The organism is Streptococcus sp. HMSC067A03, assembly GCF_001814295.1.
Taxonomy (GTDB): Bacteria; Bacillota; Bacilli; order Lactobacillales; family Streptococcaceae; genus Streptococcus; species Streptococcus constellatus.
This window is the reverse complement of the sequence record NZ_KV815650.1, coordinates 58,755-155,039: the sequence shown is the minus strand read 5'-3', so window position 1 is coordinate 155,039 and position 96,285 is coordinate 58,755. Positions and strand designations below refer to the sequence as shown.

The following is a 96,285-nucleotide window of genomic DNA, read 5'->3' as shown; positions in this document are numbered from 1 at the left end:
GAAAATACTATGTAGGAGCTGACGGTAAATGGGTTCCTAATTATTCTAAAAAGTCTTAATTGAATCATAAATTCGCTTTAAATCATAACCCCCAAATCGTTAGCTTTAGGCTCTTTATCAACTGTGGTGGGTGAGGAAAAGCTAACATCGAGAAAGGACCATATTGGTCTTTTCTTTTTTAATGTTTAGCATGATGAAAACAGGCTTCTTAAAGTTTAAAAAATTTCTAAAGCCGAACCCCTAACACTTGATATCTTTAATAAGCTTGTTTGTAACTTCAAGTTTGGAGTTCAAATAATCTGATTCTAGTGCGCTTGTGATGTATTGTTTATGCTTAAGAAAAGTTTTAAAAACAATCTGAAAATAAGAATTGATGACAGCTAAGTTGTTATGGATTAGCTCAAAAAACTCAGCCACCCTCTTCTCTTAAAAGTGAAAAAGCAAAAATTGATAGAGATTATAGTAATTGGTGATCTCGTTTGAGAATCCTAGTGTTTTCTTAATAAATTCGTATGGCGACAAGGTTTGACGGGAAGTCCCTGAATAGAAGGTATTGTGTGATAGTTTTCGACTGTCCTTTTGAAAGAGTCGCTAGTAATTCTTCAGGGCTCGATAAGGCAATGATTTTTTGTCATACTGATTCATGATGGCAATGCATGTCTTCAAGAATGTCCAACCTAAATGCTGGATAATCCAGTTTTTCTTGAATCTCAATGTGAGTATTTTTTTCAAAAACGAATGAAATAGTCATATTAGAGTCTTTAATTCCGATTAATTCTGTGGTATTCTTAATAAGTTTCACGAGCAGCTTTCTAGCGTATTGTGTGGTGCTTTCATTATAATTCTTTTATGAGACTTTTTATGTACACTCAAAAAGCTCTATAATCTCTACAGTGGATCTAACCACTATAGAGATTATAGAGCTTAAATATACTTCTTAGCATCACTAAATTTACTTGTTTGACTTACTATTATCACCTGATAACAATCACATTTGGAAGATAAGAATCAAAAAATTAAAACGCACATTCATTGGTAAGCGAAAATGCTCTTCTTACCAAGGTGAGATTGGAAAGAAAGCTGATAATCCAATTGAAAGCTTCAAGCTCCTACGAGCAATATTATACAGATGTCACTGAGTTCTCCACTTCAGCAAGTCATCAAAAGTTATATTTCTCACCAATCTTGGATAGCTTTAACAGTGAAATTCTTGCCTATCATCTGTATACCTCAGAGTAACCAAAATTGGCAATCCCACAGACAGTTTTATAATAATTTTCTTAGGTAAAAGGGCATTCGTTTATCCATGATTTGAAAGGAGGATAGTTCCTCAGTTGTTTTTAATTTTAATATATAAATGTGAATAAGTAAAAATTAACTATCACATCTTCTTTAAATTCCACTGTAAATTATAAGAATGATGAGAGACTTGTTTTTCTTTAGGAGGCAATATCATATAATTTCCATATTCTGATTTTAAGATATTATCATAATCTTGAGGAACTTGAAATAGTTCACCATTAAATTCAAGAAAGTGACCTACACCAAATTTATCATATCGAAAAATACATTTTTTAGCATCAGAAGTTCCAGTTTCATAAGTAGCAATATAAAGACTTTTGTCAAAATCATATTGACTATTATGCTCTGTCAATTTTTGAATATAATGCCTACTCCCCCTCATTTTAAAAGGAAGATTTTTCAACCATCTTAACAATCCCTTTAGTTTAGACATCGAAGAAGGGGCTAATTTCAAGCGAGATTTTTTCCAATATCTATAAAGCTTAAAGGCTTCATCATAATGTTGCACTGCAATATGATAATCATCTCCAGCACCATCCATCAAAAAGATATCAACATAAACACCTAACGGAACTGGTTCAATAATATCATAATCTTGAACGAGAAGTGTCCGTGTATCAACAATCTTAGGAAGTGGCACTTGAAACCGTTTATCTGTATCAGCAGATATGAGTTTATAATAGGGGTGTTGTTGTTCGTTTAAAATTGCTAATAATTTTTTATAATCTTTCCTAGGCATCATAATATCAATGTCATCATCCCAAGGAATAAACCCCTTGTGTCGTACTGCCCCAATTAATGTACCATACGCTAGATAATAACGAATTTGATTCTCATCACACACTTTTTTAATAAACTGTAAGATACCAAATTCTAATTCTTGAACCTTAGTTAATGTAAATTGTTCCTGCATTTGTCTTCCTACTTTTATTTTAATGTAATTTTCTTAAAGTTCTCTTTTGAAAAAATCGTGCAAGAGCCAGCATTAAGCTACTTGACTTTAAATACTTTTTCATAAACAATAATCTACTATGATATAAAATCTCAAGTTGCTTACTTTTTTGACTAATCGATTTATTGATACTAACAGAATGCTCATGCCTATAGTAATCATCCAGAATTAACAATGATTTGTACCCTTTTTCTTTAAATTTAAATCCAAGAGTAGTTTCTTCTCCAAACAAAAACATTTCCTCATCATAACCATCTACTTCTAGAAATTTATCTGTATCATAAAGTAACAAAGCACCTGGAACACAATCAACATACTGCTCAGATTTACTAAAATCCAATACATCATTTGTTGGAAAAAAACGAGCAAACTTACCTGAATTTAAAATGGCATATTCAAATGAAGTTGGAACTTTCCAAGACAAATCGTGAATTGGCTGATTGTTAATATCGTGTTGAATGGCAGAAATCAAAGCTAACTGAGGTTGTTGCTCCATCGTCCGAACAAATCTTTGAATAAGATCATTAGAAAATACAACATCTGGATTAGATAAAAGAACATATTTAGAATTAAAATGTTCTTTGATATATCTCGTTCCAAAATTATTTCCATAACCATAGCCACCATTTTTATCAGTTTTTATGACTATAACTTTTTCAGAAACTAAAGACTGTAAATCCGCATAAGAATCGTCTGTCGAGCAATTATCCACTACAACAATATGATTAAATACAGGATAATTTTCAATCTCTGTTACTAATTTTTTCACAATCTTTGCATCATTGTAATTTAAAATCATACATGAACAAGTGTCTATCATCTATTCTCACCTTCTTATAACCATCGCTTTTAAACGCTCTAATGTTTCATTTGCCAACTTTTCTTTGAATAAAAGAAGTGACACTCCATACACTCCCACAAACACGCTGCCATACACTACACACGCAAAGAAAGCTGCCTTGACTAAAATATTATACTTTACCACTAACACTACTCCTGACGTGATAAAGGTAGATAATATTGCAATGAGTAATTCTCTCTTTTCAAAAGTTCGACTGACAATCTCTTTTAATGCTTTTAAATGAACAGATAAAACAGCTAATTCTGCTAATGTCGAGGCAATGGCCGCACCAACTCCTCCCCAAGCAGGAATCATTAAAGAATTTAATCCTAAATTAACAATAACCCCTGCAAGCGCACCAATAACAGTGTATTTCTCTTTCCCAAGAGGGATCAATAATTGCCACGCCGTTACACTGCTTAGTCCTATAAAAATTAATGATGGCATTAAAAACTGTAACATTGGTATCGCAGGAAAATAATCTTTTCCTGCTAACACTAAAATGATTTCTTTCGACAGAATGATAACTAAAAAACACATTGGTATTGCAGAAATGATAATAAATTCAAAAGATTTTCTAATCATATTCTCAAAATGCTCACGTCCCTCATTCTTCAAAGCATATGAAATTTTAGGCAACATGACAGCACCTAAGGCAGTAATTAAACTGACTAAAATATTCTGTATTTTAATAGCTGCCGCATAATAACCAACACTTTCATTCGCCTTAATGAAACCTAGCATAACCTGATCAAGGCTAGTAAAAATAACAGTCGTCGCATTGTATAAAAAGAGTGTTACAATCGGCGCTAAATGAATGAATAACTCATACTTTTGATTTCTTTTAAAGCCCAAATCAACATACTTTGATAATTTCAATGCATTTAAAATATTTGAACCAACTGAAGCAAAAACATTTATTCCTGCATATAAAATATAATCAGATGGCTTATGAACAAACACAAACATTAAAATAATCGAAATGATTTTAAATGAAATATTTCTGATTGTAATGTACTGATACTGCTCAATTGCTTGATAAAACCATTCCACCCCTAGCATATTAAACAGAATTGTTAACGATGTAATAGAAAACAACAACGTTTCACTTGAGAAACGTGGAATAGTTATCACTAAAGCAATAAACACTAAATAAGACAACAAAGTACAGATTGAATTGATAATCAATAATTCTGTGACCACCTTTGACAATCTTGCTCTATCATCCCTAACCTCAGCACATTTGCGAATACCATAAGATGGAATTCCCATTGAAGCAACTAATGAAAAATATCCTACGACTGAACTTGCAAAAGCAATTTTCCCATTTGCAGCACTAAGCAATACTCTAGAAACATACGGAAACGTAATTAAAGGAAAAATGACTCCCGACATTTTGAGAATGATATTCATTAAGAAATTATGTCTTACCGACTTTACTTTAAACTTCTCCCCCATAAGGTCCTTTCATTCCAACTCTGTGTTTTTTATTAGAAAATATACCTGAAACTCTAGCATCTAAAAAACTATAAATCGCTAAATAAACCGGTACATCAAAAATTCTTTGCTTATCAAAAATATTCAACAACAAACATGAGCCAATTAAGTAGATTGTTAAACCAAGAGAATACAACAGATAGTCTTTATTTTCTTGTTTGAAACACTTTATTGTAACTTGAACAGCCTTTATAAATAGAAAAATATGTGTCACTATAGTAAATAGCCCAATCTGCACAAAGGTTCCTAGCATACCTAAGTCATCAAGATAATAAATACTCCACTGATTTCTAGCCATCAAAGTGTTTACCGCATAGTTTCCTTTAAGTAAAAATCCTAAACCAAAATAGGCATTTTTTTGAGCCATAACGGATAAATAATGATCCGCTCCTTGAAATCTAACCGCTGTTGATGCTCCGTATTGACCACTAGTTGAGATTTTATCTACAAAGGTTTCTAATAATTGAGAATTAAATATCAACATTCCAAACAGGCATATAAACAAGAGTGTTTTTAACAAAAAACCGCCTTTTGTCTTAGTTTTATAAAAACTGTATATCGCACCGACTGTTAAAACAGAAATAAAAGTCTGAAAGCGAACACGCGTAACAACTAGTAGAAATAAAATCATGAAAGCTAAGAGGCATTTATAAATCAATCCCTTCATTCTGTTATTTAAAGATTGAACTGCAACAAAGACTAAAGTTATCCCATAAAGCATACCGGATTCTATTCTCTGAAAACCATCTCTAATCCATTCTTCATACTGGAATAACAATCTTGAAAAATAAATCTGTCCTCTAAAGTTATACATCACCCAACTAAACATTCTTATGAACAACATAAACAAAACGATCTTTGAAATAAGTGATAAGAATCCCTTTATTGAATTATCAGTATGGAAAATAAATATAATTGGAAAAGCTGCTATAGGCAACAAATACTCTAGTAAAATACCTTTAACCAGTTGATCCCACGAATAACCATAAGTCATGCGGGAAAAGTACACCATAATAATGATTACTAAAATATAGAGGAAAAAATATTGATTTAAAAACTTGAATTCTCTTTTCAATTCAGTATTTTTATCCGATAGTATAGGAATGCAAAGTAAAATCGAAACTAGTATGATAATGATTCTTTGAGCAGAGCTCCCAATTATCTCAATAGGAAAAAGCAGAGGGACTCCTACCATAAAGGCTACAAAGATTACAACAATTGCCTTATATAAAGATGATAGTTTGACCATTGATAAATCCCTACCCCTCTATAATATCTTGAACAATTTTATCCAGATTATCTTTCTCAAAGAACTTCAAGCAATTTTTACTCATTTCATCATGGTGTTCGTCAATATACTCAACACATTCTAAAACAGATTCCGGCGTCATATCCTTTGTACACCTACCAATATTGTATTGTTCAAATGGGCGCAGTAACCCCAACACATTTGTCCCAACCATCGGAACCCCGAAGGCACTATATTCGTAAATTTTATTTGGTGCACAATAGAGTGCGTTTATGATTGGATGTAAATTCGAGTGCGTTGGAACATATGGTGTTAAACCAATATGAGCATACTGGATAAACTCTAAATGAGACGGAGCAGTATGATAACCTAAATAAACAATGTTAGGATTTTCATCCAACAACTTATTTAAATAAGTTTCACCGGAGAGACTTTTACCAATTACATATAAGACATAATCCTCACGATTTCGGATTGCCGCTGCAAATTCTCCTATATTTCTCTCAGGAGTGATGACTCCTGAATAGAGAAGAATTTTCCTTGTTTCAGTCTTGATTTTATCCAGCGCTACTTGAGTTGTTTCAGATATTTCTCCACGATTTATCGAATAAGGTTTATTCGGTAAAACAGTTGGAACCTCTTTTAAATCCCACCAAGCCTGTTGGATGTAAGCTCTATCTAAATCTGGTACAATGACTTTATATGCTTTTCTTCCAAATTCATCAATTGGAAAATCGAGAGCTTTGATATTTGTAAAATGTGGAAATCTCTGAATTAGTTCCATCAATTGCATCACATGCTTATACTCAAACAATTGTTCTCCTAATACTTTAATAGCAACATCAGTAGTTGTCCAAAGAATATCTGACGTTTTCATTGATGCTGCAACAGTTTCTCTAATCGTTTTTCGGTTTAAAAAAACTCGAACAATTCTTGATTTCAATCCAGGCCCAAGATCATAAGGAACGCAAATATAGTTGAAATCACTATTATTCTGCATGATTACCGGTATTCTGTGTGCCTCAGTCGAACTAATCAAATCAACTTTTACATGGTGATGCAAAAGATTCTCAATAAGACTAATGACTGGCGGATACCCCAAAAAATCTCCTATATGTACGACTGTAATTTTATTATATTTTCCCATTAAACAACCTATTCTATGTCAATGACGTCAATTTATAAATAATCTTCCAAAATTTTAACAATTTTTGCACTAGCGAAACCATCACCATAAGGATTGCTAGCTTTGCTCATCTGATTGTAAAGTTCTTGATTTGTCAATAGTTTAGTGAACTCGTTATAAATTGTTTCTTCTTCTGTCCCAACAAGTTTCAGAGTCCCTGCCTCCACACCTTCGGGACGCTCTGTCGTATCACGCATAACAAGAACTGGTTTACCGAGAGAAGGTGCTTCTTCTTGAACCCCACCAGAATCTGTTAAAATCATATAAGACTGCTTCATAAAATTATGAAAATCAATAACTTCTAAAGGTTCAATTAGTTTAATACGTTTCTCATTACCAAAAACCTTGCGAGCAATTTCGCGAACCTTAGGATTTTTATGGATTGGATAAAGAACTTTCACATCTGTATGTTCTGCTAAAACACGCTTAACGGCCTTAAACATATTTTCCATAGGTTGACCCAAGTTTTCACGTCTATGAGCAGTTAAAAGAATCAATTTGCTATCATTTACCCAATCCAAAATTGGATTCGTATAAGATTCAGTAATGGTTGTACGTAAAGCATCAATAGCCGTATTGCCAGTAACAAAAATTGTTGATTCTTTCTTACCTTCTTGTAACAGATTTTTCTTAGCTTGATCTGTTGGAGCGAAATTAAAATCTGAAACGATAGAAACAGCCTGTCTATTAAATTCTTCTGGAAACGGACTTTGAAGATTATAAGTTCGCAAACCAGCTTCCACATGCCCAACTTTAATATTTGAATAGAAGGCAGCTAATGAAGTAGCAAATGTTGTTGTCGTATCACCATGAACTAAAACAATATCCGGCTTTTCAATTTCTAAAACAGGTTTAATTTTTTCTAAGATAGCCACTGTTATACTAAAAAGTGTTTGCCTCTCTTTCATGATGTCCAAATCATAATCAGGAACTATATCAAAAACATCCAACACTTGTTGTAACATTTCCCTGTGTTGTCCAGTCACACAAACAAGCGTTTCAATCTTATTACTTTTCTTTAGTTCTTTAACCAACGGACACATTTTGATAGCTTCAGGGCGTGTCCCAAATACCAACATTACTTTTTTCATAGATTAATCCTTTCCTTAAAAGCCATTTCCTTTGATATGAACAATCTTGTAAGTAAAAGTAATTCTACTTTTCAAACATGGATTTATTTGGATATTTTTCTTCGAAAACTTTAATTAGCTCTTCCTTTGTTTTTTTGAAATCTGCGATTAGAGCTCCATCATTTATACAAATCACTTTATGGCTTCTATTCTTTATATCTTTTAAAATTTCTCTATTATCATCTGCCAGATTATAATATGCACCAAAATTTGTTGGCCTTGGAGTAAATTGACCCGTACATAATTGCCAATAACGAACCAGCCAGTGATTAATCTCATCTTCTTTTCTAAATCGATGATTATATGTTTTTAAAAAAGTATCCGATTCTGTGACAGCAACTTTTTTAAATATTGACTTTTTAAAAGATATAGGTATATGTTGATCATAAAAGCCCAATATAGGTTTCCATGGTAATATACATATATTTTTTAATAAGTGTTTCCTATAAAACAATCGGAAATATTTCTTATAATATTTTTTCAGAACTGTTCGTGAATCAAAATATTTATTTATAATCAATAAATTATTTAATACAATCGGAGCAATCGTATTAGGATATGGTACAATTGGACTAAAAATGCCACTATCTTTAGGCTGTCCGTTAACAAAAAAATCAGAAGGCAGGACATTTGAATTTAAAAACATATCATCATTGAAACTAACAAAATGCTCAGATAATTCTTCTAGATTATGAACATTCAATTCTATTACATTAGAATTAAATGTAGGTAAATTTTTTGAATTAATATAATCACTATGTTTGACATGGACTAATTTTTTACAATCTAGATTAATCCATTTTGGAACATGACTTTCTGTAATAAAATAGACTTTATTTACCCATGGAGCATGCTTTTCAACAGCACGAAACCAATATTTCATTAGCTCCCAATCACGGTAACGCGCGTCAGAGTTCATATCAGCATTCATTCCACATTGCTCAGCATAGTAGTCCTTAACTTTTCTCCAGTTAGAATCATTATTGTCAACCCAAGTAACAACAAAATCTATGTTTTCCATTGTTCTCTCCATTTATAACTACCGTTTCCGAATAATTTTAGCAGGAACACCAGCAATCACGACATTATTCGGAAACTTTTTAGTCACAACTGAATTAGCTGCTACTACACAACCATCCCCTACAGCTGAACCATCTAAAAAAACCGATCCTGCTCCAATCCAGCAATCATTCCCTATTTCTATACCTTGCCAATTTATTCCTTGTTCTCGAATAAAAATATCAGTTCTATCAAAATTATGATTTTCTGCATGAAATCGCACAAAAGGACCCGATATTACATTTTCACCAATATTCAATCCTCCTGCTGCTCCAAAAAGAGTATAATCACCAAAAGAAGAATTTTTCCCTATTTTCATTCCTTTTCCCAAGGTTGATATAGAGCCTGAAGCTCCTATTATAGAGTGATTCCCAATTTTTACATTATCCCCTAATATGACTCCTTTACTTGACAAAGCATCTATTGCTACATAATCACCAATATTGACATTATGACCTAAAATTAATTGCTTTTTACATCGAATTGTTGTCTTTTTTCCAATAAATAATCTTTTATTTATATTAAAGCTTTTAAAGCTTCCACGAATTAATCCTAAAAAATAGTATATACCTCTGTTTATAATGTATAATAATGGAATTGATTGATCAACCTTTACTTCTTTTCCTGTTATAATTTTTATTATTTTATCTACACTCATATATTTTAACCGTTTAAAAACCTTATAATTAGTATGATAATACCATCTCCATAAAAATAACTTTTTTTATTTTTTTCTAACAAACACAATTCTAGATATCATCAAAACAAACTCTAAAATAGAGAATTTTCAGAGTTTACTTCCTTAATAGTCTTTTATATCCAATCAAAGTTTGTTTAGCTGCATTCTCCCAAGTATATTTGCTTAAAATTTTTTCTTGTAACTTTTTATTACGAGGCGAGGAAAAAGCATTATCAACAGCACTACGAATGCTATAGAGATCATCCGGTTCACAATAAAAAGCATCATCACCAAAATACTCTGTTGTTGTTCCTCTACTGCTAATAGCTAAATTGCATCCCATTGCTGCAGATTCAAGATTTACTAAACCCGGTGTATCAAGCCAACTAGGCAGGGTATTAACTTTACATATTTTATAGAGTTCATAAAGCTTATCATTGTCAATTTGGGGAAAATAATGCACTTTAGGATTTGAATCTAAATATTTTTGTATCTCAGCAAAATAGTTTTTATGGTTATCTGATACAGCTCCAACCAGAATTACTGTATAATTTGAATCGTGGAGAGCTTTAAGAAGATTCAATTGATTTTTACGTGGTTCAATTCGTCCCACAGAAATGACCGCATCTTTAAATTTTGAAAATTCATTAGCGTCTGAATTATTCAGATATTTCAAGGCATTATCTTTATCTATACCATTCGGAACAACAACATAAGCATCTGAATGAATCTTAAATGTTTCAAATAATTTCTGTATCTCCATCTCAGAATTTGGCAAAAATAAATCAGTGTTCTCAACAACATAGCGTTGCATTTTAGTATATCCAACAGTAACTAAATTTTTAGTTACTCTTCCCCTTGATTCTTTTGATTTAATCATACGAGCAAGCGCTTTAACTCTCTCAATGTTATCAATGGATAGGAGATTACTAATTAGCTTTCTAGCGCCAATCTGTGCTTGTTTTTCAAAGTCTTCCATTGGCCAAAAAATAGTTGAAAGAGCAACTTTTTTACCTTGTTTTTTGGCATTTTGCATTTGAACATAGGTTTCCTGGATACGAGTAACATTCGTTAAGTGTACTAAATCATAAGCGGATAGGTCTGGTTCTAATTCCAAACTAATATCCACTTCAACTCCAAGTTTTTCAAGCTGTTCCTTGGTCTTCTCGATCTGAACTGTATCTCCACCACGCATTGTAAAGAAATTTTTTCTGCTCTGGATTAAAACTTTCAAACTATTCCTCTATTCTAAACTCTTCCTCATAATCTGCCACAATTTTCTGCCATGTAAAAGCTGCAGCAATTCGCTCACTAGATTTCTTATCCAATTCAGAAATAGCTTTTTCATCCAATAGTTCTATTTCTTCAATAATCTGAGCCAACTGTTCTTTATCCCAATAAATCGCTCCATCTGCTCCTACTTCACGATTGAACCCAACATCTAACAAAAGATTTAACTTAGTGGAAGAAAGAGCTTCGAGTAGTGATGGATTAGTGCCACCTACTTCATGACCATGGAGATAAGCAAAGGCGTGTTCGCGAATATATTTGAGTAATTCTTGATCATAAACGGTTCCGACAAACTTGATACGCGAATCTTTATCAAAACCCGTCTCTTGACGCAACTTCTCATAAAACTTATTCTGCTCAACATTGGTAATCAAAACAAGATCTTTTTTGGAGTGAGACCTCATGAAACCACGAATCATGGCTTCGTAATTATTTTCAGGGACAAAACGTCCAACTACAAGATAATATTCATTCTCTCGAACATTTTTTTTATCATACCAAGAACGAACTTTTTCATCTAAAGACGTTAATTGCGATTTGGTTATATCCGTTCCATACGCAATATAAGTTGTCTTGGGTTGATAACGATTATAGTCTTTGTGAATATATTTTTCAATATTTTTACTATCACAAATTAATAGATCTGCATGTTTCACCATCAATCGCTCAGAGTATTTCCAATATTTACGAACAGGCAAGCTCCACTTAGCTCGTAGCCATTCGTGCCCGTCCGGATTAACCATCAGAGTTCCTCCAAGAGCTTTGATTTTTCTTTTTATACTTGAAATAAACGGACCAATTCGGCAGGCTAAAATATAAAATATCGGTGCTTCGTCCCTGTTTGTTTTTGCTATTTCAATCGCCTTATTTAGAGCAGCAATATCATAGGAAATGGCGCGAGCTGGACCAATGTTTGGAACATCAATATTGAAACAAATTGCTCCATTATGCTCAAAAAAATCTTCTGTAATGCCAGACTTTGCTGAATTTTCCCTCATGCAAGCAACATAATATTGAATATTTTTACTGTTTTGAAATTCTGTTAATTTCTCTACAAAGGTTTCAAATCCACCATATTTAGCTGGAATTCCTTTAGAACCGATAATATAAACTGTTTTTATCATTTTTCTTTCATCAAAAATAGAGAAGAGGAAGTAAGACTACTTCGCTCCGTCTTTCATTAGCACAACTTTAATTGTTTTGAGTAAGATTTTGATGTCTGACCAAATGGTCCAACCGTCAATATAAGCGACATCTAATTTGACAACTTCGTCAAAATCAGTAATACTGCTGCGACCACTAATTTGCCACAGACCAGTGATACCTGGTTTGAAACTCAAACGCCGTTTTTGTTCAGGAGTATAGTGCTCATATTCATCTTTGGTTGGTGGGCGCGTTCCCACAAGACTCATATCTCCTTTAAGAACATTATAAAATTGTGGTAATTCATCCAAGCTTGTTTTCCGAATGAATTTCCCAATTGGAGTAATCCGAGGATCATCATCCATTTTAAACATCCCACCACTCATGGTATTATGTGCCATCAGTTCTTTCTTACGTTCTTCGGCATCTATGTACATAGAGCGGAATTTGTAAAATTTAAAGATCCGACCGTTTTTCCCAACACGTTCCTGAACAAAAATAGCTGGCCCACCATCTTTACGAATCATTGGCACTAAGAAAATCGCTGCAATACCACAAAGCAAAAGTCCAAAGAAAGAGCCAATAATATCTAAAATTCGTTTGGCAACAATATGACTATAATTGTAGAAATTTGTTGAGAAAGTGACTACGCTAAAACCAGCAATCTCTTGAAGCCTCTTCTCACCAATTTGAAAATCTAAGGCGTTAATATTCACATTAACTGTGATTCCCATATTCTCAAACTGAATAACCAAATCCTCAATAGAATAGTAATCACTTGGCAAACTAATAAAGACTTCATCAACAACGGAACGAGTCGCAAATTCAATGAGACGTTCTCTCGGAACAACATCGAAGTTGGGATGCTGATAATAGGAATTATCAAATACAGAAACAGCAGCGATGCAATCATTAAATGAGCAAGTTTGCGTTAGCTGCTGCAAAATTCTATCCAAGCGGCTTGAAACAGTAATGACTAGTACTTTCTTACTACTTTTTAGTCTCGGATGCACTCGCAGATAATATTGTTTAATCAACAAATTGATACAATAAATACAAACAGCATTTAAAAGAATAAAAAGAATAAGATCTTTCCGAGTTAGTAAAAAGCTACCTTTTGACATAAATGAAAAGAAAGTAATCATAACAGTATATAAGGCACTGTATTTTATCGTTTCTGTAAACTCAATCAAATAACCGCGTTTGAAAAAGTGGTAACCATAATTACTGATATAAAAAGCAACGATATGCAGCAATACTAGTATGATGATGTCTTTACTTGTTAGTTTTGAATTCAAGACTAAATTCATAATTGTAGAAATAGTGACAACAGAAAGTAGTTGTGTCAATACAATCTCTATTTTTTGAAATTCTTTTCTATTTTCAAACATCCCTACTCCTAAATTTACTGAACTTTATTTCTTGCCATAGTTCCCATAGTCTCCATAATTACCATAAGAACCGTACTTTTCTAACTGTGTATCATACTTATTTAAAATAACTCCCAAGAATGGAGTGCCTGTTTGCTCTAGTTGCCCTTTAGCTTTTTGTAAAGCTTTACGTTTTACATTTCCTGATTCAACCACTAACGCACTAGCATCACATTTTTGAGCAATGATGGCTGCATCAATCACAATTCCAATAGGAGGAGTATCGATGACAATATAATCATAATGATTTCGTAAAATATCAATCATCATCCCAAAATTCTTACTTTGAAGAAGTGCAGTTGGGTTGGGCGAAATCTGCCCTGCTTCAATCACAAATAAATTTTCAACATTTGTATCACATAAACCGTTTGATAAATCAGCTGCACCAGCTAAATAATCTGTCAAACCTGTAATTTTGTCACGTGTTTTAAAAACTCCCGACATGACTGAATTACGAATATCTGCATCAATCAGCAAAGTGTTATAGCCTGATCGTGCAAAAGCAATAGCTAGATTAGTAGAAGTTGTTGACTTCCCTTCACCAGACTGTACAGAAGTAACAGCAATAACTTTAATATTTTCTCCACTAAGCTGAATGTTGGTTCTTAAAGCGTTGTAATATTCTTCTGACTTTTTGAGAGCTTTCTCTTTATTTTTAGCTAATTCTAATCTTGGCATCATTTCCTCCTATTTTAGTTTATCCATATTCGGCACAACTCCAAGAAGAGTAATTCCTAACGCTTCTTCCACATCTTCTGGCTTTTTCACTCGATCATCCAACACTTCAACGATAATAATAACCATTGAAATCAAGGCTCCTCCAGTTAAGAAACCAATTAAGGTATTGCGTTTGATATTCGGTGAAGAAGGAGAGTTTGGTACTTCTGCTTCTTCTAATGTCGTCACGTCTGCTACTTTTGTAACAGCTATAATCTTTTCAGCTGCTACTTGGCGAAGGCTATTAGCAACACGCGCAGCTTCCTTTGCATCACCATCTGAAACGGCTATTGAGACAATACGTGTATCGGTCGGAACAGTGACTGTAATCTTCTTAGCTAGTGCACTTGGCTGCATATTTAATTTTAAGTCAGAGATTACTTTGGCTAATACATCCTGCGATAAAATGATTTCCTTATAGTCTTTAACCAAGTACGATCCAGCCTGCAAATCTTGGTTTGTCAATGTGGAATTATCACTAGGCTGTCGATTTACTACATAGATCCTTGTAGAACTTGTATAATTAGGCTTTATAATAAAGGTATTATATCCTAAAGTAATGATAGCCATCACAAAAGCTGTCACAACGATGAGAAATTTTCGTCTCCATAGACTTTTAACTAATGATAGAACATCAATTTCCATCGTCTGATTATCTTGATTTTTCATTTCTTCTCCTAAATTAATTCATCTTTTAATAATATTTCTTGATTTTCACGGAATAGCATGTCAGCGTATGCTTTGCCATATTTTTTAGAAATGATTTGATAGGCCTCCTGCATATAAGGGGGGCGCGGACCTAAATTATGCATATCACTCGCTACAAAATGGACTAAATCCTGCTCCATAAAGAACTGCGCCCGTTTCTTCATGAATTTATACTTATCGCCACTAAATAACTTCGGCTTTAGGACACTGGAGCTATTGATTTGCATATAACATCCCATGTTGATCAAGTCTTGCACTTTTTTCACATCGTTTTCCAAGCAATGATAACGCTCAATATGGGCTACAACTGGTGTAATCCCTAAACGCAGAACATTATTTAAAGCACTGTGGATTTCTCTGTACGGAGTTGTCATACTAAACTCAATCAGAGCATAACTCGTTCCACCCAAAGTTGGAATAATTTTTTTATCCAATTTTTCTAAAATATCGCTAGTATAGTAAATTTCGGCACCATAAAGAATGGTGAGGTCGTCCGCCACTTCTTTAGCGATTTGCTGAACCTCATGAAAATTTGCCGCGATTTTTTCTTCAGGAGTTTCAAACATTCCCTTTCTACGATGAGAAGTTGAAATAATCGTTCGAACTCCTTGGCGATAACTTTCCGTCAAAAGCTCTCGCGTATCCTGACGTGTCTTGGGACCGTCATCTACATCAAACACAATATGCGAATGAATATCAATCAATCTTATTTACCTTCCATCACTTTCTGAATTGCCGCTTTGGCTGCATTCAAGCTATCTTGAGTTAATTCCATCATGTAAAGATTCGCATCTGGCATAGCATAAGACGGAAGATCTGTCCGTCCCTCACCTGTAACAGCTTGAGAAGTCACAGTATAACTACCGCCAGATTCTAGTTGTGTATTAATGAGATTCATCATCGTTTCAAGACTCATATTGGTTTGAACTGAATTTTGTAAACCTGAAATAATCTCATTGTAATTCTTCAAAGCATGTGTTGAAGTCAACTTTTTAATAATTGCCGCAATTACTTTTTCTTGATTTTTACCACGGTCGTTATCTCCGCCACTCAATGAATACCGTTCTCGCACAAAGCCTAGAGCCTGCTCAGAATTTAGATGAACATCTCCTACACCAAAATGATAATTCCCGTGCAAACTTGTAAATTCTTGGTCATTATAAACGTCAATACCACCTAACAAGTCCACTAACTTGAGGAAAGAAGTGAAATTGAGTCGGATGTAATAGTTGGTTTTAATGCCATAGAGATTTTCCAATGTATGAATGGACGCTTCCACACCATAAATGCCAGCATGCGTCAATTTATCATTTTGATTGTTGCCACCATCAGCAATCGGTACGTAAGCATCACGCGGTGTTGTTGTTAATAACACTTTTTTTGTTTTGCGATTCACTGTCATGATGATATTCACATCCGAACGAGATACAGACGAAACGGGACCATAAGTGTCAATACCACTAACATAAATGTTAAAGACATCGTTGTTGGTAGCTGGTGATTGCGCATTTTCTATTTTCTTACTAATCTTATAAGTATAGATTTTCTTAATTTTTGAAGCATAATCTGGATGTTCGTTTTCGATAACACTTTCAAAAACACTATTTAGCACCATAGCCTTCGCTTCACCATTCCTCAAAGAATTATAAGCTGCCAGATAAGAAGAAGATTGATCAACCGTTAGATTGACTTTTTTAGTTTTTGCTAAGTTGTTTGTTAATGCCTTGATATTTTTTTCATCATTTGCTGTCGGAGCAAGAACATTTTTCACTTGGCTAATATCTTTAATGTCGCTATTTGCCGGTACCACCACACTCATTTCATATTCAGAATAGTTGGATGTTGCATTTAGACCATTAGACAAATCCAGCACTTCTTTAATGGCATACATCGCACCTGAACTAACTAAAATAGCCAAAATGAGAATAATAGTCGTTGTGACACGCGCTTTATTTTTAAAAATTAAAAAGCCAGTCACTAGTGCTACGGCTACTAGCAAGATTGATAGTAAAATATTCAAGTGCCGAAATGCTAGAATATTATACCGAAACATTGAAAAAACCAATAATGCTGTTAGCAATGCAAAAACGATTAGCAAAGCAATATTTAAGATTCGATAACCTCTCTTCTTAGAAGAGCGCAATCTTTTTTGGACCATTTTAAACCCCTACGTAGAATTATCCATTTTATTACTCCATTATAGCATAAAATAACTGAAAGTTAAACATTCTTTAAGAATTACAAAAACTTTAAATTATAAATGCGTTTTCAATGCAATCTTTCGCCATTACATTTTAAACAACAAAAAAGTAGGAACAATCAATTCCTACCTTGGTTCAAATTTATTCTGTTTTATCTCGATTAACCTGCTCAAAACTTTCTGTGCCATCATTCAATCTATCCCAAATAATCACTTTTCCAGCTTTGAGAGACTTTTGTACATCAATAATACGCTGATTAGAGGAACCTCGAAATTGTAACATGAGATTTCGTTTTGCCTTATCAAAACGACCATCTACCAGAATATCAATGAGACTAAGAAGTTCAAGTTTATCTGGTGTTTCCAGCATCATTTCTTCCCATGTATAGCCCGTCCAAGACCAAATATCTTTGTCAGGCAACTCTCGTCGAATACGCTTGACTAAGGGCAAGAGAATCCCAGTATTCAGAAAAGGCTCTCCTCCTAGCAAGGTCAGTCCTTGAACATAGGGCTCAGCCAAATCTTTCATGATTTGCTCTTCCAGCTCTTGCGTATAAGGAATCCCGGCATTGAACGACCAGGTCGCTACATTGTAGCAGCCCTCACAATGAAACATGCAGCCGCTGACATAGAGGGAATTACGCACCCCTTCACCATCCACAAAATTAAAGGCTTTATAGTCAATAATACGCCCCTTGCTTAACTCTTCACTTTTCCACTCACCTGGCTTCGGTGTATTCCATGTCATTTTTCTACTCCAAATCTATCCAATAGCGCTCTTTCCCGGCTCGTACATCTTCCAATATTCCGCCATTTTTTAAAATTACTGCTCGACTAGCTGGATTATCTACCGCACAAGTCACCAGCACTTGGTGAATATTCTTTGAAGCAGCAACAAGAAGTCCTTCTTTCAGCATCGAAGTGGCATAGCCTCTCCCTTGCATAGATGGACGAACACTATAGCCTATATGACCGCCGTGTTCGAGTAAGTATTCATTTAGGCGCAGGCGCAAATTTAAAAAACCAACTGCTTGTCCTTCATCAAATCCGACAAGTTGTATAGCTGGCACCCAGGTATCAGGAATATTGAGACCCATTTCTGCATCTCGGTTCCCAGCAATCCAATCTTCATAATCAAAATCCTCCTCGTTCCAAAAACCACCATCATGTGCGGCATTCAAACTTTCAAATTCCATTATGAGAGCCATGACTGCGTCCTTATCTTCCAATCTTGGTCGTCTTAATTTCATATTTCACACCTTGATAGAAAGAGAGTGAGACTAGCTTCATGCAGACCTCACTCTTTCCCTTATTTTTTCTTTGCTTTTTGCAAAAATTGTTCTCGCAAACTTGTAACACGAGCTTTCTTGTTGACTCCACCTTTCGAGTGTTTTTCATGATAGCGTGTGACTTGTGCTTTCCCTTTATCGTCTAATTGATATTTTCCCATGAAAGTTCCTATTTTTCTATATGATGTCCTTCAAACTTGATTGTTGAACCATTCATGTGTTTAACACGAGCCGAAATCTCCTTGTGACGTCCATTTACCATCGGACGAGCTTGAGGATTTCCAAGATAACCACAAGTTCGCTTCACAACATCAACTGTCTTAGGATCGCTATTGCCGCAGTTTGGACAAGTAAATCCACGTTCGGTTGGCGTGAAGTCCCCTTCAAAATCGCACTTGTAACAATGGTCAATCGGAGTATTGGTTCCAAGATAGCCCACACGATCGTACGCATAGTCCCAGACTGATTCGAGTGCTTTCGGATTTTGTTGTAGAACAGGATATTCACAGTAGTGAATAAAGCCTCCTGAAGCCCCAGCTGCTGGATAATCTTTTTCAAAATCTAATTTTTCAAACGGTGTCGGATTTTTACGGACATCATAGTGGAAACTATTCGTATAGTATTCCTTATCTGTAATATCTTTTACAAGACCAAATTTTTCTGTATCCAGACGACAAAATCGGTCTGTCAGACTTTCAGACGGTGTAGAATAAACAGAGAAGTGGTAGTCATATTGGTCAGACCATTCTTCTACACGGCGTTTCATTTCACGAACGATATCGACTGTAAATTTCTTGGCTTCTGGATTGTGCTCCCATTCACCACCATAAAAGACTGTAGCCACTTCATACAGACCAATATAGCCGAGAGAAACTGTGGCTCTACGATGCTTAAAGAGTTGATCCACCTTATCATATTTACCTAGACGTTTTCCAAAAGCACCATATTGATAAAGAATAGGAGCATTAGCTGGAGTCGCTTCTTTGGTGCGTTCAACACGGTAGACGAGCGCATCTTCAGCAATATTCATCCGCTCATTAAAAATTTCCCAGAATTTCTCCATGTTGCCTTCAGATTCAAGGGCAATTCGTGGAAGATTGACCGTCACAACACCAAGATTCATCCGACCAGAATTGACTTCTTGACCGTTTTCATCTTTCCAGCCTTGTAAGAAAGAACGGCAGCCCATTGGAACTTTAAAAGAACCTGTTAATTCCACAATTTTGTCGTAAGACAAGACATCTGGGTACATCCGTTTCGTAGCGCATTCCAAAGCCAGCTGTTTAATATCATAGTTTGGGCTATCCGGTTCTAAGTTCAATCCGCGCTTCAACGTGAAAATCAATTTAGGAAAAATAGCTGTCCGATGTTCAGACCCCAGACCTTTAATGCGAATTTGAAGAATAGCTTTTTGAATTTCACGCTCAAAACGATTGGTGCCAAGACCAAAACCAAGCGATGTAAATGGGGTTTGTCCATTTGACGTAAACAAGGTATTGATTTCATATTCCAAAGACTGCATGGCATCGTAAATGTCTTTTTTCGTCTTTTCCCAAGCAAACTCTTCCTGTTTTTCAGGAACGACCCATTCACGCGCATCCTTCAAATGCTTTTCGTAATTCTTTTCAGCATAAGGCGCTAAAACTTCATCAATTCGATCAGCTGAACAACCACCATACTGACTAGAGGCAACATTGGCAATGATTTGAGAAATTTGCGCAGTCGCAGTTTGAATAGACTTCGGACTTTCCACCTCTGCATTTCCAATCTTGAAACCATTTCCCAGCATACCTTTGAAATCAATCAAGCAGCAGTTTGTCATCGGCGTATATGGGCTATAGTCCAAATCATGATAATGAATATCCCCTTTTTGATGGGCATTTGCTACATGCGGCGGCAGCATTTGCAAACCAATTGATTTCCCAACAATCCCCGCTGTCAAATCACGTTGAGTATTGAAAACATCACTGTCCTTGTTGGCATTTTCATTGACAACTGCTTGATCTTTATTCAGCAATTTGCCGATTGTGAAGTTGATATCTGTTGCTTTTGAACGCGCAAAATCGCGTTGGGTACGGTAAGTAATATAACTTTCCGCAATAGCATATTCATTGGCTTGCAACAATTCATGCTCAACGATATTTTGAATTTCATAAATTTTAACACCAGCAGGGAAGCGTTCAATCACCTCTGCTACAATTTTATTGGTAATCCCTTCAAGTTTTGCTTCTAACAACGGCGTCATCGTCGTTACTTCTTGACTAGCTTTGACAAGCGCTTTATAAATCTTATCTGCGTCAAAAGCCACACGACGACCGTCACGTTTTTCAACATAAATATCAGCAAAACCTTGTACTGTTTCTTCTTTTAATGCTATCATGAGCTCCTCCATTCGTATAAATCATATTATATCACTCTCATAAAAAAAATCAATATCTTGTGGTGAAAAACTTAAAATTTTATTTTAAACACAAGATATTGATTAAATCATTTTAATTTATAAAGCTTGAAATGATGAAGTTCCAGGTCAGTTTTCTCATAATTTTTCTGAATTTGTTTTTGCACATCTTGAAGAACAGGCACTTGATTATTCACTAAAATATAAGTTGGTGCATTTTCTTTCAGACTCCTAGCTAGCGCCATTTTGTTTTCATCGGTTCCTTGGTACAAGCTAGGTGTTAAAATTGGCACTGCAGATAAGTGTCTACTCGCCTGATAAAGCGCTGCTGTTTTATCCCAAGCATAGATTTTATCAGTCTTCTTCGCTTTATCTTTGATATAATTTGCCGCAGAAACACGTTCACTTGCTTCACCTGAAGATAAAATATAGTGATTAACAAGCGGAGAACCAATTAAGTAAGCAACTGCTAAAAGCGGCAAGAAAGCATTTTTTGCAACATACGTTCCTAAAATAGATGTAGATTTTTGTACACGGCTATGACGTCCACCTCTTTTAAGTTTACTTTTTCCTAACCACATACTGAGCAGAATCAGGAAGAATGGCAAAACAGGCAACAGCTGATAAGCGCCTTGATCTGGCAAAAAGAAAACAAATAAAACTAAAATTAAGGACGCGAAAAAACTAAATAGCTGCAGGAAACGTTCCAAAGAATTTGCTGGCAATGAAAAACTTCTCACCCAAGAAAACACTAAACCAATTCCAATGATTAACCCACCATAAAGTAAACCATTATACAACAAGTGCTGCCCTGCAAAGCGTAAGCTTTCCAACGGATAAAGAATCTGACTAATCGCAAGACCAAAGCTACCATTTAAAACCGTATAATAGCCTAAAGGATAAAATAGAAACGAAAAGCCTACAAGTGCTGCTAAAAATTGATAAAGGCCATGTACTTTTTTCTTTACACTAATATTATAAGCTGACAAAACAAGGAAAGCCACTAAATAAAACACGAGACTTGTCATCGGATCTGTCATAAACATCAATGTACCGAGCGCACCAAAACCAATAAAACCTCTGTCACTAGCTTCTCCTGCAACATAGCGCATCAGAAAGTACAGTGCACCAAATACAAAAGGAAAAGCAAAAATACTAGAATATAAACCGCCCCAGCCCAAAGCTAAGGTTAATCCATAAAATAAAGAAAGAATCTTTACAGAGGTATTCCTTACAGTTGTTAATTGGTAAACAATTTTAAAAAGAAAAATTCCTGCAACAAATAGGGCAAAGCACTGCACTACTGCAAATAAAATATTGCCCATGAAAAGACTACCCACCCAATTAGTTAGATAATAAAGCAAACCACTCGTTCCATAAATATTTCCATAAATAACCTGCCCCTGCGCCATTGCCCATCCAGCATATAAATTTTGAGATTGCAGATTAGTAGCAAAGTTGGTCAAAAATGGATTGGCAACACTTAAAACACTCAATAATAAGCTCCACAAAAATAAAACGACAAACGGCGTCGGTGTAGGTTCTACAAAAAATTTTTTCTGTTCACTTTCTTCGTGAATACTCTCTACCATTGGCCCTTGTTCAAGCATTGTGTCGTGCATAAAGATTCTCCTTGATATCAGTCTTATTTAGTATACCAAAATCTCCTCTATCTGTCAGCTTGATTCTGACACAATCTTCATCTTTTGCAAAAGCAAGGCATAATATTCCAAATCTCGAAAACGGTGATGACTTCTGTTTGTATACTTTTGCAAAAATTCTTGTTCTTCTTGTGTTAGATGTATCATTATTTCGCCTTCTTTTTACTAAATTATTCGTAAAAAAGAAAAAATTCCTCTCATACAAGAGAAATTTTTATAGCATCGGCGCAAACAATTCGACAATCTCTTTGATTAAACGTTGATACCAAGTATTTTTAATAGTATCCTCATGAATTTCTTGAGAATTCTCAAAAAGGTTTTCAAAATCTTGTTTTAAGTCAAACATAGAAGGCGTTTTATACATCAAAATAGCATTTTCATAGTGGTGAACCAGACTTCGATAATCAAAGTTGATTGTTCCAACCACACCAAAATCATCATCTGCCACCACATGCTTACTGTGAATAAAACCTGGGGTATATTCGTAAATCTGCACCCCAGCTGCTATCAGGTCTGGATAAGCGCCTCGCGTAATGAGTTGAATCAGCTTTTTATCTGGAATGGAAGGGGTCACAATCCGCACATCTACCCCACGCATAGCTGCATTTTTAATGTCTTCTGTCAAGTCATAATCAATAATTAAGTACGGTGTAGCAATATACACATAATCTGTCGCTTGACTGATAATATTTTGGTAGACATTTTTACCCACTTGAGCTTTGTACATAGGCTTAGGTCCGCTTCCATACGGAATATAAAGTCCTGATGCATCTATTGCTTTATTGTCCAAATGATATTGATCAAAATCGCTAATGGTTCCACGGTTGATATACCAGTTCATAAGAAAAAGACGTGTCAAGGCCTTTACTGCACGACCATTTAAACGAATCCCACCGTCTTTCCAGTGACCAAAACGCTCAATGTGATTAATGTACTCATCTGCTAAATTGACCCCTCCAGTATAGCCAATCTGCCCATCAATAACAAGAATTTTACGATGATCTCGATTATTATAAGCTACTGTCATTCGCGGAATCACTTTGTTAAATTTATGGGCATCAATCCCTATAGCTTGTAATCGACTGGTGTAGTCGCCAGGAAGAGTCGCCATACAGCCAATATCATCATAGAGCATCTTCACTTCGACACCTTGAGTTACTTTCTCACGCAGAATATCCAAAATACTATTCCACATGAGACCTTCTTCCACAATATAATATTCCAAAAAGATAAATTTTTCTGCCTTACGCAAATCTTCCAGCATTTTTTGAAACATTTCTTCGCCTAAAGGGAAAAATTGTGATTCCGTACCGTCATATACATCCGCATTATGATCCATGCTAAGAAGTGATTTGATAATCCCATAAGCTGACTTATCTGTATTTTTCAACTCTAAACGCAACTCATAACTATTATCCTCACGAAATTTCATTTGATCCATATTTTTCAACTGTTTCAATTCACTTCTAGACAAACGACGCTCACCAAACATCAGATAAAGCAACGGTCCAAAGACTGGAATAAAAGCCACTAAAAGCCAGGTTACTTTGCTTTCTGGCGTCATTGAACGATTGACAATCGCCAAAATCGTTGCCACACTGAACAAAATCACAAAGGCAATCCATAAAGTAGGCGTCCATCGACCGAGCCAAAAGAAAAACCAAAAAACAAGCACCAGTTCTAACACCATAGTAATGATGCTAAAACCATATTTTGACATCAATAGCTGAAATTTCCTAAAACTCATATTCTCTCCCTATCAGTATTTAGTACTAGTATAACGGGGATTACCTAATAAATCAAGCCAAAGTCAAGTCTTGCTTGATTTTCAAATCATTTTTAAAACTTTCAATAAAAAAGGGAACCTAATTCGGCTCTCCATTTCTCATTAGGCTTCCACCTCTAGACTTATTTTTTTCTTGATGAAGTAAACTGCACCCACTAACAATATCATATCCATAAAGATTGCTAAGTAATGAACAGCTATTCCTGTTTTAGGCAAACCTTTCTTCGGCGGTGTTGCTGGTAGGGTATAGCTATTTTTAAAAGCTTTAACATCCTGATCATATCGACCTTTAGTTTCTAGTATACGCGAACTATTGTCTGTAACAGTCACTGTTACTTTGATCACTTTTTTATCATAGATTACACCTTGAAGTTTCGTATCTTTTTCAGTAATCATATAATGATATGTTCCCACTTTCGTGTACTCAATAGTATCGAAAATCACATCACCATTAACAGCATTTTTCTTGACTTGGTGGACATTATCCTCTGTGCCTTTGAGTTCAAACTCAAATTCACCTGCCTTTAAATCACGTCCAATTAATAATTTCTTAACTTTCAATTGACCTCAACCAATCCTCGTTTATTGAGAACTTCCAAATCATAAGTCTTCTCATTATTAAACTTATCCGGAGTAATCTTAAACTTTCGTTTAAATGGCTAATATCCAGCCGGAGCTTTTATTTCTTTAATTTTATAAGTATCTTTTAATAGATTCAGACTTGTTACTTCCCCTGCACTATCTGTGATAAATTCCCCAACTGTAGTACCGTTGCGATCTCGTATAACCCTAAAGATAGCTCCCGTTAAAGGCATGCCAGAAACTTCATCCTTTTTATGCAGCGTGATTGAGTAAACATAATCTTCTGCATTTCCGCCTGCTTCTCTGTAAGTAGTCTTCATTATGGAATTTATGATTTTTATTTTACTTGACCAAAGTGAAGCAATATTTTCAACAATTTCTCCATTCTGTAAATTATAGTTTGCTTTAGCTTTATAGTTAATACGATAACCTTCTCCTGCTTTGATATGACCTAAATCAACCGAAAATTGTGAGTCAGATATGAAATTGATTGTAAATTGTTCCGTGACATTTATTTTATTCTTCAATACCCAACGATTATTTACAATCACCCACTTACCTTTTTCAATTTTGAAACTGTTCTTAATATAAGAAATTTTAGGAGTACTCAGAATGTCTGTTACTTTGGCATCAGAAATCTCTTTACCAGACTGATTAATAGAAATGTGATAACTGATAATCTTATCTGTTTTATAGCTACCTGATTTTGTAAGATCTATCTTTTTAACTTGTCTTCCCCCTTCAAAATCCACCTTTCCTACTGGTACTGTATTTCGATTTACCGTAAGTTGAAAAAATTCTCTCTCGCTGTTCGTTTTTATCACCTATTACACTTCAAAAAGTTAGTCAAATTCTCTTCCCTCATCTTCTTATTTCTAAATTTTTTCTGAAATACTAAACTTTTTTCATTCTCACATAACTCCAGTATAGAGAATCACTAGCGAACGCAGATAAAATCCACGAAGCGAACAATTTATAAACCATTTGGAGCGGTGGGTAAAACAAACACAATTTAAAGCAGTGGTTATAAAAACTGATGAAATATCTGAACTCAACCTCCTACATTTGCAAGCTACTATTTAGTTTTTCTATTAAGAGTCATTGCTCCAATATCAAATAAGTTATTGCTTCGTTAAAACAACCGTATCATTTTCGCCGTTTTCTTGCTCAATATCCTCAATTGTCAACTGATTACCATTAATCATATAACGCTCAATGTCGTCACCAATCGTCATTCGCTGATTTGTTGGATCAATGCTCACTTGTTTTACTTCTTTCTTACCATTTGGCTCTTCTTCTGTCCACGTGCCACTGTTTCCCTTGATAACCAAAGTGATCTCATCTTCTTCGTCCATACCTTTATAAGTACCGTCTAATTTTTCTACCGAATTTTCTGCAATAGTTGACGAAGTGCTGCTCTCACTTGAGACTGTAGTTGATTGACTGCTTGAGATAGATTGAGATGATGATGAAGTTTGATTAGACTTGGCACACGATGTCAAAATGATAAGCCCTATTAGAAAAAATGTGGCATAGCCAAGTTTCTTTAATTGTACCATTTGATTCCCTCCTTTTTTGATTACATTTCTATTCTACTATTTCTCGTTTCAAGCAGTCAATTCTTTCTCCAAAAGAAAAGCACGAACTTCTGCAATGAAATAAAGAGAACCTGTCACAAAAAGAAGCTGACTATCAGTAGATTTTTTAATGAATTGTTCAATAAACTCCCGATAAGAGGAAACATAGGTTTCAGTTGTCAGATTCCGCTTGTCTATTGCACAGTCATCCTCAAATGTCGTTATCGTCAACCGCACATCTGGCAATTCTTGTTTTAGATAAGACAGCATTCCCTGATAATTTTTACGTTTCAAAGCACCGAATAAAAGAAAAATTTCTTTTTGTTCTTGCTGGCGAATAAACTCCACCAAACGTGACAAAGCGGGTAAATTGTGAGCCCCGTCCAAATAAATTCCTCTCTCAAAATATTCCAGTCTCCCTGCCCAATGGGTCTCTTGCAAAGCCTTGCGTATCCATTTTACTTGTGGTTGCCAATTTTGCTGTTTCATGAATAAAAGAAAACTTTGCAAAGCAACAGCTGCATTTTCTTCCTGATAAGTACCTTTGAGACCCAGCTGTAAACCAACTATCATTTTATCTTGATTAGAAAATTGTCCTTTTGAAAATGAAAAATCCCTACCGTATTCATACAAAACAACTCCCAACTCATCTGCGCGCAATTCGCAGACCCTCCTGGCTTCTTCAGCCAGCGGCCCGATAACAGCTCGTTCCTTTTTCTTGAAAATCCCCGCTTTCTGCTCAGCAATTGCTACTATGGAGTCTCCTAATGTTTCTTGATGATCCAATCCTACAGACGTTACAACCGCAACATCTCCTATCACTACATTTGTTGCATCTAAAAGTCCACCAATTCCCACCTCAATTAAAGCCACATCTACCTGCTCTTCTTCGAAATACAATAAAGCTATGAGTGTTAAAATTTCAAAATAAGATAATGGATCTTGTGTCTGCAAAAGTTGCCTTTCCATTGCTTGAATACGGCGCCCAATTCTAACAAAATCCTTGTCAGAGATTGGTTTATGATTGACACAAATCCGATCATAAATGCTCACCATATGAGGTGACGTAAAGGTTCCCACCTTCTTTTTATGCTCTGCAAATAATTGACTCATAAAAGCAATGCTTGAGCCTTTTCCGTTCGTTCCTGTCACATGAATAATGGGATAATTTTCTTCCGGATGATCCAAAAGACTTATAGCCTGCCTCATTCGCTCTAAACCAGAGCGAAAATTTAAACCAATGCGGCTCTCTAGCCACGTTTCAATTTCATTCATATTCTTCTCCCAGCAAAAAGGGAGTGAAACAGAACCAGACTTTGGTTCATGTCACACCCCACAATTCACTTGAATGGCTGGAACTCTTGCTCCACATGGGAATTAACCAACCACTCATTCGTATACCATAAAAATAACTATTCACACAGCCTTTCAATCTCTTCATTGTTTGTAATACGAAAAGCTAGTGTACGCAATTTTTATTCTTCCATAAAGCTATTGAAAACTTCTTCAATCATATCCCATTCAGCATCTGAATCTTCTGGAATTGGTTGGAGGTCACCCTCGGTTCCGTCTTCATTTTCAGTAAACGAGTAGGCTTGAATTTCTACCTCGCCATTTTCATCTTCTTCTGCGCTAGCTGGAATCAATAGAACGTAGTTTTTCCCAAATTCTTCTTTTCCATCAATGGTCAAGAGAATTTCAAACAAAGTTTCGTTTCCCTGCTCATCCACTAAAGTAATTAGTTCACGTTCTTCGTGTTCATGGTCATGGTTATGATCGTGTGCCATGTTTTCTCCTTTATTTATTAAAAATTTCGATCTAAATAATTTTGTAATATAAGCTGCGCTGCGAGCTTATCAATCACTTTTTTTCGCTTCTTTCTGCTCACATCCGCTTGCTCAATCAACATTCTCTCCGCAGCTACTGTTGTTAGGCGCTCATCTTGGTATTCAACTGGCAAATGAAATAGCTGCTCAATCTTAGTCCCATAAGCCTGACTTGCTTCTACACGTGGTCCGCTTGTATTGTTCATATTCTTAGGAAGACCCACAACAAACTTGTCCACCTTATATTCTTGGACAAGTTCAGTCAAACGCTCAAAACCAAATTCTTCTTGTTCTTCATTGATGGGAATAATTTCAAGCCCTTGAGCTGTAAAACCAAGTGGGTCACTAATTGCAACACCAACTGTTTTTGAACCAACATCTAACCCCATAATTCTCATTAGAGATCAATGCCTTGTCCTTTCAAATAATAACGAACTAATTCTTCTACAATCTCATCACGTTCATATTTACGAATTTGATTTCGTGCATTATTATAGCGAGGTACATACGCAGGATCACCACTAAGCACGTATCCTACGATTTGGTTGATTGGGTTATAGCCCTTTTCATTCAGCGACACATAGACATCTTTCAATGTTTCACTAATCTCTTTTTTGTTTGAATCATCAAGATTAAAACGTACTGTCTCATCTGTAAATCCCACAATTACACCTTCTTTCACTAGAATACCCATATTATAGCACATTTCAAGACTTTTCACAAATGAAAGGGGTTGAAAAAAGCTGAATAAATTTCAGCTTTTTTTGTTTCATATACACCTATAAAATCATGGATTTGCAACTTCTTTAGCACCAGCTGCTTTGACAGATTCAATATATTGTTTGGGTGTTAAATTTTTGATAGTTGAAAACATAGAGCCATATGTATCCAGTTTTGATGCTTCATCAAGGTTGATTTTGCTCATATCAATATTGATTGCAACTTTAATAATATAGTCTTTTGTAATGTCTGTTTTAACATCAACACCGCCCAAAGACTTAAATTTATCCAATCCTGCAGCCTTTTCAAAAGCAGAAATCAAGTGCGGCTTAGTGCTTTCTAAATCTTGACCCGCTAATACACTCTTCATATTTTCAGGAAGTATTTGTTCAAGATTTATCACAAACTTCTTAAAGGTTTTTCCTTCATAAGAAATAGTTTGCGTAAGTGTTTGTTCAATCCCTTGGACAGTCTGTTTTTGTTGAAAAGACTTGGTCACAACAGAATCCTTTTTCACAACACTCGAACCAGTCTTACTATCCCCTGACTGATTCTGACCGGATTTTTGACCACAAGCTGTGAGCAGCAACAAACTTGCTCCTAACAAAACAACCGATTTTCTCATAAAAATATCCTCCTTGTATTTTAGAGCTTTATAAGAATAGTATACCATCTTTTGTAAGCGTTGTCAAAAAGAGCCGTCTAAAAAATCAATTCATGTTTAACAAGTTATTGATTGACTTCCGTTGCACCACTGGCAATCTGATCTTCAACATATTCTTTTGGTTTCATTTTTAAAAATTCTTTTAATTTCATATTCTTTAAATACTCAGTATTTGCGGCTTTATTAACATCCAAAACTTGAAAATCAAACGTATGAGTTCGCTTCAATTCTTGCTCATTTATAATTTCCAAAGAGGTTGAAAAGCCTTGCAAATTTTTTGCTTGTGTAAATTTTTCATCTTCAGCCAAAGATTTTTCCAATAATTTTTGTGCCTCAGCAACTCCAACCTCAGCAACCACTTTTTTTAATTCTTCTTTCATCGGCAAAATTTGTTCAATCGTTAAACCTAAAAATTGGTTCCCTTTGTAAGTAATTGTTTGCGTTTGCTGAACTCCCTCAGCTGTTTTTGGAAACGATAATTTTTTCGTCACAACCGTTTCTTTTTCAGCATTTGCAATAACTGGCAACGTACTATCAATAGATTGTTTGCTTGCTTTTGATTTTGTTTCTTTCTTTTGACCACAGCCTACTAAGACTGTAAGAATAATGGTTAATAAAATTAGGCTTCTTTTCATAGATTAACTCCTCCTCATTCTTTATTTTATCATATTTTTAATATCAATAAACATTGAAATAAAAAAGAGTGGAAATCCCACTCTTTACAAGGCCGCGCGTAAACGCGCTTCTGTATTTTCAACATTACGAACCGAGCGAGGTAGGAATGCACGAATATCATCTTCTTTGTATCCTACTTGAAGACGTTTATCATCTACTAAAATAGGACTTTTCAAAATACGTGGCGTTTCCATAATCAAATCAATCACTTCACTCACACTCAATTCTTCGATATCTACGCCTAAACCTTTTGCATAACGATTTTTTGAAGACACAATACTTGCAACCCCATTTTCAGTTTTTGTTAGAATATCTAACAATTCTTCTTTTGTAATCCCTTCTTTACCAAGATTTTGTTCTTTATAAGTTAACTGGTGAGCATTGAGCCATGTTTTTGCTTTTTTACAACTAGTGCAACTTGAGACAGTATAAATTGTAATCATGTAAGTACTCCTTTCGCCACACGGTACTATTATCATACTATATTATACCATAAAATCCCTCCGTCTTACGACCTATTTTTAAAAAATTATTCCTCAATCTCAATCGCATCGTCCAAGTCTAGAGTCACTTCCTCTACTTTGTTTGCTGATTTAATTGCTTCTGCATTTTTTTCATCTTCAGTATCATTCTCAATCAAACCATAGTGAACTCGAACCTTGTGATCAATTTCATCAAAAATTTCTGGATGATCTGCTAAGTATTTCTTAGCATTTTCAGACCCTTGCCCAATCTTTTCATCATTGTAAGAATACCACGCGCCCGCTTTTTTGATAATATCTAGGTCTGTTGCAATCTTGATGAGCTCACCTGTTTTGGAAATTCCTTCACCATACATGATTTCCACAAAGGCTTCTTTAAATGGCGGAGCCACCTTGTTTTTCACAACCTTAATTTTGGTTTCCTTACCGACATTAGTGTCCTTTTCATCACCAGTTCCCTTGATTTGAGTATTGCCACGGACATCCAGACGGACAGAAGCATAAAATTTAAGAGCTCGACCGCCCGGTGTTGTTTCTGGATTTCCAAACATAATACCAACTTTTTCGCGTAGTTGGTTGATGAAGATCGCAATCGTTTTGGTTTTGTTGATAGAAGCAGATAGTTTACGCATAGCTTGACTCATCATACGCGCTTGCAAACCAACATGGCTATCTCCGATATCACCATCAATTTCAGCACGCGGTACAAGAGCTGCCACAGAGTCGATGACCACCAAATCTACTGCACCAGAATCAATCAATTTCCCAGCAATTTCTAGTCCTTGCTCGCCAGAATCTGGTTGAGAAAGGAGTAATTCGTCAATATTAACCCCAAGAGCTTGCGCATACGCCGGATCCAGAGCGTGCTCAGCATCAATAAAGGCCGCAATTCCGCCTTCTTTCTGAGCCTGAGCAACAGCATGGAGGGCCACTGTCGTCTTACCAGATGATTCTGGTCCATAGATTTCAATAATTCGACCTTTTGGATACCCTCCTGCACCAAGTGCAATATCTAACGCCAAGCTACCTGAGCTCATAACTTGAACTTTTTGTTCAGCGCGCTCACCCAAACGCATAATTGCCCCTTTACCAAAATCTTTTTCGATATTTTTAAGTGCATTATCTAACGCTTTTTGACGTTCCTCACCAAATTTCTTTGAAATTTCTTCTAATTTTTTTTGTTTTTTCGCCATTTATTTCTCCTGTATAGTGATAAATTAATTTTCTCGACTATCTAATTATTATAGCATATTTTCGTTTTTTAATAAAGTTTTTCGTAACTGATTGAAAGCATGCAGAACAGCTATTTTTCGTACATCAGTCCGACTACGACCGGCAATATTAACCTTAAAAGATTGTACATTCTCTGTGGTTGCTAAGCCAATATAAACTGTCCCTGCCGGATATCCTTCTAAGCTGTCTGGACCTGCCACACCCGTCAAACTCACTGCATAGTCACTGGCAGTCAATTTTCTGGCCTGCTCAGCCATTTTCTTTGCTGTAAAAGCAGAAACAACTCCATGTTTTTCCAAGTCTGCCAAAGGAATGTCCAGCATACGGCTCTTTTCCTCCATACTGTAAGTGACAAAGCCACCACTAAAGACATTAGAGGCTCCAGAAAAGTTTGCCAAAGTTGCTTGAAAAAGGCCTGCAGTCAAACTTTCGGCTGCTGTAACAGTCTTGCCTGCTCTCCTCAACAATTCAAAAGTTGTCTGCGCTAGAGAATTATCATCTCCATAAGCATAGAAAAGGTCCACTAAACGTTGTTTCTCAAAAGTCTGTACAGCTAAAATTTTCTTTTCCAAATAAGCAAACTTAGTATCTGCTTCTTTTTGACTGCTAGCCTTTGTGGACAATCGCAATGTCACCTCTCCCGTCTTAGCATAAGGAGCAATGGTCGGATCGATCTGAGCATCAATTAAATCTCCTAAAAGAGTTACTAATTGACTTTCACCAATGCCAAAGAAGCGCAAAACTCTTGAATACAATTTTTGATCCGTTGCTAAAATCGGAATCAGCTCATTGTTCACCATAGGTTTTAATTCACTAGGTGGACCGGGCAGAACAACATAAGTTACACCACTTACTTCAATCACGCCCCCTACCGCAAGTCCGGTTTCGTTTTGTAGAGAAGTCGAATCTTCCACTATCTGAGCTTGCCGCTCATTATTTGGTGTTCGAACATAGTCCAGTCGACTCGCGAAGAAACGATCTAATTTTTCCATAGCTACTTGGTCAAAGACCAACCTGCGATTTAAAAATTTTGCCAACACCTGTTTGGTCAAGTCATCTTCTGTTGGACCCAAGCCACCACAAAGAATGACAAGATCGCTCCGTTTCTTTGCAATTTCCAAAATAGATAAAAGACGATTTTCATTGTCACCGACAGCAGTCTGGAAATAAACATCAATCCCTAGACTCGCTAACTTTTCCGATAAAAATTGAGCATTCGTATTGATAATTTGCCCGGTCAGAATTTCAGTACCTACAGCAATAATTTCTGCTTTCATAGAACCTCCTATCTTACTATTCGCAATTTGGTCTTATTTTATCATAAAAAAGATTAAAATTTGTTAATAAAACAATTTTCAAGTTGCTCAGCATATCATCTATAGTATCTTGACAAACAAAAAGAGACATAGCCTCTTTTTGTTTGTCAATCAATCTAATATGACTGTTCTAATGAGCCACTAATCTGTGTGATATCAACGACCTGATCAACTCGTTCAAAAACATTTGGATCATGCGTCGCAAAAATAACCACAGTGTCTGATGCAACTAAACTAAGCAACAAATCAATAATTGATTTTCCTGTTTGCTGGTCAAGAGCACCTGTCGGCTCATCTGCCAAAATGACTTTCGCTTTTTTTAATAATAATCGCGCAATTGAAACCCGTTGAGCTTGACCACCGGAAAGCTCATAAATTTTGGACTTCATGACAGACTCATTTAGTCCAACCTGTTTTAAAGCTATCAGAATTTCTGATTTACCCGCCAATAGTTTCAAGTTGTCGAAAACTGTTTCTTCTTCCACCAAAGCATAATTTTGAAAGACATAGCCCAGATAATGTTTAAAATAATCTTTTTCCTTCATTTTCCAAATATCTTGCTTATTGAGCAAAATTCTGCCTTGATCTGGTTTTTCTAAACGAGCAATTGCATTTAACAATGTTGTCTTTCCAGAACCCGAAAGCCCAACTAAAGCATAGGATTGATTCCTTTCAAAATGTAGATTGACATGGCTGTAGACGGTTTTTCGTCCATATTTTTTCGCTAAATTTTCTATCTCAATCATAGTATTTCAAAATCTCCTTTTATAATCTGAACACGATTTTTTCTGACGTTCATTAAAGCAAAATAAGACATAGCAGTTATCTCAAACGCATAAAGAACTCCTACTAAACCAACTACTAGGAAACTACCTTTCATCACTAAAATTGTCAATGCACTGATGAATAAAATGCCTGCTATCAATGGCAGTAAAGACTGAAAAATTTCTAGATAGCTACTTGCTCCTAACAAACTTTGTAAAGAAATCTTTTTCGCTTTTTGTTTCATGCGAGTGGTAATATATTCATAAATAATAAAGAACTGCGCCAAGACTAACATCAGTAGAGCAGTAATCGTCCCTGTCAGTTGGCTAACAATGTTTTCACGAGCTAATAATAGTTGCTCTGAAATATTTGTCATACTAGAAAAATGAGTCAAACCAGCTTGGCTAATCTTTTCTTTTATCCATTTCTGTTTAAAAGCTCCTTTTGTTGCAAGAACTGTATAATAGTTATCAAAAGCTGCATCTGCTGGTAGATTGTGAAAATTGATTTGCACTAAAATCTTGTTCACTACTTCTTGTTTAGCCAATAATTCATCTGGACCGTCTTTATGGTTAAAAAGAAAAGTCTTCTGTCCATCAGGAATTTCTACGATTTGAAAATCCTCAGCTTTTAAAGCTGAATATCGGAAGTGCTCATAGTTAATTATCTTACGAATATTGTCTATGTGAGCCATCTGACTTTTTGGAATATAGATAACACCTAAGCTTTCTTTCGGTGCTTGCCCATACTTATTTTGAGGATACAATTTTTTATTTTTATTCATCAATCCTGTATTGACATAGAACAATGTTTCTGCAATTTTACTATCGACACCATTTCTTACCAGCTCCTGCTTAAATTCTTCCGGAGCGTGCTTAGTTCGATCTGGGCTAAGGCTAGATTGCTCTGAATAAAGCCAGCCATCTGTCCCAAAAGATTGAATCAATTGTCTATGCTTCGCAGCATTTTCTTTTATAAATGTTGAATCAATTTGATGATTTTCATCAGTATGAGTAGCGGTATTTTCAAACCAAGTGATCGCAGCATAATCTTGAGCTATTTTCCAATTTCCCAAAACAGCTATTTCTTGGGCAGATTTGGAAATGGTTTTAACACTTTCCGATGCAGTCACGCCAAAGATAAAGCAAGATAGCAAAATTCCAAAAAGCCAGATATAAAGTACTAACGGATTTGATTTTTTATTCTTCAAGACAGTTACAGCTCCCATAAGGCGAACATTTAAAGCAAAAAGTAGATTGACAAGTAAGCTAATAACCATCAAAATAAAGAGATTGAGAAATAGTAATAAGCTAAACGTCTTAACATAAACATTTACCATACTACCTTGCCATAAAACAAAAAGTAGCCACACAAGGATTCCTGTGCTAATCAAAATAGTAGAATCCAACCAAAGTGAACGCCGAAATTCTCTATCAAAAAGCCCCAGACTGCGCTGAATCATAGCTTTTTTAACATAAAGCATTTTGACTGCAAAAAGAAGCACAGCAAAAACAAAAAATAAAGTCCAAACTGCCAGAGAGCGTAAATTCATAAATAGAAAGTTGATTGGCACTAAGTACCACGGAAGGTCTGCTCCTGTGTAAGTCAAGCCAAATCGCTGCAATTCTGTTTTTAATTCTGTCGGTAGCGCCTTACTAGAATAATACATACCAGTCGCGGTACTTGCTGCCAAGACTCCTCGACCCGTGATATAAGATTGATTTTTGCGCTGTATCTTTCCAAAAACAAATGTAGCTTGCTGACCACTTTTATCTAAAAAAGGACGATAAATAGTTAATTGCTTTTTATCTGCAATTTCCTGTATTTTATCAAAAATTTGGTTTTTATCAACCTCACTAGAGCCCGTCAATGAAAAAGCTGCCTGCGCAGGATAAGGAATGTCGTTCCCAAATTCTTTAACAGCACCTAAAGATAAAAATGATATTAGTAAGACAAATAAAGAAAGAACGGTTAGCCGCCACTTCATACAAGACTCCTTTACAACAAAAACAAAGAGGGAAAAACTGAAATTCTACTATGCAGGCTTTCCCCTCCACAATAAGTTTATTAAATCGTATGACTATTAGAATTCATACCAAGAATAAAATGACTTTGCTTGAATCCATGACCAATGTTTTGTAGCTCCTGAATTTGCCCAGCCATAATTTGATTTGGCATAGTCTTTTACATTTCCCCATATATCGGTCACAGATGAGCCGCTTCCAAGACGGATTGGTGCTTCTAAATAATAATGCGAGTAGGCCCATCCATTTGATGTTACACCATAATTCCAAGTATCCTTATAAGTAGGATGAGGATGCTGGGTATCTGCCGAGACCCCACCTCCAGCCAAAGGACTAAGAGTAAGGGCAAGAGCACCAATAAGTGCTAATTTCGTAAATTTATTTGAACTATTTGATATGGTTTCCTCCTTTATATATATGGTATATCAAATATTGTCTTAACTAGTATAGACTTCCATTTGATGAAAATATCATAACGTGTTATTTCCTAATTTGAATGAAATGTAAACATAATTCACACCTTACTTATTAAAATGGCCAGATACTTGGATACAGTAACAAAAGTATCATCAATTGTAAACAAGCTGTTCTCATATTCTCCCTCCGTTTCTTTATAAATTTTCACTTCTATGTTATAATATTTGAAATCACTTTTTTGAAAACGCTAACTTTTTTCGCACTATATTATTCTGAGAGGTTTGTAGGTTTGTTATGAGGTATGATTTCGGAGCTGTTTATAAAGAAATTCGCAAATCAAAAGGTTTATCGCAAGCAGATGTATGCGGAGAGGTTCTATCCCGAACAACTCTGGCTAAATTTGAAAGCGGGAAGGCTACTCCCAAATACGAAAATATGGAATTTTTACTACGTCAAATCAATATGAGTTTTGAAGAGTTTGAGTATATCTGTCACGTCTATAACCCTAGCCCCAGAAGTATCATATTTAACAAAGCTTTAAATATAAGCTCTATTAGTGGCACACAAGATTTAGAAGAGCTACAAGAACTCTGTGAAAGATATCTTCGTAAGGAATACGATTTACCAATTAAGCATATTCATGATTTGTTAAAACTTTTCATTTCTATTAGAAAAAACGGAGTTAAAACATTAACAGATGAAACAATCTCTATCACCAAGCAGTTTTGGAATTATTTAGAAAAAGAAGATACTTGGTATAAAAATGATTTTAGGATTCTAGTATCTATTTTACATCATTTTTCGATGGATACCCTACATTTGATTACTGATAAAATTTTGGAAAATTTAGAGAAATATAAAGACTATAAAAATTTTCAAAACGATCGCTTAACTCTTCTCTCAAATTTAGCAGGAATCTATTTGCACCATAATGAATTTCACCAATGTGAAAAAATTGTCACACTAGCTTTAGAGACTGCACAAAAGTTAAAGAGGTATGATGCTTTAGCTTTATGTAATATTCGATTAGGAATTTGTCAAAATAATAATAAATTAATCAAAAAAGGATTGGTCTTATTAGAAATCACAGATGAACTGGATTTATTACAAGATATGAAACACGAAATCAACCATTTCCACAGGTCTTAGCTTGGGGTTTTTTATCAACTAGGTTCAAATTCTTTCCATATTTTAATTTATACAAAGAAAAACCAGACAGTTCTTGCTGCCTGAGTTTCCTTGGTTTACTTGTGTTAGATAGAATCAAATGTGATAAAATAAAAGAATAAAACTTTAAGGGGCTTCCATTATGTGGGCAATTTTTGCATTTTTTTCTGCTTTGTTTGCAGCACTGACATCTATCTTAGCTAAAATTGGGATTGCCGGGGTTAATTCTAATCTAGCGACAGCTATTCGAACAGTAGTCGTCGTTTTGATGGCTTGGGGTATGGTTTTTTTAACTAAAGGACAAATTGATTTAGCTAACATCAGTAAGAAAAACTGGATTTTTCTGATTTTATCAGGCCTAGCAACAGGCGCTTCTTGGCTTTGTTACTACCGAGCATTGCAAGAAGGAGAAGCCTCCAAGGTCGTTCCTATTGATAAGCTTAGTGTTGTTCTCACGCTCATCCTTGCTTTTATCTTTCTCCACGAAGATTTTACTATGAAATCCTTAATTGGCACCATCTTGATTACCATTGGAACCTTAATCATGGTTTTGTAGCGTTCGACATATTAAAAAGACAGTTTTTTCTCTAAACTGTCTTTTACGTTATTCGACTGTCATCTTTTGATTCCATTTTATTGTATGTTTAGTGAGGATATAGTACAAATTTAGCAATATTGGTAAATGCTTTTATGCCTTATTTTTTAGGATTCCATTCACAACTTGTTTCATGATCATTGACCAATCCTGCTGCCTGCATGAAAGAATAGACACAAACAGGACCGACAAACTTGAAGCCTTGCTTTTTCAGCGCCTTGGACATGCTTTCTGACAACTTTGTTTTAGTCGGTGCTTCCTTGTAGTTCGTAATTTGATTGTCAATCGTCTTGAAATCTACAAAGGACCAGACAAAGTCATTAAAAGAGCCAAACTGCTTTTGAACAGCCAAAAAAGCTTGGGCATTGGCTCTGGTTGCATAGAGCTTCATCTTATTACGGATAATATCCGGATTGTCCAAAAGACCATCCAAGTCTGAATCTGTCATCTGAGCAATTTTCTGCGCGTCATAGAAATGAAAGGCCTCCCGAAAAGCCTGACGTTTATTCAAAATGGTCTCCCACGAAAGTCCCGCCTGATAGGTCTCCATGCAAAGCAGTTCAAATAACTTCCAATCATCATGAAGGGGTCGACCCCACTCTTCATCGTGGTAGGCTACATACAAGGGGTTGTTCATTTTTACCCAACCACAACGTTTAGTCATATTCTCACTCCTATTTCACCAACATCTTGAGAGCTGACTTGATATAATTTTCAGCCGTATCTGTTGTGCCTTCAAAGAATTTCTTGATTTTCTTGAGTTCAGCAGCCCTGTAGCCCAGGGCCAGCATGGCTTCCATGGCTTCTTCCAACTCTTGGTTGTCCGATGTCACTGCTTGGGTCTGAGGCGCAGCCACTTGGCCAGCCGCCACGACCTTGTCTTCCAAGTCCAACACCATCTGCTGGGCTGTCTTTTTGCCTATCTTGGGAAACTTGGTCAGATAGGTGATGTTTTTCTGCTCAATGGCTTGCACCAATCCAGCATTATCATCGGCTGCGATTATCGCAAGAGCAGAAACGGGGCCAATACCAGAAACCGAAATCAAATTGAGAAAAAGCTGTTTTTCATCTTCTGTGCCAAAACCGTAGAGGAGCTGCGCATCTTCTCTGATCACTTGATGAACAAAAACCTGAATTTCTTGATTGAGCTGACCTGAATAGGCATAAGGGTTAGCCACATGAAGGATATAGCCAATTTGTCCTACTTCCACCACAATATACTTGGCTGTAATTTTACTTAAAATTCCTTTGAAATATTCGTACATCATGTCTCCTTTTCAACCCTTTTAGTATATCATATTTTGGAGTTAGAAAATAAAAGAAATCATTCTATCCTTTTGACAATCACTTTACAAAATTCTTGGGTAGTTAGCTATTTATCCATGGATATCTATCTTGCTCTTCTCTTAACTATAAATTTGTATAGCCTAGTATTGAGGTATTCATAATATCTATCAAGAGAGACAGTCTGTCAATCCTTTTGTCAAGCTCGGCAGAAATTCTCTTCTCTTGTCTTTTTAGCTATAGGACTTTTCATAAGGACAAAAGCAGCCATTCAGTAGATCTACTAGCTGAAAGTCTTGCAGATGATTTTAAAAACAGCTTCAGTCATTGTTAGCTGAAGCTGTTTTAGAGTTTCTATAAATAGTTTCAATACTTGCCCAATTCTCGCAAGCTGGTGTGGTTTTCCTGAATGCGACGGAACATTTTTTCCATATCAGATTTGGTAAAGTTTACCAAAACTGGACGACCGTGAGGGCAATTGTAGGGATTGTCACATTGCGATAACTGGAAGATCAAATCACGTGCCGAATCATTATCTAAGCTATGATTGGCCTTAATAGAGCGTTTGCAACTCATCATAATCGCTAGTTCAGCTCGGTATTTCTTGATAGAAACTTCCTTGGTAAGGAGCAGCATATCACACATCTCATAGATACCCGACTCGATTTCCTCTTCCTTCATCCAGATAGGGTATTCCCTCAGAATAAACTGATTGCTGCCGTATTCGTCCAAGAAAACTCCGACTTCTTCCAGCAGATTCATCCGCTGCTTGAGCCGCAGCATATCGTCCGCTGGAAATTCAAAGATATAGGGAACCAAAAGTTGCTGCTGACTGTCATCCACATCACCGATTTTTTCCCGATAATACTCATATTTGACTCGCTCCTGCGCTGCATGCTGGTCGATAATATAGAGACCACCATTTCCTTGTGCAAAGAGGTACGTGCCATGCATTTGCCCGAAATATTCCAGTTCTGGAAAAGTTGAAGTTTCTTCTCCATCTAACTTATCTAAAGCTCTTTCTAAGCTTGATTGATCCAGTTCTGGATGATCTAGCTGATCGTAAGAAGGAGTTTGCCTTGCTGCAAATTTGACAGAAACTGCTCTGGAAGCAAGCATATCTGTATCAGTATGCTGCTGATCAAATGTAGCATTTTCCTCAAAAGGAAGATTGCTTTCTGATACTTGAGGTCTAACAAAAAAGTCATTTCTCTCTTTGTCATAATAGAGTCGGTTTTCTTTGAGCGGAAGGCTCGTCTGCTCCGACTTATTTGCTCTGTTAATGGTTGATTTTGCTAAATTCTCCAAAGCATCCGGAATCAAATCCTGTTCTTTTAAACTCGCAGCAATAGCTTGCGAAATCAAGACCATCAGTTCTCGCTCCTTGGAAATCCGCACTTCTTGCTTAGTCGGATGAACATTAACATCCGCAAGGTAAGGATCAATCTGGATAGCAATCACAGCAATCGGGAATCGCCCAACCATGAGCTTACTACCGTAACCATCAAGAATAGCTCGATTGAGCAGGAAATTCTTGATGTAACGACCATTGATGAGAATGGTGATGTAGTTACGATTGGCACGCGTCAACTCTGGTAGACTAATATAGCCTGATACTTCAAAATCCAGATTAGAAGCTGAAATTTCAATCATTTTTTTGGCTGTTGTTAATCCATAGATACCAGCAATTGCTTGACGCAAATTTCCTGTTCCTGCTGTCCGAGTCAACTCTTTACCATCATTGAGCAAGATAAAAGCGACCTCTGGATGAGCTAAGCTCAAACGGTTAATCATATCTACAATGTGAGATAGTTCTGCTTGCTGACTTTTCATATATTTCAAGCGAGCAGGTGTGTTGAAAAAAAGGTCTTCCACTTTGATTTTGGTACCCTTAGGGCAACTACTTGGTTCCACAGTTTCAATTTCTCCCCCCTGAGCAATTAAACGCGTCCCATGTGTTCCACCATTTGTCGCAGTTTCAATTGTCAAGCGTGAAACAGAAGCAATAGACGGAAGCGCTTCACCACGAAAGCCCAAAGTCCGAATCCGAAAAAGGTCGGCTTGCTTCTTAATTTTACTTGTTGCGTGCCGCCGCAAAGCCAAGGAAACCTCCTCATGCTCAATTCCTTCACCATTATCGATGACTTGAATACTCTTGAGCCCTGCTTCTTCAATCTCAACTATAATTTGAGTGGCACCAGCATCAATGGAATTCTCTATCAACTCCTTGACCACGCTGCTAGGTCGCTCGATGACCTCACCAGCCGCAATCTGATTAGCAAGATTTTCTGGTAATTCTATAATTTTTGACATAGTTTTCTCCGTAATTATTCTAGCTACTATTATAACATAAAGCCGTTTTTCAATCAGAACTCTAGTACGAAAAGAATTGTAATTACTCCTTCGCAAAACAACCAAATAGACAGGCAAAGCAACCACTTAGGCAAAAGCTCTTGTTTTCCTAGCTAAAATAATGTTTAATAGACTTAGGAAAAACGAATCCTCCTTGCAACGAAAGTCAGCAGCAGGCAAGATACAATCTAGAAAGAAGGGATGTTTATGAAAGTTCAATTGCATATTGATGAAAAATTTTCAGAAGAAAAGGTTGTCATTGAAGCACCAGCTTTATCAGATGCTATTCAACAGTTGCTGGTTTTCACTCAACATCTCGGTGGCACTAAAACCATTCGAGCCAAAAAAGAGGAGGAGATTTACCTATTAGATACTGCTGAAATTCAGAGAATTTACACTGAAAACCGCCAAGTTTGGGTTGAAACAGCGACAGACACTTATCTCTTAGGGCTTCCACTTTATCAAGTTTTGGAATTGCTTCCCACTGATTTTCTACAGATTTCCCAATCTGAAATCATTAACATCGAACATATCGATCATCTGAAATTGACTGGTAGTGGTCTGATTCAGATTGCAATGAAAAACGGTCAGATAACTTATTCATCTCGCCGTTATCTCAAAGTCATAAAGGAGAAATTACAGCTATGAAAAAAACATTATTCAGAGATGCTCTAGGAGGCACTGTAATCGGGCTACTCCTATCCACCATCTATTCTTACTTTTTTGCTCCTGTCTATCATCCACTTAATCCTTATTCAGCAGTTGGTCTTTGGATGGAACAGCACCATATTCATGAAGCTTTAGTTGTGCTCTATTGCGCAGTGATCTGGAGCTTTATTGGCTTGCTCTTTAGCCTAGGAAAAGAGCTTTTCAAAAAAGATTGGAGCATCCTCAAAGCAACTATCTGCCATTATGGACTTATGATTTTAGGATTTATTCCTCTAGCTCTTCTAGCCGGCTGGTTCCCAAGCAAACTCATTTTTATCTTACAGCTGATTTTAGAATTTACTGTTGTGTATCTCATCCTGTGGGCAATCTTGTTTTATCTAACCAAAAAGAAAATTGAACAAATCAACAATGGATTGAAGAAACAGAATCAATAGTAAAGAAATAACCACCAAGTGAATTCTTGGTGGTTATTTTAGCTTATTCTGCTATATATCAATACAAAACCCTACCTACTTTAATAGTAACTGAACAGAAAAACAGGAATTTATTTTAGGCATTTTCATAGTTGTATCTATCAGAGATGTTTTTTCATATCTGATACAGCCAGCATCACTTCCATTGGAGTCATGTTATAGATGTCCAACTGACGTAATTTTTCTAAAATAGGGGATTCAGTTGTTTCTGTGAATAAAGATATCTGCTCAGATACTTGATTTTCCTTACTATCATTAGCTCCTTTATTAGAAGGATTGAGAGACGGTTTCTCATTTGCTTGTTCTTCTAATCGTGTTAAGATCTGGTCTGCTCTCATCAGCAAATCATTCGGTAAACCTGCAATTTTTGCCACATGAATCCCATAAGATTTATCCGCAGGACCAGCTTCAATCTTATGAAGGAAGGTCACTTGCCCATCTTTTTCTAAAGTTGCTACATGAACATTTTCTAACTGTGTCAAGCTAGTTGACAAGTCTGTCAACTCATGATAGTGTGTGGCAAAAAGGGTCTTTGCCCCTGTTCGATTGTGGATATATTCAATAATCGCCTGAGCAAGAGCCATCCCATCATATGTCGCTGTCCCTCTTCCCAACTCATCAAAAAGAATAAGAGAGTGCTCTGTTGCTTGAGAAATAGCATGATTTGCTTCCATCATTTCTACCATAAAGGTTGATTGTCCAGATACCAAGTCATCTGCCGCACCAATTCGAGTGAAGATGGCATCAAAAATTGGTAATTGAGCACTCTCAGCTGAAACATAGGAACCCATTTGAGCCATAATAACAATAATCGCTAATTGACGCATATAGGTTGACTTCCCACTCATATTTGGACCTGTAATTAGCTGAACGTTGACATTTTCATCCATTGAAATGCTGTTAGGAATATAGGTTTGTGCACCCATGACCTTTTCTACAACCGCATGCCGTCCCTTATCAATTTCAATGGAAGGACGTTCAATAAATTCTGGGCGTACAAAGCGTTGCTTTTCAGCAACTGCTGCAAAACTTTGTAATACATCAATCGTTGCCAGAGTTTGTGCCAAGGATTGCAGACGCTTGATATATTTGCCAGCTTCTTCACGAATACGCATAAAAATCTCATATTCTAAATTAGCAGATTTTTCACGCGCTTCCAACATTTCGCCTTCAATACGAGCCAATTCCTCTGTACCAAATCGTTCTGAATTTTTCAACGTTGCTTTTCGGAAAAAGTGGCTAGGTACGTGCTCCAACTGTGAATTAGTGACATGGAAATAATAACCATCTTTTTTATTGTAATCAATTTTTAGATTATTAATCCCACTAGCCGCCCTTTCTTTCGCTTCGATATCAGCAATCCAGCTCGTACCATCTCGCATAACCACTCGATACTTATCTAAGGTTTCATCAAAACCAGTTTGAATGATATTCCCTTCAGTAATAACATTTGGAGCATCGGGAGAAATTGCCGACTGAATCAAGTTTGCCAATTCTGGAATGTCATCCAAGTTTTCAATCAACTGTCCCAAAATAGGATGATCAATTCCTTGTAAAATTCCCTTAATCTGAGGGACATTGCTCAATGTTGCCGCCAACTGCAATAAATCTTTCGGATTGGTCTTTCCAAACGAAACACGACTGGCTAAACGCTCAATGTCATACACACCTTTGAGACTATCTGCTAAATCACTGCGCTCAAAAAAATAATCTAGAAATACCTGCACGACATCCTGCCGCTTAAGGATTCGCTCTTTGTCAATCAAGGGCTGCTGAATCCATCTTCTTAAAAGTCGCGTTCCCATAGCTGTCTTGGTCTCATCCATCAGCCAATACAGACTACCGTGCTTCTTTCCTGTACGTGCATTCTCTGTTAAATCCAGACTTGTCATAGTTGCATAATCCATCTGTAAGAAATCCTTGATTTCATAATGATGAACTCGCTTTAAGTGACTAAGCTCCCGCAGCTGCGTCTGATGAACATATTCTAACAGTTTCCCAGCTACTTGATGTTCTAAGCGAGACAATTCATCCCCTAATAGCTGAACATCTTCAAAAGCAGTTCCCACCTGTGATAATAACAAATTCATTTGATTTGCCAACACTTGGTGCTCTGATTCAGGTAATTCATATCCTAAGACCACTTCACGCGCTCGCAGGTTCCGAATTTCTCCACAGACTATGTTAAAGTCACTGAGACTTGTGACCTGAAATTCACCTGTAACCAAGTCCATGTAAGCCAGCCCATATAAATTTTCTAGTTTATCTAAAGCTACCAAGAAATTATTTTGACTATCTGGTTTTGAAGAATCAACGACTGTCCCCGGTGTGATGACTTGTACCACCTCACGTTTGACTACACCAACTGCTTTTTTAGGATCTTCCACCTGCTCTGCAATCGCTACTTTATAGCCCGATTCAATTAAAACATCAATATACTGTTGCACCGAATGGTAGGGAACTCCTGCCATCGGGATTGGATTTTCCGAATTTTTATTACGGCTAGTCAGAGCAATTTCTAAAATCTGTGCTGCATTGATCGCATCTTCATAGAATAATTCATAAAAATCTCCCATACGAAATAGCAAAAAAGCATCCGGATAATCTTTTTTTATATCTAAATACTGTTGCATTCCCGGAGATAGTTTTTCTTTTGTCATTCTCAGCCTTTCCGTTTATTAAATAGCAATGAGAGTCGGACAGAAATTAAATATTTCGGAGACACTTAATTTCGTCATCCCACTCACACTACATCTTGTCATTAGAACTATATAAATAAAGGAAGCTGAGCGCTTCTATCTCAGCTTCATCATCTTCTCCTCTTAATCCATTTTCTCAAGGAGCTGCTCTTCCATTTGTTTCGCAGCTGCTGTATCACGACAGATCACTAAGAGCGTGTTGGCTCCTGCTACCGTTCCTAAAATCAACTCTCCTTTATTAGCATCCACGAAGTTAGCTAAAATAGAAGCGTCTCCTAAGCGTGTATGAAGAACCAAGGAAAATTCAGCCCGAGAAACTCCCTGCAAATGATAAGATAAGAATTCAACCAGATCAATCTTGTTTGTTTCATCCGCTAAAACATAATAAACTTCATGGTTTTTCTTGGCTTTCGTCAAGCCAATTTCTCGTAAATCTCGAGAGAGGGTTGTTTGTGTGACAATAACTCCTTGTACTTTCAAACGATCCTGAATATCTTTCTGTGTACTTAGTTTCTCTTCCTTAATTATTTTCTTGATCAGTTTATGACGCTCAGTTTTTTTCATTTTATCCTCAACAATGTATATTTATACTCTAAATTATATCAAAAAAATTGAAGATTCGTCAAAAAATATGTTAAAATACTAGTAAAAGACCAAAGGAGAAACCATGAATAATAAACAATTGATTGCAAGCGAATTGGCTAAGGTCATTGACAGCTTAGACCAAGATGCTATTTTTAATTTACTAGAACAACCAAAAAGCTCAGAGTTAGGCGATATTGCCTTTCCTGCCTTCTCTTTAGCAAAAGTAGAACGTAAAGCTCCTCAAATCATTGCTACAGATATTGCAGAAAAGATTGATACGACAAACTTTGAAAAAGTGGTAGCAACAGGTCCTTATGTAAACTTCTTTCTTGATAAATCAAGAATTTCAGCTCAAGTTATTAAAGAAATTGTAAAAGAAGGAAATAACTACGGGCAACAAGATGAGGGGCATGGAGAAAACATCACAATTGACCTCTCCAGTCCTAACATTGCAAAACCCTTTTCAGTTGGTCATTTGCGCTCCACCGTTATCGGAGATGCTCTCTCTAATATTTTCCGTAAACTAGGCTACAACACCATTAAAATCAACCACTTGGGTGACTGGGGTAAACAATTCGGACTTCTGATGGTCGCTTATAAAAAATGGGGCAGCAAAGAAGCTGTTGAAGCCAGTCCAATTGACGAGTTATTAAAACTCTATGTCCGAATCAATGCGGAAATTGAAACCGATCCTGAACTTGATGACGAAGGACGTCTTTGGTTCAAAAAATTAGAAGACGGTGACCCTGAAGCTACGGAATTATGGCAATGGTTCCGTGATGAAAGTCTGAAAGAATTTAACCGCATCTATAAATTGCTTGGTGTTGAATTTGACAGCCTAGCCGGTGAAGCCTTCTATAATGACAAGATGGACGAAGGAATTAAGCTCCTTGAAGAAAAAGGATTGCTAGAAGAATCTAAAGGAGCAAGCATCGTCAATCTTGATGATGTCAACCTTCCGCCAGCTATGATTAAAAAATCTGATGGTGCGACTCTCTACATTACTCGTGATATTGCTACAGCTATGTACCGCGCCCGTACTTATAACTTCGTCAAAAATGTTTATGCTGTGGGTCAAGAACAAGCGAACCACTTTAGACAATTGAAAGCTGTTTTAAAGAAAATGGGATTCGGCTGGAGCGACGATATGATTCATGTAGACTTTGGTTTGGTGACAAAGAACCGTCAAAAATTGTCTACACGTAAAGGTAATATCATTCTGCTTGAACCAACCCTTCAAGAAGCTATCAGTCGTGCGAAGAACCAAATTGAAGCTAAAAATCCTGATCTTGAAAACAAAGATACTGTTGCTCGTGCTGTCGGTGTGGGAGCTGTCAAATTCTACGATTTAAAAACAGACCGCCGCAACGGTTACGACTTTGATTTGGAAGCAATGGTGTCCTTTGAAGGAGAAACAGGTCCATATATCCAATACGCTTATGCGCGTATCCAATCCATCCTTCGCAAAGCTGATTTTAAGCCAAGTGTTGAAGCAACATATAGCCTTAAAGATGCTGAAAGCTGGGAAATCATTAAACTGCTGCAAGATTTCGCCCGTGTTGTTAAACGTGCAGCTGACAATTATGATCCATCACTCATTGCAAAATATGCTATCAGTCTTGCACAAGCATTCAACAAGTTTTACGCTCATACGCGTATTTTGGACGAAAGTCCTGAACGTGACAGCCGCTTAGCTCTCAGCTATGCAACAGCTGTTGTTCTAAAAGAAGCTCTTCGTCTTCTCGGTGTTGACGCTCCAGAAAAAATGTAATTATTTTAATGGTATCATAAAAACCTATCGATATATCGATAGGTTTTTGTCTTATAGCCCGTATAATTCTTCGATTTTTAGACCAATTCGTTTAATATCTTCATTCAAGCCACGAAGCTCAAATGTATCTAAGACTGGAAAGCCAAATCGTTCTGAATATTGTTTAGCTGTTAAACAATATTGGTGGTTAAAATTACGATTACCACTGCCAACAATGCCAAAACAACGCTTATAATTTTCTTCAAAAGCAATAAAATCACCTAAATCATTGGTAAGAATTTCGATATCGCCATTGTCCAGACCATTTCCACCTTCTAAGTAAGTTGGCAAAAAAGCTATAAAAGGCTGTGACATGGCGTAAAATGGTCGTCCTGCTTTCACCATATCTTTTATATCCACTTGCTCAATCTCAACGCTTTCATGTCTCTCTTGCAAAAATGCAGATAAGCGTTTGATAAAACTCGCTGTATTTCCACTCAAACTAATATAAACTAAGGAAATTTTCATAGTTTCTCTCTTTCTAAAATTAAAACATATCTATCATTCTCTTAAAATTTTAAGCTGATAGATATGTTTTGTCAACTATTGCAATTCTTTTTTTGCTAAGTCTTGTTGCTGCCGTTTCATCTTGAAAAAGACAATAACAAGGAAAAGAATATTAAAAGCAAAATAGATAATAGTCAGAATTCTTGTCGATGAAATTGCTGTAGCACGCATCGTTTGATCTTGATAAAGATAGTTTAGCGGCATCCCACCTACGTAATTGTAAATTGTTCCAATAATTCCTAATAATACATAGGCAATGTAGGCAAAATTAGCGTATAAAATGTTTTTCTTAACAATGAAAACAACAGCAGCTATCAACAACAGAATAGAAAGGATAGTTAATAATTTATGGGGACCATTATGAAGAAAGACAAGACTCTTTTCAGTCACTTTCACTATTTGTTTTACAACTGTTTCAGATAAACCTTTGTAGGAACTTGTATTCGTTATTTTTTCACTGCCAAAAAAAGTTCCTATGAATGTAAACGATGATAAAATGGCTGATAACGTCAGCAATACATATAAATAAATTGGTCGTTTTTTCACAATAAGCCTCCTGCTTAAAAGAGTTTTCAGTTTTATTTATTATAACGTAAGCAGTAAAAAAAGGCAACAAAAATAAACAAAGTTACAAAAAATGTCATTCTGCTTATACTATCAAAAATCATGGAGTCTGGGACAATATCAAACTACTCTTGTTGATATACGAGCAGGCTAGTAAGTGATCACTCAAAGCGTTGCTTTGTGGTTTCGTCTTATTCCCTTATTTGCCTTACACTTATCAGAATAAGAAGAAATGAAAGCCACATAAATAAAAAATCTGGGAAAATCCCAGATTTTAAACTAAGCGTTCAAATGCCAAATTTCATTGTTATATTGGGCAATGGTACGGTCTGCTGAGAAGAAGCCTGCTTTCGCAATGTTAATCAGAACTTTTTCAAGCCAAACATCACGGTCTTCATAATCCTTAAACATACGTTCTTTCGTTTTGATATAATCTTCTAAGTCAAGAAGCGTCATGAACCAATCTTTATGAATCAATTCATTATAGAGACGTTCTAAGCGTTCTTTCTTACCAACTGCGAGAACCGTATCACTAACAATGAAATCAACCAACGGTTTGATTGCTTCACGAGCATAGAAATCTGATGATTTGTACGCTTCTTTCGCATACAGATCAATAACTGTTTCAGAATCTTCACCAAAGATGTAGATATTGTCTTGGCCTACCAATTCAGCAATCTCTACATTAGCGCCATCCATAGTACCAAGTGTCAATGCACCATTCAACATGAATTTCATGTTACCAGTACCTGAAGCTTCTTTAGAAGCAAGAGAGATCTGCTCAGAAATATCACCAGCTGCAATTAAGAAGCTAGCTGCAGTAACATTGTAATTTTCAACCATGACGACTTGCAAATATGGAGAAACTTCTGGGTCATTAGCTATCACCTCTGACAAACAAAGAATCAAATGGATAATATCTTGAGCAATTGTGTATGCTGGAGCAGCTTTACCACCAAAGAAGACTGTAATTGGACGTGCAGGAATATTCCCAGCCTTGATGTCCAAATATTTGTGAATGACATAAAGAGCGTTCATTTGTTGGCGTTTGTATTCGTGAAGACGTTTGATTTGGATATCAAAAATAGAGTTTGGATTGATTTCAACACCTTGGTGTTCCTTCAAATGACGAGCCAATTTCCGTTTGTTGTGAGCTTTGATTTTTTCAAGTTCAGCTTTTACATCAGCCTTGTCAGAAAAATCAAGTAAATCTTCTAATTTTGAAGCATCATGATGCCAATCACGCCCAATCAAGCTATCGATATAATTTGATAAACGTGGGTTTGCATGCATGAGCCAACGACGGAACGTAATACCATTTGTCTTATTGTTGAATTTTTCTGGATAAACATCGTAGAAAGCTTTAAGCTCTGAGTTCTTCAAAATTTCTGTATGAAGTGCTGCAACACCATTTACACTATATCCATAGTGAATATCCATGTGCGCCATGTGTACTCGATTGTTTTCATCAATAATTTGAACAGCCGGATCTGCATATTCTGCTTTTACACGTTTATCCAATTCTTTGATAATTGGAACCAAGTGTGGAACAACTTCTTCCAAGAATTCAAGCGGCCATTTTTCCAATGCTTCTGCAAGAATAGTATGGTTTGTATAAGCAGTCATATTACGAACGATTGAGATTGCTTCATCAAGCTCAATCCCACGTGCAGTCAAGAGACGAATCAACTCAGGAATGACCATTGATGGGTGAGTATCATTAATTTGCACAACTGCGTAGTCAGCCAAGTCATGAAGATTGCTCCCTTTTTCAATCGCTTCATCAAGAATCAATTGCGCACCATTTGATACCATGAAGTATTGTTGGAAGATACGAAGCAATTCACCTTGCTTATTACTATCATCTGGATAAAGGAATAGAGTCAAATTACGAGCAATATCTGTCTTATCAAAGTCAATCCCATCTTCAATGATACTTGCATCTACTGAGTCAAGGTCGAACAGACGAAGACGGTTTTTAGTAGCTGTTTTATAACCAGGCACATCAATGTCATAAAGAGTTGATGTTAAAGTGAAATCAGCAAATGGTACTTGATAGCTACGGCTTGATTTTACTAACCAATTTTGCTCTGTCAACCAGAAGTTTGGAACTGTTGTTTGCTCATTATTTTTCAAGACTTGTTGGAACAAGCCAAAGTGATAATTTAGTCCAACACCATCTCCATTCAAACCAAGAGTCGCAATTGAATCAAGGAAACAAGCAGCCAGACGTCCCAAACCGCCATTTCCAAGTGAAGGTTCTAATTCTACTTCTTCAACTTCAATTAGATCTTTACCAGCGTCTGCTAACTCTTTTTTAACATTGTCATAAAGGCCAAGGTTAATTAGGTTATTTGACAAAAGTTTCCCAATCAAAAACTCGGCAGAAATATAGTAAAGCTTCTTTTTACCAGTATTAACTGACTTTTGTGCACTAGCTAATTTTGTATAGTTTAAAAGGGCAATATACAATTCTTCATTGCTACATTCAGCAATTCCTTTTTGATAATTTTTCTTAATATATTCTTGTAAGTTTGACATTTTTTCTCCTAGACTAGAAAACAAACACTAGAGTTCATTTTCATGATTTAATAATTTTTTATTTACACGACGATATGTTTTCGTCAAGCTATATAACTCTGCTTCAACCACAGGATTCAATTCATCTGCTGTCATACGCCAGGACCAATTTCCACCAATAGTTGATGGATAGTTCATGCGAGCTGAACCGTCTAATTCAAGTAAATCTTGCATGGTTGCAATTGCCATAAAGCTGACAGAAGCAAAGATAGTCCGTAACATAGCATGAGGTACTGTTTCATATTCCTTACGATTGGTGTATTGAGCCATATATTCACGTGTAGCATCATCAATTTCATCGCGATACCAACCAAGAACAGTATTATTATCGTGCGTACCTGTATACATGACAGAATTGTTAGGTGCTAAGTGTGGACTATCAATGCTTTCGCTGTCTGGATTAAAAGCAAATTGAGTCACTTTCATACCAGGGAAGCCTGTCTTTTCACGTAAAGCAATCACTTCATCGGTCATAAAGCCCAAGTCTTCAGCAATAATATTCAGATCACCTAACTCTTCTTTCACTGCTTTAAACAAAGCATAGTCAGGTCCCTTAACCCATTTACCAGGAGCTGCTGTATCAGAACTAGCAGGGATTTCCCAGTAAGATTCAAATCCACGGAAATGATCAATACGCACTACATCATAAATCTTGAAGCTTTCACGTAGGCGTTTAATCCACCAACTATAACCATCTTTATCCATTGCTTTCCAGTCATAAATTGGGTTCCCCCAGAGTTGGCCAGTTGCAGAGAATTCATCTGGTGGGCATCCCGCTACGCATGTAGGCTGCCCTAGCTCATCTGTTTTAAAGAAGTGTGGTTGTGCCCAAACATCACAGCTATCAGCTGCTACATAGATTGGCATATCGCCGACAATTTCAATGTAATGTTCATTGGCATACGCTTTTAATTCTAACCATTGTTTAAAGAAAAGATACTGCGTTACACGATGATAAGTCAATCTGTCAGCTAATTTTTCACGATAATGAGCTAAACTAGCTGCTTCACGACGCCGAAGAGCCGCATCTGGCCATTCAGTCCAAGCTTTCAAGTCAAAATATTCTTTAATCGCCATGTATTCAACAAATACTTCAAGCCATGATGAATTGTCAGCCACAAATTTTTCATAGGCTGCCAAATCTCCACATTCTAAGAAACGTTTCACAGCTTTTTCCAAAACAGGTCTGCGATTGTTAAACACTTTCGCATAATCTACTTTTCTTGGATCCTGACCAAAGTCTAACCCTTCAAGATCACTTTGCACAAGCAATCCTTCTTCAATCAATCGATCAAAATCAATAAAATGTGTATTTCCCGCAAATGCAGAGAAAGATTGATATGGAGAATCTCCATAACTAGTTGTTCCTAGTGGCAATATTTGCCAGTAACGTTGCTTAGTTCTCACCAGAAAATCGACAAAATCGTAAGCACTTTTCCCAAATGAACCAATTCCATATTTTCCTGGCAGAGAAGAAATATGCATGAGAACACCACTTTGACGCTCTTTCATCTTTTTCACCTCAATAAATTTTTCTGTTAAATTTTGCATTCATTTAACGAAAACGTTTGCGTTGATTTGATTATAACTTAATTCCAAAATGGACGCAACCATTTTTCTGCTTTTTTTATTATTTTTTAAAATATTTTGGACAATCCTCTCCTTTTCTTCTATATTTTGTCAACATTTTTGAGTGAGAAATAAAAAATTTTTAAGATTTTTAAAAAAAATGTTGCAACCGTTTTCTATTTATGGTATACTAATCTCAGTTTAAGAAAACGTTTGCGTAAACTAATTAAATTATTATCTTATTATTTTATTCTTTAGGAGGAATAAATCATGAAACATAAAGTGTTGAAAAGTGTTGCAGTTCTTGGAACTGTAGGATTAGCTAGTTTGTTACTAGTAGCTTGCGGTAGCAAAAATAATAAATCAGCTTCTTCTGGTGATGGTAAAAACCTCACTATTTACGTAGAAAAACAATACGAAAAATATGTAAAGAAAGCAGCTGAAGCTTTTGAAAAAGAAAGTGGAACAAAAGTTACTATTAAAACTGGCGACCAACTTAAAGGTCTTGAAAATCTTTCACTTGACAACCAATCTGGCAAGGCTCCAGACGTTATGATGTCTCCATATGACCGAGTAGGTAGTCTCGGTTCGGACGGCCAACTTTCAGAAGTGAAACTTGACAAAGGTTCAATGACTGATGACACAACAAAAGCACTCGTAACTACAAAAGGTAAGACTTATGGCGCACCTGCTGTTATCGAAACATTAGTAATGTACTACAATAAAGACCTTGTTTCTAAAGCTCCAACTACATTTGCTGAATTAGAAGAACTTGCAAAAGACAGCAAATATGCTTTTGCCAGCGAAAATGGTAAAACAACTGGTTTCCTTGCTGACTGGACAAACTTCTACTACACTTATGGTCTGTTAGCTGGTAATGGTGGATATGTCTTTGGTAAGAACGGTACCGATCCTAAAGACATTGGACTTGCAAATGACGGTTCTATCAAAGGTGTTGAATACGCTAAAACTTGGTATGCAAAATGGCCAAAAGGAATGCAAGATACTAAAGGTGCCGCAAACTTAATTCAAACTCAATTCCAATCAGGTAAAACAGCTGCTATCATTGAAGGCCCTTGGAAAGCCGCATCATTCAAAGAAGCTAAAGTGAACTATGGTGTTGCCACTATTCCTACACTTCCAAATGGTAAAAACTATCAAACCTTTGGTGGTGGTAAAGCTTGGGTCATCCCTGCAGGATCTAAAAATGCCAAAACAGCTCAAAAGTTTGTTAACTTTTTGACTTCGACTGAACAACAAAAAGCTTTCTATGATGCTACAAACGAAGTACCTGCAAACACAGAGGCTCGTAAATACGCTGAAGGAAAGAATGATGAATTGACTTCAGCTGTTATTAAACAATTCCAATCTGCTCAACCTATGCCAAATATCTCTGAAATGAGTACTGTATGGGATCCAGCAGCAAGTATGCTCTTTGATGCTGTAAGTGGTAAAAAAGATACTAAAACCGCTGTAAATGATGCCGTTAAATTGATTAAAGATACTATCAATCAAAAATTTGGTAAAAAATAAAACAGATTGAGGTAGGATAGAACTCGATTGGCAGCACCAGTCGAGTTCTATATTTTAGACAAAGGAGGCTCTGATGACTACACAACAACAGCCACGTAAAGCATTGCTGCTCTCCCTCATCCCAGGACTTGGGCAAATTTATAATAAACAAAAAGCAAAAGGGGCTATCTTTTTAGGAGTTACCATTTTATTTTTGATTTACTTTTTCGCCATTGCTGCTCCTGAGTTAGGAAACTTAATTACTCTCGGTGAGGTGCCTGGACGCGATAACTCTCTTTTCATGCTGATTCGTGGTGCATTCCACTTTATTCTTGTCATTGTTTATTTCATCTTTTATGCTCTCAATCTAAAAGATGCTTATACTATTGCGAAACGTTGGAATAATGATTATCCAGTTCCTACGACTTTCAAAGATATGTTAAAAGGAATTTACGCTAATGGTTTTCCTTACCTATTGATTATTCCTTCATATATTGCAATGACTTTTGCTATCATTTTCCCTGTATTGGTTACTCTTTTAATCGCCTTTACAAACTATGATTTCCAACATTTGCCTCCAACCAAGCTCTTGGATTGGGTTGGCGTGACAAACTTCACTAATATTTGGCGACTTAGCACTTTCCGTTCTGCTTTTGGAGCCGTTCTTGGTTGGACTATTATCTGGGCACTGGCTGCCTCAACTGTCCAAATCGTTATTGGTATTTTTACCGCTATTATTGCAAACCAACCATTTATTAAAGGAAAACGCATTTTCGGCGTTATCTTCCTACTGCCTTGGGCTGTCCCAGCATTCATCACTATCTTAACTTTCAGTAACATGTTCAACGATAGTATCGGTGCAATCAATACCCAAGTCATTCCGCTTCTTGGTAAAGTATTGCCATTCTTAAATGGACATCTGATTCCTTGGAAAACAGATCCGACCTGGACTAAAATTGCTCTAATTATGATGCAAGGTTGGCTTGGTTTCCCTTACATTTATGTATTGACACTTGGTATCTTGCAATCCATTCCAAACGATCTTTACGAAGCAGCTTACATTGATGGTGCAAATGCATGGCAAAAATTCCGCAATATCACTTTCCCAATGATTTTAGCAGTTGCTGCTCCTACACTCATCAGTCAGTATACTTTCAACTTCAACAACTTCTCTATCATGTACCTCTTTAATGATGGCGGTCCTGGTACAGTTGGTGGTGGTGCAGGTTCGACTGACATCCTCATTTCATGGATTTATCGTTTAACGACAGGTGCAGCTCCTCAATACTCAATGGCTGCTGCGGTAACACTTATCATTTCTCTTATTGTGATTTCAATCTCCATGATTGCGTTCAAGAAACTACATGCATTTGATATGGAGGATGTGTAAGATGAATAATTCTATTAAATTTAAACGCCGTTTAAACCACTTTTTAACTTATTTCTATCTAGTGGCTTTATCTATTATCATTATCTATCCTCTCTTGATTACGATTATGTCTGCTTTCAAGACAGGGAATGTCCTTGCGTTTAAGCTAGATACAGATATTAATTTTAGCCTAGAAAACTTTAGCAAGCTTTTTACTGAAACTCTTTATGGGACTTGGTACTTTAACACTTTAATCATTGCTATCTTGACAATGATTATCCAAACAAGTATAGTTGTACTAGCTGGTTACGCTTATAGTCGTTATAATTTCCTAGCTAGAAAACAAAGTCTGGTCTTCTTCTTAATCATTCAAATGGTGCCAACAATGGCTGCCCTGACCGCCTTCTTCGTTATGGCTTTGATGTTAAATGCGCTCAACCACAGTTGGTTCCTCATCTTCCTTTATGTCGGCGGTGGTATCCCAATGAACGCTTGGCTCATGAAAGGATATTTTGATACTGTGCCTATCTCGCTTGATGAGTCCGCTAAATTGGACGGTGCTGGTCACTTCAGACGCTTCTGGCAAATTGTACTGCCACTCGTTCGTCCAATGATTGCTGTACAAGCTCTCTGGGCTTTCATGGGACCATTCGGAGACTACATCTTATCTAGTTTCTTACTTCGTGAAAAAGAATTCTATACAGTTGCTGTTGGTTTACAAACCTTTGTTAGTGATGTGAAGAATTTGAAGATTGCTTACTTCTCAGCAGGCGCTATCCTGATTGCTTTGCCAATCTGTATCTTATTCTTCTTCCTACAAAAGAACTTTGTATCTGGTTTAACAAGTGGTGGCGACAAGGGATAATCTTGTCCCACCCTCTTTTATTTATAGTTGTATGATAGCTAATAAACTTTGCTTTATTAGCCATTACCTGATTATAAATTTTTAGAAAGAGTATCTTATGCTACCTTATCCATTTAATTATTTTTCTAGTATTTACGGTTTTAAAAAGCCTTTTGCCAACCGAAAATTACTGACCTGGTTTCAATTGATTTTTACAAGCATCTTTTTAATTTCCTTATCCATGATACCAGTTGCTGTGCAAAACGCGTCTCTCAAGACTTATCCACTCACTACTTTTGTAGATGGTGTTTTTGACCCTGTTACAAAGGAAGTAATGGACGATATCACAGAGAATGCTAAAATAGAAAATCATCAATTCAGCTATGCTGGTCAGCAATCAACTCACAATAGCAAAGCAGGAACTGTCCTTCTAGGGAAAGAACAGTCTACCTTAGGAGAAAAACTAACACTTGCTTTTGGATCCAAACAACTGATTATCAGCAAAAAAGGAAAAAAACTGGCAAACATTCAATATCAGCATATCAATCAAGCTGCTCTAAAAAATAAAAAGTCGCTCAGTGCCGCCATTTCACAAGATTGGTTTCAACAAAATCGTGTGACAGTCAGTCTATTTCTCGTTCTCCTTTCTGGCGGTCTTTTGACACTGAATTTCTTCATCATCATCTTAGGAGCTACCTTTTTCCTTTATTTAACGAAAAAATCACGTCTTTTTTCTTTTAAAACCGTCAAAGAATGCTATCATTTTGCTTTGAATTGTTTAGGTTTGCCAACTTTGATTGCTGTTGCAGCAGGGTTATTGTTCGGTCAAGCCATGACCACTATGATTACCATTCAAAACATTCTTTTTATGCTTTATCTCGTCATTATTTTCTATCGGACACATTTCCGTGATGAAAAAATGAAAAAGTAGGAGGTTTTTTATGCGAGTTACTATTAAAGAAGTTGCTAAATTGGCAGGAGTTTCGCCTTCTACCGTTACCCGTGTTGCCCAAAATAAATCCAGCATCAGCGATGAGACCAAAAAAAGAGTCCGTAAAGCTATGAAGGAATTGAATTATCATCCTAATCTCAATGCACGTAGTCTTGTTAGCAGTTACACACAAGTCATTGGTGTTGTTTTACCTGATGATTCCGATACTTTTTATCAAAATCCATTTTTCCCTTCAGTATTTCGTGGGATTGCTCAGGTAGCTTCTGAATTTCACTACGCTATTCAAATTGCGACCGGGAAAAATGAAAAAGAGCGCATGGAAGCTATTTCCCAAATGGTTCTAGGGAAACGTGTGGACGGGCTCATTTTTCTCTATTCTCAGGAAAATGATCCATTAGTGAAAATGGTTAGTGAGGAACAATTTCCTTTCTTAATTTTAGGAAAATCTCTTTCTCCGTTTATTCCTTTGGTGGATAATGACAATATCCAAGCTGGATATGATGCAACAGAATATTTTATCAAAAAAGGCTGCCGCAATATTGCTTTTATCGGTGGTAGTAAAAGACTATTTGTAACGCAAGATCGTTATAAAGGGTATCAAAAAGCGCTGGAAGATTACCACTTAGAGCTTGATCCTCAAAACACAGCATTTGCAAATGAATTTTTGGAAGAAAAAGGATATCAATTCACAAAACATCTTCTAAATCATGATTCAAAAATTGATGCGATTATCACAACAGATAGCATGCTAGCAGAAGGGGTCTGCAACTATTTAAATCAAAATCAATTATCTATTCCTACTCTAGCTTTTGACTCTATTAAACCCAAACTTGACTTGGCAGCTTATGTTGATATTAATACGCTAGAACTGGGGCGGATTTCTTTTAAAACTATCCTGCAAATTATCAATGATACCAAAGAAAATCGACAAATTTGTTATCGCCAAGTAATTCCACATCGCATTATCGAACAATAAAGAAAGGAAGTTTATGACTTTCCGATCATTCCAAGCCTACTTAGATGACCAAAATCTCATCACTATCGAGTTAGAAAAACAATTTTATACTGAACAATTACAATTTACAATCGAAACGGTTGATAGCACACAAACTTTACAGATAAGATCTCTGGAAGAACAAGACGACTTCGTGCAATACAGCCTTACTCCTCTAAAACCGCTAGATTTAACTGAACATTATTGGATTTACGACCAAGATTGTAATAAAACGTTCTTACAATTTCGCCATATTGTGAGAAAGCCAATTTTTGACCACACTTTTACTTACAACGAAAACGATTTAGGAGCTCATTATACCCCGGAAGCAACAACTTTTAAGCTCTGGGCACCAATTTCTGAACAAGTATTACTTCATTTACAAAATACTGTTTACCCAATGACTCTCGGAGAAAAGGGAGTGTGGCAAACAGAAGTATTCGGAAATTTTGATGGAGCTGCTTATTACTATCTACACAAAGTAAATGGTCACTGGGTAGAAGTTCACGACCCTTATGCTCTATCGTCCGAAAGTAATTCTGGAGCTAGTTACATAATTAACTTAGAGAAAATTTCTCATCCTATCCATCGAGCACAGACACAAATGTCAATGACAGAAGCCATTATTTACGAGATGAGTGTGCGAGATTTTTCCATGCAAAAAGAAGCTAAGTTTACTTATCCTGGTAAATTCAAATCTCTGACAGAGTCTCCGCAGTTGCAAAAACACATTTTAGGGATGGAGTACATCAAACAATTAGGTGTAACTCACATTCAGCTCATGCCTTTGTATGATTTTGGCAGCGTTGATGAAAATCATCCAGAGCTCGTATACAACTGGGGATACGACCCTATGCAATACAACCTTCCCGACGGCAGTTTTACAACTAATCCACATGATCCATATGCAAGAATCGTTGAATTGCAAGAAGCCATCACTACTTACCACCAAGCTGATATTAGCGTTATCATGGATGTTGTTTATAATCATGTCTACGATCCTAAAGCCTATGCTTTTGAAAAAATCGTTCCAGGTTATTTTTTCCGCTACGATCACAACGGTAATTTAACAAATGGTACATTTTGTGGAAATGATGTAGCAAGTGAACGAGCAATGGTTCGTAGCTATATTAAGCATTCCCTCAAACAATGGTTGACGATTTACGGATTCGATGGATTCCGCTTTGACCTCATGGGGATTTTAGATATAGAAACCATGAAACAGATTGCAGAGGAGTTGCAATCTCTCTATCCGAACGTCTATCTTTACGGAGAAGGCTGGCGTATGAATACAGGTCTAGATAACAATAGACTGGCTCACCAGTTCAATGCTGACAAATTACCAAGTTATAGTTTTTTCAATGATCATTTTCGCAATACAATAAAAGCAACCATCGCAAAAGGCGAACAAATACAAAAAACAAATTCCATAAATTCTATAGAGAATGTTTTAACTGCCAATATTGGTTTTACAGGTACTGAACACTTTATCGCACCGCAACAAGCAATCAACTATGTAGAATGCCATGACGATGCAACTGCTTTTGACTATTTTGCGATACAAAATCCCAAGATTGATTTAAAAGAGCGACTTGACAATGCTCGACTTGCTCTGCATCTCTCTTTGTTGACACAAGGAGTACCATTCATTCATAGTGGTCAAGAATTTTTCCGTAGCAAAAATCTCATTGAGAATACTTATAATACTCCAGATACTATTAACCGTCTAGATTGGCTACGCTCAATTGAATATGAGAAAGATGTGGCATTTATCTGTCAGCTCATTCAATTCAGAAAAAAACATCCACTCTTACGTTTGAAAACACGTACAGAAATCAAAAATTGTTGCTCTGCTCAATGGCTGAATGAATCTATAGTCGAATACAAAATCAAAGAAAAAGAAAATCAAATCACTATCCTCATTAACTTTGGGAACAATTCATTTATCTATCCAAATCAGGATAAACAAGCTGTGTTTATCAACTATCCTAAAATCAGCCTTGATACTCCTCTCGACGCTAACAAAGATTACTATACTGTCCCTGGAAAACAAGTTCTCGCACTTAAATAATTATGGAAAGAAGACTTGCTTTATCAGTCCTGCCCACTTTTCAAAGCTGTGCTTTTTGAACCCAGCTATTGTATCTTTGATTTATTTCATTCTATACTTTAACACAAAAACTCTTTAACTCACTTCCTATTGATTTTGATCTTAAAAAAAGGTAGACAGTCTTAAAGGTATCTAACAAAAAACCATCAGATTAGCTAATTCAGCTAATCTGATGGTTTTATTCTTCCACGAAACGTCCAAGAATGTGAACATTATCCGCTACCGATACAAAAGCATGCGGGTCTACTTTTCGCATGATATGCTTGAATTCGTTAAATTCAGCACGCGTAATAACTGTAATCAAAACTGCTTTTTTCTCATGATTGTAGGTGCCTTCTGCACCATTGATAATTGTTGCACCACGATGCAACTTATTGTGAATTTTTTCAATAACGTCTTCAGGATAACTGGTAATAATCATAGCTTGCATCCTCTTTTGTTTGGTAAAGACGGCATCTGTCACCCGACTCGAAACAAAAATCGTAATCATCGAATAAAGCGCATATTTCCACCCAAAGGTCACACCCGCAATAATCATAATCATCCCATTGACAATAAAAGAAATATTTCCGACATTTCTGCCCGTTTTCTTCCGAACTGTCAAACTGACAATGTCTGTCCCACCACTAGAAATATTGGAACGCAAAGCAAAACCAATCCCCATTCCCATAATGACCCCACCAAACAATGCATTGATAATTGGGTCATTTGTTAAACTTACTTCAGGAACAAACTGGATAAACAGTGAGCTCATGGAAACCGTAATAAAAGTAAACACCGTAAACTTGTGCCCAATTTGATACCAAGCCAAGATCATTAGTGGGATATTGATGAGATAAAAAGTTACAGAAACAGGAATGGCAAATCCCAAAAAACGTGTACTTAAAGCGGCTAAAATCTGTGCCAATCCCGTCGCCCCACTTGAGTACACATGCCCTGGTTGAAAGAAGAGATTAACTGCAACAGCAGATAAAAAACCATAGATTAGTGAAGCAGATATTTTTTCATCATACTTCTTACGGGAGATACTTTTAAGCACTTGTATCAATTTAAAATTATAAGCCAAACGGCGCAAATAATAACGAAATCGTTTATAAATCTTAGTTTTCTTCATGAGTTTCTACTTGTAAACTTAATTCCTCAAGCTGCTTAGTGTCAACTAGACTTGGCGCCTGTGTCATAGGATCACTTGCTTTATTATTTTTAGGGAAAGCAATCACTTCACGGATATTTTCCTCACCAGCTAGCAACATGACAAAGCGATCTAGTCCGATAGCCAACCCACCATGTGGTGGAAAACCGTAATCCATAGCTTCTAGCAAGAAACCAAACTGATTAGTAGCTGCTTCTTTAGAAAAACCAAGGGCTTTAAACATTCGTTCTTGCAAATCTTTATGGTTAATACGAAGACTTCCACCACCCAATTCATAACCATTCAAGACAATATCATAAGCAATAGCACGAACTTTACTCAAATCACCTTCTAACTCATGAGCTGTGTCTGCTTGTGGAAGGGTGAATGGGTGATGTGCACTCATATAACGTCCTTCCTCTTCTGACCATTCAAACATTGGCCAATCCACTACCCAAAGATAATTAAATTTCGACTCATCAATCAAGCCTAGTTCTTTTGCCAAACGGACACGAAGTGCACCCAAAGTTGCATTAGCAACTTCTACAGTATCAGCTACAAAGAGAACCAAATCATTTTCTTCAAGCTGTAAAGCATCCGTCAACTCACTTGTCAAATCTTTCAAAAATTTAGCAATTGGACCATTTAATTCATCCGAGGCCACTTTGACCCAAGCAAGTCCTTTTGCACCATATTGTTTTGCCTGCTCTGTCAGCTTATCAATATCTTTACGAGAATATTTATCAGCAGCATTTTTCACAACAATAGCTTTAACTACTGGTGCTTCTGAAAAAACTTTAAAGTCAACTTCCTTGACAATATCTGTCAAGTCTTGCAAAAGCATTTCAAAACGAGTATCTGGTTTATCGCTTCCATATAAAGTCATCGCATCATCATATGTCATTCGTGGGAATGGTAGCGTAACATCAACTCCCTTCGTTTCTTTCATCACTCGAGCAATCAAGCCTTCTGTAATATCTTGGATTTCTTGGTCAGAAAGAAATGAAGTTTCCAAGTCAACCTGTGTAAACTCTGGTTGACGGTCTCCACGCAAATCCTCATCACGGAAGCACTTCACAATTTGATAATAACGATCAAAACCAGCATTCATCAACAATTGTTTTGTAATCTGAGGACTTTGTGGCAATGCATAGAAATGTCCTTGGTTCACTCGACTTGGCACCAAATAATCACGCGCACCTTCTGGAGTTGATTTCGTAAGAAACGGAGTTTCTACGTCGATAAACTCAAGCTCATCTAAGTAATTACGAATTGAATGTGTTACTTTAGCTCGTAATTTCAAATTTGCCAACATTTCAGGACGTCGAAGATCTAAATACCGATAACGAAGGCGCGTATCATCATTCGCTTCAATACCATCTTTAATTTCAAATGGAGTTGTTTTGGCTGTATTGAGAATTGTCAAAGTCTCCACATGCAGTTCAACAGTTCCTGTTGCAAGTTTATCATTTGCCTGCGTACGTGCTTCTACTTTTCCAGTCACTTCAATAACATATTCGCTTCGCAAACTTTCAGCGGTTTCCATGACTTCTTTGGCTACATTTTCGGGATTGATAACTAGCTGCATTATGCCTTCACGGTCACGTAAATCAATGAAAATCAAGCCTCCCAAGTCACGACGACGGGATACCCAACCTTTTAAAGTGATTTCTTGACCGACATGTTCACTACGAACACGTCCAGCATACATTGAACGTCTCATTTTTATTCTCCAAACTTTTAATTCTTTTACTATTTTACCACAAAAGAGATGAAAAAGAAGTCCGCTTTTCAAAAACTTCTTATCTTAACCTAATCTCTCATAAAAAGGAGACTAAGTTTCATTTCTTAATCTCTCTTTCATATAATTCAGGATGCAAAACCTTAACAACATAACTTAAGGCTAAGCGCAACAGTCCTGCCGCTAAGCCAAAAATCGGTGCTAAAAATCGAAAGAAAAAGTCTCCTCTCACAAAATAAGCAATACCACCTATTACTAAAAAAACTATTATAAATTGAAGTATAGATGGAATGACAATTTTTTTCATCAGTTATTCAACCTCTGTTCACCTTACACAAATAATAGCAAAAAGCCAGTACCTAGCTTTTGCACTTCTCAACTAAAATCCTACTTGCTTAAAAATTACTTGAAAATCTTCTTGGATCTGATTTAAATCGACAATTAATTCTTCACGCGTTTGATTGTTTTTGATAGTGACTTGTTTGCTTTCAATTTCACTTTCGCCAAGAGTTATTAACACTTTAGCACCAAAGGTGTCTGCTGACTTGAATTGCGCTTTCAACTTACGATTTAAATAATCACGCTCAGCTGTAAACCCTTGCTTGCGAAGTGCTTGCACAATTTCCAATGCTTTATTATTAGCACCTTCTCCCAAAACTGCAATATAAACATCTAAGCTATCTTCTAGCGGCAATTCCACACCTTGCTTTTCAAGAACGAGGAGGAGGCGTTCCACACCCATTCCAAAGCCAAATCCAGCTGTCTCTGGCCCACCAAAATAAGCAACAAGGCTATCATATCGACCACCTGCACAAATTGTCAGTTCATTACCTGCTACATCTGCGGTAAATTCAAAAATCGTATGATTATAATAATCTAATCCACGAACCATATTGGTATTGATAATATAAGGAATTTCCAGCGCCTCCAACAGCGACCGCACAGCTTGAAAATGAGTTTGGCTTTCCTCATCTAGATAATCCAAAATAGACGGTGCATTTTCAACAGCGAGTTTATCTTCTTTTTCCTTACTGTCTAGCACACGGAGAGGATTTTCTTCCAGACGACGCTGACTATCTTTAGAAAGACTGTCTTTCAACGGCGTCAAATAATCAATCAATGCTTGACGATAAGCGGCGCGACTCTCCGCATTCCCTAGACTGTTCAACTGTAACGTCACATTGCGAATACCAATTTCATTAAAAAATTGGGCTGCCATAGCAATCGTCTCTACATCTGTCGCAGGATTGTTTGAGCCAAAACACTCTACACCAATCTGATGAAATTCCCGCAAACGACCAGCCTGCGGACGCTCATATCGAAACATTGAACCCATATAGTAAAGTTTTACCGGTTTTTGGATTTCTGGTGCAAATAGCTTATTTTCCACATAAGAACGTACGACAGGTGCTGTCCCTTCAGGACGCAAGGTAATATGGCGATCGCCTTTATCATAAAAATCATACATTTCTTTCGTCACAATATCGGTGGTATCTCCAACAGAGCGACTAATCACTTCATAGTGCTCAAACAGTGGTGTGCGAATCTCATCATAGTTGTATTTTTTAAAAGTATTACGAGCAAATTCTTCCACATACTGCCATTTCCCAGAATCCTTTGGAAGAATATCTTGTGTTCCCTTTGGTTTTTGTAATTTCATAGTCTTTCCTCGAATTTATATAATATAATTATTGTACCACAAGTCCGTTATTTTGCGGGACATTTGAAAATATTTCCCATAGAAAACTTCCCTTTACTGAAAAAACTGGCTAGTTTGTCCAAAAATTTGTCAAGTAACTTTACTTTACAAAAAAAATTTGATATACTACTAAAGTTGATGAAAATCATCATTGAATAGATTTTAAAAACTAAAAGGAGAATTTAAAATGGCAGTACCTGCACGTCGCACTTCAAAAGCGAAAAAAAACAAACGTCGCACTCACTACAAAATTACAGCTCCATCTGTAACTTTTGATGAAACTACTGGAGATTACTCACGTTCTCACCGCGTATCACTTAAAGGATACTACAAAGGACGTAAAATCGCTAAAGCTGCTGCAGCTGAATAATAGAAGGGAGCTATCATGCGCGTAAATATCACACTTGAACACAAAGCATCTGGTGAACGCTTGTACCTTACTTCTAAAAACAAACGTAACACTCCAGACCGTCTTCAATTGAAGAAATACTCACCAAAACTTCGCAAGCACGTTGTGTTTACAGAAGTTAAATAAGGTTTCATTACATTTCAGTACATGCTGAAAACCTTGATTTCATGCGATTTTTGAAATATTGAATTTCATTACAAAACATTTGAAATCAGTTCTATGGCAACCTTTTTGGCAACCTTTTTTGAAATAAAAAAGAAAGTCAACAATCGAAGAATGAGAAGTCCTAGAAGATTCTTAGGGCTTTTTTCATTCCTAAAAATAAGTAGAATAGCATAGTCTTTTCAATCATTTGTGGAATATAAAAATCTTCCTACACCATGTAAGAAGATTTTTCTTTTTTTACTTGCTTATCCAAGAGCTATGAATAAGCTCATTGATTGGGTGACTATATTTTGCATAATTGTAATGATAGTGATTAGAAGCTCTAGATAGAACATCCCCTGTTTTCTGGTCAGGTTGGACATATTTCTCAAATTCTGCAATAGGAATTATAAATAATTCAAGCCCCTTAATCTCATTATCTGAAACTTTACTTATTCCATAAGCAATACAATCAATATACTTTTCATTATGGTATTTTTGGAATTTCTTAACAGAATCATAGTTTGCTTCAACTGTAGTGGTTTCAGAATCTATCGGAATTGTTCTAGTTACTGGTAAAATTCTAAATTTTTCTTTACCTTTTGTTGCTTTCAAATAATTTCCTTGATTCATTACAGCAAAACCTCTAATGGATAAATTATATCTGATAAATTCTTTTAAAAATTTTCTTGTGTTACTCATTTTCCTATCCTCTTCTATGTTTTCCTTTATATCCCAATCCTAGACCTACTAGCAGGCTAAGTCCTAGTAAACCAAGCATAGATCCTTTTGAGCCTGTGTTTGGTAGTTGCTTGCCTCTTTCAACCCTTGAATAAGTTACAGGAACTACCTTAGAATTAGTAGGCACTTCTTTAACCGCTGCATCAATAATATCTACAACATTACCTTTAGCATCAAGAACTTCTTTAGGCTGACCGCCATTTTTACGGATTTCATCAGCCTTATTTTTCAAATCTTGCAAACGTTTAGCATCAGCTTCAGCCTTATCTTGTTCAGCTTTAAGTTTAGCTAATTCATTGTACTTAGCAACCTTTTCTTTAGCTGTTGCCTGCAACTTAGAAAGTACTTCTTTAGCAGTTTCAAGCTCTGCACGAGCCGCTGCTGCCTTAGTTTGAGCTTCTGCAAGTTTAGAATTGAGTTCTTTAAGTACAGCTGGTTTGTTAGTTAAAGCCGTTTCAAGGTCTTTAGCCTTTTTATTAGCTTCATCAGCAATAACTTTTACCTTGTCACGGTTAGCTGTCGCAGATTCTACAGCCTGTTTAGCTACCCCATTAGCTTTGGTAAGTACTTCAAATTCTTCCTTAGCTTGTGTAAGAGCTTGTTGAGCTTTAGTATTTTCTGACTTAGCTTTCACAAGTTCAGCCTGAGCCTTAGAAAGAGCATTAGCTTTATCTACTGCACTAGCTTTAGCTACCGCAAGAGTTTCCTTAGCAGATTGCAATGATGCCTTATCCGCATCTAACTGTGCTTGTGCATCTACTACCGCTTTTTCGAAAGCAGGAATATCTACTGTACCTGATTGTAGGTTAGCAAGTTGATTTTGAGCATCTGCCAAAGCCTTCATAGCAGTATCGTATTTAGTTTGAGCCTCAGCCAACTTAGCTTTAGCATCTTGGTCTGCTTTTACTGCTGTGTCGTAAGCTAATTGAGCTTTAGCTACTGCTTTTTCATCTACAATGGTTTTTGTTTCATAAACAGGAACAACCTCTGTTTTTCCACCTGTTAAAGTCTGGTAAGGATTGTCGATAGCTTCTCCATTAGTGTTTAACATCAAAGCATAAGTTGCCGGTGCAGAGTACCCCAGTCCGTTAAATGTTGTATAGAAGTCTACACCTACCCCAGCTGAGTTGTAGTTGCCCCTAAGACCAAGCAAAGCGAGAGCATCTGAAAAATTATCACGTGAAGTGCCTGCTGTTGATACATTAGAACCCGTACCAGTAGAACCGTAGAGCATATTTCCTACAAAAGCAAGCAAATTAGCCTTTAAATCAGCCATAGTCTGATAAGCACCATTATGTCCTTGGTACTGTACTTGGTTAGCTACTACACCATTTAAAAGTTTTCCTGAACCTTGAACAGCATCTAAGTGTTCTTGAGTTTGATTTGATTCTGTTACTTTTTTAATAGACTCTGGTCCCCAGAAACCATTAGCCTTGAGTTCTGCTTCAGACATATTGTTATATGCAGGGAATGTTTTATTAAACAAATCTTTTAGTGCTTGTTTAGTGGCTGCTACACTCTCTTTAGTTACTTTAAGTGGTTCTGTACCAACCTTAGAACGCAAATCATTAACCAAAGCAGTATAGAACAAAGCTAAGTCAGTCAATTGTTCGTCTGTTAAATCATGAACTGATACCTTAGTCGTGGAATCTGTATTAGAGAATTGCGGATTGTAATTACTTTTCCAACTTTTAAATACTGAACGATTAGGTGCTGCAATATCAGCTAAAGAACTTCCTGGAACATTCTCTACACCATCAGCAATAGCTTTACGAACATCAGCATAGGAGCCTGTACCCTCTGCCAAAGCCTTAATAGCTTTTAAGTAAGCATCAGAAGTTACTACCCCATTTGATTCAAAGAATTCAGATTTAGCTACTCCTTCCTTAAGGGTTGCCTTGCCACCAGTTGTTACAGTTTTAGTACCGACCTGAACCTGTTTAGTTGTACCTGCCTTAGCTACATCAAGAACTTTTTTAGCGTCTTCTACTTTCTTAGTAGAATCAGCTTCAGCGGATTTAGCAACACCTAATGCCTGTTTAGCAGACTCTGCTACCTGAGTTGCACCGTTTACAACTTTCTTAGCATCTTCAATAGCCTTAGCTTTATTAGCTTCAGCAGACTTAGCAGTATCCAAAGATTGCTTAGCTGTATCTAGGGCTTTTTGGTCGTCAGCTACCTTCTTAGTAAGGTCATCAACATCTTTTTGCAGTTTAGTGGTATCAGTTGAAGAATTTGAGAGGTCATCTACCTTCTTCTGAGCATCAGCCACAGCACTTGCAGTTTTATTAGCATTAGCTTCAGCCTGATTAACTACTGTTGTTTGGTCTGCTACCTTTTTAGCAGTATCAGCTTGAGACTGCTCAGCAGACTTAACAGAGTCCTCAGCCTTAGCAAGCTCATCTGATTTAGTTTGAGCATCAGCCTTAGCTTCTTCAACCTTTGCAGGTGTAACTGTTTCTACTTCTTTAATCTGATTTGTAGTGTCATTAACAACTTGGTCAGCACCCTTAACAGCCGTATCAGCCTGAGTAACTACCCCTTGTTGTGCTTCCACAGCCTTATTTGCAGTATCCGCTTGAGACTTAGCTTCTGTTACTTGCTGTTCTGTTACTTTAGCAACAGGAGCATCATTCTTAGCATCAGGATTTTCTACAGTTTTAACAATACTCTCCTTAGCACCTGTACCTACCTCGTCAGCACTTACCGTTGTAGATACCCCATATACAGATGACAGAGCCAATACAGATACCACAGCACCCGTGCGTAACTTTTTAATGGTACCATGACCATGAGTTTTAGAATTTGACATAATGTTCTCCTTTGTTAAATAAATAAGTCTCAAAAGACTGTTTTATAAATATTATATCACATTTGCAGTCTTTAGTATTATATTATTTTTAAAAATTCAGTCTTTAATAGGTGGTATTTTAATTAAAAGAAACTTGTATGATAGTTAAGAGGTGCTATCATGACTAAAAATATGAATTTAAGAGAGTTTGTTGCTAAACAAATCAGACATTTAAGACTGAAGAATGGAATGACTCAAGAATATCTAGCAGAAAAAGCTGATTTAGGTTTCAATTACATTTACCGTTTAGAAAATAAACAGTTAAACGTTAAAATAGAAACCATTGAAAAAATCATGCAAGCACTTGAAGTTGACGTGAATACCTTTTTCAATATTGAAAATCAGAATAAAGGCAAGGAATTTGTGCAACTCATTGAAGATATTGAAAATCTCCCAAAAGAAAAAAGAGAGCCTACTATTAAAGCTCTCAGAATATTGTTGAAACAGATAAGGTAAGCCAAGTCGTTTTTTGACTTGGCTTTTTGTGTGCTCTAAGATAAGTAATTATCAAAACCATTTCGAGTTTGGACTGATTTGATAAACTTTTCTACATTCTCCCAATCCTCATATTCATCAACTATCTTAAACAAATCTAATCGTTCAGCTACTTGACAAAATACCTCTAGATTTTCTTCTGATTCAAAAATCTTTTCGATTAAAGGGAAGTAGTCCATAGCTTTTTCTATTACATTTAACTTAGTAAATATTTGATATTGATCATCTCTTTTAGAAGTATAGTCATAAAAAAAGCTATTCCAGATGACCCAAGCATAATCCAAAGTTTTTGTCCTTTTACTCGGATTTTTTAGCTTTTTTAAACTAGACTGACTGGATTTTTCCAATGATTGGATAAATGTCGCATTGACTATTTTTTTTAAATCTAACTTATCTAACTTATCAGAAAGTATCCTATTTACCTCTTTGACAGTATTGTCATCTCCGTTCTCAATTTCTTTCGAGATTATTTCGGCAAATTTTTCTAATTTTGTTTGCGTATCACCATTTGATTCAGAACCAAACGAGGGGAAAATTTCTAAATAATTATTATGAGACACAACCTTTCCAGACAATAAATTTTCAGCCGTTTTTTCATGTACGTGCAAGTTCTCTACTAGATAAGCGACTTTGGCTTCATAATCTCCGCTAATACCTTGTTCTTTCTTAAAATCTTGAAAATCTTGCATTTTGTGCATCAAATTGAGAGTCACTGTAACTAACATACGTTCTTCTATTTTAATTTTGTTTTTCATAGAAACATCTCCTAAAGTTAAAGTATCTTATTTTATCACATAAAATATAGAGATTTCAAGAAGGGAGAAAGCTTTTAGGGTAAAACGTTTTCAAAAAATAATGATGCTTGATTAAACTCTATCATGCTAAATTATAGTTTTTTTAATCTCTAAATAATAGTCTTTATAATCCAGTATTTACAAGGGGTTATGAGTTCATCAAAAATTCCACAGTTTCCTAATTTTTAAACAAAAAAGATTATATCAAAAATATAGCATTTCTTAGGTAAACATATTTTTTTAGTTTTTATACAATAATAATGTGAGATAGCTATCACACACTAATACATACCTTCAATAAATTTGAAAAGCCGTGAATTTTTTGATGTATTTAATAAAACGGTTAGAAAAGAGGTAGCCTGTGGAAGCTACACAAACAACAATACAAGGTCGTCTTATCGGCGCATCGGAAGTAAAAGATTTTACTTCTGGTCTCAGCACTGGTCAAACCCAATTAACTATCGGTGTACGAACTCCAGACGGTCGGTTCAATCAAACAAATATCAAGGCTGATATGGTTAATGTATCTGACTTTGCAACTTTGTTTGATGAAAAAGTCGAAATTGTTCTAGAGAATGTTTCTATCACTGCATATACCAATGGGAATCGTGCTGCACTCTCAGTAAAAGCTAAGTCTGCTTTTATTGAACTTGTTTAATGGATAGTGGGGAGTATTTCCCCTTATCCATAGAAAGGAATTGTTATATGTCGTTTATATCATGGCTAATTATCTTATTTACTGGATTTCTTTATTTAGCTCTTAGGATTAGTGAAACTATCGAAAAGCAGAGACAGGCTCAGATGCTTCAGTTAAACCTCCCAGCAATCACAGCAGATATTGAGCAGGTAATTGAAGAAAGCGCCACTGTTTCAGGTCAAAAACTTCTTTTTGATAGTCGCTACATTCGATTTTTGCAAAGTAGCAATGACAATCGTTCTTACCTTGTTAGTTTTCCTATTATGCTATCTAAGAAGCCTGTTGATGAAGAAGAAGAAAGCTATATCCAACAAGTCTTTTTAACACAGTTTAGCAAATACCTAGCTGAATCTACAACCTATGAAAGCTGGTCCGACAAAGGACACAGACTGCAATTTGACACTCAATTTGGAAAAATTTTACGGTATAACAATCAATATTACCTTAATCTCCAAATGTCTTTTTCCTACATTTAGAAAGGCACTATACATGAAATGTTTTCTTGATGCAAGCCTATATGACTACGGGGCTCCATTCTTTTGGGATATACCCGTGGAGCGTGTGCCCCATGCTCTATTGGTAGGTTCCAGTGGTTCTGGAAAAACTTATGCGACAAAAATTTTCTTAGCTCGTTTTGCTAATAGTTACCCAAAATCCCCATTCCTTATTGCGGACTATAAGGCTGATTCTGACTTTGCCTTTTTAAATGACTGCAAAACTTTTAAGCGTTTTGATTCTGTATCAGACATATTAAAAATTGGCTTGAACATTTTAGAAAATCGTCAAAAAGGAATTGATAAATCACGAGAATTTGTTGTTATCTGTTTTGATGAGTTTAATGCGTGGCAAAATAGCCTTGACAAAAAGGAGCGTGAGCAGGCAATTAAAGACTATACTCGCTTAATTCAGCTAGGACGTTCCTTTAGAATCTATGTAATTATTTCGCAGCAAGATGCTCATAAAAGTTCACTTGGTCTATCAAGGGATTCGATAGGTACAGTGATTGCACTAGGCAAACTCTCGAAGGAAACTGTCTCAATGCTCTTCTCAGATGAAAAAGAAAATATTGTGAGAAACAACCCTCGAGGTGTAGGATACATGAAGGTAGATGGGCAAGATAGTCGTCACATCATTGTACCAAGTTATAACATGCTTCCTTTAGAAAACCTGATTCGGAAAGCTGTTCAACGTTCAGACCGCTATTTCTATTCTGATGAGACAGTTGCCGAGAGGTAGCCTTGCGGCGGAAACGCTGGCTTACTGTCTCGCCAGCTTTAGCTGGCTGTTATACGGGGGACATGTAAAGACCCCCGTTCCATTTGACCTTGTTTTTAAAGCTTTGTAAATTCCACTTTAGGGTAAAATACTCAATTCCCTTAAAACGCTGTTATATCAACGTTATTCTACAACATTTTATTTAGGGTGACCGCCACCTTAAAGTGTGGGAGAATAAAAGCATAGGAATTTAGCTACATTACAATAAATAGTTAACCAAACCAATATTTACCGCCCGGTTAACTTTCACTCTTTAGGCGGATAGAAAGAAAATAAAATGATTTGTAGAAATGAAATTGAAAAATATCCTCAAAAAGATAACGACCATAACCTAGTCATTATGACCAGTGTCGATGAAGCTACATTTGTCATCCAACCGACAGAAGATACTGTAGGAGAATATCTAGATAATTGGCATCAAATTGCTTTATCGCTGTCTGAAACAGTAGCAGAAAAGCTATCCCTCCCTGTTCTCTTTGGAAATTATGTTCCACTGAAAACCCCACCAGCAGGCTATACAGACGGATTTACCTTTCAGAATCTCCCCTATTACTTTGCAATTGCTTGGCATCAAACTAATTTCACTATGGGGATTATCCTAAAAATTTCTGCATCAGCTTTGTCTCACTATAAAACCTCCTATCAAGACTATTATGATGAAGTAATTGACGTTCACAATATAGCGCAACTGCTGTACGCTGACTATTATGACTTGCGCCTCTCTCGTATTGACCTTGCTGTTGATTACTTTAATTATTCAATGTCTGTCAATGACCTGTATCAAGGGCTGAAAAACAAGCGATATATCATTACTAATCATAAGGGACGTAAAAATATTTCTAACATCAGCGCTCAAGAAGTAAATGGTCAAGCGCAAACGATGTATATCGGTAGCAAGAAAAAGAATGTAAATGCTCTGCTGCGTATCTATAACAAGTATCAGGAACAATTAGACAATCAAGGTCGCTATATGCACTTAACTAAGTATTGCAATTCTTGGGTACGTATGGAAGCTTCTTACAAAGGAACTTATAGCAATCAAATACTAACCTTACTTCTTGATATTGATAACCCTCAAGATTTGAGTAAACTCATTGTCAACAAAATGATTGATAAATATTGTTTCCATGATGCAGAGACTGGTCAACCGTTGCAATTCACTAGTGATTTACTTAAAGGGGCTGGCATCTTCCCAGAGCTTGAATCTTTGAACTCTCGTAACAATGACCTTTTATCAACCATTTCATATTTAATGAAGGGTAGTGGACTCTTTCCTCTTCTAACGAAAATTGAAAAAGTCTGGGGCACTCAAGCCCGCAATCACTTCATCATCAGGCTCATTCAAGAGTATGAGACCAACTACACCCCCAACCCAGACGTAGGGTTATGGTTAAATAAATTTAGTAGGGAACTTGAGAAATTTAATTTTGAAGATTTTCTTGAAGATGCCTTTCAAATTTTTTACCAAAAAAACAACATCACTCCTAAAGATTCCGCCAAGAAGCCTAAAAGTGATGTTGCGGATTAGCGAGAGATAAGCAGTAGCTTACCCCTACTGCTATTATCTCATATTTCAATTATATTTACCAAAGAAAGTGAGAATAGTATGTCTAGCAATAATTTTGATTTAAAGCAAATTGAACTCATGCTTCTTACTGTTATTGACCTACTAAAACATTTAAATAGTGAAAAGAATAGAACTGGTATTATTTATACTCAAAAAGAGTTATTAGATTTACTGAGTATATCTCCAAATACATTGAAGTCATGGGAAAATAGAGGTCTTAAACGTTTAGAACCACCTATTGAGGGTACTAGAACCGTTTACTATCATATTGATACTGTTTTAGAGTTTTTAAGCCACAACTAGAAGTGAAATGTGCTAAAATAGGAGTATCAAAAAAGAAAGTGAGATACTATCTATTTTAGCTTTTTTCAATTCTTCGATTGATTGAAGAGAGCAGCAATGAATATAGAAAAAATTATCCATAAAGGAAAAACCGTCCTCAAGAAAGTAAAGGACAATGGCGAGATTAGTTATTCAGCAAAGAGCATCTATCTAGGCTTAGATATAAAGACTGGAAAACCTGTAAAAACAACCGTAACAGCTAAAACCCTACGCTCCTTAGACCGTAAAATTATTCAAGCTAAAATTGATTTTGAAGAAACTGGTTCAACAAGGAAAGAAACTTTTAGCATTGCTACCTTGTCAGATTTAGCTGAACTGTGGTTCTCCAACTACGAGACTTGGGTCAGCTCAGATAACACTCTAAACCGAGTGAGGAACTATCTAGATACCTATATCCTCCCCCAATTTGGGCAATATCAGCCTGATAAAGTTACTTCGTCTGATATTCAAAACTGGGTTAATGAGCTTGCAACAAAATCAAAAGAATCTGTAGATTCTGGAATAAAAAGAGCTGAAAAAGGCTGTGCTAAAGATTTTGGAGCTATTGCCCATAAATTAAGTGATATTTTTGATTTTGGAATAACACACTTTGAATTAAAGCATAATCCTGCTCAATCTATCAAAATTCCCCCAAAACCTAAAAGCAATCAAAAACGCATTATGGTTCTTCATGATGAAGATTTAACTATCTGGCTAAATTTCGTTGATACTTTACCTAATACTAGGGCTAATCGGCGATTTAAAGTTATCTGCGACAGTCTACTTGCTTCAGGAATGAGAATCAATGAGCTATTAGCTTTGACTATCTATGACCTTGATTTTGAAAGTTCTGAAATATTAGTCACTAAAACTCTTGTTTGGAAAAATGCGAAACCTAAGTTAGGATTAAAAGGAAAGGTTGTTTGTAAAAATACTCCTAAATCTGATTCGGGCAATAGAAAAATAGCTGTTCCGTACCAAATTATTGAGCAACTTCAAAACTTCCATGATGAAATGAATCTTTATTTCAAGAAGAACGGTCTTTCAAAAAGTAAGTTGATTTTCCCAACTATTTACGGAAACTATATGTGCGATAGGAATGAACGTGCGACACTCAAAAGACGATTACAGGAAGTTGGTCTACCTGACTATGGTTTTCACTTATTCCGTCATACACACGCTTCTATGATGTTAAATGCTGGTATGAATTGGAAAGAGTTACAGGTTCGTATGGGACATAAGTCTATCAAGACTACTATGGACATATATGCCGAGCTTGCCCCTAAAAATCAAACACAAGCGGTAGATATTTATTTAAATAAAATTGCGGAGCTAACCTCATGAAATTCATGGCAACCTTTTTGGCAACCTCTGACAGTTTTATCCAAATCAATAGCTTATAAACCTTGATTTAATAAGGTTTGTCACAACTAAAATAGATTTTAAGTATTCCTTACAGAGGTTAAATAAGGGTTATACAAATCAATACCAAAGAAAAACGCTGATTTCAAGCGTTTTTTCTTTTTGTCAATTGCGATATATTGCACTGTATTTCAATTTAATCTCTACCTTTTTTAACACCTAGTTTGACTATGTTTTTAATCAATAGTATATAATATAAAAAAAGGAGAATCAATCGTGGAAAAGAAAGCTATTATATCTAAAGATAAGATTTATCGTTACAAACTATCTCGTACTTGGGACTCTACAAAACCTACAATTCTATTTATTGGATTAAACCCATCAATCGCTGATGAAAATGTTGATGATCCTACAATCACTAGATGCATAAATTTCGCAAAAGATTGGGGATATGGAACTTTACTTATGGCTAATTTATTTGCTTTTAGAAGTACTTATCCGAAAGATATATATTTAATTGATGATCCTATCGGAAAAGATAATGATCATTATCTTTTAGAATGTGTAACACAGTCTGATTTAATAGTTGCTTGTTGGGGAAACAATGGTACTTACATGAACAGGGAAAAAGTCATTAAGGAACTAGTACCAAATCTATATTGTCTTCAGAAAAACAAAAATGGAACTCCACATCATCCCCTCAGGCTCCCTAGAAATATTCATCCACTACCATTCAACTTCTAATATCGTTTTTCAAAAAATAGATATTTTCTCGAAAGAACTTGATTCTTCATTATAATAGACATTCATTTTTGTCTGTTTCAATAGACTTTTGCATTATTTCCCTAATGCTAAGTTGATAAACTAAGGAAGTGCTACTATTATGAAGAAACTACTACCCCATTTCTATTGATGTATCAGCTATCCTTCTTGTCGCTTTGTTCAACCAAGGGAAATCAATTATTATATGGTGAGTATTACTGGTATTGACCATGAATATTATAAAAAAGTAAAGAATCATACGACAATAAATAAGAATGACTATACTTTTGGAGGGCGGTACAATAGTGCTAGTGTGATTTTTATATTGTTTAAATAGTCTGCAGACTATTACTCCTAAAATACTATAAATTATTTATCTAATTCATATATAGAAGAGGATAGGGATTCCCTTGTTCATCACGTACTATTCCTTTATACACTTCAAATCCCATATGTTCGTAGAAACCTTTGGCAAGAGATTTCTGTTCGTTAACAGCTACATCACAAATCAAATATCTGCTTATTCACATTTTAGCAGTTTCCTATCTCTATGACAAGCTGAGCTACTTTTTCAACATCTAGAAAACAAATACCCCAACTGTCTTCTTTTGAAAATTTGTTGATAACAGATTTAACACTTTTCAACAACTCCTTAACAGCGGAATGCTCCATTTTTTCTCCTCATTCCTCATTCTCTTCACCAATACAGCATTCTTCATGCTCATCTAAACTTTCATCTGCTTGAATGGTGACTTTTTTAATTCCATATATTTTAAGATGTTGGCGAATAAGCTGTTGAGTTTCTGCTTGTTGTTCGGGATGTTTCATGCAAATATGAATCATCGCAAATTTTTCTAGTCCATCGGTTGTCCAAACATTTAACTGAGTTATTGCTTGGATATTCTCAATTGTTTGAATTTCTGCATAAAGATCGTTCAAATTCACATCACTCGGTACGTGATCAAGAAAGATTTGAACATTTTCCCAAAACTTTGGTAGTGCTTTACTTAAGATAAAGGTCGAAATGATGAGCGAAAGCAACGGATCAAGAAAATACCAGTTTGTAAAACGAAGAATAAAGGATACGAAAATAACAGCCAACCAACCTAAAATATCTTCTAGGAAATGCAGACTAAGAATAGATTCATTGTGTGTACGTCCATGACTAACCACCCTGCTAGCTGCAAAGTTGATCACAATTGCAAAAATGCCTAAGACAAGCATACCGTCGTAGTTCACCCGTTCAGGTGCAAATAATTTAGGAACATTTTCAACCAGAATAAGAATAGAACCCACTATTAAAATGGTAGAGGTCAACATGGCTCCCAGTAAACTATACCGTTTATAGCCTAATGTATAGTTTCTATCACCTCGTCTATTGGAAATTCTTTCAAAAAATGCTGATAAGCCAATTGCTAAAGCATCACCCGTATCATGCACCGCATCTGCTAGCACAGCACTAGAATTAAAAAGAACACCAAAGGTAAATTCAATAATTGCAAAAGAAAAATTTAACAGAAATGCAATCCAGACATTTTTACTTGATTTCATGATCTTCTCCTTCTAATTGCACATTGAGATTTCATTTTATTTGTTGTATAATGTATTCAAAACAAAACACTTTGTTCACTTATATTATCTACTATTTTAATGGAGGAAACAAGAAACAAATCTAATGCTTCGTTTGATAGCGTACATTTAGGGAGATTTGTTCGGAAACGATGGATAGACGAGTTAAAAAATCACGCGCAGCCATTTATCAGGCATTCATCACTCTTTTAAATCAAAAAAGTTATGAATGCCTCACAGTTCAAGAAATCATTGACCTTGCAGATGTCGGTCGGTCGACTTTCTATGCTCATTTTGAGACAAAAGAGGCACTACTTGAAGAAATGTGCCAAGATTTGTTCCAGCATACGTTTATTGAGCGCTACCAAGCAAGTGAGCTTTTTGATGCAACAGCTCATATTTTTTACCATTTCAGGAAAAATCAAGATAAAATAGCCACTTTATTATTATCTAAAAATATCTATTTTATTAATCGTTTAAAATTAGAGCTAGAACACTATCTCTTTCCTCTCATTCGCGAAAAGCTATTGATACAAAAGTCTGATTTACCAGAACAATTTTTAAAAAATTATGTCACAACAACTTTTATCGAAACAGTTACTTGGTGGCTAGGACAACGAAATAAAATTGAAGAAGCCACTATTACATCCTACTATCTGGAGCTCATGCACTAATATAGAGCTATAATTTCAGCTATTTCTATGGTATAATTTTCTAAGAACCCCTTAGGAGTATTTATGAAAAAACAACATTCTATCTTTTTATTACCAGGAATTATCATGGTGGGTGTCGCTTTGCGGACGCCTTTTACAACGCTTCCAACTGTTTTAACGAACATTGCTAGTGGGCTTCATGTTTCGGTGAGCTCACTTGGTCTTTTGACTAGTCTGCCCTTGATCATGTTCGCTCTCTGTTCTTCATTTTCAGCGCGTTTAGCGAGTAAAATTGGGCTAGAAAAACTGTTTGCTCTTGTCCTCGCTCTTCTTACAATCGGCTCTTTAATTCGGATTTTTAATCTACCACTCCTTTATATGGGAACCATTCTTATTGGAGCTTCCATTGCAGTGCTTAACGTATTACTTCCAAGCGTCATCCAAGCCAACCAACCGCATCGGATCGGGCTATTGACAACGATGTATATCACTTCTATGGGATTATCAACAGCTATCGCTTCCTCTATTGCTGTGCCCATAACAGAAGCCAGTTCATGGAAAGGGTTGGTACTTTGTCTGACAGCCATCTGTCTTTTAGCATTTTTAGTTTGGTTGCCAAATACTTCCTACAATCACTACTTAGTCAGCAAAGACAAATCAAGTCAAGGCAACACTATTTGGAAAAATAAAAAAGTCTGGGCTATTATTATTTTTGGTGGTCTGCAATCATTGCTTTTTTATACTTGTCTAACCTGGCTACCAACTATGGCAACGCAAGCTGGCATTTCAAATGCTTCTGCTGGATTTTTAGCTTCTGTTTTTAATCTGATTAGTTTGCCGTTTTCAATGACCATTCCCAGCTTGACAACTCGACTCTCTCCTCGTTATCGCCTCATCATGCTTGGTCTAATATCATCATCCGCTCTTATCGGCATTAGCATGTTACTGATACAGACAAATAATTTTATGTATTGGCTCATTATCAACATTCTAATTGGTACAGCCGTAAGTGCACTCTTCCCTTATCTTATGGTTACTTTTTCAATGAAAACAAGCAGCCCTGAGCAAACCGCACAGTTATCTGGATTAGCACAAACAGGCGGGTATGTCCTTGCTTCTTTTGGTCCAGCTCTCTTTGGTTACAGTGCAGATTTTTTCCGCTCTTGGATACCAGCTATCGTCATTTTGCTTGTTCTTACAATCATCATGATTATTGCGCTCTTTTATGTAGAAAAATCTGATAAAATTTTATAAAAAAAAACGAGAATGAAATTCGAAACTAGATTTCTATGAAATCACACGTTCGGCTTCATTCTCTTTTTTCTTTAACAAAGTTTGAGACATTCTTCTAAATCAATATCTCGCTCTAAATGCTCTGGTGTCCAAGGGATGAAAATATCTGGTATCACTCCTTTATCATTCATTCCTTGTCCTTTATCAACGGCAAGGCTCCGTGAAGTCGGAAATACAAATTCATAATCCCCAAAATCCACTGTGCAGCAATTAGAATAATCTAAAATTCCTAGAGTTGGTCTACCTATCACGGTAACTTTGTCAAATGCTTTCATCATCGAAATGAAATTATCCCCTGATGAACCACAGTAGACATCCGACAAAATAAACAATTTTTCTGGTTTTGCTTGTCCAGTCACATCTGGTAAAATCGCTTCATCTGATTGATCATAAAGTACATACCCCTTGTCTTTATTGACAGCCAATTCAGTTATAAACTGCTCCAGCATATTTCGAGTTTCAGGCGAAATATCTTCTTGCCTTAGCATTGCTTGAAAATCTTGTAAACGCAGTTCTACATTACGCTTAGTATATAAAATTTCCATACCATCATCAGAAAAAGTCACGTCCTTAAAACTTTTGCCATCAGAAAGTGCATATTGCAATAAAGGAAAATACAACGAATCCGATCCACCATGATTAACACGCACATCAACAATAACATTCTTTGCTGTGCTAATAGCCGAGCTACTTTCTTGGTATAAGTTTGCAATGGCTTCTTCATCAAAGAAATTTTCCATTTTCAAATATAGAGTTTCTTCTGATAATTGTTTATATTCAAAAGCAGGAGTGTGTGTAGTCAATTTTGTTTCCTGTACTGAAATTGTCTGCTCTTGCCCATTTCGCAGCAAAGTCACCGTATCAGATTTAGCCACAAAGTAGGCCCACTCCATATATTGGCGCTCTTCTGTCTCACTGACAAAATAATCACGATACACTTGATAAAATGCTGGAATTGTTTGATTATCTATCAAAATTATCTGGTCTGCAACGCGTAAGTCCGTATCAGGATTTGCATTCAGTATATATAGTCGATTCTCAAATTTTCTCAGCCGAAACCCTAGTGCCTGCCGATGTTTGGGATGAAAACTAACGTGACTAATGATTCCAAAACTTGCCAGATAACACCGCATTTGATAAAGAAAATCCTCATCCTTCATCTCGTTTGTGATTTGCCTGCGATACATGTCTGGATCTGCTCCTTTTAGATCCTTTTTGGTTGACGAATCCTGTTTCATCATCGCCACAACCTGTTCAAAAATTTCAATTTTCGTCATCAAGTGTTCTCCTCCATGTTTCTTCATCTGGTAATAACCCTATTTTTGCAATTTTGGACACATGACGATTGCCAGCTACATAAAAGCAAAGTGGCTCTTCTCGCCAATGATCTGTACAGGTGACGCCGATTCGTGGACGTGAACTAATTTGCAAAGGAAGTGCATCGGCTGCCAGTTGCAAATGTGATTCTTGCAAATTCTTCCCATCAAAGACTTTACTAATCCCTGCAAATTTGGTTAATTTCCCCGGACCATTAGCAAGTAATGTACCATCTGGTAATTCCAAGGCCCGAATCAAGACGGCTTCTGCTATATTTTCAGCCCTCGTCACTAAATTCAGCATCTGATGACCGTAAATCTGATAGATATACCAATGCCCTGCTGATAAATACATAGATTCATTTTTCGGACTGCGTTTACCATGCGCACTATGGCAAGCACTATCTTTTGCACCCAGATAAGCTTCCGTTTCAACAATTCTTCCTACGGGTTTTCCATCCAAACAAAGTTGCATGCCAAGCAAGGCTTTTGCTGTGGCAATTGTATCTACTCGCATCAGCTCTTGAAATTCTTTTGAAATCATGGTCTTATTATAACATGAATTTCACACAAAAAAGCAATCGTATTTGTCCAACTTTTGAAGGCAGTACAATTCGATTGCTTTTTTCTTTAGGAGATTAATATGAGAAAAGTTTTTTAGGATTATCTATAGTATAAGAAAGTTAACTTAAATTTGCCTTAAGGCTTTACAGTTGAATCTCATTACAAAAACTTATAAATCATTAAAAAAACTTGAAATCACTTATATCCTATGCTAAAATGAAATCATAGGAGGAAGAGTATGTATCAAGAACAACGATTAAATAAAATATTAGAATTACTTGCAGAGAAAAGACAGCTTTCTGCAAAGGAAATGGTTGACTATTTTCACGTTTCTAAAGATACCATTCGCAGGGATTTTTCTATTTTAAATGAGCGTAAGCTCGTACAACGGACTCATGGCGGAATCCTTCCTTTAGAAAACAAACAACAAATCCTCTCCTTCAATGATCGTAGCAAAAAATTTACCAAGGAAAAAAGAAAAATTGCTCAAAAAGCGTACGAATTGATTAAGGAAGAACAACTGCTTTACTTTGACGTCTCAACAATTATCTTGCAATTAGCTCAATTGATGAATCAAAAAAACACTATTTATTCGCATTCCTTAGACAATGCTATCATGCTTAGTGGCCAGAAACAGATTGATTTTCATCTACTTGGAGGCAAATTCTATCCCAAAAACCGCTTCTATTATTCCTTAAATGAAGCTGAATTATTAGAACATCTTCAATTCGATATTGCTTTCTTTGGAGCAGCAAGTTTGAAAAATGGACAAGTTAGCTATGAGGATGCTGAAGATGCCTATATTAAAAAACTAGTCATGCAACATAGCCAAACGAAAGTATTGCTAGCCGAGCAGGAGAAATGGCAAAAAAATTCCAATTATATTTTAAGCGATATCAGTTCATTCGACTATTGGATTACAGACCAAAAGCCAACTACAGAAATCAAGACACTCCTACCTGACACTTTAAAAATCATCTACTAAATTTACGGAGGATACAATTATGAATAACCAAAGTATTCGTTTGATTGTCAGTGATATTGATGGAACCATCTTAAATGACCAACATCAGGTTGACAAAAATCTGAAAGAGCAAATTCCGCTTTTAAAGAAGAAAAACATTCCCTTTGTCTTGGCATCTGCTCGCTCTCCACTTGGTATGAAGCCAATCGCGCACGAACTAGGGCTTGGTGACAATCCCTTAGCTTGCTACAATGGTGCTCTCGTTATTAAAGGTAATCCGCAACATTATGAAACTATCATTGAACACCCTTTGGATAAAAAAGAAATTCGGACTTTCATTGAATTAATCAAGCAAGAATTTCCAACAGTTTCTATCAATCTCTACTCTGGAAAGAACTGGCTAGCCGACCGTTTTGATAAGTGGATCCAGATTGAAGCTGACATCACTGGAGAAGTCCCCACAATTCAAAATCTACTCATTCTTGTCTTAGATGTACTTGTCCCAATCCACAAACTTCTCTTGATTGATGAACCTGCAATAATTCAGCGTCTCTACAATTATCTCCAAACTCTTGATTTTCCCAATACAGCTTTCTATCTTTCAAAAGATAATTACTTAGAGGTCACTGCTAAGAATGTCTCCAAAGAAAATGCCCTCCAAGAAATCGCTCAACACTATCAAATTCCGCTTCATCAAGTCATGGCAATCGGAGATAATTTTAATGACCTTCCGATGATAAAGTTAGCTGGTTTTGGAGTCGCCATGGGAAACGCCCCTGAACCTGTGAAAGTTCAAGCCACCGCTATTACTCAAACCAATAATCAGCACGGTGTTGCCAAGGCCATTGAAGATTATATCTTGATTGGATGTAAATAAAATTGTCAAAGTGCTGGAACATAAACGTTCTGACATAATAAAACTACTGAGAAATCCTCTCTTTTTACAAGTCGTATCATCCCTTTCTCCCATTCTAAAAAGCTGAGATTTCTCTCAGCTTTTTATGATTATTTAAAATCCTTGGCATCGCCGTCATAATTTGCCCATTCTTTGCTAAAGAATCGATTATTTATCTGATAGTTAGGAGCTGGTTTTGGATTTGAAATAAAAGGATTCACAGCCTTATCAAACGCTAGCCAACCAAGCCATCCCATATGAATCGTATCCTGCATAAAGTAAGGTTTTCCGCCATCGTTTGAAAAGTCAGCAATATTCTTGAATCCTTGACTTTCCAGTTGATAACGAATTTTTTTCACAGCCTGTTGGTATTTTTCCTGACTCAATCCTGTGTAAGCCGTCCATTTCGCATTAACGGGCGGAATCACAAAAATTGGATTGGTTTTTGACTTTGCGAACTGATTCAAGACAAGCTGCAAATCATTATACTCAGGAGATTTGGTATAAGAAAACCTTTTTTGCGTTCCTTTAAGTTTCTTTATGCGCTTTCGCAAGCGATGTTTATAAAACTTATTGTCAATTCCTAAGTCATTGTTTGTTGTATTCCTCTGAGCATCTCTTGTCGCAAATTTCTCTAGATCTGAGTAAGAAAATTTATCTGGCAATCGATTGACCTGAGGTTGTACTAATTTTTCATAATTCTCATTATGTTCGGAAAAAAGGGAGCTAAAAAGAGCGTCTTCGCGGTTATTCAAGCGGCTTATAAGGCGAATGTACTGTTTATCGAAATTTGACAGTTTCTGATTATCAGCGACTTTTTTTACATTATCTTTCATAGCTACTGTCGGATACAGTTGTAAGAGACGCTTCGCCGCATATTGAGCAGCAATGTCTCCTTCTTGTTGGTGCAAGAAACTAGTTAATTGATCACTATTAAAATATTGTTGAAAAGCTGCAGGGCTGTAACCTTTTTTTGTAAACCATTGAGGAGAAATCACATAAACAGCTGTTTTATTTTCTATTTGGGGGAGCATTTGTTGCATCCCAAAATATTGTGTGAGAGATGCCGCTCCACGTTGTCCCAAAAAATATGGACGATAATTCCGCTTGTATTTTTCAGACAAAACAGCAGGGTGCATACTATCAAATCGCAACCATTCACTTGACCCAAAGTAAGGAACAAAACGATGCTTTTTATCTGTTAAAGCACGTACTTTTTGTGTTCTTCCTTTGAAACTTCCTGCTGTCAGGGTAACGGCTGAGCGCTTTTCAGATTGATAATCATGTCGCTGCTTGGTTGGATAGAAAAATAGTAAGGTTACAACCATCAAAAAGGCACAGATAACCGGACCTAAAATGAGCCATAAACGTTTAAGCATTACGAAGCTCCGTTACACCTTCAATAATTTTATTAGCTGTATTCCAATCGTCGCGACCAAATTCTGATACTGGAACATGAATATCAAAGCGATTTTCTAACTCAACAATCAATTCAACTGTTCCCATACTATCCAGAACGCCTGCATCAAACAAATCTTCATCCATCATGTCTGATACATCTTCCATAAACAATTCATCAATAATTTCCAATACTTCTGCTTTTATATCCATTAGAGAACTCCTTTTTATTTTTTAAACCATAAATCATTCAAAAATCCTGAAAAGATTAAGAATGAAAACATTACAACATTAAAGGTGATAAACATTCCCGCTACTTGCGTCCATTTGTTATCTGACAAGGGAGGTAAATTCTTCTTTTTCCGCTCTTTATTGATGATCTTCTTCTTTCGCACCCAAGCATCATTGATAACGAGTCCTAGACCGTGAAAGAGTCCATAAGCAATATAATACCAAGTGACTCCGTGCCAAAAGCCCATGACTAGCATATTGATGATATAAGCTACACTTGAAGTGGTATTCCGATTTTTAAAAACTTTGTTTCGGATAAGTACTGTAACCAGACGCATAAAGACAAAGTCACGGAACCAAAATGATAAACTCATATGCCAACGATTCCAAAATTCTTTCAAATCATGCGAAACAAAAGGCTTATTAAAGTTAATCGGACTTTTAATTCCCATTAGATTGGAAATAGCAAGGGCAAACATTGAATAGCCTGCAAAGTCAAAGAACAAATCCAGTCCAAAGATATACATTACTCCTAGCGTTGGTAGATTAAACCAACCACCCATTTGTAATGCGTACTGCTTCAAAGGCGGTAATATCATAGAGCCGAAGATATGTGCTAAAATAAACTTATATAAGAAACCTAGCATGATATAATGCACTGATTTCTCAAGCATATCCAACAATTCATCACGCTCAGGGATCTTTTCATAGTCTTGATTAAAACGTTTGAAGCGATCAATCGGTCCACTTGAAAAAGTTGGCATAAAGAGCATGAAACGTAAAAATTCCCATAAACTAAAGTCTTTGAGCACACCATCTCGAAGTTCAATCATCATTCCTACTGAACGGAAAGTTAAGTAGGAAATTCCTAAAAAGCCCAATAGTGATTGATGACCATAAATAGCCGGCGTTACCTTTACAAAGAAAAGCGGCAGAACAGAGAGCGCAACATGTAAATAGAATATCCACTTACTATCTCTTGTTTTTCGATAAATTTTATAAGTCCAAACCCAAAGCATTTGCCAAAGAACATAAAACAGTAGAGCATAGATTTGCGTTAATTTAGGTCCAATTAACATAAAAATGATGAAAGCTAAACTAACTAAGGCCTCATAAATGGGAAATCTCTTTTTGAAGAACAAACCAACAAAGATAGGCAAAACAGCTAAAATGATATACACAAAATATTGTGGATCCCCGTACGGTTCCAAATGAGGAATCTGTCTTATGAAATCCATCATCGATTGTTAACCTCACTAATCAAACCTTTAATATCAATCTTCCCATTCGGTGTTAGTGGTAAAGATTCACGATAAAGGAATTTTGAAGGCATCATATAAGACATCATAATATCTTGTAAGTCGTCCTTGATAGCTTTTGTGATGTCGATCTCACGCTCAAATTGTTCTTTCACTCCGTCTTTCAAGATAACATAGGCTAAAAGATTTTGTACTTTATGATCTTTGTTATATCGCGGTACAGCCACAGCCGAGTCGACATATTTGGATTTGTTCAGATTTTGTGAGACATCTTCCAGCTCAATGCGGAAACCATTAAACTTAATTTGGAAGTCCATGCGACCACCGTAAAGAAGTAAACCTTCGTCAGTCATGGTGCCAACATCTCCTGTATGATAGGCTGGTAGCCCTTCAAATTCAAAGAATGCTTCAGCTGTTTTTTCTGGATTATTCATATAGCCTTTTGACACAGCGGGTCCAGAAACGATAATTTCGCCTTGCTCACCGTTTGGTAACTTGTTTCCATCTTCGTCAATAACAAAGGTTGGTGAATCTAGTTTGGTATAACCAATCGGTAAGCGTTTCATGTTTGCTAGCATATCATCTGTTATGGCAACGGCAGATAAAGCCACCGTTGCTTCTGTCGGACCGTAAGCATTGATAATACGCGCATTTGGGAAACGGTCACGCAATTTTTGTGCTGTTTTAACCGTCAATTCTTCCCCGTCAAAGTAGAAATGCGTAATGCTTGGCATTTTTTCAGCGTTGAAATCTTCCGATAACATCGCCATATCTGCAAAAGATGGTGTTGATGTCCAAATGGCAATCGGCAAATTCAAGATAGTTTCAAATAGCTGCTTGAAATCTTGCGTAATGGCAGACGGAACCGCAAAAAGTGTGCCTCCAAGTGCTAAGGTTGGCGCCCAATACATAACCGATAAATCAAAAGAATACGGTGGCTGTGCCAGCATTTGTGGCTGCTCTGGAGTCGCAAATTCCTTATCTGTAATCATCCAGTTAGTGAAGCTGAGCAAATTATCGTGCGAGATTTGCACACCCTTTGGCTTTCCAGTCGTTCCTGAAGTGAAGATGATATAGTAATTATCATCCCCTTTAACAGAATGTGTAAGCTGGTAAGGCTTTTTTTCTGCAAAAGCTGCTTGAACTGTTGCTAAATCAAGAATTGGTATCGATTTATCTTTCAGTGGAAATTCATTGATTGCAATGATGAGACTAGGTTGTGCCACTTCCACAATTGCTGTCACACGTTCAAGGGCGGAATGACTATCAATCGGGATATAGGCATGACCTGACTTCGTTAAGGCTACAAAAGTCGCCAACATGTCGTATTCTTGCCCACCAAAAACTACTACTGGTGATTTCTCAGGAAGCGCAAGGCTATCAATCTTTGCAGCAAGGGAATCTGAGTCCACTTTCAAATCATGATAAGTATGAACTTCTCCGAGGACATTGTAAACTGGAAAATCTGGTTGAGACTGAGCAAAATACTCAATCGTTTCAATCATATCATTAATTACTGAATTGGTCACAATCTGCTCCTAAAATTCATTGTAGATAAAACCACCTTGACCTTGGCCAAGATAATTAAAGAAATAAAGCAAGGCTAAAAATATCACAAAATAAAGTAGCGTCTGCCCAAAAAATTTAAAAATTATTTTATGTTTTTTCATTATATTCATCACTTTTGTCTTACTTCTAAGATAGACTTAGTATATTTTACCATTTTCTAGCGCAATTTTTCAATACAAAACATTCTTTAATTAATGAATTAAGCTAGAATTAAGGTTTATTTACAACAAACCTAGAGAAATCACAGATGTACTGTCTCAAAAAACTAGAAAAGAAAATGGTTTTAGACTTACATTTTAAAAATATATAAAAATTTTATATATTTTCTTGACTTTGAAAGTGAAAAGCACTATACTATGTATAGAAAAATTATATATAAAAATATTATACATAGGAGGTGACTCATGTATTTTCCAACATCTTCTACCTTGATTGAATTTCTCATTCTAGCGATTTTGGAAAGTGAAGATTCCTATGGCTATGAGATTAGCCAAACGATTAAATTGATTGCCAATATCAAGGAATCAACCTTATATCCTATTTTAAAAAAGTTAGAAAAGAAGCGTTACTTAACAACTTATTCTCAAGAATATCAAGGCCGAAAACGAAAGTATTACTCTCTTACTCCAAATGGACGAGAGCAATTAAGTACACTCAAAGAAGAGTGGAAGTTATATACGACGACAGTCAACGGCATCATAGAAGGGAGCGTTCGTCATGACAAGAACTGATTATTTAGCCGCATTAGAGAAATACTTAAAAACATTACCTGAGGCAGACTATAAAGAAGCGATGGATTATTTTACGGAATACTTTGAAGACGCTGGATCTGAAAATGAAGCACTAGTCATTAAAGAGTTAGGAGATCCTAGAGACGCAGCAGAAGAGATTATTCGCTCGCTTTCAGCACATTCGACAGAAGAGATAAATTCTGATAGTGCAGCAAAACAACCATCTCCGAATATTCATCCTTCACAATATGCTAGCGACACTTATATTTTTGAAGATTACTCAACCGTCTCTGAATTGCATATTGATGTGAGTACTAAAGATATTCAAATTGAGCCTTCACCTGATGCTTTCTTTCATATCAAATACTACAACGGAAAGAGCAGCAACCAGTTAAGTTCGATTGTTCGTGACAAGAAATGGTATATTACAGAAAAAGGAGCAGCAAACTCTAGTGGTTTGAACTGGATTATTCATGTTATGAAAAATGGTCTGGATCGTCATCCAGTTTGCATTCAAATCCCAAGTGGAACTCTTCTCCAATCTTTCTCATGCCAATCTTCTTCGGGAGACGTCAATATCTCTCAACTGCAAACGCAAGAAGGAACGATTGAACTTGCAAGTGGTGATCTATCCATGCGGCATTGTCAATTACAACAAACCAATGTGACCCTTACTAGTGGCGATATCCATCTAGCACATGCCAAATTAACAGATTGTAAAATTACTCTTGTATCAGGTGACCTCGACACGCATTCTTTAGAAATTGCTGGTAAAACCTCTATTCAAACAACAAGCGGAGATGTTACGCTTCATTTGTTGCACCATGATTTTAGCTATGATATTGAAACGGTACATGGAGATATTTCTATTTCTGATCAGCTCCAGCCAAGCCACCAAATTGTTGGCAACACAATCCATCATAAAGTATCAACTTCTACAGATTCTCTTGCTATCCAAGCTGTCAGCGGAGACATCAATCTTTATTAGAGGTTTAGCATGAAACAGATTGATTGGTTATTCTTTGATGTTGGCTCACCTTTGGTAAATGAAGAAAAAGTCTATCAAGATCGGATTAAACAGGCTCTTGCTGATACTAATATTTCTTATGCAGCATTTTATCAAACTATGATCCACTATTTTATGGAAAATAAAAAAGGCGATGTAGAAGCTCTGAAATATTATGGCTTGAAATGTCCGTCTTGGAAGTCTGATTTAGAAACCCTATATCCTAGCTGCAAACATGTGCTAAAAACTCTTCACTCACACTACAAGATTGGTATCCTTGCTAATCAATTGCCGAATTTACTGGCAAGATTGAGAAACTTTGGTATTGATTCTTACATAGATCTCATTATTTCTTCTGCCGATGTTGGCCTGGCAAAAGCTAATCTAGCCATTTTTAAGCTGGCTCTCCAACAAGCAAACTGCTTGGCTAAACACGCTGTGATGATTGGCGACCGTTTAGACAATGATATTCTTCCAGCTAAACAACTTGGTATGCGAACTATTTGGATCCGGCAGGGTTTTAGTCGCTTGACTCACATAACTAACCCAGCAGAAACTCCAGATTGGACTGTTGATAATTTGGCAGAAATAGGAGATATTTTGAAGAATTAGTAACATAAAAAGCTAGAGCAAGAAACTCTAGTTTTTTAATGTCATTAATTTTATTATAGCATATATTTTCCTTCAAAAATAGACTTGTTTTTTGCTATTGTACTATATTGAAGCCCAAGGAAGGGGAATTGTTTAAGCAGTTCCTTAGTGTTATTCTTAAATTGTATGATTGGTTTTATTGTGAAGGTCAAACGAAAGAGGTTGGGGCTCCCCAGCCTCTTTTCATGCTATTTCCAACCTCCGCCCATCCCATTTGCGTTTTGAGTAGTTAGGCTAGCTGTTGCAGTCGTGGATTGTCCATTGACTGTAATGGTGTAGCTTTTACCGTCTTTGATAGCAGCTGAGCTAGCAAGAACGGATTGGAAATTCTTAGTCGCAGTGTAGTTGAGGATTTCTTTTCCTGACGAATCAGAAATCGTCACCTTAGCACCAGCATTCCCAGATACATTCGTAAGGATAGAGGCCTGTTTAGAGTTTGAGCCAAAACCCATTGCCATGCCATTGCTACCGACCATTACAACGGTGCCACCAGTAATGGTGCCATTGCCATCATAGTCAAGAGCACCATTGCCACCATTTGTGGGACCGTCCACATAGACTTCCCCACCTGAAATGGTCAAATCCCCATTAGAATCCAAACCGTCACCTTGTGCGTTAATCTTTATCTTACCACCAGTAATTGTCAGGCTGACACCAGCAGTAGCTTGTCCCGGAGTCTTTTCACTACTGCTACCGTCTGCGGCATTGATTCCATCGTCATTCGCTGTCAAGTCTAAATCCCCACCGTTAATGGTTACGGTTTTGCCTTCCAGCGCTTCTTCGCTCTTTTCTACCTTAATCGTACCACCATCAATAAGAGCAGTATTAGAAGCATGAATACCATCATCTCCAGCGTGAATGGTTATCTTGCCAGAATGGATATAGAAATTCCCCAGAGACGTATTTTTATCATTGTCTGCATGAATTGCATCATAAGTAGCAGTCAAATTCATTGTTGCGGCTTTGATATTGATTGCGTCATTAGCTGAAAGGGCGTTTTTATAACCTTTAATCGTATAAGTTCCGCCTGAAATACGCAAATCATCATTAGACTCAATAGCATTCCCATAATTGCCTTCTACCGTCAAACTGCCAGAACCATTGAAAGTGAGATCATCTTTACTGTAAATTGCAGCATCATACTTTGTATTCTTGTGATGGGCAGAATCCGAAATCGTATTCTTACTACCTTTTGCAAGGGTGATAAAAGTCTTATCTGCATTTTCTACGACAATTGCAGCATCTGTTCCAGTCATCCTGACACCATTCAGAACTAGCTGAACCTTATCTTTTTTCTTAACTTTCACAATGATTTGAACGTTTTCACTTGAACCCGACAAGATATATGTCCCAGCTTTAGTAATTGTCACCGTAGATCCCGACACTTCTGCACCAGAACTAGAAGCCTTAGCAGATGAACCGCTCAGACTAATCTTAGTTGCTTTTGATTCATCATAAGAAGCATCTTGGTCACGCTTGGTAAAATAATTGGACAGTTTAACGGTCGTTACCTTACTGGTGTTAGAGGAATTGGTACTGGTTGAACTACCGTTTTTCGCACCACATGCTCCTAAAGCAACTGTCAATAGGACAAGCAGAATCAAACGTTTGAACTGTTTTCGTTTTGAGGTTGATCTTCTCATGGCTGTCCTCCTTTTATAATTCATTTTCTTTTGTGACATAGCGGCTAATGGCAATCTCTAAATTCCCATTTCGCGTCCGCAGAGCGTCTACCAATTCTTTCTCTGTCATCGTACCATTTAATTGGACAATATACTTAATCTTGAACAAACTTCCCATATCAGAGGTTTTGACATTTGCTAGTTCAACATAGTTGGTCGCCTTTTGAAAGATGTCATCAAAGACCGTCTCATAGTCCAAACTTTCTGGAATGACAACGGTCACTTGGCGCATGGAATGTTTCATCTGCCCGAAATTCACCGTTTCCAGCAACAACATAACTACTGACATAATGATTGTAAAGACGCTGGCAAAGACAAGATAGCCCATACCGACAGCAATCCCAATCGTCATCGCAAGGAAAATCGCCAGCAATTCCTTAGCACCACCCGGTGCTGAACGAAAGCGAATCAAGCTGAAAGCTCCCATAACTGCAACTCCTGCCCCCAGACTACCATTAACTAAGAAAATGACAATGGCAATCAAAGTCGGCAGCATAACCAAAGTCATCATAAAGGACTTGCTGTAAATGGTTTTGTACTGATAAACCTTAGCTAATATCAGTCCCAGCACTAAGGCAACACCAATCGCACCAAACATACTGGCTGGATTGATTGTTGTTCCTGTAAAAACGTCATTAAATAACTGATCGAACATGTCTGATTACTCCTTTATAGTCTGTTGTTTTCTTATAGGCGACTCCATATTTTGAGAAAGATTTTGGAAAAACGTGGTGGCGGTCCAGAATCTCTACCAACCAGAGCGGATACGCCCCAGGTACCTTAATTTCCATGATGACATGGTTGTCAGGTAGCAGGTTCTTGCCATCTTTTCCTGCTAACAAACTTAATTTTTTCGTTCGATAAGCGACATCATCATCAATGGTAATCCGCACATTTGAATCTTCCAAACCTTTTAAAGAGTAGCGGTTGTAGTAAATATACGTCATGGGCTGCACACCTCCATACCGCTTGCAGAGCCATTCGATTTCTTTCTTAATCTGCGAATCCTCAAGCTGGCATTCCCCCGCGAGGTATCGCTCTGCTGTCAACAACTCAGTCGCAATCCGACGTTTATACACAACCTTACGCACTTTTTTCTTGATTTCCAAAAAAACTTGGCTATCAGCCTGAGGGCTAGCGTCATAAGTCCGCACGCGCAATTTCTCCTTGAAATAAGGCTTCTCCAAAGACTCCCGAATCATCTGATAGGTCGGCGTGTCATAGTAGAGATTGCCAATCGTAGAATAGGCATGCTCGTCTTCTGCCATATACGCTTCAAACTCCTTTAGCAAATCTGCCAACGTTTCCTTTGAGATGACATACTTGGTTTCTATCCGTTGAAATTTATCTTTAAATGTTTTTTTAGCCATGAGATTGCTCTCCTTTGTCGTTCTTTATCTACGTAGTTTACGGGCAAATCCTTAAAAGAAAGCTAAAGAAAACTTAAAGAAAACAAAACACCCCCATTTTCTGGAGGTGTTTAATAGATGTCTGTAGAATGAAATAGAAAACAGAAGCTAGCGCAATCTTATTCTTCACTCTTCTCTGCTTTTTCTTTTTTGATAAGAAAACTGAAAATAATCAGAATAGCTGCTACCAGAAAAATCCAGTACAACACATCATGGCTACTTCTCGGACCAGAGTAGAGGGAACGCGAAAAATAAATCATCAGATACAAGGAAATGTCATTATAAAATTCCCAGTTAAAGTGATAGCTGCCTACTGGATAGGACCGCTTATGCGAACACTCTGGCACAAAGATCTGCAAAAGCAAAAATGTTCCCAACACAGCAAAATAAATCACATTGAACACGTCTAATTTCGGATAAGGTTCAACAACCAAGGAAACGAATATCATCATGCTCAACAGATAAAACCGCCACCGAAACCAAAATTCGTTATTAAAATGAAATCTTATCATCCCATCACACTTTCTAATTTTCTGCTCGTTCTTCTTCGTCTTTATCCTACCACTCTGACAGACAAACTTCAAGTAAGATGAAGGAGAAATGTTAGTTGATTTCTGCTACTTTTCCTGCTTCTGCTTTAGGCTCTTTGCCCTTGCGACGGGCAAGGACATCCGCATAGTACTTGCGGCTGTTATTGAGCACGGAAAGGAAAGTCGCATAAAAGCTATCGTCTTTGACTTGGTGCAAAATCACTACATAGTCCGCCAACTGTTGGTAAGGCATCACCACTTCTTTGCGCAATCGCTTGACATCATAGCTCACTTTTTGCAATTTCTCTTGGGAACGAGAGGCAAAGAGTTGTTCAAAAGCCGAGTGGCTTTCGGTCAGATTTTCAACGAATTTCCCAAGCGCTAAAGTCCCCACTTGCTCCTTATATGGGGCTATCTTTAGCTTGTCCAGCAAGCTGACAACGAGGGCAGTTTCTTCCTCGTAATGCTTCTGATGAGCGTCTTTGTATTGGTCAAACAAGCGTTTCAAGCTGGCATAAGCTGCCTTTTCCTCTTCCCGCTTGGCTGCCCGATAAGGTTTCAGCGCATCGCGAAGAGCTTGCAAATCAGCGTCGCGCAATTCGTCAGCCGCACTAATCGAAGCTGACTTTTCACTCGCCCGAATCTGACCGAGAGAGGCTTGATAAGCAGGCAAAGCTGCCTTTATCTTCTTGACGAGAGCGGTAATGACATCCTCATTTTTAAAGTCGAGCGCTTCTTTCTCCACATCATCTAAAAAACGAGTGATAAACTGCGTGAATTCCGCATGGCGGAGATTACTAATTTTAAGTCCAATGAGCTTTTCTTGCTTCATAAATTCCTTCTTTCCTTTTTTACTTGTCACTTAAAGCGACCGTTTCAATGACTTCTCCTTTTTCCGTCAGCGCGGCGGATAACCTCAACTACTTTTCGTTTGCTTCGTCCGCCCAGCGGAAAGTTTCCCTTACTTTTGGTTTACTCCGTCCGCCCGGCGGACAGCATGAATCAAAAGAAGTTTATCTCGTCCGCCGGGCGGACGGAGTGAACGACAATCAGTTTGCCTTGTCAGCTCCGCGGACGAAATAAAATTGTCTCGCCTCACCTCATTAGCCAACGAAATCCAGAAAAATCATCTCATTTAGTAT

General features: G+C 36.6%; 94 protein-coding genes and 3 pseudogenes. 29 read left to right on the top strand and 68 right to left on the bottom strand.

Features of this window, described 5'->3' with window-relative positions:
• Positions 1–141 precede the first annotated feature (141 nt).
• Positions 142–726 (bottom strand): annotated as a pseudogene (locus tag HMPREF2963_RS04895) (transposase); the annotation flags it as partial.
• Positions 727–1,037: 311 nt separating this feature from the next.
• Here HMPREF2963_RS04895 and HMPREF2963_RS09570 point away from each other — a divergent pair.
• A pseudogene (locus HMPREF2963_RS09570) lies at positions 1,038–1,233 on the top strand (IS3 family transposase); the annotation flags it as partial.
• Positions 1,234–1,381: 148 nt separating this feature from the next.
• On the opposite strand, the gene HMPREF2963_RS04885 reads toward HMPREF2963_RS09570, so the two are convergent.
• The 37 genes from HMPREF2963_RS04885 to HMPREF2963_RS09030 form a co-directional block, all read right to left on the bottom strand.
• Positions 1,382–2,215 carry a LicD family protein gene (locus HMPREF2963_RS04885; protein WP_003071398.1) on the bottom strand — a complete coding sequence of 278 codons (834 nt, stop codon included), beginning with the start codon at positions 2,213–2,215 and terminating at the stop codon, positions 1,382–1,384.
• 19 nt (positions 2,216–2,234) lie between these two features.
• Positions 2,235–3,074: a glycosyltransferase gene (locus HMPREF2963_RS04880; RefSeq protein WP_083312527.1), complete on the bottom strand. Its 840-nt coding sequence runs from the start codon at positions 3,072–3,074 to the stop codon at positions 2,235–2,237.
• 6 nt (positions 3,075–3,080) lie between these two features.
• Positions 3,081–4,553 (bottom strand): flippase, encoded by a 1,473-nt coding sequence (locus tag HMPREF2963_RS04875; protein ID WP_003071404.1) that lies wholly within the window; start codon positions 4,551–4,553, stop codon positions 3,081–3,083.
• On the bottom strand, positions 4,537–5,841 hold the full coding sequence (locus HMPREF2963_RS04870) for a hypothetical protein (protein WP_070669036.1): 1,305 nt from the start codon (positions 5,839–5,841) through the stop codon (positions 4,537–4,539). Before HMPREF2963_RS04870 ends, HMPREF2963_RS04875 begins: the two co-directional genes overlap by 17 nt.
• Positions 5,842–5,851: 10 nt before the next feature.
• Positions 5,852–6,943 carry a glycosyltransferase family protein gene (locus HMPREF2963_RS09035; RefSeq protein WP_083312526.1) on the bottom strand — a complete coding sequence of 364 codons (1,092 nt, stop codon included), beginning with the start codon at positions 6,941–6,943 and terminating at the stop codon, positions 5,852–5,854.
• A 77-nt stretch (positions 6,944–7,020) separates the two neighbouring features.
• On the bottom strand, positions 7,021–8,118 hold the full coding sequence (wecB, locus tag HMPREF2963_RS04860; protein ID WP_037598444.1) for a non-hydrolyzing UDP-N-acetylglucosamine 2-epimerase: 1,098 nt from the start codon (positions 8,116–8,118) through the stop codon (positions 7,021–7,023).
• Positions 8,119–8,182: 64 nt separating this feature from the next.
• Positions 8,183–9,178 (bottom strand): Stealth CR1 domain-containing protein, encoded by a 996-nt coding sequence (locus HMPREF2963_RS04855; protein ID WP_049492305.1) that lies wholly within the window; start codon positions 9,176–9,178, stop codon positions 8,183–8,185.
• Between the two features lie 18 nt (positions 9,179–9,196).
• Complete coding sequence (locus HMPREF2963_RS04850; RefSeq protein WP_070669033.1) at positions 9,197–9,874, bottom strand: acyltransferase; 678 nt, start codon at positions 9,872–9,874, stop codon at positions 9,197–9,199.
• Between the two features lie 136 nt (positions 9,875–10,010).
• On the bottom strand, positions 10,011–11,129 hold the full coding sequence (locus tag HMPREF2963_RS04845; RefSeq protein WP_037598439.1) for a glycosyltransferase: 1,119 nt from the start codon (positions 11,127–11,129) through the stop codon (positions 10,011–10,013).
• Between the two features lies 1 nt (position 11,130).
• The gene (gene cps2T, locus HMPREF2963_RS04840) at positions 11,131–12,309 is read right to left on the bottom strand and encodes a beta 1-4 rhamnosyltransferase Cps2T (RefSeq protein ID WP_037598437.1); all 1,179 of its coding nucleotides are present in this window, start codon (positions 12,307–12,309) and stop codon (positions 11,131–11,133) included.
• Positions 12,310–12,345: 36 nt separating this feature from the next.
• Positions 12,346–13,719: a sugar transferase gene (locus tag HMPREF2963_RS04835; RefSeq protein WP_048801160.1), complete on the bottom strand. Its 1,374-nt coding sequence runs from the start codon at positions 13,717–13,719 to the stop codon at positions 12,346–12,348.
• A gap of 24 nt (positions 13,720–13,743) precedes the next feature.
• Complete coding sequence (locus tag HMPREF2963_RS04830) at positions 13,744–14,436, bottom strand: tyrosine-protein kinase (RefSeq protein WP_070669030.1); 693 nt, start codon at positions 14,434–14,436, stop codon at positions 13,744–13,746.
• A gap of 9 nt (positions 14,437–14,445) precedes the next feature.
• Positions 14,446–15,144, bottom strand: coding sequence for a Wzz/FepE/Etk N-terminal domain-containing protein (locus HMPREF2963_RS04825; RefSeq protein WP_006270511.1), 699 nt, complete (start codon positions 15,142–15,144; stop codon positions 14,446–14,448).
• An 8-nt stretch (positions 15,145–15,152) separates the two neighbouring features.
• Positions 15,153–15,887: a capsular polysaccharide biosynthesis protein Cps4B gene (gene cps4B / locus HMPREF2963_RS04820; protein WP_049476450.1), complete on the bottom strand. Its 735-nt coding sequence runs from the start codon at positions 15,885–15,887 to the stop codon at positions 15,153–15,155.
• A 2-nt stretch (positions 15,888–15,889) separates the two neighbouring features.
• Positions 15,890–17,341 (bottom strand): LCP family glycopolymer transferase CpsA, encoded by a 1,452-nt coding sequence (locus HMPREF2963_RS04815; RefSeq protein ID WP_070669027.1) that lies wholly within the window; start codon positions 17,339–17,341, stop codon positions 15,890–15,892.
• Positions 17,342–17,525: 184 nt separating this feature from the next.
• Positions 17,526–18,131 carry an anaerobic ribonucleoside-triphosphate reductase activating protein gene (gene nrdG, locus HMPREF2963_RS04810; protein WP_003038320.1) on the bottom strand — a complete coding sequence of 202 codons (606 nt, stop codon included), beginning with the start codon at positions 18,129–18,131 and terminating at the stop codon, positions 17,526–17,528.
• A gap of 4 nt (positions 18,132–18,135) precedes the next feature.
• Positions 18,136–18,633, bottom strand: a complete 498-nt coding sequence (locus HMPREF2963_RS04805; RefSeq protein WP_039677808.1) for a GNAT family N-acetyltransferase — start codon at positions 18,631–18,633, stop codon at positions 18,136–18,138.
• Between the two features lie 59 nt (positions 18,634–18,692).
• A complete protein-coding gene (locus tag HMPREF2963_RS09240; protein WP_003038368.1) occupies positions 18,693–18,833 on the bottom strand; it encodes a hypothetical protein in 141 nt (46 codons plus the stop codon).
• 8 nt (positions 18,834–18,841) lie between these two features.
• Entirely contained in the window at positions 18,842–21,052 is a 2,211-nt protein-coding gene (gene nrdD / locus HMPREF2963_RS04800; protein WP_070669024.1) for an anaerobic ribonucleoside-triphosphate reductase, read from the bottom strand.
• A 107-nt stretch (positions 21,053–21,159) separates the two neighbouring features.
• Positions 21,160–22,692 carry a heme transporter CcmD gene (locus tag HMPREF2963_RS04795; protein ID WP_070669021.1) on the bottom strand — a complete coding sequence of 511 codons (1,533 nt, stop codon included), beginning with the start codon at positions 22,690–22,692 and terminating at the stop codon, positions 21,160–21,162.
• A gap of 54 nt (positions 22,693–22,746) precedes the next feature.
• Positions 22,747–22,878, bottom strand: a complete 132-nt coding sequence (locus HMPREF2963_RS09565; RefSeq protein ID WP_003071451.1) for a hypothetical protein — start codon at positions 22,876–22,878, stop codon at positions 22,747–22,749.
• A gap of 67 nt (positions 22,879–22,945) precedes the next feature.
• Positions 22,946–24,478, bottom strand: coding sequence for a cardiolipin synthase (cls, locus tag HMPREF2963_RS04790; protein WP_003071454.1), 1,533 nt, complete (start codon positions 24,476–24,478; stop codon positions 22,946–22,948).
• Positions 24,479–24,619: 141 nt separating this feature from the next.
• The gene (locus HMPREF2963_RS04785; protein ID WP_006270508.1) at positions 24,620–25,078 is read right to left on the bottom strand and encodes a Spy0128 family protein; all 459 of its coding nucleotides are present in this window, start codon (positions 25,076–25,078) and stop codon (positions 24,620–24,622) included.
• A 98-nt stretch (positions 25,079–25,176) separates the two neighbouring features.
• Positions 25,177–25,923, bottom strand: a complete 747-nt coding sequence (locus HMPREF2963_RS04780) for an MSCRAMM family protein (protein ID WP_070669018.1) — start codon at positions 25,921–25,923, stop codon at positions 25,177–25,179.
• Between the two features lie 297 nt (positions 25,924–26,220).
• Entirely contained in the window at positions 26,221–26,658 is a 438-nt protein-coding gene (locus HMPREF2963_RS04775; RefSeq protein WP_003071462.1) for an SP_0198 family lipoprotein, read from the bottom strand.
• A gap of 48 nt (positions 26,659–26,706) precedes the next feature.
• Complete coding sequence (locus HMPREF2963_RS04770; protein ID WP_070669015.1) at positions 26,707–27,951, bottom strand: bifunctional folylpolyglutamate synthase/dihydrofolate synthase; 1,245 nt, start codon at positions 27,949–27,951, stop codon at positions 26,707–26,709.
• A 200-nt stretch (positions 27,952–28,151) separates the two neighbouring features.
• Positions 28,152–28,463 (bottom strand): DUF1292 domain-containing protein, encoded by a 312-nt coding sequence (locus tag HMPREF2963_RS04765; RefSeq protein ID WP_003027765.1) that lies wholly within the window; start codon positions 28,461–28,463, stop codon positions 28,152–28,154.
• 17 nt (positions 28,464–28,480) lie between these two features.
• The gene (gene ruvX, locus HMPREF2963_RS04760) at positions 28,481–28,900 is read right to left on the bottom strand and encodes a Holliday junction resolvase RuvX (protein ID WP_003071469.1); all 420 of its coding nucleotides are present in this window, start codon (positions 28,898–28,900) and stop codon (positions 28,481–28,483) included.
• Positions 28,900–29,166 (bottom strand): IreB family regulatory phosphoprotein, encoded by a 267-nt coding sequence (locus HMPREF2963_RS04755; RefSeq protein WP_009569646.1) that lies wholly within the window; start codon positions 29,164–29,166, stop codon positions 28,900–28,902. Before HMPREF2963_RS04755 ends, ruvX begins: the two co-directional genes overlap by 1 nt.
• 123 nt (positions 29,167–29,289) lie before the next feature.
• Positions 29,290–29,847 (bottom strand): SP0191 family lipoprotein, encoded by a 558-nt coding sequence (locus tag HMPREF2963_RS04750; RefSeq protein ID WP_049476441.1) that lies wholly within the window; start codon positions 29,845–29,847, stop codon positions 29,290–29,292.
• Positions 29,848–29,951: 104 nt separating this feature from the next.
• Positions 29,952–30,521, bottom strand: a complete 570-nt coding sequence (locus tag HMPREF2963_RS04745) for an SP0191 family lipoprotein (protein ID WP_037598406.1) — start codon at positions 30,519–30,521, stop codon at positions 29,952–29,954.
• Positions 30,522–30,605: 84 nt separating this feature from the next.
• The gene (gene spx, locus HMPREF2963_RS04740; protein ID WP_003026638.1) at positions 30,606–31,004 is read right to left on the bottom strand and encodes a transcriptional regulator Spx; all 399 of its coding nucleotides are present in this window, start codon (positions 31,002–31,004) and stop codon (positions 30,606–30,608) included.
• 86 nt (positions 31,005–31,090) lie between these two features.
• Complete coding sequence (recA, locus tag HMPREF2963_RS04735) at positions 31,091–32,236, bottom strand: recombinase RecA (RefSeq protein WP_006269775.1); 1,146 nt, start codon at positions 32,234–32,236, stop codon at positions 31,091–31,093.
• Between the two features lie 48 nt (positions 32,237–32,284).
• On the bottom strand, positions 32,285–33,553 hold the full coding sequence (locus HMPREF2963_RS04730; protein ID WP_048801170.1) for a competence/damage-inducible protein A: 1,269 nt from the start codon (positions 33,551–33,553) through the stop codon (positions 32,285–32,287).
• Between the two features lie 155 nt (positions 33,554–33,708).
• Positions 33,709–34,338 carry an ABC transporter ATP-binding protein gene (locus HMPREF2963_RS04725; RefSeq protein ID WP_006269784.1) on the bottom strand — a complete coding sequence of 210 codons (630 nt, stop codon included), beginning with the start codon at positions 34,336–34,338 and terminating at the stop codon, positions 33,709–33,711.
• Positions 34,335–36,344 (bottom strand): hypothetical protein, encoded by a 2,010-nt coding sequence (locus tag HMPREF2963_RS04720; protein WP_070669012.1) that lies wholly within the window; start codon positions 36,342–36,344, stop codon positions 34,335–34,337. The genes HMPREF2963_RS04725 and HMPREF2963_RS04720 overlap by 4 nt, the downstream gene beginning before the upstream one ends.
• Positions 36,345–36,440: 96 nt before the next feature.
• Positions 36,441–36,710, bottom strand: a complete 270-nt coding sequence (locus HMPREF2963_RS09030) for a hypothetical protein (RefSeq protein ID WP_020998096.1) — start codon at positions 36,708–36,710, stop codon at positions 36,441–36,443.
• Between the two features lie 382 nt (positions 36,711–37,092).
• Here HMPREF2963_RS09030 and HMPREF2963_RS04715 point away from each other — a divergent pair, with 382 nt between their 5' ends.
• Together HMPREF2963_RS04715 and HMPREF2963_RS04710 are read left to right on the top strand one after the other, a co-directional pair.
• Positions 37,093–37,947, top strand: a complete 855-nt coding sequence (locus HMPREF2963_RS04715; protein WP_006269187.1) for an Rgg/GadR/MutR family transcriptional regulator — start codon at positions 37,093–37,095, stop codon at positions 37,945–37,947.
• 160 nt (positions 37,948–38,107) lie between these two features.
• Positions 38,108–38,521 carry an EamA family transporter gene (locus HMPREF2963_RS04710; protein ID WP_049480871.1) on the top strand — a complete coding sequence of 138 codons (414 nt, stop codon included), beginning with the start codon at positions 38,108–38,110 and terminating at the stop codon, positions 38,519–38,521.
• A gap of 139 nt (positions 38,522–38,660) precedes the next feature.
• Here the strand turns inward: HMPREF2963_RS04710 and HMPREF2963_RS04705 are convergent, their stop codons facing one another.
• From HMPREF2963_RS04705 to mutL, 3 genes are all read right to left on the bottom strand, one after another.
• A complete protein-coding gene (locus HMPREF2963_RS04705; RefSeq protein ID WP_037598393.1) occupies positions 38,661–39,224 on the bottom strand; it encodes a DNA-3-methyladenine glycosylase I in 564 nt (187 codons plus the stop codon).
• 10 nt (positions 39,225–39,234) lie between these two features.
• A complete protein-coding gene (gene ruvA, locus HMPREF2963_RS04700) occupies positions 39,235–39,825 on the bottom strand; it encodes a Holliday junction branch migration protein RuvA (RefSeq protein ID WP_070669009.1) in 591 nt (196 codons plus the stop codon).
• Between the two features lie 385 nt (positions 39,826–40,210).
• Positions 40,211–42,157, bottom strand: a complete 1,947-nt coding sequence (gene mutL / locus HMPREF2963_RS04695) for a DNA mismatch repair endonuclease MutL (protein WP_006269779.1) — start codon at positions 42,155–42,157, stop codon at positions 40,211–40,213.
• Positions 42,158–42,403: 246 nt separating this feature from the next.
• Here mutL and HMPREF2963_RS04690 point away from each other — a divergent pair, with 246 nt between their 5' ends.
• Positions 42,404–42,844: a LytTR family DNA-binding domain-containing protein gene (locus HMPREF2963_RS04690; protein ID WP_037598388.1), complete on the top strand. Its 441-nt coding sequence runs from the start codon at positions 42,404–42,406 to the stop codon at positions 42,842–42,844.
• On the top strand, positions 42,841–43,299 hold the full coding sequence (locus HMPREF2963_RS04685; protein ID WP_003075329.1) for a DUF3021 domain-containing protein: 459 nt from the start codon (positions 42,841–42,843) through the stop codon (positions 43,297–43,299). Before HMPREF2963_RS04690 ends, HMPREF2963_RS04685 begins: the two co-directional genes overlap by 4 nt.
• A 140-nt stretch (positions 43,300–43,439) precedes the next feature.
• Here the strand turns inward: HMPREF2963_RS04685 and mutS are convergent, their stop codons facing one another.
• On the bottom strand, positions 43,440–45,998 hold the full coding sequence (mutS, locus tag HMPREF2963_RS04680; RefSeq protein ID WP_070669007.1) for a DNA mismatch repair protein MutS: 2,559 nt from the start codon (positions 45,996–45,998) through the stop codon (positions 43,440–43,442).
• A gap of 162 nt (positions 45,999–46,160) precedes the next feature.
• Positions 46,161–46,601: an arginine repressor gene (gene argR / locus HMPREF2963_RS04675; protein WP_003071513.1), complete on the bottom strand. Its 441-nt coding sequence runs from the start codon at positions 46,599–46,601 to the stop codon at positions 46,161–46,163.
• 103 nt (positions 46,602–46,704) lie between these two features.
• Here argR and argS point away from each other — a divergent pair, with 103 nt between their 5' ends.
• Positions 46,705–48,393, top strand: a complete 1,689-nt coding sequence (gene argS, locus HMPREF2963_RS04670) for an arginine--tRNA ligase (protein ID WP_003071514.1) — start codon at positions 46,705–46,707, stop codon at positions 48,391–48,393.
• A gap of 51 nt (positions 48,394–48,444) precedes the next feature.
• Here argS and nrdI read toward each other — a convergent pair whose 3' ends face one another.
• The 4 genes from nrdI to malQ all read right to left on the bottom strand — a co-directional run bounded on the left by nrdI (position 48,445) and on the right by malQ (position 53,595).
• Positions 48,445–48,900 carry a class Ib ribonucleoside-diphosphate reductase assembly flavoprotein NrdI gene (gene nrdI, locus HMPREF2963_RS04665; RefSeq protein WP_049492351.1) on the bottom strand — a complete coding sequence of 152 codons (456 nt, stop codon included), beginning with the start codon at positions 48,898–48,900 and terminating at the stop codon, positions 48,445–48,447.
• Between the two features lie 75 nt (positions 48,901–48,975).
• On the bottom strand, positions 48,976–49,485 hold the full coding sequence (locus HMPREF2963_RS04660; protein WP_003071518.1) for an ABC transporter permease: 510 nt from the start codon (positions 49,483–49,485) through the stop codon (positions 48,976–48,978).
• A gap of 297 nt (positions 49,486–49,782) precedes the next feature.
• Positions 49,783–52,044, bottom strand: a complete 2,262-nt coding sequence (glgP, locus tag HMPREF2963_RS04655) for a glycogen/starch/alpha-glucan family phosphorylase (RefSeq protein ID WP_070669005.1) — start codon at positions 52,042–52,044, stop codon at positions 49,783–49,785.
• A gap of 27 nt (positions 52,045–52,071) precedes the next feature.
• Positions 52,072–53,595, bottom strand: a complete 1,524-nt coding sequence (gene malQ, locus HMPREF2963_RS04650; RefSeq protein ID WP_003071522.1) for a 4-alpha-glucanotransferase — start codon at positions 53,593–53,595, stop codon at positions 52,072–52,074.
• Positions 53,596–53,922: 327 nt separating this feature from the next.
• On the opposite strand from malQ, the gene HMPREF2963_RS04645 reads away from it, so the two are divergent.
• The 6 genes from HMPREF2963_RS04645 to pulA all read left to right on the top strand — a co-directional run bounded on the left by HMPREF2963_RS04645 (position 53,923) and on the right by pulA (position 61,394).
• Positions 53,923–55,185 carry an extracellular solute-binding protein gene (locus HMPREF2963_RS04645; protein ID WP_006269337.1) on the top strand — a complete coding sequence of 421 codons (1,263 nt, stop codon included), beginning with the start codon at positions 53,923–53,925 and terminating at the stop codon, positions 55,183–55,185.
• Between the two features lie 73 nt (positions 55,186–55,258).
• On the top strand, positions 55,259–56,554 hold the full coding sequence (locus tag HMPREF2963_RS04640) for a sugar ABC transporter permease (RefSeq protein ID WP_003026675.1): 1,296 nt from the start codon (positions 55,259–55,261) through the stop codon (positions 56,552–56,554).
• Between the two features lies 1 nt (position 56,555).
• Positions 56,556–57,398 carry a sugar ABC transporter permease gene (locus tag HMPREF2963_RS04635; RefSeq protein ID WP_003026676.1) on the top strand — a complete coding sequence of 281 codons (843 nt, stop codon included), beginning with the start codon at positions 56,556–56,558 and terminating at the stop codon, positions 57,396–57,398.
• 97 nt (positions 57,399–57,495) lie between these two features.
• On the top strand, positions 57,496–58,308 hold the full coding sequence (locus HMPREF2963_RS04630) for a DUF1189 domain-containing protein (protein ID WP_070669003.1): 813 nt from the start codon (positions 57,496–57,498) through the stop codon (positions 58,306–58,308).
• Between the two features lie 10 nt (positions 58,309–58,318).
• Complete coding sequence (locus HMPREF2963_RS04625; RefSeq protein ID WP_070669001.1) at positions 58,319–59,305, top strand: LacI family DNA-binding transcriptional regulator; 987 nt, start codon at positions 58,319–58,321, stop codon at positions 59,303–59,305.
• Positions 59,306–59,318: 13 nt separating this feature from the next.
• Entirely contained in the window at positions 59,319–61,394 is a 2,076-nt protein-coding gene (pulA, locus tag HMPREF2963_RS04620; RefSeq protein WP_070668999.1) for a type I pullulanase, read from the top strand.
• A 217-nt stretch (positions 61,395–61,611) separates the two neighbouring features.
• Here the strand turns inward: pulA and HMPREF2963_RS04615 are convergent, their stop codons facing one another.
• From HMPREF2963_RS04615 to hisS, 4 genes are all read right to left on the bottom strand, one after another.
• Complete coding sequence (locus tag HMPREF2963_RS04615; protein WP_070668997.1) at positions 61,612–62,547, bottom strand: YitT family protein; 936 nt, start codon at positions 62,545–62,547, stop codon at positions 61,612–61,614.
• A complete protein-coding gene (aspS, locus tag HMPREF2963_RS04610) occupies positions 62,534–64,288 on the bottom strand; it encodes an aspartate--tRNA ligase (RefSeq protein WP_070668995.1) in 1,755 nt (584 codons plus the stop codon). Before aspS ends, HMPREF2963_RS04615 begins: the two co-directional genes overlap by 14 nt.
• Before the next feature lie 118 nt (positions 64,289–64,406).
• Positions 64,407–64,613, bottom strand: coding sequence for a hypothetical protein (locus tag HMPREF2963_RS04605; protein ID WP_003071529.1), 207 nt, complete (start codon positions 64,611–64,613; stop codon positions 64,407–64,409).
• Positions 64,614–64,685: 72 nt separating this feature from the next.
• A complete protein-coding gene (gene hisS, locus HMPREF2963_RS04600; RefSeq protein WP_070668993.1) occupies positions 64,686–65,966 on the bottom strand; it encodes a histidine--tRNA ligase in 1,281 nt (426 codons plus the stop codon).
• 226 nt (positions 65,967–66,192) lie between these two features.
• Between hisS and rpmF the strand changes: the two genes are divergently transcribed.
• Positions 66,193–66,375: a 50S ribosomal protein L32 gene (gene rpmF, locus HMPREF2963_RS04595; RefSeq protein ID WP_003071531.1), complete on the top strand. Its 183-nt coding sequence runs from the start codon at positions 66,193–66,195 to the stop codon at positions 66,373–66,375.
• Between the two features lie 15 nt (positions 66,376–66,390).
• A complete protein-coding gene (rpmG, locus tag HMPREF2963_RS04590) occupies positions 66,391–66,540 on the top strand; it encodes a 50S ribosomal protein L33 (RefSeq protein ID WP_003026692.1) in 150 nt (49 codons plus the stop codon).
• 276 nt (positions 66,541–66,816) lie between these two features.
• Here rpmG and HMPREF2963_RS04585 read toward each other — a convergent pair whose 3' ends face one another.
• The gene (locus HMPREF2963_RS04585; RefSeq protein ID WP_021002212.1) at positions 66,817–67,260 is read right to left on the bottom strand and encodes a hypothetical protein; all 444 of its coding nucleotides are present in this window, start codon (positions 67,258–67,260) and stop codon (positions 66,817–66,819) included.
• Positions 67,261–67,264: 4 nt separating this feature from the next.
• The gene (locus HMPREF2963_RS04580) at positions 67,265–70,111 is read right to left on the bottom strand and encodes an SEC10/PgrA surface exclusion domain-containing protein (protein ID WP_070668991.1); all 2,847 of its coding nucleotides are present in this window, start codon (positions 70,109–70,111) and stop codon (positions 67,265–67,267) included.
• Between the two features lie 159 nt (positions 70,112–70,270).
• Between HMPREF2963_RS04580 and HMPREF2963_RS04575 the strand changes: the two genes are divergently transcribed.
• Positions 70,271–70,606 carry a helix-turn-helix domain-containing protein gene (locus tag HMPREF2963_RS04575; RefSeq protein ID WP_021002214.1) on the top strand — a complete coding sequence of 112 codons (336 nt, stop codon included), beginning with the start codon at positions 70,271–70,273 and terminating at the stop codon, positions 70,604–70,606.
• Between the two features lie 35 nt (positions 70,607–70,641).
• Here the strand turns inward: HMPREF2963_RS04575 and HMPREF2963_RS04570 are convergent, their stop codons facing one another.
• Positions 70,642–71,400, bottom strand: coding sequence for a hypothetical protein (locus HMPREF2963_RS04570; RefSeq protein ID WP_021002215.1), 759 nt, complete (start codon positions 71,398–71,400; stop codon positions 70,642–70,644).
• A gap of 400 nt (positions 71,401–71,800) precedes the next feature.
• Here HMPREF2963_RS04570 and HMPREF2963_RS04565 point away from each other — a divergent pair, with 400 nt between their 5' ends.
• From HMPREF2963_RS04565 to HMPREF2963_RS04535, 7 genes are all read left to right on the top strand, one after another.
• Positions 71,801–72,097 (top strand): hypothetical protein, encoded by a 297-nt coding sequence (locus HMPREF2963_RS04565; protein ID WP_021002216.1) that lies wholly within the window; start codon positions 71,801–71,803, stop codon positions 72,095–72,097.
• Between the two features lie 47 nt (positions 72,098–72,144).
• Entirely contained in the window at positions 72,145–72,612 is a 468-nt protein-coding gene (locus tag HMPREF2963_RS04560; RefSeq protein ID WP_024053244.1) for a hypothetical protein, read from the top strand.
• A 13-nt stretch (positions 72,613–72,625) separates the two neighbouring features.
• On the top strand, positions 72,626–73,372 hold the full coding sequence (locus HMPREF2963_RS04555; RefSeq protein WP_070668987.1) for a type IV secretory system conjugative DNA transfer family protein: 747 nt from the start codon (positions 72,626–72,628) through the stop codon (positions 73,370–73,372).
• A gap of 316 nt (positions 73,373–73,688) precedes the next feature.
• Positions 73,689–74,939 (top strand): replication initiation factor domain-containing protein, encoded by a 1,251-nt coding sequence (locus HMPREF2963_RS04550; protein WP_049480580.1) that lies wholly within the window; start codon positions 73,689–73,691, stop codon positions 74,937–74,939.
• 78 nt (positions 74,940–75,017) lie between these two features.
• Positions 75,018–75,281: a MerR family transcriptional regulator gene (locus HMPREF2963_RS04545; RefSeq protein ID WP_000097742.1), complete on the top strand. Its 264-nt coding sequence runs from the start codon at positions 75,018–75,020 to the stop codon at positions 75,279–75,281.
• 96 nt (positions 75,282–75,377) lie between these two features.
• Complete coding sequence (locus tag HMPREF2963_RS04540) at positions 75,378–76,643, top strand: tyrosine-type recombinase/integrase (RefSeq protein WP_021002218.1); 1,266 nt, start codon at positions 75,378–75,380, stop codon at positions 76,641–76,643.
• Between the two features lie 294 nt (positions 76,644–76,937).
• Positions 76,938–77,405 carry a DUF1643 domain-containing protein gene (locus HMPREF2963_RS04535; protein WP_070668984.1) on the top strand — a complete coding sequence of 156 codons (468 nt, stop codon included), beginning with the start codon at positions 76,938–76,940 and terminating at the stop codon, positions 77,403–77,405.
• A 395-nt stretch (positions 77,406–77,800) separates the two neighbouring features.
• Here HMPREF2963_RS04535 and HMPREF2963_RS09560 read toward each other — a convergent pair.
• Together HMPREF2963_RS09560 and HMPREF2963_RS04525 are read right to left on the bottom strand one after the other, a co-directional pair.
• A pseudogene (locus HMPREF2963_RS09560) lies at positions 77,801–77,947 on the bottom strand (GNAT family N-acetyltransferase); the annotation flags it as partial.
• 157 nt (positions 77,948–78,104) lie between these two features.
• Positions 78,105–78,974 (bottom strand): cation diffusion facilitator family transporter, encoded by an 870-nt coding sequence (locus tag HMPREF2963_RS04525; RefSeq protein ID WP_070668979.1) that lies wholly within the window; start codon positions 78,972–78,974, stop codon positions 78,105–78,107.
• Between the two features lie 170 nt (positions 78,975–79,144).
• Here HMPREF2963_RS04525 and HMPREF2963_RS04520 point away from each other — a divergent pair, with 170 nt between their 5' ends.
• Positions 79,145–79,666, top strand: a complete 522-nt coding sequence (locus tag HMPREF2963_RS04520) for a TetR/AcrR family transcriptional regulator (protein WP_070668976.1) — start codon at positions 79,145–79,147, stop codon at positions 79,664–79,666.
• A gap of 63 nt (positions 79,667–79,729) precedes the next feature.
• Positions 79,730–80,899: a CynX/NimT family MFS transporter gene (locus tag HMPREF2963_RS04515; protein WP_049476416.1), complete on the top strand. Its 1,170-nt coding sequence runs from the start codon at positions 79,730–79,732 to the stop codon at positions 80,897–80,899.
• A gap of 71 nt (positions 80,900–80,970) precedes the next feature.
• Here the strand turns inward: HMPREF2963_RS04515 and HMPREF2963_RS04510 are convergent, their stop codons facing one another.
• Positions 80,971–82,215, bottom strand: a complete 1,245-nt coding sequence (locus HMPREF2963_RS04510) for a S41 family peptidase (RefSeq protein ID WP_070668974.1) — start codon at positions 82,213–82,215, stop codon at positions 80,971–80,973.
• Positions 82,202–82,798: a DNA-3-methyladenine glycosylase gene (locus HMPREF2963_RS04505; protein WP_070668973.1), complete on the bottom strand. Its 597-nt coding sequence runs from the start codon at positions 82,796–82,798 to the stop codon at positions 82,202–82,204. Before HMPREF2963_RS04505 ends, HMPREF2963_RS04510 begins: the two co-directional genes overlap by 14 nt.
• Before the next feature lie 258 nt (positions 82,799–83,056).
• Here HMPREF2963_RS04505 and HMPREF2963_RS04500 point away from each other — a divergent pair, with 258 nt between their 5' ends.
• Together HMPREF2963_RS04500 and HMPREF2963_RS04495 are read left to right on the top strand one after the other, a co-directional pair.
• Positions 83,057–83,803, top strand: a complete 747-nt coding sequence (locus HMPREF2963_RS04500) for a DeoR/GlpR family DNA-binding transcription regulator (RefSeq protein WP_058669977.1) — start codon at positions 83,057–83,059, stop codon at positions 83,801–83,803.
• A gap of 19 nt (positions 83,804–83,822) precedes the next feature.
• Positions 83,823–84,659 (top strand): Cof-type HAD-IIB family hydrolase, encoded by an 837-nt coding sequence (locus tag HMPREF2963_RS04495; protein WP_070668970.1) that lies wholly within the window; start codon positions 83,823–83,825, stop codon positions 84,657–84,659.
• A 128-nt stretch (positions 84,660–84,787) separates the two neighbouring features.
• Here the strand turns inward: HMPREF2963_RS04495 and dltD are convergent, their stop codons facing one another.
• Genes dltD through HMPREF2963_RS04470 form a run of 5 tightly spaced genes read right to left on the bottom strand, consistent with a single transcriptional unit; the run spans position 84,788 to position 89,235 of the window.
• On the bottom strand, positions 84,788–86,056 hold the full coding sequence (dltD, locus tag HMPREF2963_RS04490) for a D-alanyl-lipoteichoic acid biosynthesis protein DltD (RefSeq protein WP_039677757.1): 1,269 nt from the start codon (positions 86,054–86,056) through the stop codon (positions 84,788–84,790).
• Complete coding sequence (gene dltC / locus HMPREF2963_RS04485; RefSeq protein WP_006269161.1) at positions 86,049–86,288, bottom strand: D-alanine--poly(phosphoribitol) ligase subunit DltC; 240 nt, start codon at positions 86,286–86,288, stop codon at positions 86,049–86,051. The genes dltD and dltC overlap by 8 nt, the downstream gene beginning before the upstream one ends.
• A 14-nt stretch (positions 86,289–86,302) precedes the next feature.
• Positions 86,303–87,547 (bottom strand): D-alanyl-lipoteichoic acid biosynthesis protein DltB, encoded by a 1,245-nt coding sequence (dltB, locus tag HMPREF2963_RS04480; protein ID WP_058669979.1) that lies wholly within the window; start codon positions 87,545–87,547, stop codon positions 86,303–86,305.
• Positions 87,544–89,070 carry a D-alanine--poly(phosphoribitol) ligase subunit DltA gene (dltA, locus tag HMPREF2963_RS04475; protein ID WP_282186156.1) on the bottom strand — a complete coding sequence of 509 codons (1,527 nt, stop codon included), beginning with the start codon at positions 89,068–89,070 and terminating at the stop codon, positions 87,544–87,546. The genes dltB and dltA overlap by 4 nt, the downstream gene beginning before the upstream one ends.
• 33 nt (positions 89,071–89,103) lie before the next feature.
• Positions 89,104–89,235: a teichoic acid D-Ala incorporation-associated protein DltX gene (locus tag HMPREF2963_RS04470; RefSeq protein ID WP_003026731.1), complete on the bottom strand. Its 132-nt coding sequence runs from the start codon at positions 89,233–89,235 to the stop codon at positions 89,104–89,106.
• A gap of 303 nt (positions 89,236–89,538) precedes the next feature.
• Here HMPREF2963_RS04470 and HMPREF2963_RS04465 point away from each other — a divergent pair, with 303 nt between their 5' ends.
• From HMPREF2963_RS04465 to HMPREF2963_RS04455, 3 genes are read left to right on the top strand one after another with little or no spacing between them, the layout of a single operon-like run.
• Positions 89,539–89,865 carry a PadR family transcriptional regulator gene (locus tag HMPREF2963_RS04465; protein ID WP_070668968.1) on the top strand — a complete coding sequence of 109 codons (327 nt, stop codon included), beginning with the start codon at positions 89,539–89,541 and terminating at the stop codon, positions 89,863–89,865.
• Entirely contained in the window at positions 89,852–90,853 is a 1,002-nt protein-coding gene (locus HMPREF2963_RS04460) for a DUF4097 family beta strand repeat-containing protein (RefSeq protein WP_070668966.1), read from the top strand. Before HMPREF2963_RS04465 ends, HMPREF2963_RS04460 begins: the two co-directional genes overlap by 14 nt.
• Positions 90,854–90,862: 9 nt before the next feature.
• Entirely contained in the window at positions 90,863–91,483 is a 621-nt protein-coding gene (locus HMPREF2963_RS04455; RefSeq protein ID WP_070668962.1) for an HAD family hydrolase, read from the top strand.
• Between the two features lie 227 nt (positions 91,484–91,710).
• On the opposite strand, the gene HMPREF2963_RS04450 is transcribed toward HMPREF2963_RS04455, so the two are convergent.
• The 5 genes from HMPREF2963_RS04450 to HMPREF2963_RS04430 form a co-directional block, all read right to left on the bottom strand.
• The gene (locus HMPREF2963_RS04450; RefSeq protein ID WP_070668960.1) at positions 91,711–93,165 is read right to left on the bottom strand and encodes a carbohydrate-binding domain-containing protein; all 1,455 of its coding nucleotides are present in this window, start codon (positions 93,163–93,165) and stop codon (positions 91,711–91,713) included.
• 13 nt (positions 93,166–93,178) lie between these two features.
• Positions 93,179–93,859 carry a DUF4956 domain-containing protein gene (locus HMPREF2963_RS04445; protein WP_070668959.1) on the bottom strand — a complete coding sequence of 227 codons (681 nt, stop codon included), beginning with the start codon at positions 93,857–93,859 and terminating at the stop codon, positions 93,179–93,181.
• Positions 93,840–94,574 carry a polyphosphate polymerase domain-containing protein gene (locus tag HMPREF2963_RS04440; protein WP_070668956.1) on the bottom strand — a complete coding sequence of 245 codons (735 nt, stop codon included), beginning with the start codon at positions 94,572–94,574 and terminating at the stop codon, positions 93,840–93,842. The genes HMPREF2963_RS04445 and HMPREF2963_RS04440 overlap by 20 nt, the downstream gene beginning before the upstream one ends.
• A gap of 158 nt (positions 94,575–94,732) precedes the next feature.
• Entirely contained in the window at positions 94,733–95,125 is a 393-nt protein-coding gene (locus HMPREF2963_RS04435) for a hypothetical protein (protein WP_070668953.1), read from the bottom strand.
• Between the two features lie 91 nt (positions 95,126–95,216).
• Complete coding sequence (locus tag HMPREF2963_RS04430) at positions 95,217–95,975, bottom strand: DUF6261 family protein (protein WP_070669048.1); 759 nt, start codon at positions 95,973–95,975, stop codon at positions 95,217–95,219.
• Positions 95,976–96,285 lie beyond the last annotated feature (310 nt).

Coding starts and splice junctions, on each gene's coding strand:
- HMPREF2963_RS04795 (WP_070669021.1), bottom strand. CDS start 22,692: ATGCACGACACAATGCTTGAACAAGGGCCAATGGTAGAGAGTATTCAC.
- HMPREF2963_RS04505 (WP_070668973.1), bottom strand. CDS start 82,798: ATGATTTCAAAAGAATTTCAAGAGCTGATGCGAGTAGATACAATTGCC.
- HMPREF2963_RS04635 (WP_003026676.1), top strand. CDS start 56,556: ATGAATAATTCTATTAAATTTAAACGCCGTTTAAACCACTTTTTAACT.
- HMPREF2963_RS04770 (WP_070669015.1), bottom strand. CDS start 27,951: ATGAATGAAATTGAAACGTGGCTAGAGAGCCGCATTGGTTTAAATTTT.
- cls (WP_003071454.1), bottom strand. CDS start 24,478: ATGAGTTTTAGGAAATTTCAGCTATTGATGTCAAAATATGGTTTTAGC.
- HMPREF2963_RS04560 (WP_024053244.1), top strand. CDS start 72,145: ATGTCGTTTATATCATGGCTAATTATCTTATTTACTGGATTTCTTTAT.
- nrdD (WP_070669024.1), bottom strand. CDS start 21,052: ATGATAGCATTAAAAGAAGAAACAGTACAAGGTTTTGCTGATATTTAT.
- HMPREF2963_RS04585 (WP_021002212.1), bottom strand. CDS start 67,260: ATGAGTAACACAAGAAAATTTTTAAAAGAATTTATCAGATATAATTTA.
- HMPREF2963_RS04870 (WP_070669036.1), bottom strand. CDS start 5,841: ATGGTCAAACTATCATCTTTATATAAGGCAATTGTTGTAATCTTTGTA.
- HMPREF2963_RS04705 (WP_037598393.1), bottom strand. CDS start 39,224: ATGACTAAACGTTGTGGTTGGGTAAAAATGAACAACCCCTTGTATGTA.
- HMPREF2963_RS04625 (WP_070669001.1), top strand. CDS start 58,319: ATGCGAGTTACTATTAAAGAAGTTGCTAAATTGGCAGGAGTTTCGCCT.
- HMPREF2963_RS04555 (WP_070668987.1), top strand. CDS start 72,626: ATGAAATGTTTTCTTGATGCAAGCCTATATGACTACGGGGCTCCATTC.
- HMPREF2963_RS04510 (WP_070668974.1), bottom strand. CDS start 82,215: ATGACGAAAATTGAAATTTTTGAACAGGTTGTGGCGATGATGAAACAG.
- HMPREF2963_RS04750 (WP_049476441.1), bottom strand. CDS start 29,847: ATGAGAAAATCGGTTGTTTTGTTAGGAGCAAGTTTGTTGCTGCTCACA.
- HMPREF2963_RS04645 (WP_006269337.1), top strand. CDS start 53,923: ATGAAACATAAAGTGTTGAAAAGTGTTGCAGTTCTTGGAACTGTAGGA.
- HMPREF2963_RS04540 (WP_021002218.1), top strand. CDS start 75,378: ATGAATATAGAAAAAATTATCCATAAAGGAAAAACCGTCCTCAAGAAA.
- HMPREF2963_RS04445 (WP_070668959.1), bottom strand. CDS start 93,859: ATGTTCGATCAGTTATTTAATGACGTTTTTACAGGAACAACAATCAAT.
- glgP (WP_070669005.1), bottom strand. CDS start 52,044: ATGTCAAACTTACAAGAATATATTAAGAAAAATTATCAAAAAGGAATT.
- HMPREF2963_RS04725 (WP_006269784.1), bottom strand. CDS start 34,338: ATGATTGAGATAGAAAATTTAGCGAAAAAATATGGACGAAAAACCGTC.
- nrdI (WP_049492351.1), bottom strand. CDS start 48,900: ATGAAAATTTCCTTAGTTTATATTAGTTTGAGTGGAAATACAGCGAGT.
- HMPREF2963_RS04830 (WP_070669030.1), bottom strand. CDS start 14,436: ATGCCAAGATTAGAATTAGCTAAAAATAAAGAGAAAGCTCTCAAAAAG.
- mutS (WP_070669007.1), bottom strand. CDS start 45,998: ATGACAAAAGAAAAACTATCTCCGGGAATGCAACAGTATTTAGATATA.
- HMPREF2963_RS04435 (WP_070668953.1), bottom strand. CDS start 95,125: ATGATAAGATTTCATTTTAATAACGAATTTTGGTTTCGGTGGCGGTTT.
- HMPREF2963_RS04575 (WP_021002214.1), top strand. CDS start 70,271: ATGACTAAAAATATGAATTTAAGAGAGTTTGTTGCTAAACAAATCAGA.
- HMPREF2963_RS04495 (WP_070668970.1), top strand. CDS start 83,823: ATGAATAACCAAAGTATTCGTTTGATTGTCAGTGATATTGATGGAACC.
- rpmF (WP_003071531.1), top strand. CDS start 66,193: ATGGCAGTACCTGCACGTCGCACTTCAAAAGCGAAAAAAAACAAACGT.
- HMPREF2963_RS04825 (WP_006270511.1), bottom strand. CDS start 15,144: ATGAAAAATCAAGATAATCAGACGATGGAAATTGATGTTCTATCATTA.
- HMPREF2963_RS04545 (WP_000097742.1), top strand. CDS start 75,018: ATGTCTAGCAATAATTTTGATTTAAAGCAAATTGAACTCATGCTTCTT.
- HMPREF2963_RS04525 (WP_070668979.1), bottom strand. CDS start 78,974: ATGAAATCAAGTAAAAATGTCTGGATTGCATTTCTGTTAAATTTTTCT.
- HMPREF2963_RS04745 (WP_037598406.1), bottom strand. CDS start 30,521: ATGAAAAGAAGCCTAATTTTATTAACCATTATTCTTACAGTCTTAGTA.
- HMPREF2963_RS04550 (WP_049480580.1), top strand. CDS start 73,689: ATGATTTGTAGAAATGAAATTGAAAAATATCCTCAAAAAGATAACGAC.
- hisS (WP_070668993.1), bottom strand. CDS start 65,966: ATGAAATTACAAAAACCAAAGGGAACACAAGATATTCTTCCAAAGGAT.
- HMPREF2963_RS04440 (WP_070668956.1), bottom strand. CDS start 94,574: ATGGCTAAAAAAACATTTAAAGATAAATTTCAACGGATAGAAACCAAG.
- HMPREF2963_RS04465 (WP_070668968.1), top strand. CDS start 89,539: ATGTATTTTCCAACATCTTCTACCTTGATTGAATTTCTCATTCTAGCG.
- rpmG (WP_003026692.1), top strand. CDS start 66,391: ATGCGCGTAAATATCACACTTGAACACAAAGCATCTGGTGAACGCTTG.
- wecB (WP_037598444.1), bottom strand. CDS start 8,118: ATGAAAAAAGTAATGTTGGTATTTGGGACACGCCCTGAAGCTATCAAA.
- HMPREF2963_RS04775 (WP_003071462.1), bottom strand. CDS start 26,658: ATGGTACAATTAAAGAAACTTGGCTATGCCACATTTTTTCTAATAGGG.
- HMPREF2963_RS04515 (WP_049476416.1), top strand. CDS start 79,730: ATGAAAAAACAACATTCTATCTTTTTATTACCAGGAATTATCATGGTG.
- HMPREF2963_RS04880 (WP_083312527.1), bottom strand. CDS start 3,074: ATGATAGACACTTGTTCATGTATGATTTTAAATTACAATGATGCAAAG.
- HMPREF2963_RS04690 (WP_037598388.1), top strand. CDS start 42,404: ATGAAAGTTCAATTGCATATTGATGAAAAATTTTCAGAAGAAAAGGTT.
- HMPREF2963_RS04875 (WP_003071404.1), bottom strand. CDS start 4,553: ATGGGGGAGAAGTTTAAAGTAAAGTCGGTAAGACATAATTTCTTAATG.
- dltC (WP_006269161.1), bottom strand. CDS start 86,288: ATGGATATAAAAGCAGAAGTATTGGAAATTATTGATGAATTGTTTATG.
- HMPREF2963_RS04855 (WP_049492305.1), bottom strand. CDS start 9,178: ATGGAAAACATAGATTTTGTTGTTACTTGGGTTGACAATAATGATTCT.
- HMPREF2963_RS04570 (WP_021002215.1), bottom strand. CDS start 71,400: ATGAAAAACAAAATTAAAATAGAAGAACGTATGTTAGTTACAGTGACT.
- HMPREF2963_RS04850 (WP_070669033.1), bottom strand. CDS start 9,874: ATGAGTGTAGATAAAATAATAAAAATTATAACAGGAAAAGAAGTAAAG.
- HMPREF2963_RS04640 (WP_003026675.1), top strand. CDS start 55,259: ATGACTACACAACAACAGCCACGTAAAGCATTGCTGCTCTCCCTCATC.
- HMPREF2963_RS09565 (WP_003071451.1), bottom strand. CDS start 22,878: ATGATACATCTAACACAAGAAGAACAAGAATTTTTGCAAAAGTATACA.
- ruvX (WP_003071469.1), bottom strand. CDS start 28,900: ATGAGAATTATGGGGTTAGATGTTGGTTCAAAAACAGTTGGTGTTGCA.
- aspS (WP_070668995.1), bottom strand. CDS start 64,288: ATGAGACGTTCAATGTATGCTGGACGTGTTCGTAGTGAACATGTCGGT.
- HMPREF2963_RS04470 (WP_003026731.1), bottom strand. CDS start 89,235: ATGAAAAAACATAAAATAATTTTTAAATTTTTTGGGCAGACGCTACTT.
- HMPREF2963_RS04630 (WP_070669003.1), top strand. CDS start 57,496: ATGCTACCTTATCCATTTAATTATTTTTCTAGTATTTACGGTTTTAAA.
- HMPREF2963_RS04500 (WP_058669977.1), top strand. CDS start 83,057: ATGTATCAAGAACAACGATTAAATAAAATATTAGAATTACTTGCAGAG.
- ruvA (WP_070669009.1), bottom strand. CDS start 39,825: ATGTACGAATATTTCAAAGGAATTTTAAGTAAAATTACAGCCAAGTAT.
- HMPREF2963_RS09240 (WP_003038368.1), bottom strand. CDS start 18,833: ATGGGAAAATATCAATTAGACGATAAAGGGAAAGCACAAGTCACACGC.
- HMPREF2963_RS04805 (WP_039677808.1), bottom strand. CDS start 18,633: ATGAAATTAAGACGACCAAGATTGGAAGATAAGGACGCAGTCATGGCT.
- HMPREF2963_RS04605 (WP_003071529.1), bottom strand. CDS start 64,613: ATGAAAAAAATTGTCATTCCATCTATACTTCAATTTATAATAGTTTTT.
- HMPREF2963_RS04730 (WP_048801170.1), bottom strand. CDS start 33,553: ATGAAAGCAGAAATTATTGCTGTAGGTACTGAAATTCTGACCGGGCAA.
- HMPREF2963_RS04685 (WP_003075329.1), top strand. CDS start 42,841: ATGAAAAAAACATTATTCAGAGATGCTCTAGGAGGCACTGTAATCGGG.
- HMPREF2963_RS04450 (WP_070668960.1), bottom strand. CDS start 93,165: ATGAGAAGATCAACCTCAAAACGAAAACAGTTCAAACGTTTGATTCTG.
- HMPREF2963_RS04765 (WP_003027765.1), bottom strand. CDS start 28,463: ATGGCACACGATCATAACCATGACCATGAACACGAAGAACGTGAACTA.
- HMPREF2963_RS04885 (WP_003071398.1), bottom strand. CDS start 2,215: ATGCAGGAACAATTTACATTAACTAAGGTTCAAGAATTAGAATTTGGT.
- HMPREF2963_RS04835 (WP_048801160.1), bottom strand. CDS start 13,719: ATGTTTGAAAATAGAAAAGAATTTCAAAAAATAGAGATTGTATTGACA.
- dltD (WP_039677757.1), bottom strand. CDS start 86,056: ATGCTTAAACGTTTATGGCTCATTTTAGGTCCGGTTATCTGTGCCTTT.
- dltB (WP_058669979.1), bottom strand. CDS start 87,547: ATGATGGATTTCATAAGACAGATTCCTCATTTGGAACCGTACGGGGAT.
- HMPREF2963_RS04580 (WP_070668991.1), bottom strand. CDS start 70,111: ATGTCAAATTCTAAAACTCATGGTCATGGTACCATTAAAAAGTTACGC.
- nrdG (WP_003038320.1), bottom strand. CDS start 18,131: ATGACATGGAATACACCGAAGCCAGGTGAGTGGAAAAGTGAAGAGTTA.
- recA (WP_006269775.1), bottom strand. CDS start 32,236: ATGGCGAAAAAACAAAAAAAATTAGAAGAAATTTCAAAGAAATTTGGT.
- HMPREF2963_RS04710 (WP_049480871.1), top strand. CDS start 38,108: ATGTGGGCAATTTTTGCATTTTTTTCTGCTTTGTTTGCAGCACTGACA.
- mutL (WP_006269779.1), bottom strand. CDS start 42,157: ATGTCAAAAATTATAGAATTACCAGAAAATCTTGCTAATCAGATTGCG.
- HMPREF2963_RS04430 (WP_070669048.1), bottom strand. CDS start 95,975: ATGAAGCAAGAAAAGCTCATTGGACTTAAAATTAGTAATCTCCGCCAT.
- HMPREF2963_RS04715 (WP_006269187.1), top strand. CDS start 37,093: ATGAGGTATGATTTCGGAGCTGTTTATAAAGAAATTCGCAAATCAAAA.
- HMPREF2963_RS04460 (WP_070668966.1), top strand. CDS start 89,852: ATGACAAGAACTGATTATTTAGCCGCATTAGAGAAATACTTAAAAACA.
- HMPREF2963_RS04520 (WP_070668976.1), top strand. CDS start 79,145: ATGGATAGACGAGTTAAAAAATCACGCGCAGCCATTTATCAGGCATTC.
- HMPREF2963_RS04815 (WP_070669027.1), bottom strand. CDS start 17,341: ATGGTCCAAAAAAGATTGCGCTCTTCTAAGAAGAGAGGTTATCGAATC.
- malQ (WP_003071522.1), bottom strand. CDS start 53,595: ATGAAAGAGCGTCAAAGTGGTGTTCTCATGCATATTTCTTCTCTGCCA.
- HMPREF2963_RS04455 (WP_070668962.1), top strand. CDS start 90,863: ATGAAACAGATTGATTGGTTATTCTTTGATGTTGGCTCACCTTTGGTA.
- HMPREF2963_RS04720 (WP_070669012.1), bottom strand. CDS start 36,344: ATGAAGTGGCGGCTAACCGTTCTTTCTTTATTTGTCTTACTAATATCA.
- dltA (WP_282186156.1), bottom strand. CDS start 89,070: ATGATTGAAACGATTGAGTATTTTGCTCAGTCTCAACCAGATTTTCCA.
- cps2T (WP_037598437.1), bottom strand. CDS start 12,309: ATGATAAAAACAGTTTATATTATCGGTTCTAAAGGAATTCCAGCTAAA.
- argS (WP_003071514.1), top strand. CDS start 46,705: ATGAATAATAAACAATTGATTGCAAGCGAATTGGCTAAGGTCATTGAC.
- pulA (WP_070668999.1), top strand. CDS start 59,319: ATGACTTTCCGATCATTCCAAGCCTACTTAGATGACCAAAATCTCATC.
- spx (WP_003026638.1), bottom strand. CDS start 31,004: ATGATTACAATTTATACTGTCTCAAGTTGCACTAGTTGTAAAAAAGCA.
- argR (WP_003071513.1), bottom strand. CDS start 46,601: ATGAAAAAAACTGAGCGTCATAAACTGATCAAGAAAATAATTAAGGAA.
- HMPREF2963_RS04615 (WP_070668997.1), bottom strand. CDS start 62,547: ATGAAGAAAACTAAGATTTATAAACGATTTCGTTATTATTTGCGCCGT.